Source organism: [Collinsella] massiliensis, from assembly GCF_002161605.1.
Classification (GTDB): domain Bacteria; phylum Actinomycetota; class Coriobacteriia; order Coriobacteriales; family Coriobacteriaceae; genus Enorma.
In genome coordinates this window covers 56,117-171,459 of the sequence record NZ_NFIE01000001.1, presented here as the reverse complement: position 1 = coordinate 171,459, position 115,343 = coordinate 56,117, and the positions used below count along the sequence as shown (strand labels likewise).

At 67.8% G+C, this 115,343-nt stretch carries 91 protein-coding genes and 2 tRNA genes (1 of these 93 cut by a window edge); 63 read left to right on the top strand and 30 right to left on the bottom strand.

Features of this window, described 5'->3' with window-relative positions; genetic code table 11:
- From B5G02_RS00725 to B5G02_RS00705, 5 genes are all read left to right on the top strand, one after another.
- Positions 1–76, top strand: the 3' end of a protein-coding gene (locus B5G02_RS00725; protein ID WP_094334786.1) for an alpha-L-rhamnosidase. Its footprint begins 2,183 nt before the window's first position; 76 of the gene's 2,259 nt are visible here — the last part of the coding sequence; its start codon lies off the left edge, out of view; its stop codon occupies positions 74–76.
- 56 nt (positions 77–132) lie between these two features.
- Entirely contained in the window at positions 133–1,182 is a 1,050-nt protein-coding gene (locus tag B5G02_RS00720) for an alpha/beta hydrolase (protein WP_094334785.1), read from the top strand.
- A 9-nt stretch (positions 1,183–1,191) separates the two neighbouring features.
- Entirely contained in the window at positions 1,192–3,435 is a 2,244-nt protein-coding gene (locus B5G02_RS00715) for a glycoside hydrolase family 3 C-terminal domain-containing protein (RefSeq protein WP_094334784.1), read from the top strand.
- Between the two features lie 73 nt (positions 3,436–3,508).
- Positions 3,509–4,834, top strand: a complete 1,326-nt coding sequence (locus tag B5G02_RS00710) for a glycoside hydrolase family 1 protein (protein WP_094334783.1) — start codon at positions 3,509–3,511, stop codon at positions 4,832–4,834.
- A 29-nt stretch (positions 4,835–4,863) separates the two neighbouring features.
- Positions 4,864–6,630, top strand: a complete 1,767-nt coding sequence (locus B5G02_RS00705; RefSeq protein WP_094334782.1) for a family 43 glycosylhydrolase — start codon at positions 4,864–4,866, stop codon at positions 6,628–6,630.
- Here B5G02_RS00705 and B5G02_RS00700 read toward each other — a convergent pair.
- Positions 6,627–7,295: a TetR/AcrR family transcriptional regulator gene (locus B5G02_RS00700; protein ID WP_094334781.1), complete on the bottom strand. Its 669-nt coding sequence runs from the start codon at positions 7,293–7,295 to the stop codon at positions 6,627–6,629. The genes B5G02_RS00705 and B5G02_RS00700 overlap by 4 nt on opposite strands.
- A 162-nt stretch (positions 7,296–7,457) precedes the next feature.
- On the opposite strand from B5G02_RS00700, the gene eda reads away from it, so the two are divergent.
- The 3 genes from eda (at position 7,458) to nhaA (ending at position 10,905) form a co-directional block, all read left to right on the top strand.
- Entirely contained in the window at positions 7,458–8,099 is a 642-nt protein-coding gene (gene eda / locus B5G02_RS00695; protein WP_019239226.1) for a bifunctional 4-hydroxy-2-oxoglutarate aldolase/2-dehydro-3-deoxy-phosphogluconate aldolase, read from the top strand.
- A 49-nt stretch (positions 8,100–8,148) separates the two neighbouring features.
- Positions 8,149–9,093 (top strand): DHH family phosphoesterase, encoded by a 945-nt coding sequence (locus B5G02_RS00690; RefSeq protein ID WP_094334780.1) that lies wholly within the window; start codon positions 8,149–8,151, stop codon positions 9,091–9,093.
- A gap of 276 nt (positions 9,094–9,369) precedes the next feature.
- Complete coding sequence (nhaA, locus tag B5G02_RS00685) at positions 9,370–10,905, top strand: Na+/H+ antiporter NhaA (RefSeq protein WP_094334779.1); 1,536 nt, start codon at positions 9,370–9,372, stop codon at positions 10,903–10,905.
- 66 nt (positions 10,906–10,971) lie between these two features.
- Here nhaA and B5G02_RS00680 read toward each other — a convergent pair whose 3' ends face one another.
- The gene (locus B5G02_RS00680) at positions 10,972–11,388 is read right to left on the bottom strand and encodes a hypothetical protein (protein ID WP_094334778.1); all 417 of its coding nucleotides are present in this window, start codon (positions 11,386–11,388) and stop codon (positions 10,972–10,974) included.
- A 75-nt stretch (positions 11,389–11,463) separates the two neighbouring features.
- Positions 11,464–11,718: a hypothetical protein gene (locus B5G02_RS00675; protein WP_019239222.1), complete on the bottom strand. Its 255-nt coding sequence runs from the start codon at positions 11,716–11,718 to the stop codon at positions 11,464–11,466.
- A 251-nt stretch (positions 11,719–11,969) separates the two neighbouring features.
- On the opposite strand from B5G02_RS00675, the gene B5G02_RS00670 reads away from it, so the two are divergent.
- The 9 genes from B5G02_RS00670 to tmk all read left to right on the top strand — a co-directional run bounded on the left by B5G02_RS00670 (position 11,970) and on the right by tmk (position 22,913).
- Positions 11,970–13,250: an aminotransferase class I/II-fold pyridoxal phosphate-dependent enzyme gene (locus tag B5G02_RS00670; RefSeq protein WP_094334777.1), complete on the top strand. Its 1,281-nt coding sequence runs from the start codon at positions 11,970–11,972 to the stop codon at positions 13,248–13,250.
- A gap of 83 nt (positions 13,251–13,333) precedes the next feature.
- Positions 13,334–13,648 (top strand): STAS domain-containing protein, encoded by a 315-nt coding sequence (locus B5G02_RS00665; protein WP_094334776.1) that lies wholly within the window; start codon positions 13,334–13,336, stop codon positions 13,646–13,648.
- Between the two features lie 158 nt (positions 13,649–13,806).
- Positions 13,807–14,502 (top strand): Sec-independent protein translocase subunit TatA/TatB, encoded by a 696-nt coding sequence (locus B5G02_RS00660; protein ID WP_094334775.1) that lies wholly within the window; start codon positions 13,807–13,809, stop codon positions 14,500–14,502.
- Complete coding sequence (gene tatC / locus B5G02_RS00655; RefSeq protein ID WP_241146104.1) at positions 14,502–15,284, top strand: twin-arginine translocase subunit TatC; 783 nt, start codon at positions 14,502–14,504, stop codon at positions 15,282–15,284. Before B5G02_RS00660 ends, tatC begins: the two co-directional genes overlap by 1 nt.
- Positions 15,285–15,293: 9 nt before the next feature.
- On the top strand, positions 15,294–15,644 hold the full coding sequence (locus B5G02_RS00650; RefSeq protein ID WP_094334774.1) for a hydrogenase maturation nickel metallochaperone HypA: 351 nt from the start codon (positions 15,294–15,296) through the stop codon (positions 15,642–15,644).
- Between the two features lie 149 nt (positions 15,645–15,793).
- Positions 15,794–16,477, top strand: coding sequence for a hydrogenase nickel incorporation protein HypB (gene hypB, locus B5G02_RS00645; protein WP_094334773.1), 684 nt, complete (start codon positions 15,794–15,796; stop codon positions 16,475–16,477).
- 272 nt (positions 16,478–16,749) lie between these two features.
- A complete protein-coding gene (locus B5G02_RS00640; protein ID WP_094334772.1) occupies positions 16,750–19,278 on the top strand; it encodes a DNA topoisomerase I in 2,529 nt (842 codons plus the stop codon).
- A gap of 105 nt (positions 19,279–19,383) precedes the next feature.
- Positions 19,384–22,182, top strand: coding sequence for a zinc ribbon domain-containing protein (locus tag B5G02_RS00635; RefSeq protein WP_094334771.1), 2,799 nt, complete (start codon positions 19,384–19,386; stop codon positions 22,180–22,182).
- A gap of 86 nt (positions 22,183–22,268) precedes the next feature.
- Complete coding sequence (gene tmk, locus B5G02_RS00630; protein WP_094334770.1) at positions 22,269–22,913, top strand: dTMP kinase; 645 nt, start codon at positions 22,269–22,271, stop codon at positions 22,911–22,913.
- A gap of 78 nt (positions 22,914–22,991) precedes the next feature.
- On the opposite strand, the gene B5G02_RS00625 is transcribed toward tmk, so the two are convergent.
- The 4 genes from B5G02_RS00625 to B5G02_RS00610 all read right to left on the bottom strand — a co-directional run bounded on the left by B5G02_RS00625 (position 22,992) and on the right by B5G02_RS00610 (position 27,358).
- Positions 22,992–24,164: an ATP-binding protein gene (locus B5G02_RS00625; protein ID WP_094334769.1), complete on the bottom strand. Its 1,173-nt coding sequence runs from the start codon at positions 24,162–24,164 to the stop codon at positions 22,992–22,994.
- Positions 24,165–24,397: 233 nt separating this feature from the next.
- Entirely contained in the window at positions 24,398–24,721 is a 324-nt protein-coding gene (locus B5G02_RS00620; protein WP_206383721.1) for an FAD-dependent oxidoreductase, read from the bottom strand.
- A 144-nt stretch (positions 24,722–24,865) separates the two neighbouring features.
- Positions 24,866–25,981 (bottom strand): GntR family transcriptional regulator, encoded by a 1,116-nt coding sequence (locus B5G02_RS00615; RefSeq protein WP_094334767.1) that lies wholly within the window; start codon positions 25,979–25,981, stop codon positions 24,866–24,868.
- Between the two features lie 228 nt (positions 25,982–26,209).
- Entirely contained in the window at positions 26,210–27,358 is a 1,149-nt protein-coding gene (locus tag B5G02_RS00610) for an iron-containing alcohol dehydrogenase (protein ID WP_094334766.1), read from the bottom strand.
- A gap of 204 nt (positions 27,359–27,562) precedes the next feature.
- On the opposite strand from B5G02_RS00610, the gene B5G02_RS00605 reads away from it, so the two are divergent.
- The 16 genes from B5G02_RS00605 (at position 27,563) to B5G02_RS00530 (ending at position 45,064) form a co-directional block, all read left to right on the top strand.
- Complete coding sequence (locus tag B5G02_RS00605) at positions 27,563–28,039, top strand: PTS sugar transporter subunit IIA (RefSeq protein WP_094334765.1); 477 nt, start codon at positions 27,563–27,565, stop codon at positions 28,037–28,039.
- Positions 28,036–28,359, top strand: coding sequence for a PTS fructose transporter subunit IIB (locus B5G02_RS00600; RefSeq protein ID WP_019239210.1), 324 nt, complete (start codon positions 28,036–28,038; stop codon positions 28,357–28,359). Before B5G02_RS00605 ends, B5G02_RS00600 begins: the two co-directional genes overlap by 4 nt.
- A gap of 20 nt (positions 28,360–28,379) precedes the next feature.
- Positions 28,380–29,510 (top strand): PTS fructose transporter subunit IIC, encoded by a 1,131-nt coding sequence (locus B5G02_RS00595; protein ID WP_094334764.1) that lies wholly within the window; start codon positions 28,380–28,382, stop codon positions 29,508–29,510.
- A gap of 150 nt (positions 29,511–29,660) precedes the next feature.
- Positions 29,661–30,524, top strand: coding sequence for a ketose-bisphosphate aldolase (locus B5G02_RS00590; RefSeq protein ID WP_094334763.1), 864 nt, complete (start codon positions 29,661–29,663; stop codon positions 30,522–30,524).
- 100 nt (positions 30,525–30,624) lie between these two features.
- Positions 30,625–31,695, top strand: a complete 1,071-nt coding sequence (locus tag B5G02_RS00585; protein ID WP_094334762.1) for a class I mannose-6-phosphate isomerase — start codon at positions 30,625–30,627, stop codon at positions 31,693–31,695.
- An 86-nt stretch (positions 31,696–31,781) separates the two neighbouring features.
- Positions 31,782–33,509 (top strand): dihydroxy-acid dehydratase, encoded by a 1,728-nt coding sequence (gene ilvD / locus B5G02_RS00580; RefSeq protein WP_164476326.1) that lies wholly within the window; start codon positions 31,782–31,784, stop codon positions 33,507–33,509.
- 289 nt (positions 33,510–33,798) lie between these two features.
- Positions 33,799–34,944 (top strand): DNA polymerase III subunit delta', encoded by a 1,146-nt coding sequence (gene holB / locus B5G02_RS00575; RefSeq protein ID WP_094334760.1) that lies wholly within the window; start codon positions 33,799–33,801, stop codon positions 34,942–34,944.
- Positions 34,932–36,560 (top strand): PSP1 domain-containing protein, encoded by a 1,629-nt coding sequence (locus B5G02_RS00570; RefSeq protein WP_094334759.1) that lies wholly within the window; start codon positions 34,932–34,934, stop codon positions 36,558–36,560. Before holB ends, B5G02_RS00570 begins: the two co-directional genes overlap by 13 nt.
- 32 nt (positions 36,561–36,592) lie before the next feature.
- Positions 36,593–37,432, top strand: coding sequence for a ComF family protein (locus tag B5G02_RS00565; protein ID WP_094334758.1), 840 nt, complete (start codon positions 36,593–36,595; stop codon positions 37,430–37,432).
- A gap of 513 nt (positions 37,433–37,945) precedes the next feature.
- Positions 37,946–38,884 carry a substrate-binding periplasmic protein gene (locus B5G02_RS00560; protein WP_241146102.1) on the top strand — a complete coding sequence of 313 codons (939 nt, stop codon included), beginning with the start codon at positions 37,946–37,948 and terminating at the stop codon, positions 38,882–38,884.
- Positions 38,885–39,135: 251 nt separating this feature from the next.
- The gene (hpf, locus tag B5G02_RS00555; RefSeq protein WP_019239201.1) at positions 39,136–39,720 is read left to right on the top strand and encodes a ribosome hibernation-promoting factor, HPF/YfiA family; all 585 of its coding nucleotides are present in this window, start codon (positions 39,136–39,138) and stop codon (positions 39,718–39,720) included.
- Between the two features lie 74 nt (positions 39,721–39,794).
- Positions 39,795–40,745: a DegV family protein gene (locus B5G02_RS00550; protein ID WP_094334756.1), complete on the top strand. Its 951-nt coding sequence runs from the start codon at positions 39,795–39,797 to the stop codon at positions 40,743–40,745.
- Positions 40,746–40,885: 140 nt separating this feature from the next.
- Positions 40,886–41,983, top strand: a complete 1,098-nt coding sequence (locus tag B5G02_RS00545) for an NAD(P)-dependent oxidoreductase (protein ID WP_094334755.1) — start codon at positions 40,886–40,888, stop codon at positions 41,981–41,983.
- Between the two features lie 61 nt (positions 41,984–42,044).
- Positions 42,045–42,743 (top strand): hypothetical protein, encoded by a 699-nt coding sequence (locus B5G02_RS00540; RefSeq protein ID WP_019239198.1) that lies wholly within the window; start codon positions 42,045–42,047, stop codon positions 42,741–42,743.
- A 3-nt stretch (positions 42,744–42,746) separates the two neighbouring features.
- A complete protein-coding gene (locus B5G02_RS00535; RefSeq protein ID WP_019239197.1) occupies positions 42,747–43,829 on the top strand; it encodes an isocitrate/isopropylmalate dehydrogenase family protein in 1,083 nt (360 codons plus the stop codon).
- A gap of 29 nt (positions 43,830–43,858) precedes the next feature.
- Positions 43,859–45,064 (top strand): hypothetical protein, encoded by a 1,206-nt coding sequence (locus B5G02_RS00530; RefSeq protein WP_094334754.1) that lies wholly within the window; start codon positions 43,859–43,861, stop codon positions 45,062–45,064.
- Positions 45,065–45,211: 147 nt separating this feature from the next.
- Here B5G02_RS00530 and B5G02_RS00525 read toward each other — a convergent pair.
- The 4 genes from B5G02_RS00525 to B5G02_RS00510 all read right to left on the bottom strand — a co-directional run bounded on the left by B5G02_RS00525 (position 45,212) and on the right by B5G02_RS00510 (position 49,450).
- A tRNA-Thr gene (locus B5G02_RS00525) sits at positions 45,212–45,287 on the bottom strand.
- Between the two features lie 111 nt (positions 45,288–45,398).
- On the bottom strand, positions 45,399–47,063 hold the full coding sequence (locus B5G02_RS00520) for a UDP-glucose--hexose-1-phosphate uridylyltransferase (protein ID WP_094334753.1): 1,665 nt from the start codon (positions 47,061–47,063) through the stop codon (positions 45,399–45,401).
- On the bottom strand, positions 47,054–48,241 hold the full coding sequence (locus tag B5G02_RS00515) for a galactokinase (protein ID WP_094334752.1): 1,188 nt from the start codon (positions 48,239–48,241) through the stop codon (positions 47,054–47,056). Before B5G02_RS00515 ends, B5G02_RS00520 begins: the two co-directional genes overlap by 10 nt.
- Before the next feature lie 78 nt (positions 48,242–48,319).
- Complete coding sequence (locus tag B5G02_RS00510; RefSeq protein ID WP_094334751.1) at positions 48,320–49,450, bottom strand: aldose epimerase family protein; 1,131 nt, start codon at positions 49,448–49,450, stop codon at positions 48,320–48,322.
- 443 nt (positions 49,451–49,893) lie between these two features.
- Between B5G02_RS00510 and B5G02_RS00505 the strand changes: the two genes are divergently transcribed.
- From B5G02_RS00505 to B5G02_RS00455, 11 genes are all read left to right on the top strand, one after another.
- Complete coding sequence (locus B5G02_RS00505) at positions 49,894–51,696, top strand: glycoside hydrolase family 35 protein (RefSeq protein WP_094334750.1); 1,803 nt, start codon at positions 49,894–49,896, stop codon at positions 51,694–51,696.
- Position 51,697: 1 nt separating this feature from the next.
- Positions 51,698–52,162, top strand: a complete 465-nt coding sequence (locus B5G02_RS00500) for a PTS sugar transporter subunit IIB (RefSeq protein WP_094334749.1) — start codon at positions 51,698–51,700, stop codon at positions 52,160–52,162.
- A gap of 90 nt (positions 52,163–52,252) precedes the next feature.
- On the top strand, positions 52,253–53,143 hold the full coding sequence (locus B5G02_RS00495) for a PTS mannose/fructose/sorbose/N-acetylgalactosamine transporter subunit IIC (RefSeq protein WP_094334748.1): 891 nt from the start codon (positions 52,253–52,255) through the stop codon (positions 53,141–53,143).
- Positions 53,124–53,966, top strand: coding sequence for a PTS system mannose/fructose/sorbose family transporter subunit IID (locus B5G02_RS00490; protein ID WP_094334747.1), 843 nt, complete (start codon positions 53,124–53,126; stop codon positions 53,964–53,966). The genes B5G02_RS00495 and B5G02_RS00490 overlap by 20 nt, the downstream gene beginning before the upstream one ends.
- A 203-nt stretch (positions 53,967–54,169) precedes the next feature.
- Positions 54,170–54,835 (top strand): hypothetical protein, encoded by a 666-nt coding sequence (locus tag B5G02_RS00485; RefSeq protein WP_094334746.1) that lies wholly within the window; start codon positions 54,170–54,172, stop codon positions 54,833–54,835.
- Between the two features lie 209 nt (positions 54,836–55,044).
- The gene (locus tag B5G02_RS00480; protein ID WP_094334745.1) at positions 55,045–55,470 is read left to right on the top strand and encodes a PTS fructose transporter subunit IIA; all 426 of its coding nucleotides are present in this window, start codon (positions 55,045–55,047) and stop codon (positions 55,468–55,470) included.
- Between the two features lie 57 nt (positions 55,471–55,527).
- Positions 55,528–56,259: a GntR family transcriptional regulator gene (locus B5G02_RS00475; protein WP_019239186.1), complete on the top strand. Its 732-nt coding sequence runs from the start codon at positions 55,528–55,530 to the stop codon at positions 56,257–56,259.
- 47 nt (positions 56,260–56,306) lie between these two features.
- Positions 56,307–57,473, top strand: coding sequence for an SIS domain-containing protein (gene agaS / locus B5G02_RS00470; protein WP_094334744.1), 1,167 nt, complete (start codon positions 56,307–56,309; stop codon positions 57,471–57,473).
- A gap of 124 nt (positions 57,474–57,597) precedes the next feature.
- Positions 57,598–58,761 (top strand): N-acetylglucosamine-6-phosphate deacetylase, encoded by a 1,164-nt coding sequence (gene nagA, locus B5G02_RS00465; RefSeq protein WP_094334743.1) that lies wholly within the window; start codon positions 57,598–57,600, stop codon positions 58,759–58,761.
- 103 nt (positions 58,762–58,864) lie between these two features.
- Complete coding sequence (locus B5G02_RS00460; protein WP_241146100.1) at positions 58,865–59,578, top strand: SIS domain-containing protein; 714 nt, start codon at positions 58,865–58,867, stop codon at positions 59,576–59,578.
- A 75-nt stretch (positions 59,579–59,653) separates the two neighbouring features.
- Positions 59,654–60,589, top strand: a complete 936-nt coding sequence (locus B5G02_RS00455; RefSeq protein ID WP_094334741.1) for a hexose kinase — start codon at positions 59,654–59,656, stop codon at positions 60,587–60,589.
- Positions 60,590–60,644: 55 nt separating this feature from the next.
- Here B5G02_RS00455 and B5G02_RS00450 read toward each other — a convergent pair whose 3' ends face one another.
- Positions 60,645–61,430, bottom strand: a complete 786-nt coding sequence (locus B5G02_RS00450) for a DeoR/GlpR family DNA-binding transcription regulator (RefSeq protein ID WP_019239181.1) — start codon at positions 61,428–61,430, stop codon at positions 60,645–60,647.
- A gap of 415 nt (positions 61,431–61,845) precedes the next feature.
- On the opposite strand from B5G02_RS00450, the gene B5G02_RS00445 reads away from it, so the two are divergent.
- Positions 61,846–62,697, top strand: coding sequence for a class II fructose-bisphosphate aldolase (locus B5G02_RS00445; RefSeq protein ID WP_094334740.1), 852 nt, complete (start codon positions 61,846–61,848; stop codon positions 62,695–62,697).
- Between the two features lie 311 nt (positions 62,698–63,008).
- Here the strand turns inward: B5G02_RS00445 and B5G02_RS00440 are convergent, their stop codons facing one another.
- Positions 63,009–63,713, bottom strand: coding sequence for a copper homeostasis protein CutC (locus B5G02_RS00440; RefSeq protein WP_094334739.1), 705 nt, complete (start codon positions 63,711–63,713; stop codon positions 63,009–63,011).
- A 235-nt stretch (positions 63,714–63,948) separates the two neighbouring features.
- On the opposite strand from B5G02_RS00440, the gene pyk reads away from it, so the two are divergent.
- Positions 63,949–65,409 carry a pyruvate kinase gene (pyk, locus tag B5G02_RS00435; RefSeq protein WP_241146099.1) on the top strand — a complete coding sequence of 487 codons (1,461 nt, stop codon included), beginning with the start codon at positions 63,949–63,951 and terminating at the stop codon, positions 65,407–65,409.
- 206 nt (positions 65,410–65,615) lie between these two features.
- On the opposite strand, the gene B5G02_RS00430 is transcribed toward pyk, so the two are convergent.
- Complete coding sequence (locus B5G02_RS00430; protein ID WP_094334737.1) at positions 65,616–66,692, bottom strand: threonine aldolase family protein; 1,077 nt, start codon at positions 66,690–66,692, stop codon at positions 65,616–65,618.
- A gap of 123 nt (positions 66,693–66,815) precedes the next feature.
- Here B5G02_RS00430 and hisS point away from each other — a divergent pair, with 123 nt between their 5' ends.
- Positions 66,816–68,138 carry a histidine--tRNA ligase gene (hisS, locus tag B5G02_RS00425; RefSeq protein WP_094334736.1) on the top strand — a complete coding sequence of 441 codons (1,323 nt, stop codon included), beginning with the start codon at positions 66,816–66,818 and terminating at the stop codon, positions 68,136–68,138.
- 40 nt (positions 68,139–68,178) lie between these two features.
- A complete protein-coding gene (locus tag B5G02_RS00420; protein WP_094334735.1) occupies positions 68,179–70,953 on the top strand; it encodes a phosphoenolpyruvate carboxylase in 2,775 nt (924 codons plus the stop codon).
- A 233-nt stretch (positions 70,954–71,186) separates the two neighbouring features.
- On the opposite strand, the gene B5G02_RS00415 is transcribed toward B5G02_RS00420, so the two are convergent.
- Positions 71,187–72,344 (bottom strand): hypothetical protein, encoded by a 1,158-nt coding sequence (locus tag B5G02_RS00415; RefSeq protein ID WP_094334734.1) that lies wholly within the window; start codon positions 72,342–72,344, stop codon positions 71,187–71,189.
- A 724-nt stretch (positions 72,345–73,068) separates the two neighbouring features.
- Here B5G02_RS00415 and rplM point away from each other — a divergent pair.
- The 5 genes from rplM (at position 73,069) to B5G02_RS00390 (ending at position 79,017) form a co-directional block, all read left to right on the top strand.
- A complete protein-coding gene (gene rplM / locus B5G02_RS00410; RefSeq protein ID WP_019239173.1) occupies positions 73,069–73,512 on the top strand; it encodes a 50S ribosomal protein L13 in 444 nt (147 codons plus the stop codon).
- Positions 73,513–73,515: 3 nt separating this feature from the next.
- Positions 73,516–73,911: a 30S ribosomal protein S9 gene (gene rpsI, locus B5G02_RS00405; RefSeq protein ID WP_019239172.1), complete on the top strand. Its 396-nt coding sequence runs from the start codon at positions 73,516–73,518 to the stop codon at positions 73,909–73,911.
- Positions 73,912–74,091: 180 nt separating this feature from the next.
- Positions 74,092–74,586 (top strand): PTS sugar transporter subunit IIA, encoded by a 495-nt coding sequence (locus B5G02_RS00400; protein WP_019239171.1) that lies wholly within the window; start codon positions 74,092–74,094, stop codon positions 74,584–74,586.
- Between the two features lie 57 nt (positions 74,587–74,643).
- Entirely contained in the window at positions 74,644–75,375 is a 732-nt protein-coding gene (nagB, locus tag B5G02_RS00395; protein WP_019239170.1) for a glucosamine-6-phosphate deaminase, read from the top strand.
- Positions 75,376–75,948: 573 nt separating this feature from the next.
- Entirely contained in the window at positions 75,949–79,017 is a 3,069-nt protein-coding gene (locus B5G02_RS00390; RefSeq protein ID WP_241146098.1) for a BTAD domain-containing putative transcriptional regulator, read from the top strand.
- Between the two features lie 38 nt (positions 79,018–79,055).
- On the opposite strand, the gene yhbY is transcribed toward B5G02_RS00390, so the two are convergent.
- A complete protein-coding gene (gene yhbY, locus B5G02_RS00385) occupies positions 79,056–79,355 on the bottom strand; it encodes a ribosome assembly RNA-binding protein YhbY (protein ID WP_094334732.1) in 300 nt (99 codons plus the stop codon).
- 253 nt (positions 79,356–79,608) lie between these two features.
- Here yhbY and B5G02_RS00380 point away from each other — a divergent pair, with 253 nt between their 5' ends.
- Both B5G02_RS00380 and B5G02_RS00375 read left to right on the top strand, forming a co-directional pair.
- A complete protein-coding gene (locus B5G02_RS00380; protein WP_094334731.1) occupies positions 79,609–80,877 on the top strand; it encodes a hypothetical protein in 1,269 nt (422 codons plus the stop codon).
- 310 nt (positions 80,878–81,187) lie between these two features.
- Positions 81,188–84,319 (top strand): vitamin B12-dependent ribonucleotide reductase, encoded by a 3,132-nt coding sequence (locus B5G02_RS00375; protein ID WP_094334730.1) that lies wholly within the window; start codon positions 81,188–81,190, stop codon positions 84,317–84,319.
- Positions 84,320–84,374: 55 nt separating this feature from the next.
- Here the strand turns inward: B5G02_RS00375 and B5G02_RS00370 are convergent, their stop codons facing one another.
- Positions 84,375–85,295 (bottom strand): AEC family transporter, encoded by a 921-nt coding sequence (locus B5G02_RS00370; protein ID WP_241146097.1) that lies wholly within the window; start codon positions 85,293–85,295, stop codon positions 84,375–84,377.
- Positions 85,296–85,498: 203 nt separating this feature from the next.
- On the opposite strand from B5G02_RS00370, the gene B5G02_RS00365 reads away from it, so the two are divergent.
- Positions 85,499–86,269: a hypothetical protein gene (locus tag B5G02_RS00365; RefSeq protein ID WP_094334729.1), complete on the top strand. Its 771-nt coding sequence runs from the start codon at positions 85,499–85,501 to the stop codon at positions 86,267–86,269.
- Between the two features lie 12 nt (positions 86,270–86,281).
- Here B5G02_RS00365 and B5G02_RS00360 read toward each other — a convergent pair whose 3' ends face one another.
- The 7 genes from B5G02_RS00360 to gltB form a co-directional block, all read right to left on the bottom strand.
- Positions 86,282–86,743: a hypothetical protein gene (locus tag B5G02_RS00360; RefSeq protein WP_094334728.1), complete on the bottom strand. Its 462-nt coding sequence runs from the start codon at positions 86,741–86,743 to the stop codon at positions 86,282–86,284.
- Between the two features lie 301 nt (positions 86,744–87,044).
- Positions 87,045–88,409 (bottom strand): PFL family protein, encoded by a 1,365-nt coding sequence (locus B5G02_RS00355; protein ID WP_094334727.1) that lies wholly within the window; start codon positions 88,407–88,409, stop codon positions 87,045–87,047.
- Positions 88,410–88,556: 147 nt separating this feature from the next.
- The gene (locus tag B5G02_RS00350) at positions 88,557–91,010 is read right to left on the bottom strand and encodes a homocysteine S-methyltransferase family protein (protein ID WP_094334726.1); all 2,454 of its coding nucleotides are present in this window, start codon (positions 91,008–91,010) and stop codon (positions 88,557–88,559) included.
- Positions 91,011–91,049: 39 nt separating this feature from the next.
- Positions 91,050–91,877 carry a vitamin B12 dependent-methionine synthase activation domain-containing protein gene (locus tag B5G02_RS00345; protein WP_094334725.1) on the bottom strand — a complete coding sequence of 276 codons (828 nt, stop codon included), beginning with the start codon at positions 91,875–91,877 and terminating at the stop codon, positions 91,050–91,052.
- The gene (locus B5G02_RS00340) at positions 91,874–92,746 is read right to left on the bottom strand and encodes a methylenetetrahydrofolate reductase (protein ID WP_094334724.1); all 873 of its coding nucleotides are present in this window, start codon (positions 92,744–92,746) and stop codon (positions 91,874–91,876) included. The genes B5G02_RS00345 and B5G02_RS00340 overlap by 4 nt, the downstream gene beginning before the upstream one ends.
- Before the next feature lie 141 nt (positions 92,747–92,887).
- Complete coding sequence (locus tag B5G02_RS00335; RefSeq protein ID WP_094334723.1) at positions 92,888–94,384, bottom strand: glutamate synthase subunit beta; 1,497 nt, start codon at positions 94,382–94,384, stop codon at positions 92,888–92,890.
- A 2-nt stretch (positions 94,385–94,386) separates the two neighbouring features.
- Positions 94,387–99,099 carry a glutamate synthase large subunit gene (gene gltB, locus B5G02_RS00330; RefSeq protein ID WP_094334722.1) on the bottom strand — a complete coding sequence of 1,571 codons (4,713 nt, stop codon included), beginning with the start codon at positions 99,097–99,099 and terminating at the stop codon, positions 94,387–94,389.
- Positions 99,100–99,575: 476 nt separating this feature from the next.
- Here gltB and B5G02_RS00325 point away from each other — a divergent pair, with 476 nt between their 5' ends.
- The 4 genes from B5G02_RS00325 (at position 99,576) to B5G02_RS00310 (ending at position 105,264) form a co-directional block, all read left to right on the top strand.
- Positions 99,576–101,666, top strand: a complete 2,091-nt coding sequence (locus B5G02_RS00325; RefSeq protein ID WP_094334721.1) for a glutamine synthetase III — start codon at positions 99,576–99,578, stop codon at positions 101,664–101,666.
- A gap of 293 nt (positions 101,667–101,959) precedes the next feature.
- Entirely contained in the window at positions 101,960–102,286 is a 327-nt protein-coding gene (locus tag B5G02_RS00320) for a PTS sugar transporter subunit IIB (protein ID WP_241146096.1), read from the top strand.
- An 81-nt stretch (positions 102,287–102,367) separates the two neighbouring features.
- Positions 102,368–103,666, top strand: a complete 1,299-nt coding sequence (locus tag B5G02_RS00315; protein WP_094334720.1) for a PTS sugar transporter subunit IIC — start codon at positions 102,368–102,370, stop codon at positions 103,664–103,666.
- 146 nt (positions 103,667–103,812) lie between these two features.
- The gene (locus tag B5G02_RS00310) at positions 103,813–105,264 is read left to right on the top strand and encodes a glycoside hydrolase family 1 protein (RefSeq protein WP_094334719.1); all 1,452 of its coding nucleotides are present in this window, start codon (positions 103,813–103,815) and stop codon (positions 105,262–105,264) included.
- 212 nt (positions 105,265–105,476) lie between these two features.
- Here the strand turns inward: B5G02_RS00310 and B5G02_RS00305 are convergent, their stop codons facing one another.
- Complete coding sequence (locus B5G02_RS00305; RefSeq protein WP_094334718.1) at positions 105,477–106,913, bottom strand: amidohydrolase family protein; 1,437 nt, start codon at positions 106,911–106,913, stop codon at positions 105,477–105,479.
- Between the two features lie 191 nt (positions 106,914–107,104).
- Between B5G02_RS00305 and B5G02_RS00300 the strand changes: the two genes are divergently transcribed.
- Positions 107,105–107,181, top strand: a tRNA-Glu gene (locus tag B5G02_RS00300).
- Between the two features lie 294 nt (positions 107,182–107,475).
- On the opposite strand, the gene B5G02_RS00295 is transcribed toward B5G02_RS00300, so the two are convergent.
- The 3 genes from B5G02_RS00295 to B5G02_RS10170 form a co-directional block, all read right to left on the bottom strand.
- Positions 107,476–108,513 (bottom strand): helix-turn-helix transcriptional regulator, encoded by a 1,038-nt coding sequence (locus B5G02_RS00295; protein WP_094334717.1) that lies wholly within the window; start codon positions 108,511–108,513, stop codon positions 107,476–107,478.
- A gap of 304 nt (positions 108,514–108,817) precedes the next feature.
- Complete coding sequence (locus B5G02_RS00290) at positions 108,818–109,918, bottom strand: BspA family leucine-rich repeat surface protein (protein ID WP_241146095.1); 1,101 nt, start codon at positions 109,916–109,918, stop codon at positions 108,818–108,820.
- A gap of 71 nt (positions 109,919–109,989) precedes the next feature.
- The gene (locus B5G02_RS10170) at positions 109,990–110,133 is read right to left on the bottom strand and encodes a hypothetical protein (RefSeq protein ID WP_241146094.1); all 144 of its coding nucleotides are present in this window, start codon (positions 110,131–110,133) and stop codon (positions 109,990–109,992) included.
- 121 nt (positions 110,134–110,254) lie between these two features.
- Between B5G02_RS10170 and B5G02_RS00285 the strand changes: the two genes are divergently transcribed.
- Positions 110,255–111,346: an iron-containing alcohol dehydrogenase family protein gene (locus B5G02_RS00285; RefSeq protein WP_094334716.1), complete on the top strand. Its 1,092-nt coding sequence runs from the start codon at positions 110,255–110,257 to the stop codon at positions 111,344–111,346.
- Between the two features lie 115 nt (positions 111,347–111,461).
- Positions 111,462–112,970, top strand: a complete 1,509-nt coding sequence (locus B5G02_RS00280; protein ID WP_094334715.1) for a S10 family peptidase — start codon at positions 111,462–111,464, stop codon at positions 112,968–112,970.
- Between the two features lie 98 nt (positions 112,971–113,068).
- On the opposite strand, the gene B5G02_RS00275 is transcribed toward B5G02_RS00280, so the two are convergent.
- Both B5G02_RS00275 and B5G02_RS00270 read right to left on the bottom strand, forming a co-directional pair.
- Positions 113,069–114,136, bottom strand: a complete 1,068-nt coding sequence (locus tag B5G02_RS00275; RefSeq protein ID WP_094334714.1) for a hypothetical protein — start codon at positions 114,134–114,136, stop codon at positions 113,069–113,071.
- The gene (locus B5G02_RS00270; RefSeq protein WP_094334713.1) at positions 114,136–115,212 is read right to left on the bottom strand and encodes a hypothetical protein; all 1,077 of its coding nucleotides are present in this window, start codon (positions 115,210–115,212) and stop codon (positions 114,136–114,138) included. The genes B5G02_RS00275 and B5G02_RS00270 overlap by 1 nt, the downstream gene beginning before the upstream one ends.
- Positions 115,213–115,343: the final 131 nt, after the last annotated feature.

Genomic DNA, 115,343 nt, shown 5'->3' with positions numbered 1-115,343 from the left:
CGCCGTCGTGCGCCTGCCGGACGGCACGGAGCACGAGGCCGAGCCCGGCTCCCACCGCTACGCCGTCCGCCTGTGACGCGGCGCTGCGCCGGCGCAGGGTTGGATGCAGGGCGAGACATCGAGGAGGCTTGCATGGAACGAGAGATCATAACGCTCAACGAGGAACGCGACGTGACGCTGACGGCGTACACGCAGGGCGCGGGCGGTGAGTTCCGGCGCGCGCCCCGGCGTCCCGCCGTGCTGATCCTGCCGGGCGGCGGATACACCATGTGCTCCGAGCGCGAGGCGGATCCGGTGGCGTTCGCGTACCTCGCGGCGGGGTTCCAGGCGTTCGTCCTGCGCTACTCCGTGGGCGAGCACGCGGTCTGGCCGAACCCGCTCGACGACTACGAGCAGGCGATGGCCCTCATCCGCTCCCGCGCTGACGACTGGGGCGTGTACCCGGACAAGATCGCGGTGGTGGGCTTCTCGGCGGGCGGCCACCTCGCCGGCGTCGCCGCCACGAGCGCGCGCGAGCGCCCGAACGCCGCGGTGCTCGGCTACGCCGCGCTCGGCGGTTGGGGAACCCCCGCGAACACGGGTGCCCCGGCTGCCGCCTCCGCGGTCGATGACCGCACGCCGCCGTGCTTCGTCTTCGCGAGCGCCTCGGACACGACCGTACCGGTGACGAACTCCATCGAGTTCATCGGGGCGCTCGCGCGTGCGGGCATCTCGTTCGAATCGCATATTTACGCCTTCGCCCCGCACGGCTTCTCGACGGGCACCGCCGCGCTCGAGGACCCGGCGCGGCTGTGCTCGCGCGCCCCGAACTGGGTCGCGGACAGCGTGGCGTGGCTCGGCGACGTGCTGGGGCTGCCGGACGAGGAGGGGATGGGTGAGCCCCGCTGCAACCGGTGGCTCACGGTCGATGACGCCCCGTACCTCTCGCTCGACTGCTCGATGGGTCGCGTGCTCGCCTGCCCTGCGGCGCGCGAGCTCCTCGCGTCCGCACCGGCGCTCGCCCCGCTGTTCGCCCTGAGCGGCGGCGCGGCGAACGGTACTGCCGAGGCGCGCCCCGGAGTGGGGCTCGCGGCGCACGTGTCGCTCGGCGCCATCTTGCGCTACGCCCGCGTCCCGGCCGATGAGATCGAGCGGCTGGGGCAGGCGCTCTCCGCCATCGAGAACCGCCCCGCTGCCGAATAGGAGGAACCCATGGACATCAAGGAGATCATGGAGCAGATGACGCTCGAGGAGAAGGCCGAGGTCTGCTCGGGCGGCGATTTCTGGCACACGCGCGCCTTCGAGCGCCTGGGCGTGCCCGCCGTCATGATGACCGACGGCCCGAGCGGCCTGCGCAAGCAGGGCGGGACCGGCGATCACCTGGGCATGCAGGAGAGCGTGCCGGCGGTGTGCTTTCCGTCCTCGGCGGCCGTCGCGTCGAGCTTCGACACGGCGCTCGCCGGCGAGCTCGGCGCGGAGCTGGGCGAGGAGTGCCAGGCGGAGGACGTGGCGCTGCTGCTGGGCCCCGGCCTCAACATCAAGCGGAGCCCGCTGTGCGGCCGCGACTTCGAGTACTACAGCGAGGACCCGGTGCTCGCCGGCGAGATGGGCGCCGCGCTCGTCCGCGGCGTGCAGTCCCGCGGCGTGGGCAGCTGCATCAAGCACTTCGCCTGCAACAACCAGGAGACCGGGCGCATGGTGAGCGATAGCGTGGTGGACGAGCGCACCCTGCACGAGGTCTATCTCGCGCCCTTCGAGACGGTGGTGAAGCAGGCGCGACCCTGGGCGGTCATGTGCGCCTACAACAAGGTGAACGGCACCTACTGCGCCGAGAACCGCCTGCTGCTCACAGAGATCCTCCGCGACGACTGGGGCTTCGAGGGCATGGTGGTGACGGACTGGGGTGCGGTGAAGAACCGCGCGCTCGGCATCCGCGCGGGGCTCGACCTCGAGATGCCCGGCGGCACCGACCGCGGCACGAAGCAGATTCTCGCCGCCCTCGAGGACGGCGGCCTCACGGAAGGGGAGCTCGACCTCGCGGTGGAGAACGTCCTCTCGTTCGTGGAGAAGGCCGTTGCGGGCTCGCGTACGGTCGCACCCGACCTCGAGCGCGGGTACCGCCTCGCCGTGCAGGTGGCGGAGCGCTCGGCGGTGCTGCTCAAGAACGAAGACGGTGCCCTGCCGCTCGCGGAGGGCGCGCCGGTGGCGTTCATCGGCGACTTCGCGCGCGATCCTCGCTACCAGGGCGGCGGCAGCAGCCATGTGAACAGCGCGAAGCGCTCGAATCCGCTCGATGAGGCGCCCGCGGGCGTCGTGTTCGCCCAGGGGTACCGCGAGGCGGACGAGGAGCCCGACCGCGCCCTCATCGACGAGGCGGTCGCGGTGGCGCGCGCGGCCGATGCCGCGGTCGTCTTCGCCGGCCTGCCCGAGCGCTACGAGAGCGAGGGCTTCGACCGCACCACGCTCGACATGCCCGCCGCCCAGAACGCGCTCATCGCCGCCGTGGCGGCCGCGCAGCCCCGCACCGTCGTGGTGCTCCTGAACGGCGCTCCCGTCACGATGCCCTGGGCGGATGACGTCGCGGCGATCCTCGAGATGTACCTGCCGGGCGACGGCGCGGGCGAGGCCGCGGTGAGCCTGCTCTACGGCCGTGCGAACCCGTCGGGCAAGCTCGCCGAGACCTTCCCCATGAAGCTCTCGGACAACCCGTCGTACCTCAACTTCCCCGGCGAGGACGACCGCACGGAGTACCGCGAGGGCGTGTTCGTGGGCTACCGCTACTACGACGCCAAGGAGCTGCCCGTGCGCTACCCGTTCGGCCACGGCCTCTCCTACACGACCTTCGCCTACAGCGACCTCGCACTCGACGCGGACGCCTTCACCGAGGGCGGGGAGCTCACCTGCGCGCTCACCGTCACCAACACGGGCGCGTGCGCGGGCGAGGAGGTCGTCCAGCTCTACGTGGCCCCGCCCGCCGGCATGCGCCGCCGCCCCGTGCGCGAGCTCAAGCGCTTCGCAAAGGTCGCGCTCGAGCCGGGCGAGAGCACGCGCGTCGCGTTCACGCTCGATGCCCGCGCGCTCTCGTACTACGAGCCGCTCCTGCACGCGTTCTTCGCGGAGAGCGGTGCGTACGGTATCGAGGTCGGCGCGTCGAGCCGCGACATCCGCCTGCGCGCCACCGTGGCCTTCACGGCGACGCGCAGCCTGCCGCGCGCGTTCTCGGCGCACTCGACGCTCGCCGACATCATGGCCACGCCCGCCGGCGCGCAGGTGTTCGGCCCCGTGTTCGACCGCATGGTGGCCGGTGCGCGCGAGGCTGCGGGCAGCGATGACGTCGAGGGCACGCGGGCGATGCTCGCGGGCATCCAGCTCTCGTCGCTCGTGGGCTTCGGCATGATCGGCGAGGAGCAGCTCGACGGCCTGATCGCGCAGCTGAACGCGGCGCAGACGGAATAAACCAACGCCGGGTCGGGCAGGGTTGCCCACCCGGTGGATGAGCGTGGGCGTGCCCGCGCGCGAAGGAGGATATATGCTACCCAAGGACTTCATGCTCGGCGCGGCCTCGGCCGCCTACCAGGTCGAGGGCAACAACACCCACAGCGACCTGTGGCTCATGGAGCAGATGCCGCACACCACGTTCTCGGAGCCGTCGCTCGACGCATGCGACCACTACCACCGCTACGAGGAGGACATCCGCCTTGCCGCCGCGGCGGGGCTCAACGCCTACCGCTTCTCCATCGAGTGGGGCCGCATCGAGCCCGAGGAGGGCGTCTTCGACGAGGCGGAGGTCGAGCACTACCGCGACGTCATCCGCTGCTGCCGCGCCAACGGCGTGGAGCCCGTCGTGACGCTCCACCACTTCAGCAGCCCCATCTGGCTCATCCGCAAGGGCGGCTGGGACGCCGAGACCACCCCGGCCGATTTTGAGCGCTACGTGCGCCACGTCATGGAGCGCCTGGGCGGCGAGCTCTCGTTCGTGTGCACCATCAACGAGGCCAACATGGGCCTGCAGATCGCCCGCATCGCCGAGCGCTACGCCCAGCAGGCGCGCGCGGCGGCCGCCGCGATGGCAGCCGCGTCCCAGGCCGCGGAGGCGGACGGCGCGGTGGACGAGTCGCAGGTGCAGATGGGCCTCAACCTCAAGAAGATGATGGAGAACCAGCAGCTCCAGAAGGCCGAGAACAAGGAGGCGTTCGGCACCGAGGACCCGCAGACCTTCCAGAGCCCGCGCTCGCGCCACAGCGACGAGGTCGTGTGCGAGGCGCACCGCCGCGCCCGTGCCGCCATCCGCGAGCTCTGCCCGCACGTGAAGGTGGGCCTCACGCTGAGCCTGCACGACCTGCAGCCCGTGCCCGGCGGCGAGGCGCTCGCGGCCGCGGAGTGGGTGGACGAGTTCACGCACTACCTGCCCGTGATCGAGGGCGACGACTTTTTGGGCGTGCAGAACTACACGCGCACACGCGTGGGCGCCGAGGGCGACCTGCCCGTGCCGGAGGGCGCCGAGGTCACGCAGATGGGCTACGAGTTCTACCCGCAGGCGCTCGAACATGTGCTCCGCGCCGTGGCGAAGGAGTGGACGGGCGACATCATCGTGACGGAGAACGGCATCGGCACCGACGACGACGCCCGCCGCGTGGCCTTCATCGACGAGGCGCTCGCCGGCGTGGAGCGCTGCCTGGACGACGGCATCCCCGTGAAGGGCTACTTCTACTGGTCGCTCATGGATAACTTCGAGTGGCAGAAGGGCTACTCCATGCGCTTCGGCCTCATCGCGTTCGACCGCGCCACGCAGGAGCGCTCGCCCAAGCCGAGCCTCGCGCACCTGGGTTCCTATGTAAAAAAACCCCTGGGGTAAATTTACATGTTGCACGAAGGGAAGACCGTATGACAAGGACGTTTTGCAACCCGCTCGACCTGCCGTATCGCTACCAGGACAAGATCGCCCCAGGCAAGCAGGCCGAATGGCGCTTCCGCGAGGCGGCGGACCCCACGGTGATCGCGTGGGAGGGCTACTACCTGCTCTTCGCCTCCATGAGCGGCGGCTTCTGGTACTCGACCGACCTCATCACCTGGGAGTTCAAGGCCACCCCCGAGCTCCCCATCGAGGACTACGCGCCGGACGTGCGCCTCATCGACGGCGCGGTGGTGTTCTGCGCGAGCAAGCGCGGCCAGCTCTGCACCTTCTTCGCGAGCACCGACCCCGTGCACATGCCCTTCGAGCCCGTGGCCACGACCATGGAGTTCTGGGACCCCGACCTCTTCCAGGACGATGATGGCCGCATCTACCTCTACTGGGGCTGCACGAGCACCGAGCCCGTGTGGGGCATCGAGCTCGAGCGCGGCACCTTCGCGCCCATCGGCGAGAAGGTCGCCGTGGTGCCCGAGTGCGAGGCGGAGCACGGCTGGGAGCGCAAGGGCGAGAACAACCACCTCGAGGAGCCCAAGACCGAGATGGAGCGCATGATCCGCGCGCGCACCGGCACGAAGCCCTTCATCGAGGGTGCCTACATGACCAAGCACGACGGCCGCTACTACCTGCAGTACGCCGCGCCCGGCACCGAGAACAACGTGTACGCCGACGGCGTGTACGTGGGCGAGAGCCCGCTCGGCCCCTTCACCTACCAGGCGTGGAACCCCTTCTCGTCGAACCCGGGCGGCTTCATGCAGGGCGCGGGCCACGGCAGCACCTTCCAGGACGTGCACGGCAACTGGTGGCACGCCTCGACGATGCGCATCTCGGTGAACGAGAAATTCGAGCGCCGCGTGGGCCTCTTCCCGTGCTACTTCGATGCCGCGGGCACCATGCACTGCGACCAGCGCCTCGCCTGCTACCCGCAGGTGGTGCCCGAGGGCGAGCGCGCCTACGACGAGGCGGCCGAGCCCGCGTGGATGCTGCTCTCGAAGGGCGCGGGCGTCGCGGCGAGCGCGTCGAGCGCCGAGGAGAGCCATGAGCCGGGCCTCGCTGCGGACGAGGACTGCCGCACCTGGTGGGCGGCCGCGGCCGACGACGCCGACCCGTGGGTCATGCTCGACATGGGCGCGGTGCGCGAGGTCTATGCGATCCAGGTGAACCTCGCCGACCATGCGATCCCGGCTTCCGACACGCCGGAGGAGGAGTTCGTCGATTCGGGCGCCTTCTTCAAGCGCATCATCACGGTCGAGGACCAACCCGCGCGCTACCTGCTCGAGGTCTCGGCTGACGGCGCGGCGTGGGAGGCCGTGCTCGACCTGCGTGACGGCGCCGCCGACCGCCCGCACGCCTACGTGGAGCTCGATGCGCCGGTGAGCGCGCGCTACGTGCGCGTGTCGCACCTCACGGCCCCGCTCGGCGGCCGCCCGGCGGTGAGCGGGATCCGCGTGTTCGGCCGCGCCGCGGGCATCGAGCGCCCGGCCGCCGTCGAGTCCGTGCGCGCCGCGCGCACCGAGGGCGGGCTCTCAGCCGACCTCGTGTGGGAGCCCGTGCCCGGCGCCCAGGGGTACATCGTCCGCTACGGCCTCTCCCCGCAGGCGCTTTACGGCAGCTGGGAGCTCACGGACGGCTCGCTCGGCATGCACACCCTCACCACGCTGAACGCCGGGGAGGGCTACAGCGTGCGCATCGATAGCTTCAACGAGGCGGGCGTGACGCCCGGCGAGCCCGCGTCCTGCTAGCACCGCTCGGCCGGCTGGGCGTCTTGCTGCGCCTCCGCGGAGACCTTGCCCATGACCGACCACATGATGTTCGACACATCGTGGTAGGAAGCGTCGAACGTGCCGCCCACGTGCAGGGCGGCCCTGATGACGGCCTGCGCCATCTCGTGCGCGGGCCGTTTCATCCCGTCGAGGATCCACGTGAAGATGATCGAGAACGTGCCGCCCCAGGAGTAGGTGATCACGTCGAAGGTGTCCTGCGTCGGCGCGATGGAACGCTCAGAGCGGATGACCTGCTCCTGCGTGGGCAAACTGTTCAAGACCCACAGGTACCCAAAGAACGGCGACAGCAGGTCGCGCTCGCGGAGCAGGTCGAAGAGCCGCTGGTGCTCGAGGAACTTCTCGAACACATGCTCCACGATGCTGACGCCGCTGTTGCCCTTGCCCATGAGGGGCGCGATGGCGCGGTATGTGCTCTGGAAGACCTGCTGCGCGAAGAGCCCGAGCACGTCCTCGATGGCATCGAAGTGCCGGTAGAACGTGGGGCGCGACACCCCCGCCCGCTCGCAGAGCTCCTTGATGGTGATCTCGCTCATGGGATGCTCCTCGAGCATGCCGAGCAGGGCGTCGCCGATGGCCACCTGCGCGGCTTCGTTTCGCTTCGATTGATAGACGCGGTATGCCATGGCGGTCTCCCGATATGCTCAGATTCCATATGTAATTGTAAGTATACCGCGTCATTCCATATGAGCCTCGCGCGTCCGTCCCTTTTGCACGCGGGCACGCTAAACTAGAGGACAGTAGAGTGTGCCGGCTCGCCCGGCACGGGTTCCGAGGAAGGAAAGCTCATGTTCGAATCATTCTATGAGAAGCTCGAGCAGCTGGGCATCGTGCCGGTCGTCGTGCTCGACAAGGTCGAGGACGCCGCGCCCCTCGCGCATGCCCTCATGTCCGCCGGCATGGAGTCCGCCGAGGTCACGTTCCGCACCGCGTGCGCGGCCGATGTCATCCGCGCCATGAAGGCCGCCGAGCCCAAGATGTGCGTGGGCGCGGGCACCGTGCTCACCATGGAGCAGCTCGCCGAGGCCATCGATGCTGGCGCCGAGTTCATCGTGAGCCCCGGCTTCGACGAGGAGATCGTGGCGGAGTGCATCGACAAGGACGTGCCGGTGCTGCCCGCCTGCGTCACCCCGAGCGAGATCATCCGCGCGCTCAAGTTCGACCTGCACGTGACGAAGTTCTTCCCGGCCGCGCAGTACGGCGGTCTCGACACCATCAAGGCGCTCGCCGCGCCGTTCGTGGGGCACCGCTTCATGCCCACCGGCGGCGTGAGCACCAAGAACGTCGAGGAGTACCTCTCCTGCCCGTCGGTCATCGCGTGCGGCGGCACCTGGATGGTGAAGCCCGCGCTCTTCGCTGACGGCGACTTCTCCGAGGTCACGAACGAGGCCGCGGCGGCCATGGCCATCGTGCGCCACGTGCGCCGCTAGCGCCGCGCGCCGTCCCCGTCTGGATACACATCGCTTAGGAGGAACGTAAATGAGCAAGGTTCTCGTCTTCGGCCATCAGAATCCCGATAACGACGCCATCATGTCGTCCGTCGTGCTCTCGCAGCTGCTGAACCAGGTTGGGTTCGGCGGCAACGAGTACGAGGCGTGCGCGCTGGGCCCGCTCCCGGCGGAGTCCGCGAAGCTCCTCGCCGAGGCCGGCGTCCCCGAGCCGCGCCAGCTCGACGCCATCGAGCCCGCCGCGGAGGGTGAGGACGCGCAGCTCGTCGTGCTCACCGACCACAACGAGCCCGGCCAGTCCGTTGTCGGCCTCGAGAACGCCACGATCTATGGCGTGGTGGACCACCACCGCTTCGGCAACTTCACCACGGCCGCGCCGCTCCACATCGTCGCGCTGCCCTGGGGTTCCAGCTGCACCATCGTGGCGAAGCTCTTCGAGGTGCTCGGCCAGCAGCCCACGGACACCCAGGCGAAGCTTCTGCTCTCGGCCATGATGACCGACACGCTCATGCTCAAGAGCCCCACCGCCACCGACGTGGACGCTGCCGTGGCCGCGAAGCTCGGTGAGCAGCTCGGCGTCGACCCGGTGAAGTTCGGCATGGAGGTCTTCCTCAGCCGCCCGTCCGGCTCGTTCACGCCCGAGCAGATGGTGGGCAACGACATCAAGCTCTTCGAGGTGGGCGACACGCAGCTGCTCATCGGCCAGTACGAGACGGTCGACAAGACCCGCGCGCTCGGCATGATCCCCGAGATCCGCGAGGCCATGCGCGCCTACCAGGCCGGCAAGGACGCCGACGGCATCGTGCTGTGCATCACCGACATCATGGAGGAGGGCAGCCAGGTGCTGCTCGAGGGCGACACCGCCTGCGCGCAGAAGGGCCTCGGCATCGAGGACGTGGCCGAGGGCGTGTGGATGCCCGGCGTGCTCTCCCGCAAGAAGCAGGTCGCCGCGCCGATCCTCGCCGCCGCCGAGTGAGTCATTGGGGACGTGAGTCATTGGGGACGGGTTCAATTGACTCACTGATAAAAAGGTGTCAGTCACCTTTTTATCACCGGGCGCTGCCCGGGGTCGGCCGCATCTGTGGATTCCCTCTGGATGCGGGCGCCGGAGCCCGTTGAATCGCCACGGCAGTGGTAACAATACAAGCAAGGTGGGGCGTCTGGGCAAGGCGCCCCTTTTTGTTGCGAAGGTTTGCAAGCGGGGAGCGGCGGGTCGTCGCGTCCCGGCACGACGGAAGGAGCGCGCACGCGCATGGCTCAGAAGCGGACGACAACCGAAGGACGCGCGGCTGCGGGGGCGGTCGAGCGCAAGGTCCTTGTGCGCAAGCCGGGTCGTGCCGCCTCCGCATCGGAGCCGGGGAGGGAGCGCCTGATGAGCCCCCTGCAGCGCAGCCGCCTGGAGCGCCGCGGCACCCTCGAGGCCATCACGGGCAACGGCGTCATCTCCGCGTGCGTCATGATCCTCGCGGCGGTGGCCGCGGTCATCTGCGCGAACACGGACCTCTACTACCCGCTCCACGAGTGGTTCGCCCAGCCGGTGACCATCGCCATCGGCGGCTGGGAGTTCTCGCTCACCTTCGAGCTCTTCGTGAACGACTTCCTCATGGCGATCTTCTTCCTGCTCGTGGGCATCGAGCTGAAGTACGAGATGACGGTGGGCGAGCTGCGCCAGCCGCGCCAGGCGCTTTTGCCCATGCTCGCCGCGGTGGGCGGCGTGGTGCTGCCGGCGGCCATCTACGTCGTGGTGAACCGCGGCGGCGCGGTGTACGGCTGGGCCATCCCCATGGCGACGGACATCGCGTTCGCGCTCGGCGTGCTCTCGCTTTTGGGCAGCCGCGTGCCGCCTGCGCTCAAGGTGTTCTTCTCGACGCTCGCCATCGCGGACGACCTGCTCGCCATCGCGGCCATCGCGCTCTTCTACGGGCACGCCCCGCAGCTGGGCTGGCTCGCGGCGGCGGCGCTCGTCACGGCGGGGCTCGTGTTCCTCAACCGGCGGCGGTTCTTCGGCGTGGCGCCCTACCTCACGCTCGGCCTCGTGCTGTGGTTCTGCCTCTTCCAGAGCGGCGTGCACGCCACGCTCGCCGGCGTGATCCTCGCGTTCACCATCCCCGCGCGCTCGGACATCAACGCGCGCGCCCTCGTGTCCTGGGTGGAGTCGAAGCTCCCCGACCTCGATGAGCGCTTCGACGCCGAGGCGCACATCCTGGGCCAGCACGACTTCACGCACGCCGTCACGCGCGTCGAGCGCGTCATGCACCGCGTGACGCCCCCGCTCCAGCGCCTGGAGCACCGCATCGCGGCGCCGGTGAACTTCATCATCCTGCCGCTTTTCGCCTTCGTGAACGCGCAGGTGCGCCTTGTGGGCGTGGACATGCTCGCGCTCGCGGTGGACCCGGTGGCCGTGGGCGTGTACCTCGGCATGCTTTTGGGCAAGACGTTCGGCATCCTCGGCGTGACGTACCTCATGGTGCGCGCCGGCCTGGCGGAGCTCCCGAAGGGCGTGGGCTGGCGGCACATCGCCGGCATCGGCATCCTGGGCGGCATCGGCTTTACCATGTCGATCCTCATCGCGGGCCTCGCGTTCACGGAGATCCCGGCCGAGCTCCTCGCCGCGAAGACGGCGATCCTCGCCGGGTCGGTCTCGGCGGCGGTCATCGGCCTCGCGTTCATGGCCTTCGCCTGCCGCGGCGACGGGCCGCGCGAGGAGGACGAGGCGTCCGGCGACGTGCAGGCGCCCGGCGATGCGCAGGCGCCCGACGCCCCGGCGGTTCAGGCGGGCGCCGAGTAATCAGCCGATCAACCGCATCAACAGCGCATGGGAGACGGGGGCCGCGGCCCCCGTTTTCATCCCGGGCTATCCCAAGCGCGTCAGGCGGTCGCGCAGCGCCTCGACCTGGCCGATCGCGCCGTCGACCTGGCGCTTCGCCTCACCGATCTGCGCCTGCACGTACATGTCGAGAAACGCGTTGTCGAAGAACATATCCGCGAAGGAGAGGAAGCCGCTCGTGTCGATGTCGAACGCGCCCGCGTGCTCCACGTCGCGCACCTCGCGCGCGAGCGCGCGGAGCGCCTCGCGGGACGCCTCGAGCTCCGCCTGCGCCTCGCTCATCTTGCTGCGCTTGATGTAGGACGTGAGCATTCCGCCGGCGAAGATGTCGAAGAGCCCCCAGTTGCCCGCCGACCCCAAAAGGTCGCGCGCCCGGTACAGGTGGTCGAGGGCGGCCTCGGCGGCTCGGATGGCCTCGTTGCGCTCGGTGAGGAAATCTGCCATGACGTGCTCCTTCTCGCGGTGAGCCGACGGTTGGGTGGACGGGGCCGCGCTCGCTTCGGGCGGGCGGCCGCGCGCCTACTCGACCGTCCCGTACATGCTGCCCCAGCCATGCGCGGCGAGGGCGGAGTTCAGCTGGTCGCAGAGGCGCTGGCGCTCGTAGGCGCCGGGCGGCAGGAGGTTCACGATCTCGAGCAGGTCGGGGTCGAGGTCGAGCACCTCGGCCTGCATGATGAGGTCGAGCCGGTCGATGACCTGCCGGGTCGCGAAGAGCCCGTCGACGAGGCTCTGCAGCTCGCCGAAGGCCTCGGCTTGAAACGACGTCTGATCCATGGTGGCCTCCTTGCATGTAAAATTACCCCAGGGGTATTTTTACATTTTCGGGTGCGGTCGGCATGAACGATACCCGCGAGGCCATGTAAAAATACCCCTGGGGTTATTTTACCTGGCTGGGATCGCCCACACCCCATGCTATTACTATGTTACGCGCTTCGCAGCGCCGCGCGCCGGCCCGCCGAGTCGGTATACTGTCCCAGAACACCATCACCGTGCGCGGCGGCTTTCCCGCGCGGCAGGAGGCATGCATGCAGACGATGTACCAGCAGATGGAGACCGAGGAGCTCAAGGCAGCTATCGAGCAGCTCGAGCGCGAGGTGGAGGAGACGCGGGCCAAGGAGCTCAAGCTCGACATGGCGCGCGGCAAGCCGAGCCCCGAGCAGGTGGGCATCTCACGCCCCATGCTCGACATCCTGAATAGCGGCTCGGACCTCACCGACGAGGGCATCGACTGCTCCAACTACGGTTGCTTCGAGGGCATCCCCTCGGCGCGCCGCCTGGCGGGCGAGTTCATCGGCGTGCCGCCCGAGCAGACCATCGTGCTCGGCTCGTCGAGCCTGAACATCATGCAGTCGATCCTCATCCACTATTGGGAGAAGGGCGTGCCCGGCTACACGCCGTGGAGCAAGCTCGACCACGCGAAGTTCCTGTGCCCCGCGCCCGGCTATGACCGCCACTTCGGCATCACGGCGGACCTGGGCATCGAGAACATCCCCGTGCCCATGACCGAGACCGGCCCGGACATGGACGTGGTCGAGCGCCTCGTGGCCGAGGACGATTCCATCAAGGGCATGTTCTGCGTGCCGAAGTACTCGAACCCCACGGGCGTCACGTATTCCGACGAGACGGTGCGCCGCCTCGCGACCATGAAGGCCGCGCCGGACTTCCGCATCGTGTGGGACAACGCCTACGCCGTGCACGACCTCACGGACGAAGGCGACGTGCTCGCGAACATCTTCGACATCGCGCGCGCGGCGGGCAACGAGGACCGCATCCTGGGCGTCGCCTCGACTTCCAAGATCACCTTCCCCGGCGCCGGCATCGCGTTCTTCGGCTCGAGCCCGTCGAATGTGGCCGAGGTCGCGAGCACGCTCAAGGTGGGCCTCATCAGCGCGAACAAGCTCAACCAGCTCATGCACACGCGCTTCCTGCCCGACCTCGACGCCGTGCGCGCCCACATGCGCAAGCACGCCGAGTTCCTGCGCCCGCGCTTCGCGGCGGTGGAGCGCAAGCTCACCGAGGGCCTCGCTGAGACGGGCTGCGCCACGTGGACGCACCCCAACGGCGGCTACTTCGTGAGCTTCGACGGCCCCGAGGGCTCGGCCAAGCGCATCGCCGCGCTCTGCGCGGAGCTGGGCGTGAAGCTCACGCCGGCGGGCGCCACCTGGCCGTACGGCAAGGACCCGCACGACACGAACATCCGCATCGCCCCGACCTACCCGAGCGTGGAGGAGCTCGAGGCGGCGCTCGACGTGCTCGTGCTCGCGACGAAGCTCGTCTCCGCCCAGCTCGCCCTTGAGGAGCGCTAACGCGGGCGGTACCGCTCCCTCCTCGGCCCGAGCGGCCCTGCCGCATGCGATTCCGGCTAACCACGAGCTAGATTGGAACCATCATGGAACTTGTGATCACCACCTCCGCCTCGCCCGAGCGCTACGTCATCGGCGTGGACGGCGAGGTCGACATCTCGAACGCCTCGAAGCTGCGCGACGCCATCGACCTGGCGCTCGAGCAGCCGACCGAGGTGGTCTACCTCGATTTCGAGCACGTGGCCTACATCGACTCGACGGGCATCGGCGTGCTCGTGGGAGCGGCGCACCATGCGGAGGAGCACGGCAAGCACTTCGCCGTCGTGAACGCGCAGCCGGGCGTGATGCGCGTGGCGCAGCTGCTCGGCGTCGATGCGGAGATCGGCATCACGGCCGCCTAACGTCCATGGGGCGCGGGCGGGTTTCGTTCACGCTCTGTAAAGGCATCGTCAGCCTTCTTCCCCGCGCCCGCGGAGGCGGTATACTTTTGCGGTTATCGCATGGTGCCGCCCGTCGCCGCCGCGGCTTCGGCGCGTGTCCATAGTTTCGGGAGGTTTTCGTGTTCGGAATCGGACAAACCGAGTTAATCATCATCTTGGTCTTCGCGTTCCTGCTGTTCGGGCCGGATAAGCTGCCCCAGGCGGGCAAGACGATCGGCCGTGCCATCCGCCAGTTCCGCGAGACGCAGCAGAAGGTGACCTCGGTCGTGCAGACCGAGGTGATCGACCCCATGACCGCCGCAGCGAGCGCGTCGACGTCCTCGAAGCAGGCCGCGATCGACGAGGACGCGGATGCCGATGCGCCCGCCGACGCCGCCGCGAAGGCGCCGGAGGCGCGCAAGGAGACGTTCGCCGAGCGCCGTGCGCGCCTCGCGGCCGAGAAGGCCGAGCGCGAGGCGGCTGCGAGCGCCGCGGATGAGGTTGGCGCCGAGGCGCCCGCTGCGGTAGCAGGCGACGCGTCTGCTGCCGGCGACGCCGCGAGCGACGCCGCTGACGAGGCCGCGGCTGCCGCTGAGCCCGCCGCCGAGGAGCCCGCGCAGCCGAGCATCGAGGATCTCTACAGCCGCCGCCCGCGCCGCCGTGCGACGGGGGAGGTTGCCTCCGCCGAGGCTGCGAGCGCCGCTGCTTCCGACGACGCCGCGCCCGCCGCGGCCGAGGAGGAACCTACGGCCGTTGAGGAGCCTGCCGTTGAGAAGCCCGCCGCCGAGGAGCCCGCGCCCACGGATGCTCCCGCCGCGGAAGGGGGTGAGCAGTAATGCCCGTCGGACCCGCACGCATGCCGCTGCTCGATCACCTCGGCGAGCTCCGTCGCCGCCTCACCATCATCATCGTGTCCATCATCATCGGTACGGCGGTCTTCTACTTCGCCACCCCGACGATTATCGACCTGCTCACCGATCCCATCGCGCCGTTCGTGAACGACCAGTTCTACATCATGAGCTCGCTCGGCGGCTTCTCGCTGCGCTTCTCCATCGCCATCAAGACGGCGGCGGTGGTCTGCGTGCCCATGATCCTCTGGCAGATCCTCGGCTTCTTCCTGCCGGCGCTCAAGCCCAACGAGCGCCGCTGGGTGGTGCCGACGCTCTTCCTTGCCACGGCGCTCTTCTTCATCGGCGCGGTGTTCTGCTACCTGTTCATCGTGCCGTCCGCGTTCGAGTGGCTCGTGGGCGAGACGAACACCATCGCGACCGCCTTCGCCGACCTCGAGAACTACCTCAACACCGAGGTGCTGCTCATGATCGGCTTCGGCATCGCGTTCGAGCTGCCGCTCTTCGTGTTCTACTTGGCCGTGTTCCACATCGTGCCGTACGCGACCTTCCGCGGCGCCTGGCGCTACATCTACGTGGCCATGGCCGTGATCGCGGCGACGGTGACGCCGGACGCGAGCCCCGTCACGATGCTCTTCATGTACGCGGTGCTGCTCTCGCTCTACGAGGTGTCGCTGCTCGTGACGCGCTTCGTGATCATCGCGCGCGAGGGCAAGAAGGGCCTCAAGGGCAGCCGCGTGGGCTTCTTCGCCGCCGACGAGGAGGCGTAAGGCCGGCTCATGCACGAGCTGGGAATCGTCTCGGGCATCCTCGACACCGTCTCGCGGGCGGCGCGCGATGCCGGGGCGCTGCGCGTCGTCGCGGTGACGCTGCGCATCGGCGACATGCGCGAGGTCGTTCCCGAGACGCTCGATTTCGCGTGGGACGTGCTGAGCGAGGATGACGAGCTCATGCGCGGAAGCGTCCTGCGCGTGGAGGCCGTGCGGCCGCGCAGCCGGTGCCTTTCGTGCGGCGAGGAGTTCGAGCATGACCGCTTCCACGTGCGGTGCCCCGCGTGCGGGAGCGCCGAGACCCACCTTCTGGCCGGCCGAGAGCTCGAGATCGTGTCCATGGAAGTCGACCTCCCCTGATGGGGTCGGCTGGAGTCGTTGAGTCATTGGGGACGGGTTCAAATGACTCAGTGAGTCAATGGGGTCGGGTTCGTTTGACTCACTGAGTCATTTGAACCCGTCCCCAATGACTCAACCGTCCCCAATGATTCCGGAGAGAGGGATGCAGCATGCCTGAGCGCACCATCAACCTTGAGCAGCCGATTCTCTCGCGCAACGAGCAGCTCGCCGCCGAGCTCCGCGCGCGCTTCGCCCAGACCGGCACCTACGTGGTGAACGTGCTCTCGAGCCCCGGCTCGGGCAAGAGCTCGACCATCCTGGCCACGAACGAGCGGCTGCGCGACCGCTTCGGCCTGCGCTGCGCCGTCATCGAGGGCGACATTGCGAGCGACGTGGACGCGCAGCTCATGAAGGAGGCCGGGATGCCGGCCATCCAGATCAACACGGGCGGCCTCTGCCACCTCGAGGGGAACATGATTCGCCAGGCCGTCGACGCGCTCGACGAGGCGATCGGGCTCGACGCCATCGACGTCATCTTCATCGAGAACGTGGGCAACCTCGTGTGCCCGGTCGACTTCGACCTGGGCGAGAACCTCTGCGTCATGATCCTCTCGGTGCCGGAGGGCGACGACAAGCCCCTCAAGTACCCGGGCATCTTCCAGCATGCCGGCGCGCTCCTGCTCAATAAGATCGACGTCGCCCCCGCCTTCGACTTCGACCGCGCGGGCTACAACCGCGTGCTTGACGACCTCAACCCGCGCGCGCCGCGCTTCGAGGTGAGCGCCACGAAGGGCGAGGGCATGGACGCGTGGAGCGAGTGGCTCGCCGGGCAGGTCGAGACAGCGCGCGCCTAGGATTTCGCGGGACTGGGGCCTGCCGCACGGTTCTCTCCACGGTTCGTGTCAGAAACCTGTCAGATTACCCCGCAGATAACGGGATATAGTAAGAAGCACGGAGGCCGCGCCGGCCGCGGGGCGCCATCGCAGGCGCGCGGCACGCCCCAAGCCCCGCGCTCCATAGGCGCCATGCAGGTGGGTTTTTCGTAAACCGCAGGCAACTCGTGTATAGTGTCCGGCTAGAACGGGCGGGCGCGCGGGCGCTCGCGGAAGGCAATAAGAGGTCGCACGTGAAACTCGTCATCGCAGAGAAGAACATCGCCGCCCAGAAGATCGCCCAGCTCCTGGCGGACGGCAAGCCCAAGACGGACAAGGTCTACAACACGCAGGTCTACCGCTTCACGGTATCCGGCGAGGACTGGGTCTCCATGGGCCTGGCGGGCCACATCCTCGCGCCGGACTTCCCCGACGAGATCCTCTTCGACAAGAAGCAGGGTTGGTACAGCGTGAGCGACGACGGCGAGGTGCTGCCGGCGGACGTGCCGGACGGCCTCGCGCGCCCGCCCTATGCCACGAAGCGCAAGCCCTTCCTCGCGAACGGCATCAACATCAAGGGTTGGAAGGTCGAGAGCCTGCCGTACCTCACCTGGGCGCCCATCGTGAAGAAGCCGGCGGAGAAGGAGATTATCCGCGTCCTCAAGAACCTCGCCAAGAAGGCCGACCACGTCATCATCGCCACGGACTTCGACCGCGAGGGCGAGCTCATCGGCTCGGACGCCCTCTCCTGCGTGCGCGAGGTGGCGCCCGACGTGCCCACGAGCCGCGCGCGCTACTCCGCGCTCATCAAGGGCGAGGTCACGGCCGCTTTCGACAACCTCGTGGAGCTCGACCAGGACCTCGCCGACGCCGGCGAGAGCCGCCAGTACATCGACCTCATCTGGGGCGCGGTGCTCACGCGCTACCTCACCCTCGCTCGCTTCGGCGGCTTCGGCAACGTGCGCTCGGCCGGCCGCGTGCAGACCCCCACGCTCGCCCTCGTGGTGGAGCGCGAGCGCGAGCGCATGGCCTTCGTGCCCGAGGACTACTGGCAGATCCGCGGCATGGCGGCGGCCAAGGACGCCGAGTTCAAGATCGGCCACGCCACGGCGCGCTTCACCGACAAGGCCGCGGCGGAGACGGCGTTCGCCCATGTGGAGCACGCCACGACGGGCACCGTCACCAGCGTGGCGAAGCGCAGCCGCAAGCAGCAGCCGCCCACGCCGTTCAACACCACGAGCCTGCAGGCGGCGGCCGCGGCGGAGGGCATCAGCCCCGCGCGCACCATGCGCATCGCCGAGAGCCTCTACATGTCCGGCTTCATCTCCTACCCACGCGTCGACAACACGGTCTACCCGCGCACGCTCGACCTCGCGGGCATCGTGGACGGCCTCGCGTCGAACAGCCCGGCGCTCCGCCCGGTGTGCAAGAAGGTGCTCGCCGGCCCCATGAAGCCCACGCGCGGCAAGACCGAGACCACCGACCACCCGCCCATCCACCCCACCGGCCAGGGCGACCCCGAGACGCTCGACGGCGGCCAGAAGAAGCTCTACATGCTCATCGCGCGCCGCTTCCTGGCGACGCTCATGGGCCCCGCGACCATCGAGAACACGAAGCTCGCCATCGACGTGGCGGGCGAGCCGTTCACCGCGAGCGGCGACGTGCTCGTGGACGCGGGCTTCCGCGAGGCCTATCCGTACGGCCTGAAGCGCGACGAGCAGCTGCCGGCGCTCGCCGAGGGCGACACCGTGGACGTGCGCGACATCGCGCTCGAGGCGAAGCAGACCGAGCCGCCCGCGCGCTACAGCCAGGGCCGCCTCGTGCAGGAGATGGAGAAGCGCGGGCTCGGCACGAAGTCCACGCGCGCGAGCATCATCGAGCGCCTCTACACGGTGAAGTACCTGAAGAACGACCCCATCGAGCCGAGCCAGCTCGGCATGGCCATCATCGACGCGCTCCACGAGTTCGCGCCGCGCATCACCACGCCGGAGATGACGGCGGAGCTCGACGAGGACATGACGCACGTGGCCGAGGGCCAGGACACGCAGGACCACGTGGTCGAGCACTCGCGCGCGCTGCTCGCGGGGCTGCTCGACACGCTCATCGAGCACAAGGACGACCTCGGCGACGCCATCGCCGACGCCGTGACGGCCGATGCGCGCGTGGGCGCGTGCCCCAAGTGCGGCAAGGACCTGGTCATGAAGACGAGCGCCAAGACGCGCGGCAGCTTCATCGGCTGCATGGGCTGGCCGGACTGCGACGTGACGTATCCCGTGCCGAGCGGCGTGAAGGTGAGCCCGCTCGAGGGCGAGGCCGCCGTGTGCCCGGAGTGCGGGGCGCCGCGCATCAAGTGCCAGCCGTTCCGCCAGAAGGCGTACGAGATGTGCGTGAACCCCAAGTGCCCCACGAACTTCGAGCCCGACATCGTGGTGGGCGAGTGCCGCGCCTGCGCCGAGGCCGGCCGCCACGGCGAGCTCGTGGCGCATAAGAGCGAGAAGAGCGGCAAGCGCTTCATCCGGTGCACGAACTACGACGAGTGCGGCACGAGCTACCCGCTGCCGGCGCGCGGCAAGCTGAGCGCGACGGGCGAGGTGTGCGAGCACTGCGGCGCGCCCATCGTGGTGGTCGAGACCGCGCGCGGGCCGTGGCGCATCTGCGTGAACATGGACTGCCCCGGCAAGGAGAAGAAGGCCGCGGGCGGCGCGCGCGGGCGCGGGCGCGGCGGCGCGAAGAAGGCCTCGGGCGCGAAGAAGACGACGGCGAAGCGCTCGGCGAAGAAGTAGCGGCGAGCGGCACCATCTCGTTTCCCGCCCGCTCCGAGCAGCTTTTGTCCGCGCTTCGTCGTATCATAAGCGTGAACGCAACGCTCGGCGAGCGGAGGGAATGCGATGTTTTGTACGGCTTGCGGGCAGAAGCTGCCCGATGGCGCGAAGTTTTGCACGAAATGCGGCGCTCCGGTGGCGAAGATCGAGCCGCGCGTAGCGCCCGATGCGGCGCCTGCGCGGGATGCCGGTGCCCAGGAGGCGGCGCTCTCCCAGGAGACGGAGCCCGTTCAGAAGGTTGCGCCTGCCCAGGAAGCGGTGCCCGCACAGGCTGCCCCGGATGCTTCCCAGCAGGCGGCCGATGAGGCGAAGAAGGCGGCACAGCCGGAAGCTGCCGGGGAGGAGACCCCCGCTGCCGTTCCGGCAGATGCTCCCGTCGAGGCGATGGAGACCAGGGTCATGCCCGGCGCCGCCGATGCGACGACGGTCATGGCCCCCGACGCCGCGGAGGTGACGTCCGCGCCCGCCGAGGATGACGAGCCGGCGGTTGCCCCCTCAGATACCGATGCGACGACTGTCGTGGCGAGCGACACGGGCGAGACCAGGGTCATGCCCGAAGGCTCGGACGAAACGACCGTCATGCCCGGGAACGCCGAGACGACGGTGCTTCCCGCTGCCGACGCCGCCGTCACTGCGGAGGCCGAGCGCGCCGAGGCGGCAGCCGATGCGGCGGCGGCCGAGCAAGCGCTGTGGTCGGCCCCGGATGCGGCCGCCGATGCGGGCACGGGTGCCACGACGGTGCTCCAGCCCGGCCATATGGCCGATGCGCCTGTGGGCGAAGTTTCCGCCCAGGACGCGCAGCCCCCGCGCAAGAAGCGCCCGGTCGTCCTCATCGCGACGATCGTCCTCATCGTGGTCGCCGCGGCCGCGTTCTTCGCCATCTTCGTGCTGCCTCGCATGATGGGCAAGGACGTTCCCACGGCGAGCTACGGCCAGTCGGATCCGCTCCAGTGCTCGGTGGTGACGCGCGTGCGCCCGCGCGATGCCTCGGGCGAGGACCTCACGTCCTACGTCGTGCGCCTCATGCGCCGCGCCTCGGATGACGCGAGCAAGAACAGCACCGCGAGCGACGCCTTCAACGAGGTGGTCGCCGAGATCCGCGTGACGGGCAACAACGGCTTCACGATGGACAACTTCGGGGACATCCCCGACGGCGATTACATGCTGGTGATCGCGCCCGACGGTTCGGGCAGCGGCTCGAAGGGGTCGGGCTCGAACGGCGGCTCGAAGGGCAACGGCTCGGGCAGCGGTTCGTCCGATGCTTCCGATGAGCAGCGCATCCCCATCCACTACGAGGAGGACAACCCGAAGGCGGAAGAGGAGGTCGTGGTCGAGCCGCCCGCGCCCGAGACGGATAGCACGCAGGAGCCCGCCGAGGAGGACGGCCTCACCGACGAGCAGATTGCCGCGGCGCTCTACTACTACACCTGCCAGGACCTCATCGACGAGTACGGCGCGCCGGCGACGGCCGACCGCAACAGCGGCGGCGAGGTCGCGGCGTCGGGCTTGGCGCTCGCCGACCTCATCGATTTCGACGGCGACGGCACCGACGAGCTGCTCACCGTCGTGTGCACGAAGGATCCCGCGACGACCACCTCGTTCTATGGGGACGATACCTACCAGGTCGCGGTGTGGCGCTATGCGGACGGCGCGGTCGAGCAGGTCTACGAGGGCGATGCCTCGCATTCCAACGGCGGCTATTACTATGTGAACCTGTACGAGCGCGAGGCCGACGCCGCGGACGATCCGGCGCAGACGGTTATCGAGGTGTATAGCTACCCCGCGCCGACCGAGCCGGAGACCGAGGTCACGCGCTCGGAGTACTACGGGCTCGGCGATGACGGTTTCGAGGCGGTGGCCTCATGCCAAATTGAGAGCAGCTATGTCGACCACGACACCACGACGACGGTGACCATCGACGGCTCGGAGGCGAGCGAGGACGATTGGAAGGACTTCGTCTCCTCGCTCGAGCAGGTGGCGAACTACGAGTTCAATCTCCCCGCGAGCAATGTCGAGGCGCAGTCGGAGTCCGACGCCGACCCTGCGACCAAGATCGATACCGTGCTGCCCGATGCGCTTGGTGAGCGCACGCAGGACACCATCGACGCTCTCGAGGCGGCGGCCGGCTCCGAGGCGCTCGAAGCCTATGCGCCCGACGAGGAGGAGGCGGACGACGCCGAAGCAGACGCGAGTTACGCCGTCACTAGCAACGAGGCCGACGTGACCTTCATGACCTCGCAGGGGAATGGCGATGATTGGGAGGAGAGCCGCACCTGGACGTACCCGGAGTTCGTGCTTTCCCCGGATTGCACGACGGATGAGGCGCTCGACAAGCTGAACGCCTCGTTCAAGGAGAGCTTCGAGGCGGATCTGGCCGCTACCCAGGGCTGGAGCTTCGATTCCGGCGAGACGCAGATCTGGGTGCACCGCGACGACGTCACCTACCTGCAGGGTTCCGTCGCGTGCGTCCGGAGCTCGCGCGAGCTGTTCAACGGCGGCGCGCACGGCTCGGAGGCGATGTCGGGCGCGTTCTACGACCTCTCAACCGGTGAGGAGATCTCGATCGAAGAGGCGCTCGGCGTGCCGTGGGACGAGCTCCAAGGTGAGGCGGTCGATGCGATCAGCGCCTATATCGAGGCGAACCCGAACGCCTACGGCGCGAACGAGGATTCCATCGAGGGCATGGCGGCGGACGCGACGCGCTACTTCGCCACGCCGGATGGCATTGCCATCGCGATCATGCCGTACGAGATCGCGCCTTATTCCGAGGGCATGCAGCTCGTGTACGTGCATGCGTTCAACGACCCCTCGATCGTGGGGACGAGCGCGGCGAACGTCGCGGTATACGGCAGCTCGACGCAGTAGCTGCCACGAACAGGAACTGATGGATGCGGGCGCGCGGACGGCGGGCGAGATGGCCGTCCGCGCGCCCTGTGGCGCAAGGGGAGCATATGGCAGAAGGGGAGCGCACAGGTCGCTTCATCACGGTCGAGGGCATCGACGGCTGCGGCAAGTCGACGCAGGCCCGCCTGCTGGCGGAGGCGCTTGGGCGCGCGGGCTATGACGTGCTCATGCTGCGCGAGCCGGGCGGCGTCGCCATCTCGGAGAAGATCCGCGCGCTTTTGCTCGACCCGGCGAACGCGGAGATGTCGGACACGTGCGAGCTTCTGCTCTACGAGGCCGCCCGCGCCCAGCTCGTCCACGAGGTCATCGCGCCCGCGCTCGCGGCGGGCCGCATGGTGGTGTGCGACCGCTTCTACGATTCCACGACCGCCTACCAGGGCTATGCCGGCGGGGTGCCGCTCGACGTTGTCGCGCGGGCGAACGCGCTCGCCGTGGGGGCGTGCGCGCCCGACCTCACGCTGGTCTTCGACATCGACCCTGCGGTGGCCGCCCGGCGCCGCGCCGCGCGCGACGAGGATCGCATGGAGGCGAAGGGCCTTGCCTACCAGCACCGCGTGGCCGAGGGATTCCGCGCGATCGCCGCCTCCGACCCCGCCCGCGTGCACCTCATCGACGCCGCGCGCGACGTCGATGCCATCCATGCGGACGTCGTGAGCTTCGTGAAATCTCAGTTGAGGACAGTTTCTGAATGAGCCTTCCCACGGCCTGGGATAGCCTTCGCGCGCATGCGGGTTGACATGCGAAAGCTCCCGCTGCGCCCGATGATGTATCTAGCTATACTCCAGCGTGGAGGCGATATCCCTCGGCGTAATGACGGCGCCCCGGCTAGTCTCAAATGAGCGATCGCCCGCATATACAACATATCTGCGCTGGGCGGGAATTCCCATCAGCTCGCCGAGCCCGGTAATGTTCGCGAAGAACTTCGGATGGTACGTTGCGGAAGACTTAATTTCGATGATGCGCCACGGTTGCGAGCCCTTTTCGATGACGAGATCTGCTTCTTGCTTGCCGGCATCGCGCCAGTAATAGAGTTTGAGCTGTCGGCCACGGGACAGGGCCGCTTTCTGGATTTCTGATACGACAGCCGTCTCAAACAGCGCGCCTCGCAGCGGACTGGTGGCGAGCTCGTCTGCATGCTCCACGCCCAGTAAGTTGCACGCCAGACCCGTATCACATAGATACAGCTTGGGAGCTTTTACAAGTCTCTTTCCGAAATTACGGTAGTACGGCTGCAGCCGCAGGGCGATGAAGCTCGCCTCAAGTACCGAGAGCCAGTGCTCGATGGTTTTCACCGTGACGCTGCAATCGCGCGAAAGGCCCTCTTTGTTGAGCATGCCCCCCGTGCGTGAAGCGCAGAGTGTGAGAAAGCGTTCGAATTCAGCGAGCTTCTGCACCCCTAACGTTTGCCGCACGTCCCGCTCAAGATATGTCTGGATGTAGGAAGGGTAGAAATCCGCCGGATCGATGGCATGCGCGTAGATGCGCGGGTATCCGCCGGCGTACATCCAGCTGTTCAGCGTTTTTGGCGGCATTCCCGCTCGATCGAGTTCGTCGTGTGAAAGCGGTAGCAGGTTGAGTATCGCCACACGCCCGGCGAGAGACTGGGAGATGGACTCCAAGAGAAGGAAGTTCTGCGAGCCGGAGATGATGTATTGGCCCGGTCTATCGGTGCTGTCGACTGCCCCTTGGAGATATGAGAACAGACTTGGTGCCCTCTGGGCCTCGTCGATGATCGTGCCGGCGGGATACATCTGAAGGAATGACCGCGGATCGTCAACAGCGAACGCCCTCATGTCCTCATCTTCAAGGTTCACGTAGCGATAGCTTGGGAACGCTGCTTTGACGAGCGTTGATTTTCCGCTCTGCCTAGGACCGGTGATTGACACGATGGGGAATTTGCTCGCCATCTCCAGGGCTTTTGCTTCAAGACTGCGCGCAATCATGATACGGCTCCTGCTCAACGATGTTCGTGCATCCTATTTACCACGTTACCACGTGTTCTATTGAATGACTACCAGATTAACAAGGAATAAAATACCGGATTTGCAAATCATAAACTGATGGATTTACAAGAAATAAACTAACGGATTTGCAGGATAGAGACTACCTGATTTGCGGAGCGTTATTCCTGATTGCGTAGCGATTCCCATCGGCATGAGCTTGAAGCGACTCTGGCCTACGCGCCCGCCCTGCGCATATAGGCGTCCATCGAATCTGCCACGCGCTTCGCGGCGGCGACGGCCTCGACCACCGTGCGCGCGCCGCTCGCCACGCCGCCGCAGGCGAAGACCTCGGGTCGCGTCGTGTGGCCGTCCTTGTCGGTCACGAGCAGGCCGCGCGGGCTTACCTCGAGCCCCTCCGTGGTGTTGACCAGGCGATCGAGCGGCCCCTGGCCCGCCGAGATGATGACGCTATCGGCGGGATAGAGCTTCTCGGTTCCCGGTGGGATCTCACGAGCAAAAACCTCATAGGGGGTTGGTTGGGGACGTGTTCCATCCAACCTATTTTGAAAAAGGCGTTGAAAGGAACACGTCCCCAACCAACCCATTTGGCTATTTCGACGGGCTTGCATGCGCCTCGGGGGCGTTACAGTCGAAATCGATAAAGGTCGCTTCGGACGTTTAGAAGCGAGTTCGTGCCATTCTTAGCGGGCAAGAACGCTGTCGTGCTCAACGAGCGTGGGCGGGACCATGACCTTCAGCGGATAGGTCGCAAGCGTTGGGTCATTGAAGATTCCTTGGAGCGCTCGCATTGCCGTCGCGCTGAGCGCTTTGAGGTTCGTGTCCACGGATGTGAGCTTCGGGTTCGCATACTGCGCCTGTTCGGAATTATCGTAACCCACGATGCTCACATCGCGCGGCACTTCGAGTCCAGCCTCCTGAAACGCCTTGAGCGCTCCGAGCGCCAAGCGATCACCACAGGCGAAGAGCGCGGTAGGGGGTGCGGGAAGCTCTGAGAGCGCGCGCTTCGTCTCCTCATATCCCGCTTCGAACGTCCAGGAAGTACCTCCAAAAACCCCTCCGTAGCACGATAGCCCGTGGACGGTCAGCTCGTCACAGAAGCCTTGGATGCGCTCGCGGCAGTTAATCGAGACGCGGTTGCCAGCGAGCAGCATGATATCGCGGTGTCCTTGATCGAGGAGGTACCGTGCGACGCATGCGCCGCCCTCAAGGTTATCCGTGCATATGGATATGATCTCGGGACGATGGTTGTTCAACAGCACGGAGGGGATACCGAGCTCAAGGGCGCGGGCCAGATGCTTGTCCGCGATGGTGCTCAAGAAGATGATTCCGTCAAAGCGCATCGTCGAGAGGTAGTCATCGAGTTCCTTCTGCTCGTCTAGCGCAGAGTAGATGAGTCGAATGTTGTGCTCCGAGCATTCCTGTTCGGTGAGGTAGAGGAGGCTCGTGTAGGTCGGGAACATAATCTTGTCGGCGACCTTTTTATTCTGAGGAATGAAGAACCCAACAGTCCGCATCTGATTGCCTGGTAAGCGCACGCCCATGGAACTGACGGGCGATTCTTGCACGGCGCTGCCATTTGGCATCGCGACGATGGTGCCCTTTCCAGGCAATTTGGAGACCAGGTGATCATCGGAGAGCATCTGGAGAGCTCGGCGCACGGTTGTCCTGTCGACCCCGTATGTTTCGCCCAGCTCGCGCTCGGAGGGGAGGAGCTGACCGGCGGAGAAGGCACCCTGCTCGATGTTCCGACGAATATCGTCGTAAAGTCGTTGGTAAAGAAATGCCTTCTTCTTCATTGCGAGCCGGTCCTTTCGTGCTACCCCCCCCCCTGCTCATAGAAGCCTAAGAAGGGGTATTGCGAGCAGCATGTCCTGACACCTGTATTGTACGGTAGCTACCAGCAAAAAGCACCAGTGGTGCGCTGCGTTTCCCGTTCTTTCCGCATGTAGGCCTCAGCGCGTCTTGGAGCTGTCGTCGACGCGCCGCTTCGAAGGTCGTAGCGGCGCGTCGGCACGCAATCGCGGTTACAGGGCCAGCTCGTAGGCCTCGCGCATAAGCTCTTCGTTGAGCGGACGAGGATTGCAGGTGATGTGTCCGGTCGTGCGCTTAACGATATCGATGAGCTCGTCGAGCGGAATCTCGTGATTGAGGTAAGGGGTGAGGTGCGTGGGAGCGCTGATGGCCGCCTGCAGCTCACGAATCTTTCCAATCAGGGCGTCGGTTGCCGCATCGGCGTCGAGCCCCTGCGTATCCACGCCGAATGCTTCTGCCAGACGGGCATAGCGTTCCTTGGCGTACGCGCGGTTGAGCTCGATGGAAGCGGGCAGGAAGATGGAACAGGCGTCGCCGTGGGGAATCTTGAACGTACCACCGAGAGGCTGCGCCATGATGTGCGCGATGCCGATTCCCGCGGTGATCGCGACGCCGCCGAAGTAGCTCGCGAGCATCATCGCCCCGCGCGCCTCCACATCGCTCGGCTCGCGCACGGCGCGCTCGAGGTTCTGAGAGATGAGCCGCACCGCTGCGAGGCCGTACATCTCGGTGATGGGCGTCGCGTTGAGCGAGACGTAGGACTCGATCGCATGGCTGAGCGCATCCATACCGGTTGCTGCTGTGATGGGCGCAGGCAGGCTGAGCGTGAGCTCGGGATCGAGCACCACGATATCGGCGATCATGGTGGTGTGATAGAGGCTCTTCTTAAGACCGTTGTCGTTATTGAGCACCACGGCGGTCTTGGTTGCCTCGGCTCCCGTTCCCGAAGTGGTGGGAATGGCGATGAACAACGGGGGAGCGGTGAGAACCTCGCGCCCCTCCATCTGGTATTGCTCAATCATGCCGCCGTTCACAGCCAGCATGTTGATTGCTTTGGTCGCATCGATGATGCTGCCACCACCGAAAGCCACGGCGCAGTCGCAGCCTTCCTCAAGATAGAGGTCGCGTCCCTGGTTGATGCAGCGGGCATCGGGTTCGCCCTGGATGTCGGCGTACACCACGTAGGGGATACCCGCCTCGTCAAGCAGGCTCGTGAATGCGATGAAATTAGGATTGCCGCGGTCGAAAGACGTGAGGAAGACCTTCTTCACCTTATGCCACGAGAGCATGCCGGGAACCTCGCGGAGTTTGCCCGCTCCGAAAACGAGATGTCGGTTGAATACGATGTCGAACGGATTCATAACTACCTCCAAAAACCAACAGGTGGTATGTAATTAGCTGCGATAGTACGTGGATAAAGCACCGCTGTCAAATGCCAAAACACGGATAAACGGTATATTATTCAAGGTAAACGGTAAAAACACCATTTAATTGAAAAAACCCAACAGGTGTGTTAAAACTGTCCACGTGGACACCATAAAACACCAACGGTGCTAGGAGGAGTCATGATTGACGCCCAAACGAGTATCGAGGACGTGCTCCCGCTCGAGCTCATCGATGTCTCTATGAAGGCAACATCGCGCGAGGAGGTTCTCGAAGCGTTCGCGGACATGTTCGAGCAGGCGGGTTGCCTCTCGGATCGCGCGCAGTTCCTCAAGGATGCTTGGTGGCGCGAGGGGGAAGGACCGACGGGCATCGGCGACGGCATCGCCATTCCCCATAGCAAGAGCGAAGGGGTCTCGAAGACTTCCCTCGCGGTCGCCCGCATCCCCGAGGCAGTGGAATGGCCCTCGCTCGACGATGGCCCCTGCCGCGCATTCGTGATGTTCGCCGTCCGTTCGGACGATCAGAACCAGGAAGTCCACCTGCTATCCAAGGTGGCGGTCGCGCTTTGTCATAAGGAGGTGGTTGAGACCCTGCTTACTTCGGATGATCCGAAGACGATTCGTTGTGCATTGAGTGGAGAGGAGAGCAACGAATGAAGGTCGTAGGGGTATGCGCCTGCACCGCAGGCATCGCGCACACGTATATGGCGCGCGAGCACATTCTGGAGGCTGCGAAGGAGCGCGGAGACTCGTGCTTCATCGAGACCCAGGGAACCATTGGCCCGGAATACGTCCTGACCGATGAGCAGATCGCCGATGCCGACGTCGTGCTGCTTGCTGTGGACGTCGCCATCTCCGGCGAAGAGCGTTTCGCCGGCAAGCCCACGGTTCGCGTGGGCACCGCCAAGGTCATCAAGGACTCCCGGGGCATCTTGGACAAGATCCAGGAGCTTCTGGATAAGAAGAACGCTCAGTAGATACATAGAGAAGAAGGTGCATGCAGGTGTTTGATAAGTTTAAGCCCAACAAGCTCATGCGCCACGTGCTTACTGCGATCGGATACATGATTCCGCTCGTGGTCGCGTCTGGCCTGTGCATGGCGCTCGGCCAGGTCATCGACGGCGATGTGCGCAATTCGACGACCGGCCTGGGATACTATCTCTACACCGCTGGTAACTACGGTATGTCCGCTATCGTCCCGGTCATCACGGCGGGCGTGGCATATTCCATCGCGAGTCGTCCCGGCATCGCCCCCGGCCTCATCGTTGGCTTCATCTGCACGCAGATCAAAGCCGGCTTCATCGGCGGCATCGTCGCCGGCTTCCTCATCGGCTTCATCATCACGTGCATCAAGGGTTACCTCAAGGTGCCGCGTGCCGTCCAGGGTCTCATGCCGGTCATGATCATCCCGGTCATCACCACCGCGGTCGCTTCCGTGCTTATGTTTACCGTTGTGGGCATCCCGTTCACCTGGCTGTCCGAGTTCCTCACCAATTGGGTTACGAGCCTTCAGAGCGGCTCCAAGTTCGTCTTCGGCGCCGTCCTGGGTGGTATGGCCTGCTTCGACTTCGGTGGTCCGGTGAACAAGACCGCCTCCACCTTCGTGAACGGCCTCATGATCGATGGCATCATCGGCCCGGAGTCCGTCAAGTTCGTGGGCTCCATGATCCCGCCGTTCGGCATCGCGATTTCCGCCCTGCTCACGCCTAAGAAGTACACCAAGGCCGAGAAGGAGACCCTGAAGGCGGCCGTGCCCATGGGCGTGTGCATGATCACTGAGGGCGTTATCCCCATTGCTGCGCGCGACCTCGTGCGCGTCGTGTTCGCCTGTGTGTGCGGCTCCGCTGTCGCTGGTGGCCTGTGCATGATCTGGGGTACGGGCGCGCCGGTTCCTCACGGCGGCCTGCTCACCGTGCCGCTGTTCACGAACCCCGGCATGTTCCTGCTTGCGCTTGCTATCGGCAGCGTGATCACGGGTGTGATCCTTTCGATCATCAAGAAGGTTCCCAAGGACGATGGTTCCAACCCCGACATGGTGAACCCGCTCGATATCGTTGCCGGTACCGAGAACCAGCCTAAGGCAACCTCGAGCATCAAGGACGGCGACCTTCAGCTCGAGAACTTCTAATCGCCCCTTTTCTTCAGCGCGGGGCGACGGATGTCCCCAAGTCGCCCCGCGCATCCCGATGAGATAGACCCGGCCGACCTCTTCGTTGTAGGAGCAGGCCTGCCGGCTCTATGCCATCGTCCCAAACCCGTTCATGAGAGGAGTCCCCAGATGCTTATCGGAATGAAAGAGATGCTCACCGTCGCCAAGGAGAACCACTTTGCCGTCGGAGCGTTCAACGCTACGCAGAGCGAGCTGTTGCGTGCGGTGGTCGAGGAGGCCGAGGCCACGGACACTCCGGCGATCATCGAGGTATCATTCGGTGAGTTCAGCTTCGCGACCCCCGACTTCTACGCGTATGCACGCGAGCGCCTGGGGAACAGCCGCGTTCCCTTTGTGCTCCATCTCGATCACGGCCACTCGCTCGAGGAGTGCATGCAGGTCATGCGTGCCGGCTTCACGAGCGTGATGATCGACGGCTCCATGCTTTCTTATGACGAGAACGTTGAGCAGACCAAGCAGGTCGTGGAGCTTGCCCATATGGTGGGCGTGGACGTGGAGGCCGAGATCGGTACGATTGGCAAGATCGATAACTCCTCCGACGAGGGCGGTGCGACGGACATCACGTATACCGACCCGCAGGATGTGGTCGATTTCATCGGCAAGACCGGTGCGGACTCGCTTGCGGTGGCAATCGGCACCGCGCACGGCCTGTATCCCAAGGGTTTCGATCCGAAGCTGCGCCTGGACATTCTCGAGGAAATCGTAAAGGTCTCTCCGGTTCCGCTCGTGCTGCATGGTGGTAGCGGCAACCCGGATGATGAGGTGCGCCGTGCTTGCGAGATCGGTATCCAGAAGGTGAACATCTCGAGCGACTTCAAGCACGCCTTCTTCCAGGCCGTAGGCAAGATGATCGCGACGGGCGAGATCGTCCCCGCGAAGGTGCTCACGCCCGGTATCGAGGCTGCGCGCAAGGTGATCGCCCACAAGATGGACGTCTTCGGTAGCGTTGGCAAGGCCGTCTGCTACCGCTAATTGGGACATCGGGGTCGGGTTCATCTGCCTCGCGAAACTGGATGATGTTTGCGGGAGAGGTGCGTCCGACCCCTAATCGATTCGTGAAGGGGGCCGTGCCATGGGTCCTTTGCTGCTCGACCATCAGCATGTGTGGAGGACGTACGTGAACGCCGGAAGATTGCGCGGCGTGAGCGACCCACATTACCCGGAGGAATGGATCGCCTCGGTGACGGAGGCGGTTCGGCCGGATACAGGGCAGCACGAAGGGCTCAGTCGCGATGCGTCGACGGGTGCAGTGTTGCGCGAGCTCATCGAGGCCGATCCGGTCGCTATGCTCGGGGCGCGCCGTGCCGCGGCGGGCGGTGGACTTGGTGTGCTCGTGAAGCTCATAGATGCGGGCGAGCGTCTTACCATTCAGGTGCATCCGAATGCTGCGCGTGCGCGCGAGCTTTTCGATTCCCCTTATGGGAAGACCGAGTGCTGGTATTTTCTAGATGACGGGAGCGAGCACGATGGGGGACCGCAGCCGCGTCCATGCGTGTATTACGGCTTCAAGGAGGGCGTGACACGCGAGCGCTGGGAAGAGCTGTTCCGACTACAAGACATCGACGGCATGCTTGACTGCATGCATCGCATCGAGGTGGAGCCAGGCATGGTGGTGTATGTGCAAGGCGGCAGTCCTCATGCCATCGGTGCAGGGTGCTATCTCATCGAGGTGCAGGAGCCCACGGATCTTACTATCCGCGTTGAGCGCACCACGCCTTCTGGCTTTGCAGTTGCAGATGAACTTTGCCATCTAGGGCTTGGCTTCGAGCGCATGTTCGAATGCTTCGACTTCACAACCACGACGGCAGATGAGGCGCGCAAGCTTTGCGTTGTTCCGTCGCGCGAGGTGAGTTCTGATGAGGTGGGCACGCGTACGGAGCTCGTTGGAGCACGCCGCACGGCATGCTTCGCGATGGAACGGCTTTCGTTTGCGTCGTCAGGTACCATGGTGTTGCCGGATGAGGATGATTTCCGCATCCTATACATCGTGCAGGGGAGCGGATACGTCGCAGCCGGTGATGGTGCCGAGCGCGTAGAGGTCACAGCTGGCGACCAGCTGTTTGTTCCTGCGGCGGCGCGGGGTTGTGCCGTAACGATGAGTGCGGGCGCCGAGGTACTTGAGCTTCGCGGCCCCGCGCTGTGATGCCTGCACTGGGTCTGATTCCAAACAAGACTCGAGGTCGCCGGCTCCAAGCCGCGCGATACCATGCGATTTGAGAGGTGGATGGCATGACGGAGGAACTAAGGAGCCAACGGTACCGCGTGCTCTCTCCTGAGCTCGACCCGCTTAGGCTCGGATCGGGCTGGACGGTTGATGATTTGTCGAAGCCTCAGGTAATCATCGAGAGCACATTCGGCGACTCGCATCCCGGCTCGGTTGGCTTGCTCGATGTGGTCGAGGAAGTTCGTGCCGGCGTCTCGGAAGCGGGCGGCCATGGCGCGCGCTACTTCACCACCGACATCTGCGATGGCGAGGCGCAAGGCCACGATGGCATCAACTACTCGCTGCCTTCGCGTGATGCGATCGCCAACATGATCGAAATCCATGCGAGCGCGACGCCATTCGACGCCGGCGTGTTCGTCGCAAGCTGCGACAAGGGTATGCCCGCGCACCTCATGGCGGTGGGCAGGCTGAACATTCCCTCCGTGGTGGTGCCCGGGGGTGTGATGGATGCGGGGCCGAATCTACTCACGCTTGAGCAGCTCGGCATGTATGCGGCGCGGTATGAGCGCGGTGAAATCGGTCTCGAGGAGTTCGAGTTCGCCAAGCACAACGCTTGTCCCAGCTGCGGGGCGTGCTCGTTCATGGGCACGGCGACCACGATGCAGGTTACCGCGGAGGCTCTCGGCCTCGCGCTGCCGGGTACGGCGCTTCTGCCCGCAACGAGCGCAGAGCTCAAAGAGCAGGCGCGCGCCGCCGGCCGCCGCGCGGTCGAGCTTGCCCGGGCGGGCCTGTGCCCGCGGGACATCGTCACGCGCGAGAGCTTTGAGAACCTCATTCTCGTTCATGCTGCCATCTCCGGCTCCACCAACTCCCTGCTGCATATCCCGGCTATCGCGCGCGAGTTCGGAATCGAGATCACGGCCGACGACTTTGATCGCCTGCATCGTGGTGCCGTTTACCTGCTGAACATCCGTCCTGCGGGGAAATGGCCGGCGCAGTTCTTCCACTATGCGGGTGGCGTGCCGCGCATCATGGAAGAGATTCGCGATCGCTTGCACTTGGATGTCATGACCGTGACGGGCAAGACGCTCGGCGAGAACCTCGACGAGCTGCGCGCGAACGGCTACTACGAGCGCTGCGAGCGGCAGCTCGAGCCCTGGGGGCTCACGCGCGAGGACATCATTCGCCCTGCCGACGATCCCATCGGCCGGGATGGCTCAATCGCCATCCTGCACGGCAATCTTGCGCCGGACGGTGCCGTGGTCAAGCATACGGTGGTCCCCCGCGAGATGTTCCACGCGGTGCTCAGGGCGCGCCCGTTCGACTGCGAGGAGGAAGCACTCGACGCCGTGCTCCATCACAGGGTCGAGCCGGGGGATGCCGTTATCATCCGCTACGAGGGGCCGAAGGGCTCGGGCATGCCCGAGATGTTCTACACCACGGAGGCGATCTCCTCCGATGCGGAACTCGGCGCTTCGATAGCGCTTATCACGGATGGCCGCTTCTCAGGCGCTTCGAGGGGGCCTGCTATCGGGCATGTATCTCCCGAGGCCGCGGCGGGCGGTCCCATCGCTCTCGTGGAGGAAGGCGATCTTATCGAGATCGACATCCCCGGTCGTCGCTTGGCAATCGTGGGAATTGCTGGCGAGCGGTTGCCGGAAGACGAGGTTGCGCGCGTGCTCGAGAGCCGGCGTGCGGCATGGCAGCCGCGACCGCCGAAGTACCAGCGGGGCGTGCTCAAGTTCTACACGGAGCACGCGGTCTCCGCTATCGATGGTGGGTACATGGCATAGCAGCTCTCAACCTGAGACGTTTCAAAATAGGGGAGGGCAGCCTGTTCTGCACGCCATCTCCCTCCGCTTGCGGTCGCGTCGGCATCTCCGGCGCGGCCGCTTTTGGATGGGTTGGTTGGGGACGTGTTCCAACCAACCCATTTTTTCAAAAAGGGGTTGAAAGGAACACGTCCCCAACCAACCCATTTGGCGATTTCCCCGTTTTTGGTCGGGGCGCGCACGGGGGCGCATCCCGCATACCGCCGCGCGGTAAGATAAGGCGTACTGTTCGATGAGAAGAGGGGTGCGCATGCCGCCGGCCGCAGACAACCAGGGACGCTCGCTGCTCGAGCAGCTCGACACGCAGCCGCGCGTCCGCGCGTACCTGCAGCGCGCCGTCGAGTCGCACCGCACCTCGCACGCCTACCTCTTCCTCGGCGCGCCCGGCTCGGGCAAGCTTGATGCCGCCTGGGCGCTCGCGCAGTCGCTCATCTGCGAGAACGGCGGCTGCGGGGCCTGCGAGGCCTGCGTGCGCGTCGCCCGCCGCACGCATCCGGACGTCCGCCTCCTTACGCCCGAGAGCGCCACGGGCTACCTCATCGCCCAGATCCGCGACCTCATCGAGGAGGTCTCGCTCGCCCCCGTCCGCGCGAGCCGCAAGGTCTACATCCTGGACCGCGCGGACCAGCTGCGCGCGAACACGGCGAACGCCCTGCTCAAGACCCTCGAGGAGCCGCCCGCGAACGTCACGTTCATCCTGCTGGGCACCTCGGCCGACACCATCCTCCCCACGATCGTCTCGCGCTGCCAGTGCGTGCCGTTCCGTCTCATCTCGCCCGAGGCGGCGTCCCAGGCGGTCATGCGCGCGACCGGCCTGCCGCTCGAGCGCTGCCGCATGGCCGTCGCCGTGGCGGGCAGCCCCGGACGCGCGACGGAGTTCCTGAAGAGCGTGAGCCGCCCGGAGGCGCGCCGCGCGATGCTCCACGCCCTCGACGCGCTCGCCCATGCCGACGAGGCGGACGTGCTCAACGAGGCGAAGGCGGTCACGCTCGCGGTGAAGGCGCCGCTTGCCGAGGTCAAATCCACCCAGGAAGCCATCCTCAAGCGCGACGAGGAGTTCCTCTCGCGCGGCGCCCTGAAGCAGATCGAGGACCGCAACAAGCGCGAACTCACCGCGCGCGAGCGTTCGGGTATCATGGAGGTGCTCGCGTGCGCCCGCTCGCTCGTGCGCGACGCCCTCGTGCAGCTCGAGGGAATCCCCGGCGAGCCCGTCAACGCCGACGTCGAGGACATCGTCGCCCGCCTTGCCACCGGGTTGGCATCGCCCGTCCGCGCCCTGCATGCGCTCGAGGCGGTCACCGCCGCCGAGCGCGCCATCCAGCGCAACGTCACCCCGCAGCTGGCCTTCGAGGTCATGCTCTTCGATATCAGGAAGGCTCTCACATGCCCGTCGTAGTACCCGTCAAATTCCCGTACGCCTCGTGCGATCTGTGGTTCGACCCGCAGGGGCTCGACATCGTCGAGGCGGATTACGCCGTCTGCTCCACGGAGCGCGGCACCGAGATCGGCCTCGTCACGGCCGACCCCTTCGAGGTCGAGAAGAAGGAGCTCCGCGCCCCGCTCAAGCCCGTCGTGCGCATCGCGACCGACGCCGACCTCGACCGCGCCGACGAGCTCGCCCGCAAGGGCGAGGAGGCCATGCACGTCTTCCGCGAGCTCGTGCGCCAAGAAGGCCTCGAGATGAAGCCCGTGGGGGTCGAGTACCTGTTCGGCGGCGAGAAGGCCGTGTTCTACTTCGCCGCGGAGGACCGCGTCGACTTCCGCCAGCTCGTCAAGGACCTCTCCGCGCGCCTGCACACGCGCGTCGACATGCGCCAGATCGGCGTGCGCGACGAGACGCGCCTCGTGGGCGGCATCGCCCATTGCGGCCAGGAGCTGTGCTGCGCGCGGTTCGGCGGGCAGTTCGAGCCGGTGAGCATCCGCATGGCGAAGGAGCAGGACCTGCCGCTCAACTCGGCCAAGATCTCCGGCGTGTGCGGCCGCCTCATGTGCTGCCTGCGCTACGAGTTCGAGGCCTACAAGGACTTCAAGAGCCGCGCGCCCAAGAAGAAGGCCGTGATCGACACGCCGCTCGGCAAGGCGCGCATCCAGGAGTACGACACCCCGCGCGAGCAGCTCGTGCTGCGCCTCGAGAGCGGCAAGGTGTTCCGCGTCAACCTGTCCGACATGACGTGCTCCGAGGCCGCCTGCCAGCGCGCCGAGGAGCAGGGCTGCGCCTGCCGCCCGGACTGCGTGACGCGCGACGTGCTCGAGCGCCTCGAGAGCCCGGACATCGCGCTCGCCCTCATGGAGCTCGACCGCGAGAACGGCGTCGACGTGGGCGACGGACTCTCGAGCGACGACCGCATCTCCATCGACCCGCCGCGCCGTCGCCGCTCGCGCGACCGCGGCAACGCCCCCTCCGAGGGCTCCTCGCGCGGCCGCACGAAGGGGCAGCGGGGCGGCAAGGCGGCGCTTGCCGAGGGTTCGGATGGCGGCTCCTCCTCTTCGCGCCGCCGGCGCAAGCGCTCGAACACCTCGGATGAGGCGCGCCGCGATGGTGGGGCGTCTGCGCAGGCACGCGGTCGCGAGCAGGCTGCCGAGGCGACCCCTGGTCGTCGCCGCCGCCGGCACCTCTCGAGCGAGGAGCGCGACCGTGCCTTCCTGGACGCGGCCGCCCGCGACGAGGCGAGCCGCAAGGCGGGGGATGCCGGGGCAGGCTCCGGGAAATCCGCGTCGAAGCCCGCGGGGCGCGCGCATCGGCGCCATTCCGCCCAGCCCGCAGCCCAGAAGCCCGAGACGCCGTCGGTGGCGAGCCAGGTGGCCGAGGGCGACGTGAAGGTGGTGCGCCGTCGTCCCGGCGACGGGGGCGGTGCGCGCGCGGCCTCGGCCGGCAACGGCGCGGGAAGCGCGGGCGCTGCCGGGGGCGAGGAGGCCCCCGCGAAGAAGCGCCGCCGCCGTTCCCGCCGGCGCAAGCCGGGTGATGGCGGCAGCTCCGGTTCCGCAGGCGATGCTCAGACATCTGCCGAGTAGAACGCCCGTCAGGTTCAGACGAAGAGACACATATGAAGCGCGCCCGCAGCATCCCCATCGCATCTGAGGGGGATGCTGCGGCGGTTTTCGGCGACGATTCGTTTATGGGCAGGTTGCGCGAGGCCGCCCTCGAGGTGCTCTCGCCCACGCGCTGCGCGGGCTGCGAGCGCCCGGGCGCGCTCATCTGCGAGGCGTGCCTTTCCCGTATCGAGGTCATCGATCCCCTCCACGCTTGCACGCGCTGTGGCGCGCCGTTCGGCGATATGCTCTGCACGGAGTGCGGGACGGCGGGCGATACGGTGGACGGGGGCGAGGGCGCGACCGCGGGCTCACCCGCGACGCCGGAGGCACGCGCCGTCGACCGGTGCCTTGCCGCGACGGTGTTCGCCGACCCCGTCCCGCGCATCATCCGTACGTACAAGGACGCGGGGGAGCGGCGCCTGGGCGCGCTCATCGCCGAGCTCATGCTCGATGCCGCGGAGCATGCGGAGCAGGTGGCGCCCGAGCGCTACGGCGGGCTGCTGAGGAGCGCGGACGCTGTGACATTCGTTCCTGTGACTGCGTCTGCGTATGCGCGCCGCGGGTTCGACCACATGGAGCTCATCGCGCGGAGCTTCAGTGAGCTCTCCGGGCTGCCGCTCATCGACGCCCTCGTCAAGCACGGATCGGCCGACCAGCGCGCGCTCGGCCGGGCGGGGCGCATGGAGCGCTCGCGGGGTGCGTACGAGGTGGTCGCGCCGGTGGGCGGCCTGCGCCTGCTGTTGCTCGACGACGTGATCACGACGGGCGCCACCATGCGCGCTGCCGCCACCGCCCTGCGCGCCGCCGGTGCCGCGCACGTCGACGCCCTCGCCTTCGCCCGCGTGTGGTAGTCAAAAAGGGACGGGTTCAAAACGTTACTTTTCTCACGTTTTGGGACAGGCTCTGGCTCCGCGCGCACGGCGTGAGTCAAATGAACCCGTCCCCAATGACTCGGTGAGTCAATTGAACCCGTCCCCAATGACTCGCGAAAGGGCAGCGCCCGCGCAGCTCATGCGTGTTGTATACTAATCGCGTCCCCTCAGGCTGTGGTTGCCGATGCGCTCGCGCATCCTAGTCCAAGACAGACGCGGTCGAAAGGACCCACGTAAGTGCATGCGTGCGCGCATGCGCGATCATGGCGCGTCCTAGAGGTAAGACGCACCGTCCGTTGCCAGGGGTAATTCCGCCCCGCGGGCGAGCGGGCAAGTCGTGACGCCGCCGCGGCGGCCGAGCAAACGCCCCAGTGCGCAGGTGTGGGGGAAAAGACCAGGTCAGCTGGGGGACATCGACAATTCACCGCCCACGCGTGGGGCGGAGCAGGGAAGGCGCCCGCGCGGCGCCGTGGAGCGAGGTAGGGTCTGTCCATGTCGCACGGGTTGAGAAGTTGGTTGCAGCGGGGGGCGCTCGTCGCCGCGGTCGTGGCGCTCGCATGGGCGCTCAGCGGATGCTCGTTCACCACGCCGCCGCTTTCCGAGGCCGAGGACGAGCCCGTCGACCAGGTCGTGGACGACTCCCAGCTCGTACAGGCCGGCACCCTCACCGTCGCCCTCGACACCACCGACGCCCCGCAGGTGATGATCACCTCCGACGGCACGTACGAGGGCTATGCGGTCGACGTCGCGCTCGCGCTCGTCGATTCGATGGGCCTCAAGGTGGCCTTCGTGAGCTCCGTGTCGCCCCAGGATGCCATCGAAGCGGGCGAGGCGGACATCTACCTGGGCGCGACGACGCGCAACCAGTCCGATGACATCAGGGTTCAGGGCGAGTATCTGCAGAACGCGACGGCGGTCTTCGGGGCCTCGGATTCCGCGCCGGCCACCGTCACCGCCGAGGACCTTTCGCGGGCGGCCGTGGGCGTGCAGGACGGCTCCGCGTCCCAGGAGGCGCTCACCCGCATGGGCATCACCACCGAGAACGTCTACGACAACGTGAACGAGTGCTTCGACGCGCTCGCGGCCGGCGAGGTCGACTACGTGGCGTGCGACGCGACCGCTGGGGCCTACCTGGCGCGTACCTATGAGGGCGTGTTCTTCGCCGGCACGATCGGCCCGTCGACCTCCTACGGGATCGCGTACGCGTCGTCCGCGACCGACCTCGCCGACGCCGTGGGCGTGGCGCTCGACGAGATCTCGGCCGACGGCACCCTCGATGCGATCCACGTGCTGTGGTACGGGTCGCTGCCGCTCAACCTCTCGAGCGCGGTGCTCTCCGGCGTGACGATCACCGAGGAGCCGGAGGCCGCAGACGATGACGCGTCGGCTGCCGAGGATTCCGACGACCACAGCGACATCAACGACTTCTAGGAGCCCGCGCGCCGGGCGCCGGCAAGTGCCCCGCAACAGCGAAAAACACGCAAGACAAGGCCATCTACCTGCGAAATGATGGTCTTGTACCCCCTTGCTCGGATTAGCGTTCAGAATCGGTGGAATTCGGTCGGCGGCGCGCATCGTCCGACGAGCGGCGCATCGCGGCCCGACCGTCGCCCCGCGTCATGCGCCTCCGCTGTTTGGGTACAAAAACGGTACGTACTGTCCCCGGATAGATAGGAGTGCTCATGGATATCAAGGTTTCCGGACGTAAGACCACGGTAACCGATGCCCTGCGCTCGCATGTTGAAGAGAAGGTCGGAGAGGCGCTCAAGGTATTCGATATCGAGCCCATGACCTGCGATGTCGTGCTCCGCTACGAGAAGAACCCCTCCATCGCCGAACCGGCGATCGTGGAGGTCACCGTCCGTGCCCGCGGCTCGGTGATCCGCGTGGCCGAGCACGGCGCCGATATGTACGCCGCCATCGATACCGCCGCCGACAAGGTCACCCGGCAGCTCCGCAAGTTCAAGACGAAGGTCGTCGACAACCGCCAGCAGGGGCCGTCGGCAGCCGAGGTCGCGCCCGTCGAGCGCGTCGAGGACCTGGCCGACCTCCTACTCCCGGAGGAAGAGGACAACCTGCTCGTGCGCGAGAAGGTCATCGACATCACCCCGATGACCGAGGAGCAGGCGCTCGTGCAGACCGATCTGCTCGGCCACGACTTCTACGTGTTCGAGAACGCCACGACCGGCCTCATCAATGTGGTGTATCACCGTAAGAATGGTGGATATGGCATCATCAAGCCCAAAATCGAGGTTCCCGGCGAGTAAAATACGTCTACTGCGTGCATGTAGGCGAGCGGCCATCCATGCGGATGGCCGCTTTTTTGAGAAAGGCTGAGCAGATGACCATCGCTCAATCCGAAGGGTACGCGCACCGCTGTCGCATCGCGGTCGATACCTGTTGCGACTTCACCCCCGAGATCGCCGCGACGCTCGATGTCGACATCCTTGGTTTCCCCTATATCCTCGACGGCGAGGAGCGGGCGGATGACATCTGGGCGTCCATGACGCCGAAGTGGTTCTACGACCAGATCCGCTCGGGCGTGAAGGCCTCGACGGCGGCCATCTCTGTCGGGCGCTACCTCGAGTACTTCACCGAGTGCGCCGAGGAAGGCACGCCCACGGTGTACCTCGCGTTCACCTCGGCGCTTTCCTCGAGCTACGAGCACGCGTGCATCGCGGCGGACGAGATCCGCGCGAAGTACCCGGATTTCGAGCTGTACGTGGTCGACAACGCCCTGCCGTGCTCGTGCGGCGAGCTCCTGGCGCTCGAGGCCGTGCGCCAGCGCGCGGCGGGCCTCACCGCCCAGCAGCTCGCGCAGTGGGCGGACGAGGCGAAGACCTGCGTGCACGGCTACTTCACCCTCGACAGCCTCGATTCGCTCGCGGCGGGCGGGCGCATCCCGCCGGCGGCCGCGCAGCTCTCGAGCAAGCTCGACATCAAGGCGAGCCTTTCGTTCGACCTCGCGGGGTCGCTCACGCTCACGGGCGTGAGCCGCGGGCGCAAGAAGGCGCTCAAGGGCCTCGTGAAGTCGTTCAAGGAGAACTACATCGTCGATCCGAGCATGCCGCTCACCATCGTGACCTCGGATGCCGAGAAGGACGGCGATTGGCTCGAGGCCGCCATCCGCAAGGAGGACGGTTGCTCCGACCTCACGATCATCCGCGGTTCCGTGGGCCCGACCATCGGCGCGCACGTGGGACCGGGCATGGTCGCCATCATTTTCTGGGGCAAGAACCGCGCCGACAAGCTGTCGCTCTCCGACCGCATCGCGCGGAAGGTCCGCGGCTGATCCACCCCGCCCGCACAGGTGATAAAAAGGTGTCAGTCACCTTTTTATCACCGCGGAGCACGTGATAAAAAGGTGACTGACACCAAATTATCACCCCCAACGCATCGACAACGTGGCAAGCAAACAAGGGAGATACCACAATGGCAGATAAGAAGCTGAAGGTCGCGTTCATCGGAACGGGCATCATGGGCGCGCCCATCGCCGGGCACATCCTCGACGCGGGCTACCCGCTCACGGTCTACAACCGCACCCAGGCGAAGGCGCAGCCGCTCGTCGACCGCGGCGCTGAGCTCGCCGCCACGCCCGCCGAGGCTGCTGCCGGCGCGGACGTGGTGTTCACGATGGTGGGCTACCCCGAGGACGTCGAGGAGCTCTACCTGGCGAGCGACGGCCTGCTCACGGCCTCGAAGCCGGGCGCGATCCTCATCGACCTCACCACGAGCAGCCCCTCGCTCGCGCGCGACATCGCCGGTGCGGCTGCCGTGAGCGAGCGCACCGCCTTCGACTGCCCCGTGACGGGCGGCCAGGCGGGCGCCATCGCCGGCACGCTCACCGCGATCATCGGCGCGACCGAGCACGACATCGAGCCCGTCCGCGAGCTGCTCGCCACCTTCACCTCGCGCATCTTCTGCTTCGGCGGCGCGGGCAAGGGCCAGGCCGCGAAGCTCGCCAACCAGGTGTCGCTCGCCGCGTCCATGGTGGGCATGGCCGACGCGCTCTCCTATGCGCAGCAGGCCGGCCTCGACCTCGAGCTCACGCGCGACATGATCCTCACCGGCACGGGCAAGTCCGGCGCGATGGAGCAGCTGGCTCCCAAGGCGCTCGAGGGCGACTGGAAGCCGGGCTTCATGGTGAAACACTTCATCAAGGACATCGGCCTGGCGCTCCAGGAGGCGGAGGAGTACGAGATCGCCCTGCCCGGCGCGGACACCGCCTACGCCCTGTACGACATGCTCGACGCCATCGGCGGCGCGGAGCTCGGCACGCAGGCCATCACCCTGCTCTACGCGGAGGAGGCGGACGCCGCGGCGGCCGGCCTCGACTGGTCGCGCTACACCCAGGATGAGGACGCATGCGGCTGCGGCCACGGCCATGAGCACGGCCACGGCGAGGAGCACGAGTGCTGCCACGGCCACGGCCACGAGCACGGCGAGGGCCACGAGTGCTGCCATGGCGAGGGACGCCATCACGGACACGGCGACGGCCATGAGTGCGGCTGCCGCCATCACGGGGAGTAAGCGCCCGGTGCGCCCGCGTCCCGTGCAGTCGTATACGAATCGCAAGAAGAGGTAGGCATCAATGGCAGATACCAAGGAACGCGAGCTCGATACCCAGGAGGTCGAGGCGCTCGCGCAGATCGAGCGCGACGGTGCGGCGCTCGCCGCGCTCATCGAGGACCTGAGCAGCTCGAGCAGGCGCACGCGGCAGTTCTCCGCGCGCGTGGTGGCGATCCTCGCCCAGCGCGAGCCGAAGCTCCTCGACCCGTACGTCTCCGACCTCATCGACGCCCTGTACCGCCCCGAGGCGCAGACCCGCTGGGAGGTGCTCGACGCCCTGAGCGAGCTCGTCCCCGACCACGCGAAGGAGATCGGCGCCGCCTTCGAGGGCGCCGAGACGGCGCTCTTCGACGAGCTCTCCGCGACGCTGCGCCTCTCCGCCTTCCACCTGCTGTGCGTCTGGGGTGCCACGGAGCGCGGCCGCTCCAAGAAGGTGTGGCCCATCATCGACGAGGCCATCCAGTGCTATCACGGCGACCTCGAGTACCGCGACATGCTCGGCTACCTCCATGAGTTCGCGCAGGGCAAGATCGCGGGCGACGTGGCCGAGGAGCTCGCCGGCCGCCTCTCGTTCGACGCGGAGAACGGCAAGGGCAGCTATCTCAAGGCGCGCTCGCGCGAGATCTACGACATGCTCGTCAAGCGCTTCAAGCTCGATGCGCCCAAGAAGCGCGTCCGCGCCCAGGCGAAGGACGACGACGTCGAAGAGGACGAGGAGTAGCGCATGGAGCATCGCGTCGCCCTCATCCCCGGTGACGGGATCGGCCCGGAGATCACGCGTGCCATGCGCGCGGTCGTCGATGCCACGGGCGTCGGCATCTCCTGGCAGGAGGTCCACGTCGGCGCCGCCGTCATGGAGCGCGAGGGGACGCCGCTGCCCGAGCGCGCCCTCGAGGCCATCCGCGCGGTGGGCGTGGCGATCAAGGGTCCGGTGACCACACCGGTGGGCACGGGCTTCAGGAGCGTGAACGTGGCGCTCCGGCACGCGTTCGACCTGTACGCCTGCGTGCGCCCGTGCCGGTCGCTGCCCGGCGACGGCTCGCGCTACACGGACGTCGACCTCGTGATCTTCCGCGAGAACACCGAGGACCTCTATGCGGGCATCGAGTTCGCGCCCGGCTCGCCCGAGGTTGCCGCGATCGACGAGCTCGTGCGCGCGGCGGGCATGCGCGGGATCCGCCCGGGATCGGCGCTCTCGCTCAAGCCCATCTCCGAGCCCGCGTCGCGCGCCATCGTGACCGCGGCGTTCGACTACGCGCGGGCGAACGGCCGCCGCAAGGTCACGGCGGTGCACAAGGCGAACATCATGAAGGAGACGGACGGCCTCTTTCTGCGCATGGCGCGGGAGGTGGCCTCCGCGTACCCGGACATCGCCTTCGAGGATAAGATCGTGGACGCGGCGTGCATGGGGCTCGTCCAGAACCCGGCGGATTTCGACGTGCTCGTGCTGCCGAACCTCTACGGCGACATCGTGTCTGACCTGTGCGCGGGGCTCGTGGGCGGCCTGGGGCTCGCCCCGGGCGCCAACATCGGCCGCGATTGCGCCATCTTCGAGGCGACGCACGGCTCCGCCCCCGACATCGCGGGGCGCGACATCGCGAACCCGACGGCCGAGTTCCTATCCGCCGCGATGATGCTCGATTATCTGGATGAACATGCGGCCGCCGAGCGCATGCGCCGTGCCGTGAGCGCGACGCTCGCCGAAGGCACCGCGGTGACGGCGGACATCCGCCGCGCGCTCACGGGCAGCACCGAGGGTGCCGTGGGCACGCGTGCCTACACGGAAGCGGTCATCGCGCACCTGTGATGCGCGGGACGAGACGAAGGGATAGGGCTATGGGGCTCTTGGTGAAGCGGGACGAGCTCGAGGGCGAGCACGACTACATCGACGGCATCGAGGTGATCGAGCGCTCCGACGTCCCCGATGACCTGCCGGAATCCGAGGTCGAGGTCATCGAGCGGGAGGATGCGGACGCTGCGGCGGACGACGTGGACGATGATGCCGCGGATACCGACGAGACGGGTGCGGATGCCGCGGACGATGACGCCGCGGACGCAGATGCCGATGAGGCGGACGCCGCTGATGATGCTGACGACGAGGCCGCCGCTGACGACGACCCCGCCGAAGATGACGACCTTGAGGACGCCGTCGAGGACACCGCTCCTGCCCAGGCGATCGACTCCACCTCCTCCGACCATGGCTCCACCCGGCACCACAACCGCGCGATCCTCATCGCGGCGTTCGTCATTGCGATCATCGTCGCCGGCGTCGGCGGCTATTTCATCGGCCGCGGCGGCTTCGGCGGCGCATCGTCCGCCCCGGGCTCGGCACTGCTCACTGAAGGCCAGCTCGACGCCACCGTCGCCTCGTACACGTACAAGGGCGCGCGGCACGACATCACCGCGCGCGAAGCGATCGAGAGCCAGTACAGCCTCGACTCCATGAAGACCGATGACGGCATGTACCGCGCACCCTCGGCCGAGACGCTCGTCGCCTACGTGCGCACGCAGATCCTTCTCAACGAGGCGGAGGCGCGCGGCATCGAGGTCACGGACGACGAGGTGACGGCCTATGCCGAGCAGACCTACGGCACGTCCGACTTCGCGACGCTCGCGACCCAGTACGGCCTGAGCGAGGACCAGGCGCGCGAGATCGTGCGGAACAGCACGATGATCGAGAAGCTCTACAACCAGATCGCCCCCGCGTCGACGGTCGCCCTCCCCGAGGAGCCCGAGCAGCCGGCGGATGGCGACACGAGCACGCGCTCGAAGGCGTACGCGGACTACATCATCAACCTCGCCGGCGATGAGTGGGATGCCGAGACGGGCACGTGGGCCTCGACTGACGGCCCGTACGCGACCGCGCTCCAGGGCATGGACGTCACGGCGGACTCCGCGTCCTACGAGGAGGCCATCATCGCCTACTACGTGGCCTACCAGGAGTACGCGACCCAGGCCTCGCAGTCGAGCCAGGCGTGGACGGACTTCGCGAACACGCTCTTCGCCGATGCCGACATGGACATCTACGGGCTCTACGCGTAAATCCCGCGCGTAGCTCCCCGCAAGCTCAAAACCGCCCCCGCATGCGGCATCTGCCTGCGTGCGGGGGCGGTTCCGTTTGGGTTCCCTCCATAGGGGAGGCATACGAAAACAGCCCAGGCGCGCGGCGTCCGGGCTGTTGCGTGTGACTGGAGCCAGCAATGAGACTCGAACTCATGACCCCCGCTTTACGAGAGCGGTGCTCTACCAACTGAGCTATGCTGGCATTCAGCGGCAGGCGCTATGTCCTGCGACCGTTAATATTACGTGGAAACGCCCCGTAGCGCAAGACCGCACATGAAAAAGTTGGGCGTTTCCACGTGCGGGCTCACGGTTCCTAGAGCGCGGCGAGGAAGCGGTGCAGTCCGGCGCGGCCGGCGAGGTCCCACTTGTAGACGCCGGCGTCCTCGAGCACATGCCCGAAGACCTCGCCCACGCCCGCGCGGATGATCTCCTCGGCGTTCTCGGGCGTCAACTCGGGATGCGCCTCGGCCAGCTCGAGCGCCCACGCGGCGTGCGAGGTGGACAGCGGGTCGCCCTCGAGCGCCTGGGCGAGCGCCGCTCCCTCGGCGCCCGACAGCAGGTGCTCCCGCACCGCGGCGAGCTCCTCCACGAGGCGCGGCGGCAGGATCGCCAGGCCCATGACCTCGATGAGGCCGATGTTCTCCTTCTTGATGTGGTGCCACTCGGCATGCGGGTGGAACACGCCCAAGGGGTGCTCATCGGTGGCGATGTTGCAGCGAAGCGCCAGGTAGAGCACGTAGTCGTCGCCCTCGCGGCAGGCAACCGGCGTGATGGTGTTGTGCCGCTCGCCGTCCGATTCCGCCACGATCCCGAGCTCCTCGTCGCTCCAGCCGCGCCACACGTCGAGCACGTGCGCGGCGGCGTCGAGCAGCGCCTCGCGGTCGCGCGCGCTGAGCTTGAGCACGGAGAGCGGCCAGCGCAGCACCTCGCCGAGCACCTCGGGCGCGCCGGGGATCTCGAACGTCTCCTCCACGGCCGCCTTCATCATGGGGAATGTGTGGCGCCCGCCCTGGAAGTGGTCGTGCGAGAGGATCGAGCCGCCCACGATGGGCAGGTCGGCGTTGGAGCCCACGAAGTAGTGGGGGAAGAGGTCGATGAAGTCGACGAGCCGCGCCATGTTCTCGCGGTCGACGTGCATGAGGCGGTGCTCGGCGCTCATGGCGATGCAGTGCTCGGAGAAGTACGCGTAGGGGCTGTACTGCAGGCCCCAGTGCTCGTCGCCGAGCGTGATGGGGACGATGCGCAGGTTCTGGCGGGCGGGATGCGCGCCGTGGGCGGCACCCGCGCCGCGGCCGCTGTAGCCCTCGTTCTCCATGCAGAGCTGGCAGGCCGGGTACGCCTCGCCCGCGGGCGCGGCGCCGGCGGCGGCGATGGCCTTCGGGTCCTTCTCCGGCTTGGAGAGGTTGATGGTGATCTCGAGGTCGCCCCAGCGCGTGGGCGTCGTCCAGCCGATGTTCCGCGCGATGGCGGCGGTGCGCACGTAGCGCGCGTCGCAGCACAGGCGGTAGAACCAATCGGTCGCGGCCTCGGCGCCGTCCTCGTCATAGAGCTCGGCGAACGTCGCGTCCACCTCGGAGGGGCGCGGCATGAGGATGTCCATCACGCGCGTGGCGATGCGGTCGCGGCCGGATGGGGTATCCTCCTCGCGGCCGTTCGCGACGCCCGCGGCCGCGATGCGCTCGATGCAGTCCTCAAGGTCGAAGCCGGCGGCCTCATCGTCGGTGAACGCGATCTCGATGGAGGGCTCGTCCTCCGCGAGGTCGCGCGTGGGGGAGAGCTGGTAGCCGTTCTCGAGGAACACGGCCGAGCTCGGCGCCGCAGGGCCGTCCTCGCCGATGCGCTCGAGGATGGCGTTATATGCCCAGATGGCGTCCTCCGGGGCGAGCATGCCGCGGACGATGGCGTAGGAGACGAGCTCGTTGATGTCGTCGGCGACGCGCGGCGCGCCGGCCGCGGGGGTGGTGTTCTCTACAGCCATGCGTACTCAGCTCCCTCGCTCACGATGCGGTAATGGCGGGACGCGCCCGCGCCGAACCACTCGTCCATGCCGGTGATGAAGGCGTCCACGCGGTCCACCGGCACGAAGGCCTGGATGGAGCCGCCGAAGCCGCCGCCGTGGATGCGGCAGGCGCCCTCGCCCTCGAGCAGGCGCTGCGCCAGGCCGAGGGCCACCATTGCGGACTGCTCGGGCGCGCCGCCCACCGAGACGTTCTGCAGGAGCATGGCCGAGCTCGCGCCCGAGGCGCGGGTGAGGGCGAGGAACGCGTCGATATCGCCGGCCTTGAGGGCGTCCCAGCGCTTGAGGACGAGGTCCTGCTCGTTCCAGTAGTGCAGGGCGCGGAGCACCGGGCGGTCGCCGAGCTCGTGGCGCAGGCGCACGACCTCGCTATCGAAGGCGGCCGAGTCGACCTCGCACAGGCGCTCCTTGCCGAAGGCGGCGGCGACGGCCTTCATCTCGCCCGGCACGGCGGCGTACTCGCCGGTGAGGGCGCTGTGGTCGCTGCCCACGTTTACGAGGACGAGCGCGTAGCCCTTGTCCTCGAAGTCGAAGGCGAGCTTCTCGGACGCCGGCTCGGCGGGGTCGGCGAAGCTCATGTGGGCGAGGCCGCCGAGCGCCTCGGCGAGCTGGTCGAGCAGGCCGCAGGGCTTGCCGAAGTGGACGTTCTCCGTGCGCTGCGCCATCTTGGCGAGCGCGGTGGCGTCGATGGGCTCGCCCTCCCAGAGCGCCTCCATGGCGCGGCCGAAGGCGAGCTCGACCGCCGCGGAGGACGACAGCCCGCTGCCCGCGGGGATGGAGCTCCGCATGATGAGGTCGAAGCCCTGGGGTTCGCGGCCGGTCGCGGCGAGCTCGGAGGCCATGCCGCGCGCGAGCGACGCGGTGGTCTCGCGCTCGTCCTCGCGGGCGGCGAGGTCGGCGAGGTCGATCTCGAAGCCGCCGTAGCCCACGCTCTCCACGCGCACGGTATCCGTGCCGTTCAGGGCGCACACGGCCTGGACGTTCGCGTCGAGCGCGCCGCCGATGACGTCACCGCCCTCGTGGTCCGTGTGGTTGCCGGCGATCTCCGACCGTGCCGGGACGGTCACGGAGAGCAGGGGGCTCTTCGCCGTGCCGAACCGTTCGGCGAAGAGGTCGACGAGGGGCGTTGCTGTTGTCATGCGCATTCCTTTCCTGACGCATTCGGGACAGATTTCAGTGAGCCATCCGGCTCAACGGTGACGGGGATCAGCGCGCCATCACGCGCCTGGGACGGGCTCGGCCGTGAAGAAGCGGTACTCGGTGACGGCGCGGTAGGGACGACCCGGCCGGAAGATCGCGGACGGGAAGGCCGGGTGCGAGGGGCTGGCGGGATAGAACTCGGGTTCGAGCGCGAAGCCGCCGCGGTCCTCGTACACATGGCCGCCCTTGCCCGCCACGCCGCCGATGAAGTTCCCGGTGTAGAGCTGGAGGCCCGGCAGCGTCGTCCAGAGCTCCATGCCGCGCCCGCTCGCGGGGTCGAGGGCGCGCGCGGCCAGGCGCGGTTCGGGCAGGCCGCCCGTGCCGTCGTCCGGCTCGTAGCCGTCGATGCAGAAGCAGTGGTCGTAGCCGTGGCCCCGTTCGAGCTGCTCGTCGGCAGCCTCGATGTCGCGGCCGATGGCCTTCGGCGCGCGGAAATCGAACGGTGTGCCCGCGACGGGGCGCAGCTCGCCCGTGGGGATGGAGGCGCCGTCGATGGGCAGGAAGCGCTCGGCGAAGACCGCGAGCTCCTGCGCCGCCACCGAGCCGGACGCCTGCCCGGCAAGGTTGAAGTAGCTGTGGTTCGTGAGGTTGATGAAGGTGGGGGCGTCGGTTGCGGCCTCGTACGTCATGCGCAGGCAGTGGCCGTCGAGCTCATAGGTGACGCTGAACGCGCGCCGCCCCGGGAGCTCGAGGTCGCTTCCCGGCTCTCCGGGCGCAAGCTCGAGGGTGAAGGTGACGCGGTCGCGCGCCTCGTCCGCCTCCGCGTGCCAGAGCTGCGCGTGCAGGCCGCGCACGGCGTCCGTGTGCAGGTTGTTCGCACCCTCGTTCGCGGGCAGGCGGTAGGTCGCGCCCTCGATGGCCACCGTCGCGCCCTCGACGCGGTTCGCGCTCGGGCCCACGGTCGCCCCGAAGTAGGTTCCCTGGCTGTCGGGATAGTACGCGGCGGCCTCGTCGAAGCCGAGCACCACGTCTGCGAGCTCGCCCGTGCCGTCCGGGGCATCGATGCCCACGATCGCGGCACCCAGGTCGCTCAGGCGCACGGTGAGCGCGTCGTTGCTCAAGATGTAAAGATGCGCGGCGCGCTGCCCCCGGCCGGTACCGAGCGGTACCTCGGGGCCGAATGACCCGAACGACCTCTTCTCGACCATGGCTGGGCCTCCCGTCGCTATCCATGAGCCTCCCTGTAGGATAGCGCACATCGGGGCCGCACTTGATGCGGCTGAACGCATGGCTCGCAAACGGGTATGTTTGCGCGCGAACGGTTCCGCCATGGGGCGCATCGAACACTGGTACGTACCAGTGAGCTGGTATAGGTACTGGTTAAGTGGTTACAACCACTTAGACGGCCAGTTCAAACGGCAAGTTGTTCTATATCATCTCATCACGCCGAATCAACAACCGATTTACCAGTGAAAATGTTTACAAAACCGTTCATGGCTCGAAACATACCGTTCACAGACGACTTCATATTATTTTGAGAAATGTGGTGAGGATGTGTATACTGATACCCACGAAGGCACGATGCTGCCCTCGATGCCGATAGGACGAGAGAGGGATACGAGTGCCAAACATGCCAAATGCTAGGGGGAACATGCATACCTTTGAGATCCGTGACAAGTTCTACCTCGATGGTGAGCCGTTCACGATTCTCTCGGGTGCCATCCATCCCGTGCGCGTGCACCCCTCCGATTGGCGCCATTCGCTCTACAACCTGAAGGCCATGGGGTTCAACACGGTCGAGGCGTATTTCACCTGGAACACCATCGAGCCCGAGCCCGGCGTCTTCGATTTCACCGGCTTCAACGACATCGCCGCCTTCATCGACGAGGCCGCCGAGCTCGGCCTCTGGTTCATCGCGCGCCCCTCGCCCTACATCTGCGGCGAGTGGGAGTGGGGCGGCCTGCCCGCGTGGCTCATGCGCGACCGCACCATGCGCCCGCGCTCGCGCGACCCCAAGTTCCTCGAGCACGTCGCCCGCTACTACGACCAGCTCATGCCCATCCTCGTCGAGCGCCAGATCACGCACGGCGGCAACATCATCATGATGCAGATCGAGAACGAGTACGGCTCGTACTGCGAGGACAAGGACTACCTGCGCGCCATCCACGACCTCATGGTCGAGCGCGGCGTGGACGTGCCGCTGTGCACCTCGGACGGCCCGTGGCGCGGTTGCCTGCGCGCCGGCACGCTCATCGACGACGACATCCTCGCCACCGGCAACTTCGGGAGCCGCTCGGCCGAGAACCTCGCCGCCCTCAAGGCCTTCCATGAGGAGCACGGCAAGAACTGGCCGCTCATGTGCATGGAGTTCTGGGACGGCTGGTTCAACCGCTGGGGCGAGAACGTCATCCGCCGCGACGCGGACGACCTCGTCGCCTGCGTGCGCGAGTGCCTGGAGATCGGCGACGGCCTGAACCTCTACATGTTCCACGGCGGCACGAACTTCGGCTTCATGAACGCGTGCTCCGCGCGGCACACCCACGACATCCACCAGGTCACGAGCTACGACTACGACGCCCCGCTCAACGAGGAGGGCAACCCCACCGAGAAGTGGTACAAGCTGCGCGACATGGTGCGCGAGCTCTACCCGGACGCCTGGACGGCCGAGCCGCTCGTGAAGCAGGCCGTGGCCATCGAGGACATCCCCGCGACCGGCCGCGTGAGCCTCTTCAACGTGCTCGACGCGCTGTCCGAGCCCGTGCGCTCCCAGTACCCCCAGACCATGGAGGACCTGGGCCAGAGCTACGGCTACACGCTCTACACCACGACGATCGAGCGCGACGTCGCCGAGGACGCCGAGGAGCGCATCCGCGTCATCGACGGCCGCGACCGCGCGAAGGTCTACGTGGAGGGCGCCTGCGTGGCCACGCAGTACCAGGAGCACATCGGCGAGGACATCAAGTGCGTCCTGCCCGCCGAGCGCAACCGCCTGGACATCCTCATGGAGAACATGGGGCGCGTGGGCTACGGCCACAAGCTCCTGGCCGACACGCAGCACAAGGGCATCCGCACAGGCGTGTGCGCGGACCTGCACTTCATCACCGGGTGGGAGCAGCGCTGCCTGCCGCTCACCGACATCTCCGGCATCGATTTCTCCGCCGGGTTCGAGGAGGGCCAGCCCGCCTTCCACCGCTTCGAGTTCACGCTCGACGAACCCGCTGACACCTTTATCGACACGACGGGCTTCGGCAAGGGCTGCGCGTTCGTGAACGGGGTGAACGTCGGGCGCTTCTGGGAGGTTGGTCCCATCATGACGCTCTTCGTCCCGCACGGTTTCACGCACGCCGGCGTGAACGAGCTCGTTTTGTTCGAAACCGAGGGCGTGTATGAGAGCACGATCTCCCTGCGCTCTGAGCCCCTCATCAACCTGCTCGACAAAGAAGGAGTTGAGTAACATGATTGTTGGCGCACGTGTTGATTTCCGTCTCATCCACGGCCAGGTCGGCAACCTGTGGAGCAACGCTCGTCAGGTGAGCCGCTTCATGGTCGTCGACGACCAGATTTGCAACGATGACATGCAGAAGCAGGTGCTTCGCATGGCCACCCCGGCGACCTGCAAGCTCTCGGTGCTCTCCACCGAGAAGGCCTGCGCGAACATCCTCGCGGGCAAGTACGACGCCCAGCGCCTGTTCATCGTCGTCAAGAAGCCCGAGACCTACGTCAAGATGGTCAAGGCGGGCGTGAAGTTCGACGAGATCATCCTCGGCAACATCACCTCCATGGACATCGTCAAGTCCTACAACCGCAACATCAACTGCGGCCAGGACGACGTCGACGCCCTCAAGGAGCTCGAGGCCCTGGGCGTGCCCATGGTCATCCAGCTCACGCCGCAGAACAACCCCGAGAAGTTCACGGCCTAATTTCTTTTGGCGCTACTGCCGCGAGGGGAGATGCGCGGCCGTATATAGCGTGGGAACGTATCGTTTCGTAACTGTAGAAGGAGGAAAACCATGATTCAGTGGTGGCAAATCATTTTGCTCACGGCGTACGCCGGATTCCAGATCATGGACGAGCTGCACTGGTACTCCAGCGCCGGCTCCGCCGTGTTCTCCGGCTTCATCACCGGCCTCATCATGGGCGACATGACCACCGGTCTTCTGATCGGCGGCCAGATGCAGCTGACGATCCTGGGCGTCGGCACCTTCGGTGGCGCGTCCCGTATCGACGCCAACTCCGGCACCCTCATCGCGACCGCGTTCGCGGTGAGCGCTCACATGGATCCCGAGCTCGCGCTCGCGACCCTGGGCGTGCCCGTGGCTGCCATCCTGGTGTACACCGACATCGCCGGCCGTTTCGCCAACACGTTCTTCGGCCACATGTGCGATGCCGACGTGGAGAAGATGAACTGGAACGCCTACAACTTCCATTACTGGCTCGGTGCCGTCTCCTGGTGCCTCAGCCGTATGATCCCGGTGTTCCTGGCCCTCGCCTTCGGCCAGCCGGTCGTTGAGGCCATCACCGCCGCGCTCAACGGCGACTTCGCCTGGCTCGGCGCTGGCCTGACCGTCGCGGGCGGCGCGCTGCCCGCCGTGGGCTTCGCCATCCTGCTCCGCTACCTGCCCGTCAAGAAGCACATCGCCTACCTGATCCTCGGCTTCGTGATCGCCGCCCTCCTGGGCACCCTGTTCACGAGCGTCGCGGGTATCGCTGGCGACCTTACGACCGTGGCTACCATCACGGAGGCGGACATCACCGGCGGCGACTACAACTCGCTGTCCATGCTGACGATCGCCCTCATCGGCTTCGCGCTTGCCTACATCTACTACACGCAGCATAAGGCGGCCGCCGCTGCGCCCGCCGCTGCTGCCGCCGTGGAGGGAGATGACGACGATGAGCTCTAAGCTTCCGAACGGCACCACGGGCTATAAGCTCACGAAGGCCGACTTCCAGCAGATCAACCGCCGCAACCTCGTCGGCTTCCAGGCTGGCTGGAACTACGAGCGTATGCAGCACACCGGTTACCTGTGGATCATCCTTCCGCAGCTCCGTAAGATCTACGGGGACAACACCGAAGAGCTGAAGATCGCCGCGCGCACCCACTGCGCCCCGTTCTTCAACACCTCCAACTTCCTCAACACGATCATCACCGGTATCGACCTGGCGATCGAGGAAGAGGAGGGCATGGAGAGCCTCGAGACCGTCGCTTCCCTGAAGACCGGCCTCATGGGCCCGCTCGCCTCCATCGGCGACTCGATCTTCGGCTCGCTGCTGCCGACGATCTTCGGCGCGCTCGCCGCTAACATGGCCGCCGCCGGCAACCCGCTCGGCATCTTCATCTGGATCGCCGTGAACATCGTGGTCGACTGGTTCCGCTGCAAGCAGACCTACATCGCCTACGATCAGGGCATGAAGCTCGTCACCACGATGAGCGACCAGCTCAACGCCATCACCGACGCCGCGACCGTCATGGGCGTGTTCATGGTGGGCGCCCTCGTGTCCACCAACGTCGGCATCGTGATCTCCGCCCCGATCGATCTGGGCGGCGTCACCGTCGACCTCCAGCACATCGCCAACATGATCTGCCCGAAGCTCGTGCCCGCCGCCCTCGTCGGCTTCGTGTACTGGCTCCTCGGCAAGAAGGGCATGACCTCGACGAAGGCGATCTTCATCGTCCTCATCCTGGCCATCATCCTCGGCGGCCTCGGCTGGATCGCCAAGGGCTAAGGAGTCTAGGTTCTCGTCCCGGCACCCGGGTAACCGGGTGCCGGGCGGGGTCTTGCTCTGCGTGAGTCGCAAACGGGCGCGCTCCTCAAGGCGGGCATATGCTCCGTCGCGTTCTCCCAGAGGTGCGCGCCCGTTTTTCGCTATCATGGCACTGCGCCGGCAGGCGTCTCCGAGCGCCGAGAAGCAAGGGAAGGTAACCCATCGTGAGACCAGAAGTCATCGTCTTCCTCGTTTTCCTCCTCGTCTATTTCGTAGCGACGACGCTCTTGCGCCGCTATTATGAGGTGAAGGTCGAGATGCTCTATGCGACCGGTCTCTTCGACGATTGCTTCGACACGCTCAACAAGCTGCTGCCGCGCATCCTGTTCCCCACGTACAAGCAGTACCAGTGGCGGTTCATGGTGCACGACGCGCGCGGCGAGCGCGAGCTGGCGACCCGCATGATTGAGCTCATGCTGCGCATGCGATCCTCGAAGAAGCGCCACGCGCAGACGGTGGCGCTCGCGTTCAACTACTACGTGTCCATCGAGGACAAGAAGCGCGCGAAGGAGCTGCTCCAGGAGGCGAAGGGCGTCTGCGACGAGTCCGTCGTCAAGGATATGCAGCTCACGTACGACATCATGCTCGGCAATCGGCACGATTGCATCGAGCGCATGGAGGAGCTCGTGGATACCGCCGCACCGGAGGCTCGGGCGAAGCTGTACATGCTCATCGCGAAGCAGTACCGCAACGCCGGCAACCGCGAGAAGGCGCGCTACTACGAGGGGCTCCTCAAGCAGTTCATCGCCGAGAACTCTATGCCGCGCCCGAAAGGCGCGCAGGCTGAGGAGAAGCCCGGCGAGCCGTCCGAGACCGCGGACGGCAAGTAGGTTCGCGGCGCGTTCCGCGCGGGCGCGATGCCCGGGTGGGTGCGCGGCGAACGGAGTTCGGTAAGGAGGGCGCATGCGTCTTTGTTCTGCTTGCGGGACCGTTCGCCTTCATCATTTAGCATAGCTGGTAGTAACCAGTTACCACTCGCGCCCTAGGCAAGCAGATGGGGTCGCCGCAGGGAATCGTGTGTGTAGGAAAGGACACGAACATGATCGGTTTCATTCTCACTGGCCATGGCAACTTCTCGCTGGGCGTGAAGAGCGCCGTCGATATGGTTGCGGGTGACACGCCCGCGTTCAAGGCCGTTCCCTTCGACGGCACGAGCACCGATACCTACGCGGCCGACCTGCGTGCCGCCATCTCCGAGCTGCGCGAGGAGTGCGACGGCGTCGTGGTGTTCTGCGACCTGCTCGGCGGCACCCCGTTCAACCAGGCCATGCTCGCGTCCCAGGTCATCGACAACGTCGAGGTCGTCGCCGGCGTGAACCTGCCCATGCTCATCGAGCTCATCGTCATGCGCGGCGCCTACGCCACCGCCGAGGAGACGGCCGAGGCCGCTGTCACGGTGGGCACCGCGGGCGTGTGCCACAAGAAGCTCGAGCCCATGGGCGACGACGAGGACGATGAGATGTAAGACCGCTCCGCGATCGGAGCGATATGTGTTCGGAACACGCGTGAGGGAGGCGAATCTATGGCGGTAACGATGCGGCGCCAGCCGCTCTACGACCAGCTGGTCGACATCTTGTCCGAGAAGATCGAGTACGAGTACCGCCCGGGCGACCTCATGCCCTCCGAGCGCGAGCTCTCGGAACGCTATGGCCTTTCGCGCACGACGGTTCGGCTTGCCCTGCAGGAGCTCGAGCAGCTCGGGCTCGTCGTCCGCCAGCACGGCCGCGGCACCTTCGTCGCGGACCGCTCGGCGCAGACGACGAACCTCATGCAGTCGTACAGCTTCACCGAGCAGATGCGCGAGATGGGGCGCGTCCCGCATACCACGATCCTGGAGTTCAGCGAGATCCTCGCCGACGCGAACCTCGCCGACCATCTGGGCGTGCGCGAGAACGACAAGCTCTTCAAGCTCAAGCGCCTGCGTTCCGCAGACGACATCCCCATGATGGTCGAGCGCACGTACTTGCCCATGCGCAAGTTCCTCACGCTCAAGCGGCCGCTTCTGGAGAGCATGCCGCTCTACGAGATCATCGAGGGCGTCTACCACGAGAAGATCAAGGTGGCGGAGGAGGAGTTCTTCGCGAGCATCGCGCGTTCCGCGGACGCGCACCTGCTCGGGATCAACGAGGGCGCGCCCGTGCTCGACCTCGTCCGCACCACGTATAACGCGAGCAACGAGATCGTGGAGTACACGCTCTCGGTAGCCCGCGCGGACCAGTTCAAATACAAGGTCTACCACCATCGCGGTGAGTAGCCGGCGCGCTCGCTGCCGGGCGCGCGCACGATAGAAGGGTACCAACCATGTTCGAGAAAGGCCTGGAGGAGCTGAAGGCGCTCGGGGCGGACATCACCACCGCCGAGATCAAGCAGCAGCCCGAGCTCTGGGAGGACACGTTCCAGATCTACGCGGATAACAAGGAGGCCATCGAGGCGTTCCTCGCCGAGGCGAACGCCATGGCCGAGGGCCGCACGTCGGTGATCTTCACCGGCGCGGGCACGTCGGATTACGTGGGCGACACCGTGGCGCCCTACCTCCGCCATGCCGGCGACGTCGCGACGTACGACTTCAAGCCCATCGCCACGACCGATATCGTCTCCGCCCCGCGCGACTTCCTGAACCCCGACGAGCCCACCGTGCTCGTGTCCTTCGCCCGCTCCGGCAACAGCCCCGAGAGCCTCGCCGCCGTGGACGTGGCGCGCAAGTTCGTCAAGAACATCAAGTTCCTGAACATCACCTGCGCCCCCGAGGGCAAGCTCGCCGTGGAGAGCGCCGGCGACCCGGACGCCCTCACGCTGCTCATCCCGCGCGCGAACGACAAGGGCTTCGCCATGACCGGCAGCTACAGCTGCATGGCGCTGCTCACGACCCTCATCTTCGACACCGCCTCCGACGAGCAGAAGCTCGCGTGGGTGCGCGAGGCCGCGCGCCTGGGCCGCACGGTCGTGGAGCGCGAGGACGAGGTCGCGGCCTTCCTGGCGGGCGACTTCAACCGCGTGACGTACCTGGGCTCCGGCTCCTACGTGGGCCTCGCCCAGGAGGCGCAGCTCAAGATCCTCGAGCTCGCGCACGGCCTCGTGGCCACCTCGTGGGATAGCTGCATGGGGTACCGCCACGGGCCGAAGAGCTTCGTGGACGAGAAGACCCTCGTGTTCGTGTTCGTGTCGAACGACCCCTACACGCGCAAGTACGACCTCGACATCCTGAACGAGATCGCGGGCGACGAGATCGCGCAGAAGACCATCGCCATCCAGCAGGACGCCGGCGAGCTCTTCGCGGGCGAGTCCTTCACCTTCTCCGGTGAGGAGGCGCTGCCTGAGGCTTACCTCGCGCTGCCGTTCGTGATGGTGGCCCAGGCCGTCTCGCTCCTCAACTCCGTGCGCGTGGGCAACACCCCCGACACGCCGAGCCCCACCGGTACCGTGAACCGCGTGGTGAAGGGCGTCATCATCCACGAGTTCGAGGCGTAACGCATCATAGTTGCCGCGGTGATAATTTGGTGTCAGTCACCTTTTTATCACCGCGCATCGGGCGATGCCGAGGTGCCGGGCACCGAGACATCACCGGAGTTTCACCTTCCGAGAGGAGTTCGCTATGAAGTTCGCCATCTCCGCCGATAGGTTCGTGCTTCCGGGCGCGTCCATGCAGGGCGGGTACCTCACCATCGAGGACGGCGTGTTCGGCTCGTGGTCGGCCGAGGCTCCCGCGTGCGACATCGTCGAGTACCCGGGCGCGACGGTCGCCCCCGGCCTCGTGGACACGCACATTCACGGCTTCCATAACCATGCCACCACGGACTGCGACCCCGCGAGCATCGACGATTCGAGCATCGCGCTCGCCCAGGCCGGCACCACCACGTGGCTACCCACGACCTTCACCGAGTCGCCCGAGGACATCGAGCGCGCCTGCGCCGCCATCGCCGCGGCCGACGAGGCGCGCGCGGACGACTTCCCGGGCGCGCGCATCGGCGGCATCTTCCTCGAGGGGCCGTTCTTCACCGAGGCGCACGTGGGCGCGCAGAACCCCGCCTTCCTCATCGCGCCGGACGTCGAGGTGTTCGACCGCTGGCAGGAGGCCGCCGGCGGGCGCATCAAGAAGAGCGCGCTCGCGGCCGAGAAGGAGGGGGCTGCCGACTACATCGCCGCCCTCGACGCGAAGGGCGTCGTGACCGCGATCGGGCACTCCGATGCGACCTACGACGAGTCGCTCGCCGCGGTGAACGCCGGCGCCACGTGCTTCGTCCACACCTACAACGGTCAGCGCGGCCTGCACCACCGCGACCCGGGCGTGACGGGCTGCGCCATGACGACGCCCGAGACGTACGCCGAGATCATCGTCGACGGCAAGCACGTGGTGCCCGCCGCCGTGAAGGCGCTCGTGGACGCCAAGGGCTGGCAGCACTGCGTGCCCATCACGGACTGCCTCATCTGCGGCGGCATGCCGGAGGGCGAGTACGTGTCGGGCGGCCTGCCCGTGGTCATGAAGGGCGGCCTCTGCTACCTGCTCAACGAGGACGGCACCACGGGCTCCATCGCGGGCTCGGTGCTCACGCTCGCCAAGGGCGTGAAGAACATGGTGGACTGGCAGATCGTGACCGCCGACCAGGCCATCCGCATGGCTACCGAGGTCGCCGCGCGCTCGGCGCGCATCGACGACGTGTGCGGCTCCATCAAGCCCGGCCGCGCCGCCGACCTCACGATCTTCAACGCCGATATGACGCTCGCCGCGACCTACGTCGGCGGCACCCTGGTTCATTAAGGGACGGGTTCAAAACGTTACCTTTTGCCATATTTGGGGACAGGCTTAGCGGCGGCGCGACGATGAGCGCATCTCGTGCCGCCGCCCTATGAAGGAGGAAACCGTGCTCAAGACCGCTGAGCGCTTCAAGGCCGAGATCATCCGCCGCCTCGCCGAGGTGACGGACGGCCAGGACGAGGCCATCCACCAGGCCGCCGTGATCTTCGCCGACGTCATCGAGCGCGGGGGCATCATCCGCGCGTTCGGCTCGGGCCACAGCCATGCCAACGCGCTCGAGATCTGCGGCCGCGCGGGCGGCTACATCCAGACGAAGATCGTGCGCGAGCCGGCGCTCGGCATCTACGAGATGCTCGACGGCGTGGGCGACCAGTTCTGGCTCAAGCTCGACGTGCGTCCGGAGGACTGCCTCGTGCTCATCTCGAACTCCGGGCGCAACCCCCTGCCCGTGGAGCTCGCGATGCACGCGCAGGAGGCGGGCATCCCCGTCATCGCCGTGACGGCGCGCGAGGTCTCCGCCGCGGGCACGTCGCGCAGCAAGAGCGGCAAGCGCCTCTTCGAGTGCGCAGACGTGGTGCTTGACAACAAGAGCTCCTTCGGCGACGCGGCGCTCGAGGTCGAGGGCATCCCCACGAAGGTGGGCGGCACGTCGCTCTACACCGGCTGCCTGCTGCTCGACTGCGTGGTGATGGAGTCGCTCGACATCCTGCTCGAGCGCGGCGTGGTGCCGCCGCTCTACATGAGCGCGAACGTGGACGGCGGCCCGGAGTTCAACCAGCGCCTGCTCGACCAGTTCAAGGACAGGCTCGCTGAGTACTAGCGGGGGTTGAAGCGGGGGCGCGGCGGGCGCGAGCGCCTTGCCGGGCCTCCCGCGCGCTTGGAAAGGAAGGGTACCGTGATACTAACCGTGACCATGAACCCGTCGATCGACACGCGCTACGAGGTCGAGCACCTCGTGGTCGACAACGTGAACCGCGTGACGCCGCAGAAGACGGCGGGCGGCAAGGGGCTCAACGTGAGCCGCGTGCTCGTGCAGCTGGGCGACGACGTGGTGGCGACGGGGCTTTTGGGCGGGCACGCAGGCGCGTACCTGGGCGAGCTCATGGACGCCGACGGCATCCCGCATCGCTTCACGCCCATCGCGGGCGAGAGCCGCACGTGCATCGCGCTGCTGCACGACGGCAACCAGACGGAGCTTCTGGAGAGCGGCCCCACCGTGAGCACCGAGGAGCTCGAGGCGTTCCTCGCGAACTATGCCGAGCTCGTGCAGCAGGCCGACTGCGTGACCATCTCGGGCAGCCTGCCCAAGGGCGTGCCGGCCGAGTGCTATGCGGGCATGGTGGAAACGGCCGTGCGCGCCGGCAAGCCCGTGCTGCTCGACACCTCGGGTGCTGCGCTCGACGCCGCACTCGCCGCGGACGTGAAGCCCACGCTCGTGAAGCCGAACCTTACCGAGATCAACGCGCTTCTGGGCACCGCCTTCACCACGGACGAGGCCGCCGCGCTCGGCGACGCCGTGGCTGCCGACCCGCGGTTCCAGGGCGTGGCGTGGGTCGTCGTGACCATGGGCGCCGCCGGCTCCGTGGCCTTCCACGACGGGCACCGCTACCGCGTCACCACGCCGCCCATCCAAGCAGTGAACGCCACCGGCTCCGGTGACTCGACGGTCGCGGGCTTCGCCCACGCCATCGCCGCCGGCATGGACGATGTCGCGGTGCTCGCTTGCGGCAATACCTGCGGCAAGCTCAACGCCATGGACCCGCAGACCGGCCACCTCGTCATGGACAAGTGGGGCGAGGTCTACGCCTCGGTCGAGGTCACCGAGGTCTAACGGTTGTGCTGGGCGGTAGCCCGATGCCGGGTTTCGCCGGGCTTCGGGTTACCGCTCATGCGATGAGGAGCCGGCTGCCCGCCTCCTCGGCTTCCGCGGCGACGATGCCGTTCGGGTCGGCGTCCATGATGATCGTATCCACCTGCTCGAGCGTGCCGAACCACAGAAGCCCCGGCGCGTCGATCTTCGAGGCGTCCATGAGCACATAGGTTTCCTTGGCGCAGGTGAGAAACGAGCGCTTGAGCTCGGCCATCTCCTGGTTGTTCGTCATGAGGCCGCGGCCGGGCACGTACGAGGTGGGCGTGATGAACGCTTTGTCCGGGTGGAGCATCTCGAGCATGCGCAGGGTAAGCGGCCCCGTGATGTAGCGGTGCCCTTTGCGCAGGCTACCGCCCAGGATGATCACCTCGAGCGACGGCGCGGAGCGGTCGATGTAATCCGCGATGCTGAAATCGTCGGTCACGACGGTGACGCCGGTATGCTGTGCGGCGAGCGCGCGGACGAACTCGAGCGCGGTGGTGCCCGAATCGACGAGCACCGACTCGCCGTCGCTTACGAAGCCGATGGCCGCCCGTGCGATGGCCTGCTTCGCCTCGGCGTTCACGTTCACGCGCTTGTCCTGGATTGAGACGGTAAGCGTCTTGGAAAGCGAGATGGCACCGCCGTGCGTGCGGCGGAGCTTACCGGCGCGGGCGAGGGCGTCAAGGTCGGCGCGGGCGGTGACGCGGGACACGCCGAAGGCCTCCGAGATCTGCGCGACCTGCACCGACGCCGACTCCGCGAGCATGGAGAGGATGGCGGCCTGGCGCTCCTCGGGCGTTGCGTGGGGGATGGTGGGCATGCGTTCTCCTCTGCATTCGGCGGGCGCGGTGCGGGGGCGACTTCGGTGGGTGCCGGGCGCGCCGCGCTCAGCTCCTTTTCGACGCGTGCCGCAGCGAGCGGCCCCGTCCCGACAAGTCGCCTCGACCACTAATGTGAAGAAACGATGTTGTCTTTTCTATCGTTAAAGATAAGGTAGCACATTGTCTTTGCTTTCCTTTGGAAAGTTTCGAGCGACTGGCCGACGTCCGCGCTGCAAAGCGAAAGCACCCGAGCGCGCCGCGTCCCATCCGGCCGTGCGCATCGTCTGCGTTTGCTTGCCATTTTCGCCCGCACGCCGATAACTCGGCTCTGGATTCATGCAGGTAACCCCCTAAAATAAAGGCATCGGTCAGCCCGGGGTGCAGGGGTACCGCGGGCAGAGGAGAGGAGACACCATGCTCGTTACGACCAAGGACATGCTGCTCGACGCACAGAAGAACCACTACGCCGTCGGTGCCTTCAACGTCGAGAACCTCGAGTTCGTCATGGCGGTGCTCGCTGCCGCCGAGGAGACGAAGTCGCCCGTGATCATGCAGACGACGCCCGGCACCATCAAGACCGCCGGCCTCGATTACTTCTACGGCATGGTGAGCGCTGCGGCCGCGCGCGCGAGCGTGCCGGTGGCCCTCCACCTCGACCACGGCGACGGCTTCGACCGCTGCATGCAGGCGCTGCGCGTGGGCTACACCTCCGTCATGATCGACGGCAGCCACGAGTCCTTCGAGGACAACATCGCCCTCACCAAGTCCGTCGCCGCGGTGGGCGCCGCCATGGGCGTGCCCGTGGAGGCCGAGCTCGGCAAGGTCGGCGGCAAGGAGGACGATGGCCCGGCGGTCGAGGGCGAGAACCCCTACACCGACCCGGACGAGGCGCGCGAGTTCGTCGAGCGCACCGGCTGCACCTCGCTCGCCATCGGTGTGGGCACCGCGCACGGCGTCTACACCGAGACCCCGCACATCGAGCAGGACGTGGTGAAGGCCATCCGCGCCGCCGTGGACGTGCCGCTCGTGCTGCACGGCACCTCCGGCGTGCCGGACGAGCAGGTGGCCGAGGCCGTGAAGAACGGCATCTGCAAGGTGAACTACGCCACCGAGCTGCGCCAGGCCTACACTAAGGGCTACATGGCGTTCATGGCCGAGAACCCGGGCGTGTTCGACCCGAAGAAGCCCGCCAAGCAGGGCATGGCCGAGATCACGAACATCGTTAAGATCCGTATGGAGAACCTCGGTTCCGTGGGCCGCGCGTAAGCGGGGCGCCGGGACGGGAGGCTGAGGCACGGGAACGGGCGCCTGAAACCCTGTGCCGGGCGGCTTAGGGTCCGCGTCGGACGGCCTAGGGGTCGCGCCAGGCAGCCGAAACGCCGCACCAGACACCCTCGGGGCCAAAAACGAGCACATTTCAGGTTGAAAACTGCTCAGTTTTGGCCCACAAGCACCAAGAGCCAACGCAAAGCAGCCGGGTGGATGCCGATCGCGCGCATCCACCCGGCTGCTGCTGTATGCCGCGGTTGTTCGCCGCTCCTGTATGATCGCCGCTCCTGTATGAGAGGCGCTCGGCGCTACCCGATGCGCACGATCTTCGTGCCGTGGCACTCCGCCACGCCGAGCTCGCGCGCCACCTCGTCCACGTTCTCGTAGGTGATGCCCGCGCCGGGCAGGATGGTGAGGCGCCCGTCCGCGTACGCGATGAGCTCGCGCAGGCGCGCATAGTTCGCGCTGATGGGCGTGCCCGCGCGCCCGCCGTGGGTGAGGATGCGCTCCACCCCCAGGCCCGCCAGGACGTCGATCGCGCGCAGCTGCTCGGCGGCGTCGAGCTCGTCGAACGCCATGTGGAAGGTGACCGCGACGGGCTCGGTCGCAGCTCCCGGGAAGAGCGCGTCCGCCTGCGCGAGCGGCTCCTTGGCCAGCGCCACGAGCTCGGCGCAGAAGGCGTCATCGAGCCGGTAGCCCGCATCCGCGTCGCCCGTGAGGCAGCCGAACACCACGCCCGTCACGCCGAACGCCCGCGCCAGGCGCGCATCGAGGCGCATCATGTCGCGCTCGGCATCCGTGTAGACGAAGTCCCCGCCGCGCGGCCGCACCATCGCCATGACGGCGACGTCCCGTGGCCGGCACCACGCCACGGCGCCTGCGATGACGCCTGCGCTCGGCGAGGTTCCGCCCACCGCTAGGTTGTCGCAGAGCTCGATGCGCCGGGCACCCGCCTCGATCGCGGCGGGCACGCGCGCCATGTTCTCGGCGCAGAATTCCTTGAGCAGCTCCATGAGAAACCCCCGTCCGTAATCCCGGTACCGGCTGCTAGGGTACCACGCATCGTGCGGCCACATCCCCTGCGCGCCCGTCCTCCATGCCCGCATCAGGGCAATTTTGTTCCCCTCGTGCTGCATTTTGTTAAGCAATCGTCAGGGGTTGCCGCGAATCGCCGGCACGTTTGCTAGACTGGAAGCGATGTGTCATATAGGAGCGCGATTTCGAAGGTAGGCCGAGATGGAGGCATGCATGAACAAACGCACCAAGATCGTGTGCACGATGGGCCCGGCGTGCGATGACGAGAACATCCTGCGCGAGATGATCCTCGCGGGCATGAACGTCGCCCGCTTCAACTTCAGCCATGGGAGCCACGAGGAGCATCACGAGCGCATGGAGCGCGTGAAGCGCATCTCGCACGAGCTCGGCATCCCCGTCGGCATCCTCCTCGACACGAAGGGCCCCGAGATCCGCACGGGCTTCCTGGAGGGTCACGGCAAGGTGCAGCTCGAGACCGGCTCCAAGGTCGTGGTGACCGCCGCCGAGACGAGCGAGGAGCTCCTGGGCACCTCCGAGCACTTCTACCTCGACCACCTCGAGCTCCCGCGCGAGGTGCACGTGGGCGGCACGATCCTCATCGACGACGGCCTCATCGGCCTCACGGTCGACAAGATCGAGGGCCAGGACATCTACTGCACGGTCGAGAACGGCGGCAGCCTGGGCGAGAAGAAGGGCGTGAACGTCCCGAACGCGCACCTCTCGCTGCCGAGCATCACCGAGCAGGACCGCGCCGACATCCTCTTCGGCCTCGAGGAGGGCATCGACTTCATCGCCGCGTCGTTCATCCGCGACGCCGAGGGCGTGCGCGAGATCCGCAAGCTCTGCCGCGAGAACGGCGGCAAGCACGTCGACATCTTCCCGAAGATCGAGTGCGCGCTCGCGGTCTACCACTTCGACGAGATCCTGAAGGAGTCCGACGGCATCATGGTGGCTCGCGGCGACCTAGGCGTCGAGGTCGCGCCCGAGGTGTGCCCCACCATCCAGAAGGAGATCATCCGCAAGTGCAACGCCGCCTGCAAGCCGGTCATCACGGCCACGCAGATGCTCGATTCCATGATCCGCAACCCGCGCCCGACGCGCGCCGAGGTCACGGACGTCGCGAACGCGATCGACGACGGCACGGACGCCACCATGCTCTCCGGTGAGTCCGCGGCCGGCAAGTACCCGCTCGAGGCCGTGAAGATGATGGCGCAGATCGCGCTCACCACCGAGGCCACGATGCCCGAGCACAAGCCGTTCGACTTCGATGCGATCGACCCCGGCCGCAACCTCGTGAACGCCGCCGTGGGCCTTTCCGCGGTGACCACGGCCTTCAACGTGGGCGCCAAGGCGATCCTCACGCCCACGAACTCCGGCCGCTCCGCGCGCCTCGTCTCGAACTTCCGTCCCGTCCTGCCCATCCAGGCCGTGACGCCGAACGAGTGGGCCGTGACGAAGATGACCGTGTACTGGGGCGTCGAGCCCATGCTGTCCGGCCGCTCGGTGGGAAGCCTCGCCTACGTGGTGGACAACGCCATGGTCGAGGCCAAGATGACGGGTATCGCCAAGCAGGACGACCTCGTGGTCGTGACGGCCGGCGACCCGGCGGTGAAGGTCGAGTACAACGGCAAGGAAGTCTCGACGAACGTCGTGTACGTCGCCCAGGTGCCCTAAGGCGCGCGGCGCCGGGCGTGCCCGGGCTGCCCGCAAGGGTTTGAAACGCAGGCGAGGCGGAAGCTCCGGGTGGGCTTCCGCCTCGTTTTCTCTTGCGGCGGGGGAGTGCTGAGCGGGCGGACGGGCCTGGGTGCGCCGCGGCCGCTCCGGTCGCGTCCTGGGCGAGTGTCCCGGTCGCGCCCCGGGCCGTCTGCCGCGCCCCGCCCCTAGAGCCCCTGCGCGAACGCGACGGCCTCGTCCACGGCCGCCTCGGGCGTAGCCCAGCTCGTCACGAAGCGCGCGATGACGCGCCCGCGGCCGGCGGGGTCGTCGCCCGCCATGAGCTCGCAGCCCAGGGCGGCCGAAAGCCGCTCGGCCACCTCGCACTCGGCCCAGAAGAACTGCTGGTTGCCCGTGGTCTCGATGACGGGCTCGAACCCCGCGGCCGTAAGCCCGGCGGCCAGGCGGCAGGCCATGGCGTTCGCGTGGCGCGCCGTCTGCCAGTAGAGCACCGCGCCCGTCTCGTCGCGCGTCGCGGGGTCGAAGGCCGCCTCGAACATCACGCCCATGACGCGACCCTTGGCGGTGAGCTGACCGGCGCGCTTCGTGAGGTAGGGGATGCGCTCGATGGCGCGCCGGCCGCGCGCGGTGCGGGGGCTCAGCACGAGTGCCTCGCCGAAGAGCATGCCGTTCTTCGTACCGCCCAGGGTGAAGGCGTCGGCGCGCGCGGCGATGTGCTGGATGGTGAGGTCGCCGCCCTGCGCGGTGCAGCCGCTCGCCATGCGCGCGCCGTCCACGTAGATCGCGAGGTCGCGCGCCTCCGCCCAGTCGCAGAGGGCATCGAACTCCGCGCGCGTGTACACGTAGCCGAGCTCGCTCGTGTGCGAGAAGTAGAGCATGCCGGGGCGCGTGGTGGCCGCGCCCATCGCGCAGGCCGCCTCCCACAGGGGCTCCATGCCGTCGCAGGTGAGCCGTCCCAAGGGGTCGCGCGTGGCGAGCAGGCGCCGCCCGTGCGCCTCGATGGCGCCCGTCTCGTGCGCGGTGGGGTGGGCGTCCGCCGCGCAGAGCGGCCCTTCAAACTCCTCGGTGAGCGCCGTGATGGCGAGGATGTTCGCGGGCGTGCCGCCGGGGACGAAGCTCACGTGCGCATCCGGCTGGCCGATCTCGGCCCGGATGAGCTCCGCCGCCCGCGCGCAGTGTTCGTCCGCGCCGTAGCCCACGGTCTGCTCGAGGTTCGTGCGCACGAGCGCGTCCAGGATGCGCGGGTGCGCGCCCTCGCTGTAATCATTGCGTAACTGATGCATGGGGCTTCCTCCGCTCGTGGTATGTTTACACCTGGCATAACGGTACCACGCTCGGTGTAAAATTACCCCAGGGGTTATTTTACATTGCACCTGGGTGGATCAGAGAAGGTGAAAGGGCGCACTATGCAGGCACAGAAGGCAGAGGGTACGCGCGACCTCATGGGGCGCGAGATGCGCGCCTGGCAGCGCATGCAGCGCATCGCGGCCGAGGTGTTCGAGCCGTACGGCTTCGAGCCCATCGAGACGCCGGCCATCGAGCAGCTCGACGTGTTCGTGCACGGCATCGGCCAGTCGACGGACGTCGTGCGCAAGGAGATGTTCCGCGTCTTCTCCGGCGCGAACCTCGAGCGCGCGCTCGGCGAGGGGACGGACGCGGGGCTCAAGCCCAAGCAGCGCCTGGCGCTCCGCCCCGAGGGCACGGCGGGCGTCGTGCGCTCCGTGGTGGAGAACAACCTCGTGCCGCAGGGCGGCTCGCCCGTGAAGCTCTACTACGCCGAGGCGATGTTCCGCGGCGAGCGCCCGCAGAAGGGGCGCCTGCGCCAGTTCCACCAGGTGGGCATCGAGTGGCTCGGCGCGCCCGACCCGGCGGCCGACGCCGAGTGCATCATCATGCTCATGGAGCTCTACCGGCGCATGGGTTTCGACCTCTCGAAGCTCCGCCTGCTCATCAACTCCATGGGCGACCCGGCGTGCCGCCCGGCCTACCGCGACCGCGTGCGCTCGTTCATCCTCGACCACGCGGACGAGATGTGCGACGAGTGCCGCGAGCGCGCCGAGCTCAACCCGCTGCGTGCGTTCGACTGCAAGAACGAGCACTGCCGCGAGGTCATGCAGGGCGCGCCGCTCATGCGCGACGAGCTGTGCGACGCGTGCCGCGACCACTACGAGCAGGTCAAGCGCTATCTGGACGCGGCGGGCATCGCCTATGTGGAGGACCCGACGCTCGTGCGCGGCCTCGACTACTACACGCGCACGGTTTTCGAGGTCGAGGCGCCGGGCGCCGGCGTGGGCTCCATCGGCGGCGGCGGGCGCTACGACGGCCTCGTCGAGCTCGAGGGCGGCAAGCCGACCCCCGGCGTGGGCTTCGCCGTGGGCTTCGAGCGCGCCCTGCTCGCCCTCGAGGCGTTCGGCGTCCCCCTGGCCGACGAGGTCGCACCGAGCATCTACGTGGCGAACGCGGGCGACGAGACGCGCGACGCGGTGTTCTCGATCGCCCACGAGCTGCGCGCCGCAGGCATCCGCTGCGAGGCGAACTACCAGGGGCGCTCGCTCAAGAGCCAGTTCAAGCAGGCGGACAAGCTCGGCTGCGCGCTCATCGCCGTCGTGGGCGGCGACGAGCTCGCCCAGGGCGCCGTGCGCCTGCGCGACATGACGACGCACGACGAGGCGCTCGTGCCGCGCGACGAGGTCGTCGCCGCGGTGCGCTCCCGCCTGCTGGGCGCGTGATAGATAGGTGACTGACACCATTTCCCATGGAGGAGGTACCATGATCGAAAGAGACGCGAGCCATCAGGGGCACAAGCTCGGCGCGATGGACACCGACGCGGTATTCCAGAGCTACGCCGAGATCGAGCTGCCCGAGCGCTTGCGCGACAGCCTGGCGCTGTTCCTGCGCCTGGAGCGCTCGGTGCTGCGCGATTACGACCCGCATATCTGCGACCTGTTCGACCGCCTGCTCAACAGCGTGATCCATGCCAACGAGGGCGACCCCGGCGGCACGGCGGCGGGCGAGGAGACCGACGCCCAGGGCGTCCCGACCGGCCCGGGGCCGAGCGCCGCCGCGTTCCGCGACGCCGTCGCGCTCATCGACGGGCTCTCGCTCGATGACGCGCAGGTCGTGGTGCGCGCGTTCACGTCGTTCTTCCACCTCGCGAACCTCTCGGAGGAGCACTACCGCGTGGAGACGCTCCTCGAGCGCGAGCGCGCCGTGTCGATCGACGCCGCCGTCGACCCCACGAACGAGCTCACCGTGGCCTACGACCAGCTCGTGCGCGAGCTCGGCGGCGGCCCCGCGACGCAGCTGCTCTCCACGCTCGAGTTCCACCCCGTGTTCACGGCGCATCCCACCGAGGCGCGCCGCCGCGCGGTCGAGGGCAAGATCCGTCGCATCTCGCGGCTGCTCGCCGACCACGCGAACCTGGGCGGCTCGGCGCTCGTGGAGAACGAGCGGCACCTCTTGCAGGAGATCGATGCCCTCGTGCGCACGAGCCCCACGGCGGCCAAGAAGCCGACGCCCATCGAGGAAGCCGACACGATCATCGACATCTTCGACAACACGCTCTTCGACACCGTGCCCGAGGTGTACCGCCGCTTCGACGACTGGGTGCTCGGCGAGTACGCCGGCTCCGTGCCGCCCGTGTGCCCGGCGTTCTTCCACCCCGGCAGCTGGATCGGCTCTGACCGCGACGGCAACCCCAACGTCACGGCGAAGGTCTCGCGCGAGGTCGCGGCGAAGTTCGCCACGCACATGGTGCAGGCGCTCGAGCGGAAGTGCCGCCGCGTGGGCCGCAACCTCACGCTCGAGGCGGAGCACACCAAGCCCTCGGATGAGCTGCTCAACCTGTGGAACCACCAGGTCGAGATGAGCGAGGTGCTCACGTCGCGCGCGAGCGCCATCTCCGCGCTCGAGCCGCACCGCGCCGTGATGCTCGTCATGGCCGACCGGCTGGGCGCGACCGTGCGCCGCAACGCCGACACCATGTACCGCAGCGCCGACGAGTTCCTGGCCGACCTGCGCGTCGTACAGCGCTCGCTCGCGCAGGCGGGGGCGCCCCGTGCCGCGTACGGCCCCGTGCAGACGCTCATCTGGCAGGTGGAGACCTTCGGCTTCCACATGGTGGAGATGGAGTTCCGCCAGCACTCGCTCGTGCACGAGCGCGCCCTGGCCGACATCCGCGAGCACGGCATCCATGGCGAGCTCGCGCCCATGACGCGCGAGGTGCTCGACACGTTCCGCGCCATCGGCTCCATTCAGAAGCGCTACGGCGAGAAGATGGCGCACCGCTACATCATCTCGTTCACCAAGAGCGCCCAGCACGTGGCCGACGTCTACGAGCTCGCGAACCTCGCCTTCGCGCATGCGGAGGATGTGCCCGCGCTCGACGTGATCCCGCTCTTCGAGCAGCTCGAGGACCTCGAGGGCTGCGTGGACGTGCTGGACGAGATGCTCGAGCTGCCCGCCGTGCAGGCGCGGCTCGCGCAGACGAACCGCCGCATGGAGGTCATGCTCGGCTACTCCGACTCCTCGAAGGACGCCGGCCCCACCACGGCCACGCTCGCGCTGCACTCCGCGCAGGCGCGCATCGCGGCGTGGGCGGAGGCGCACGACATCGACCTCGTGCTCATGCACGGCCGCGGCGGCGCGGTCGGGCGCGGCGGAGGCCCTGCGAACCGCGCGGTGCTCGCGCAGCCCAAGGGCTCGGTGAACTGCTTCTTCAAGGTCACCGAGCAGGGCGAGGTCATCTTCGCGCGCTACGGCAACCCGCTGCTGGCGCGCCGGCACATCGAAAGCGTCGCGGCGGCGACCCTGCTCAACTCCGCGCCCTCCGTGGAGCGCCTGAACACCGAGACCACGGAGCGCTACGCGGACATGGCGGCCACGCTCAACCGCGCCTCGCACGAGCGCTACCTCGACCTGCTGAACACCGAGGGCTTCGCGCCCTGGTTCTCGACCGTGACGCCGCTCACCGAGGTGGGCCTGCTGCCCATCGGCTCACGCCCCGCCAAGCGCGGCCTGGGCGCGCAGTCGCTCGACGACCTGCGCACGATCCCCTGGGTGTTCTCGTGGTCGCAGGCGCGCATCAACCTCGCGGCGTGGTACGGCCTGGGCACGGCCTGCGAGACCCTGGGCGACCTGGAGCTGCTGCAGCGGGCATACCGCGAGTGGCCGCTCTTCACGACGTTCATCGACAACATCGAGATGTCCATCGCCAAGACGGACGGGCGCATCGCCAAGATGTACCTGGCGCTCGGCGACCGCGAGGACCTCGCGCGCAAGGTGTACGACGAGATGCAGCTCACGCGCCGCTGGACGCTCGCCATCGTGGGCGACGCCTGGCCGCTCGAGCACCGGCACGTGCTCGGCCGCGCGGTGCGCGTGCGCAACCCCTACGTGGACGCGCTGTCGCTCGCGCAGGTGCGCGCGCTGCGCGTGGTGCGCGCGCAGCAGGAGGAGCTCGCCGAGGAGGAGAAGGCCGAGCTGCTCGCGCTCATCCTCTCGACCGTGACCGGCGTCTCCGCCGGCCTCCAGAACACGGGGTGATGCCCGCCGTCGTGCTGTGGGACGAGCCCGGCTGCGCTTATGGTCGCGGGCGGGGCGCCGCGGCCTCGCACATGCATGGTGCGGGGCGGGTCGCGCCTGTTCGCATGCATGGCGGGCCGCCGCGCCCGTTCCCATCCATGGCGAGCTGCATCGCCCGCTCGCATGCTTCAGCTTGGGAGCCAAAAAGAGGACGTTTTCGCTTGGAAACATGCCTCTTTTTGGCTCCTTTCGCGTCAGTGGCGCGTATCTTTGAGCTCGTCCGCGGGGGAATCGCCGCGCGGCGCCCGCGCATCCCGCTGGGCGAGCTGCCGGGCGATCACGTCGTCCGAGATGTGGACGAGGCAGAAGCCGAGGGCCGTGCCAGGCGCGGAGCGCCCGAGCTCGCTGACGGCCTGGGCCGCGGCGTCGCTTCGGGGCACGCCGTACGCCTCGAGCTTTCGGATGAAGCGGGCACTGTCCATGAGGTCGGGGTAGGAGAGCCGGACGATGGGCATGCGGAACAGCGTGAGCGCCGCCTCGCGGTGCTGCTCCCGCGCGAGCACGCGCGCCGAGGTCTCGCCCTGGAGCAGGCGCTTGTCCTCGTATTTCAGCATGCCGTCGACCTCGATGATGACGTTCGTGCCATCCGCGCGGTCGACAAGCATGTCGACGCGGAACGTCTTGCCCGACTCGAGGGGGTTGTCGAACGGGACCTGCAGCCGGGGAGACGCGAAGCCGTGGATGATCATGAGGGCGCGCGCGACCGATTCCGCCCAGCTCTCGCTGCGCGGGCTCGCATATCCCATGACGCCCGCGACGCGCCGCGCGTTTCGATGGCGCGTCCCCAGCTCGCGCAAGCCTGCCTTGAGTTGCCGCGCCGTCGTGGACGCGTTCGTGGCGGTGGGCGCGCAGAGGCGCAGGGCGCGGTCGGCGACGGCGAGGCCCACCGGGAAGATCGAGCGGGCGAGCACGTCATAGACCGTCTCGATGAACGGTGTCACGCGGATGCCGTTCGCCGTGGCCACGGGGATGCCGTCAGCGAACTTGTGATATACGAGCGTCTTCGGGGTGTTGCCCCGGGCATGCGTGGTCGAGGCGACGTGGACGGCGCGCGTCCGCTCCGCCGGCAGGGGGAGCCCCCAGGCAATGGCGGCGGAATCGTGGCAAAAGACCCAATCGGGATGGAGCGCCTGCAGGCCGCGGAGAACGTGGAGGGCGCGCTCGTCGAGTGAGAGCTGCTTCCAGGTGCCCGCGCGCATGTAGAGCGAGCGAAACGGGCGGATAAGCGCGCGCTGCCTGACGCGCTTCATGAGGTGCCGGCGCAGGGAGGGGTCGGTGCTCGCGAGGCATGCGCCGCGTTGCTCGGCCTCATCGAGAAGCTGCGAGATATGGTGCTCGATTCGCTTGCTCATGGTGCCCCCGATCGCTCAGAGGGTGTTCGCGTGCATCCATGATACGCGCCCGAGGGGACATGCGCGCCCGCGCGGGCGAGGGAAGGGCTCCGGCGAGGGCGCCACGGCATCGCGTTGCGATTGAGCCGGCAGGGATGAGGGAGGCGCGCGAACGAGGGACCGTGGCATCGACCCGCGCCTGACTACATGCGGCCGCGGGAAGGGTCTGGAGCAAAAATGAAGGAGCTAGAAGGGTTAGGGGCCAAAAAGAAGCAAAAAGAAGGGTTGGGAGCCAAAAAGAAGCAAGTTTTGCGGAGAAACATGCTCGGTTTTGGCTCCTAAGGGAGAGAACGCTCCGGAAGGGATTACTGGAAGGGGCAGCGAGCGCCTGCTGCAAGTGCTTGCAAGCGGCCACGAGCCGCCGCGCGTGCGCGCGAGTGCCCGCGGGAGATCGCGAGCCGCCGTGAGTGCCTTCAAGCGGCCACGACCTGCCGCGAGTGCACGCAAGCAGCCACGACCTGCCACGACCTGCTGCGAGTGCACGCGACCTGCCGCGAGCGCCGGCGCGTCGCCCTCGTGCGGCCTGCCACCCCGTGCATTCGCCCGCCCCGAACGCCCCGTCCCACCTGATGCGGAGAGTCTGAGAAATCCAGTTGACCCCGCAGCTCAACGCGGTATACTTCTACAGTCATTTGCAGAGCCCCGTGAATCTCTGTAAGACACGTACGGTACATGGAGGAGTCAAGTGATTCAGAAGTCGACTCACTACGCCAAGCAGGGTGAGGTTGCCCGCAACTGGGTCCTCATCGATGCCGAGGGCAAGGTGCTGGGCCGCTTGGCCACGCAGATCGCCATGATCCTGCGCGGCAAGAACAAGCCCCAGTTCACGCCGAATTCCGACTGCGGCGATTTCGTGGTGGTCATCAACGCCGATAAGGTCCAGCTTACCGGCAACAAGGCCGACCACAAGACCTACTATCGCCACAGCGGGTACAACGGCGGCCTCAAGGCCGAGAGCTTCCGCACTGCTATGGAGCGTCATCCCGAGGAGGTCGTCCGGCGCGCCGTCCGCGGCATGTTGCCGAAGACCACGCTCGGCCGCCAGCAGCTCGGCAAGCTGAAGATCTACGCCGGTCCCGAGCATCCGCATGCTGCGCAGAACCCCACGAAGATCGAGCTGGAGGCATAAGCTATGGCTGAGAACACCGTTGTCTATCAGGGCACCGGGCGCCGCAAGAACGCCGTGGCCCGTGTCCGTCTCGTTCCCGGTACCGGCAAGGTGACCATCAACAAGCGCGACGCCGCCGAGTACTTCGGCCGTCAGCAGCTCCTCGATGGCGCCCTCGCCCCCTTCAAGGTGACCGACACCATGGGCACCTTCGACGTCATCGCCCTCTGCGATGGCGGCGGCATCTCCGGCCAGGCCGGTGCGCTGCGCCTCGGTATCGCGCGCGCCCTGCTGAACGCCGGTGACTACCGCGCCGACCTCAAGCGCGCCGGGTACCTCACCCGCGACGCCCGCGTGGTCGAGCGCAAGAAGTACGGCCTCAAGAAGGCTCGCCGCGCTCCGCAGTTCTCCAAGCGTTAATCGCTGCTGCACGAGTTGCATCTTTGGAGCCCGCCTTCGTGGCGGGCTCTTTTTGTACCGGCCTCGCATCGGCGCACCCGCGCGCCCCGTTCGCTCCGGGCGCATTTGGGTGTACGATATACCACATGGCATGTCCCGTCGTGCATCGTCTGGTCGAGCACGTTGGCTTGTAAGGAAGACATGATCAAGTCGCTTCTCAACTCATTGGGCATCCACGGGCGCAGCAGCGTGCTGCTCTCGCCCCTCGCCGGAAAGGTCATCCCGCTCTCCGATGTCCGCGACCCGGTCTTCTCGTCCGGTTCGCTGGGCGAGGGCGTCGCCATCGAGCCGACGGGCTGCAAGGTGGTCGCCCCGTCCGATTCGAAGGTGAAGGCGATCTTCCCGAGCGGCTATGCCGTCGCGCTCCATACGAACGAGGGGCTCGACGTCCTCGTGCATATCGGGCTCGATACGGAGAAGCTCGAGGGGCGGTACTTCACCGTGCACGCCTCCGTGGGCGATACCGTGCGGAAGGGCGACGTGCTCATCGAGTTCGACCGCGACGCCATCACGCGCGAGGGTTACGACCTCACCGCGCCGATCCTCGTGTGCAACGCCGCGGAGTTCTCGAGCATCAAGGGCAAGGTGGGGAACACGGTCGGCGAGCTGGAGAAGCTCATCACCGCTCGCATGTAGCGGATCTGGGTAGCAAGGCGGGCGCCGCCCGCTCGGACAGTTGTTGGAAGGGGTCCTATGTTCAAGATCGTCAAGGCGCGCGACTACGCAGATATGAGTCGCAAGGCGGCGAACATCATCTCCGCGCAGGTCATCCTCAAGCCCGATTGCGTGCTGGGCTTGGCGACGGGCAGCACGCCTATTGGCGCCTATCACCAGCTCATCGACTGGTACAACAAGGGCGATGTGGACTTCTCGCAGGTCAGCACCTATAATCTCGACGAGTATCGCGGCCTCACGCACGATGACCCGCAGAGCTACCACTACTTCATGCGCGACAACTTCTTCGACCACATCAACATCGACCTGGCGAACACGCATGTGCCGGACGGTTCGAACCCCGATGCCGAGGCGGCGTGCAGCGCCTACGACAAGATGGTCGAGGAGGCCGGCTACCCCGACCTGCAGCTGCTGGGCATCGGCAACAACGGCCACATCGGCTTCAACGAGCCCGACGACCATTTCTCGAAGGGCACGCACTGCGTCGACCTCACCGAGTCCACGATCAAGGCGAACAGCCGCCTGTTCGAGCGCGAGGAGGACGTCCCGCGCCAGGCCTACACCATGGGCGTGCAGACCATCATGTACGCGCGCATGATCCTCGTGGTGGCGAACGGCGCGGCGAAGGCGCAGGCCGTGCACGACATGTGCTTCGGTCCGGTGACGCCGCAGTGTCCGGCGTCGATCCTGCAGCTGCACCCGAACGTCGTCGTGGTGGCGGATGCGGAGGCGCTCTCGCTCTGCGAGTAGGGTTTCGCACACGGCATGACGGGCTGCGTGTCGGTTTTTCAACTGCATATATATGTGCTTGCGGGCGGGTTCCGGATGGAGCCCGCCCGTTTGCGTTTGGCGGCTCGGCACGGATGCGCCCGCGGTGAGCGGCGCGGATGCGCGCGGAGGGCCACGGCGGCGCTGCCGGGCGTGTTGAAATTTTCCACGTACCACCCGGCAATCTTGCATAAATCTGACCGATTTCTGTCATAAGGAGATACAAAAGAAATAATGTGTCCCCTATCCTAGTTTTTAGCGGGGAGCGCCATCGTATCCGTAGGCGGTGGGATCGCGTTCGCGGACGGTATCGCGCGCGGCGCCTACGAAGGTGGGGCTGATACGTCCCCGTGCAAGCCCAGCATGCCGGTATCGGGCGCATCCTGCGGGGATGCGCAGACGCATGCGCGGACAGAAGTTGGTTTTTCACATGGTCACAAACCTTGCCCTAAACCTTGCAGGGCACTGGCACCGTCTGGGTAATATCGGTGCCCGCAACGGCATACCTGCAGATCCCCTCGTATCGTTTGGCATGAGATGATTGCGAGGGACGAGATGATCACGATTTCAGCGCATGCATCGACATGGGTGGGAGCGCGTCCGGGCGGCGGGAGGCGCGTGCCCGGTGGCGACGGGGCCGCATCGCGCAGCGGCCATCAGCTGCCCACGGGGCCGAGCTTCATGGTGAGGCGCACGCGGCTCATCCAGGAGCTGGCCCAGCAGGCATCGTCGGCGGGGATCGCCGTGCTGTGCGCGCCACCGGGGTTCGGCAAGACCGCCCTGCTCATCCAATACGTGGACGAGGTCGTAAATGATCCGCAGCGCGGCGCGGCCCGGCTCGTCGATGCGGACCACGCCGTGCTCTCCGAGCTCTCCATCCAGCTCGAGGGCATCGCCGGGGAGCTCGCGCATGCCGTTCGCCCGGCGCTCGCGATCGACAACGTCCCCGCCTTCCCGGATGCCGACGCGGAGGCCTTCGCAGAGCTGCTCAGGGGGTTGCGGGCATCCGGTGTGGAGATCGTGATCGCCTGCACGCCGGCAGCGGAAGGGTTGGTGCGCAAGCTGGGCGACGCGGCGAAGTTCGGGGCCGGCCAGCTCATCGTGCGACCGCGGGAATATGCGGAGTGGTCGCGCGTCCTCTCCATCTCGGGCGCGCTCGACGTCTATGCCCTGACGCAGGGCATACCGGTGCTCGTCGCCGCACTCCAGGGCATGACGGAGCAGGCGGTGCCCTTGCCCCAGCCCATCGAGGGGTATGCGGTCGACCTCTACCACGCCATTCTCGCGGAGCTGCGGGAGACGGATGAGGAGCGCTATACGCTCGCGGTCGCCCTGCTCCTGGCGGGCAGCGGGAGGTTCCGCGACCTTGCGCGCGCGGGCGTCGACGTCACCGCGCCCGCCCTGCGCGGGCTGCTGCGCGCCTACCCGGTGTTCGGCGAGGACCGCACGGCGGGGACGTTCGCCTGCCTGGGGACGGAGGGCGGGGCGCGCCGCAAGATGCGCGAGTCCCTGGCGCAGGAGGAGACCGCAACCGCGCGCCGCGTGGCACGCGCTCTGCTCAAGGCGGGGCGCAGCGACCAGGCGGTGACGCTCGTGGACGAGTGCCTCGCGCCCAAGGATGCCGCCGCGAGCGTCGATGCCGCCCCGCTGCTGCTCGCGGTGCGCGGGCATGCGTCGTTCGTGAGCGGGGTCGTCGCGCGCCGCAAGGAGGCGAGGGCGAGCGGCCGGGCATCGCTTCCCCTCGAGCTCGCCGTCTACGCGTCCGCCCTCACGGTGGGCGACTACCGCCTGGCACGGGCGGTCTGCAGCGAGCTCAGGGGCCGTACCGGCGAGGTGTCCTCGGCCGCGGAGCGCCGTGCCTGGAAGGACGCGCGGGTGCTCGCGCGCGCGATGGGGCACGCGCGCGGGCTCGACCTGCCCGAGCTCCCCGACAAGAAGGGCCGTGGGGGCACGAGCCTCGGCGTGGACTTCGAGGCCTTCGAGCTCCATGCGCGCTGCCGCGCCGCGCTCATCGAGCAGGGCACCTGGACGGGCGAGGCGGAGCGCTTGCTGGAGCACGTGCGGGACGCGGGCGGCGTGGACGACGCCGTCGATATCCCCTTGGTGCTCCTGCGCTGCGACGTGCTGCTCGCCGAGGCGCTCATGGGGTCGCTCGGGCATATCGGGAAGGATGACGCCGAGCTCGCCCTGGCCGACCGCGACCTGCGCGAGCGCAAGCTGGCGCCCGTGGTGAGCTATGCGCGCCTCGTGCGCTCCGCCCGGAGGCTGTTCGCGGGCGCCCCGCTCATCGACGAGCGCGCCTTCACCGACGCGGGCACGGCGGCGCTTCGGGCGTCCGACCTATCGCTCCAGCTGCTCGCCACGGTCTTCGCGGGCTGGCAGGAACTCGTCCAGGGGCAGGCGGTCAACGCCCGCTTCCGCGCGCAGCAGGTGCTGAAGCTCGTCGACGACGACCAGCCCTACCTGCAGCAGCTCGCGTTCTTCCTCGAGCGCGTCTCGCATCTCCACGGCATGTCGCGGGGAGCCGTGCGGGAGGAGGCGGGCATGCTCGACCTCGCGCGCACGGACCTGACGCCCGCCGAGGCATGGGTGAGCGCGTGCTTCCTCGCCGCCGCGCGCGACGACGCGGAGCTCTCGGCCTGGTACTCCCTGCATAAGGAGACGCTGCTCGAGCCCTCGTTCAGACTGTTCGCGCGCCTCGCCCTCTCGGTGCTCGGCCCGCGCGCCGATGCCTTGCGCCGCCTGCTACCCGTCACCCTCGCGCCGTACTACATCATGGAGGGCGAGCCGAAAGACGAGGAACAGCCGCTCTTCACGCTCATCCCGCCGGAGTACCCCGAGGAGGTGGGGAAGGTGTCCATCCGCTTGCTGGGCGGCTTCTCCGTCACGAAGAACGGGCATGTGCTCGCCGACACGATATGGCGCCGGCGCAAGATCGGCGTGCTCGCGGCGCGGCTCGCCGTCGAGCGCGGGTCGTTCGTCACGCGCCGCACCATCACCGAGGAACTCTGGCCGGGCCTGGACTACACGCGGGCGCGCGAGAACCTGTACTCGACGCTCTCGACGCTGCGGCACGCCCTCGGGCAGCGCCGCGACGGCCCGCAATACCTCATGACGCAGGGCGATGGCCTCTGCCTCAACAGCGAGTACGTCGATTCGGATGTCGTGCGGTTCAACGAGCTCGCGCGCGAGATCCTGCTCGGGCACCTCAAGATGAGCGCCTCGCAGCTCATCGCCCTCTGCCTGAAGGTAGAGGGGCTTTATCTGGGCCCGCTCGTGGTCCCTGACCGCTGCAACATCCCCTATTTCAAGCATATGCGCCACACGCTGCAGGCGAAGTTCATCGATTGCATGCTGCGCGGGATCGACGTGGCGATCGAGGAGGAGGACGTGAACTCGGCGCTCTGGATGGTGGAGGCGGCGTTCCGCAGCGAGACGGGGCGCGAGGACGTCGTGCGCCGCGCCCTCCAGGTGTACGAGATGGCGGGCAGGTACGGCGACGTGGAGGACGTGTACCGCATGCACCGGGACTACCTGTTCAAGCACGCGGACCGGGGGCCCGAGCTCGAGACGGAGCGGGTGTACCGGGAGATCGAGAACAGGAGGCTGCGCTTCGGGGCGTGATGGCCGCAGGTGCGCGGGGTGCCGCGCCGGGCGCGGGGCTAGGGGAGCTTGATGTGCTCGATGTCGTCGCGCTTGCTCTCCCGGTACAGGGAGAACTTGCGGCCGATCACCTGGACGACCTCGGCGCGGCAGCGCTCGGCGAGCTCCTCGGCGGCCTCGCGCACGTCGAGGGCGGAGGTGTCGAGCACCGAGCACTTAATGAGCTCGTGGGCTTCGAGCGCCGCGTTGGCCTGCTCCACCACGCCGTCGTTCACATCGGCCTTGCCGATGATGATGCTGGGATTGAGGTGGTGCGCGAGGCTGCGCAGGTGACGGACGTGCTTACCGGTCAGTGCCATGGCGATCGCTTGCCTTTCTCGACGTGGGTTCCGGGCATCGGAAACGTGACCACGATACCGTATTCGAGCGCGGGTTCGCAAGGGAAGGGCGCCAGGCGGCGCGACGCGAACGGAAGGAGGTGCGATGGATGGGCGGGCTGCGTGAAACAAGATGGAAACAGCGCGGCGGCTGATGGCGGGATAACGTACCCGCCCCTCCTATATAATGGGCGCAACGTGTCTTTGCGCCTTGGCGCGGAGGGGAGGAACCATCATGAGCGAACAGGAACAGCAGGGCGTGCCCCCTGCGGCGCAGCCACAGGCCGATGCGCCCGCCGCCGGCGCGGTCGATGAGGTGCAGGGAGCGCCGGCCGCACCCGAGCCGCTTCCGATGCCGCCGGTGCCCGAGCAGCCGGTGCCTGCACCGGAGCCGGTACCGGATGCGCCCGCGCCGGAGCAGCCGCTGCCGATGCCGCCTGTGCCGGATGCGTCCGAGGCGCCCGCACCGGATGCGCCCGCACCCGAGCAGGCGCCCGCGCCGGAGCCGGCACAGCCCGTGCCCCCGATGCCGGGGCAGCCGCCCGTGCCGCCTGCGGCTGGGGTGCCGGATGCGTCCGCACCGGAGCAGCCGCCCGCGGTGCCCCAGCAGCCCGCGCCGACCCCCGAGCAGAACCCGTGGAACGGCCAGGCGGGCGCCGGGTACACGCAGCCCGCGAGCTGGCAGATCCCGCAGCAGCAGGCGGCTCCCCAGCAGCCCCCGGCGTACGCGCAGCCCGATGGCACCGCCCCGGGTGCGCCCACGCAGCCGGCGCCCCAGCCGCCCGCGCCCCCGGCGAAGAAGTCGAACACCGGCATCATCGTCGGCGGCATCGTGGGCGTGCTGCTCGTCGCCGTCGCGCTCATCCTCGTGCTCGTCGTCATCCCCGGCCTGAGCGATCCGAGCGCGAGCACGGGCGACGTGACCTACGACGAGCCCATGGACGACCCCGCGGACGAGCCCGCGCCGTCGTATTCGGGCGAGGAGGTGCCGGAGGACTCCGAGGAGCAGGCGACGCTCGCCGCCCAGACCGAGCTCGACAAGCTGCAGAACGCCGACCCGGAGGCGCTCGCGCTCGTGGGCGCCATCGTGAACGAAGGCTTCGAGAACCAGACGGACGAGACGCTCGAGGCCTGCGGCGTCGACCCCGAGGAGTACGCGCGCATCATGCTCGACGGCTTCTCGTACACGATCGACGACGTCTACGTGTACGAGTCGATCGGCGAGGCGACGGTGTACGCCACGGTGACGTGCCGCGACGTGTTCGACCTCATCGACAACTACAACTACATGCTCGAGGCCTACATGAACTCCGATGACTACGCGCACACCACCTACGAGGAGGATTGCCAGCGCATGGGCATGATCTTCATCGAGGCGGCCGAGGCGGCGGAGATGAACGACGGCTACCAGATGACCATCGACCTCGTGTACGAGAACGGCAGCTGGGTCGTCGACGAGGACACGTGGGAGAGCGAGCTCGACTGGCTGTTCGACGTCGAGTAGCCAGCCCGTTGACGCAGACGACATAACCCGGCACTACATCTAGTTCTTGGGGAGATACGCGAAACGGCGTGCTGCGAAGGGGCGGCGCGCCGTTTCCGTTCGGGGCTTTCCTGCAGTTTCGTTTCAGAGGAACACAACATATTGTGGTACCGTTCACGGAATAGCTCAATATGTTGTCCGTTTTCGGTGGGTGAGTTGCTACAATCGAATCCGCTGCCACATCGCGCGAGGCGCTGTAGCGGCACTCGTTTGTCCGCACGGTCTGCGATACTCACCGCAGCGTCAACCATATCCCGAAAGCGAGGAACCCATGGCTACCACGGTCGAAGAGCTCATCTGCCGCCGCTTCACCTCTGCGCTCGACGCGCCCGAGAACGCCGGGAAGACGGTGTACGACCTCTTCGAATGGTCGAAGCGCGACGTGCACCTCACGGACTACAAGACGGGCAAGACCCTGTGCGAGATGCACGATCTCGAGTTCCCCGTGCAGTACTCGCAGAACGCCGTCGACATCATCGCCTCCAAGTACTTCCGCCGCGCAGGCGTGCCCGAGACGGGGCACGAGGTCTCGATGCGCCAGGTGGCGCACCGCATGGTGGACTTCTGGGTCGCCGCACTCATCGACGAGGGCATGGTCGAGGAGGGCGAGCAGGCGCAGATCCTCTACGACGAGCTCGTCTACCTCATCCTCGACCAGCGCTTCGCGCCCAACTCCCCGCAGTGGTTCAACACCGGCCTCAAGCGCAGCTACGGCATCGCGGGCGAGCCGCAGGAGATGTACTACGTCGACCCGGAGAGCGGCGAGGTCGTGGAATCGATCGACCAGTACACGCGCACCCAGGCGAGCGCCTGCTTCATCGTGAGCGTCCAGGACAAGCTCCTGGGCGACCACTCCATCTCCGATGAGTACGTCACCGAGACCAAGCTCTTCAAGGGCGGCTCCGGCACCGGTTCGAACTTCAGCGCCCTGCGCGCCGAGGGCGAGAAGCTCTCGGGCGGCGGCGTGTCGAGCGGCGTCATGAGCTTCCTGCGCGGCCTCGACCGCAACGCGGACGCCATCAAGAGCGGCGGCACCACGCGTCGCGCCGCCAAGATGGTCTGCCTGGACATCGACCACCCGGACATCGAGAAGTTCATCACCTGGAAGTCGCGCGAGGAGGACAAGGCGCTCGCGCTCATGAAGATGGGCTACGACGGCGACATCAACGGCGAGGCGTACGCGACGGTCTCGGGGCAGAACTCGAATAACTCGCTGCGCATCGACAACGAGTTCATGGCGAAGGTCATGGCGCTGCCCGAGGACCCGGACGTCACCTACGAGCTCAAGGGCCGCGTCGACCCGAGCTTCAACCGCGAGGTCTCCGTCAAGCACATCTGGGATGTGTTCAACGAGAGCGCCTGGCGCTGCGCCGACCCGGCGCCGCAGTTCAGCGACACCTTCAACGAGTGGCACACCTGCCCCGGCGGCGAGGACGGCGTGGTGGGTGCCTCCTACAACCGCCTCAACTCCACGAACCCCTGCGGCGAGTACGCCTTCCTGGACGATTCGAGCTGCAACCTCGCGTCCATCAACGTGTTCCGCTACTACGATCCCGCGACCGACACCTTCGACGTCGAGGGCTTCGAGCACACCATCGACGTCGTGCAGCTCGCGCTCGAGGCGTCCATCGCCTGGGGGCAGTTCCCCACGAAGGACATCGCGCGCAAGACCTACCGCTTCCGTGCGACGGGTCTGGGCATCTCGAACCTCGCGAGTCTGCTCATGGCCAAGGGCATGCCGTACGACTCGCGCGAGGCGCGCGCGCTCGCGTCCGCCATCGTGGGCACGCTCACCGGCCGCAGCTACGCCGTCTCGGCCATGATGGCGCGCAAGGTGGGGCCCTTCGAGTGCTACGGCATCAACAAGCGCTACATGGAGCGCGTGATCCGCAACCACGCGCGCGTGGCGGGCGCGCGCAACGACGCCTTCGAGGACCTGACCATCGAGCCCCCGGTGGTCGACTTCGACCTGCTCGAGCAGGCGGGCGAGGGCGAGCTCGCGAGCGCGCTCATCGAGAGCTGGACGTTCGCCGAGGAGCTCGGCGAGCGCTACGGCTACCGCAACGCCCAGGTGAGCGTCATGGCGCCCACCGGCACCATCAGCTTCGCCATGGACTGCGCGGCGACCTCCATCGAGCCGTTCTTCAGCCACATGATCTACAAGAAGCTCTCGGGCGGAGGCTTCATGACCATCGCGAACCCGGTGATCGGCGACGCCCTGCGCCATCTGGGCTACACCGAGGACGAGGTGGCCGACATCCTGGCCTACGTGCAGGCCACGGACGAGAACGGCATGATCGTCGACGGCAAGATCGAGGGCGCACCGCACCTCAAGCCCGAGCATCTGGCGATCTTCGACACCGCGAACGTGTGCGGCACCGGCGAGCGCTACATCGCCCCGCGCGGCCACGTGCTCATGGTGGCGGCCCTCACGCCGCTCGTCTCCGGTGCCATCTCCAAGACCGTGAACCTCCCGCACGAGGCGACCGTCCAGGACTTCAAGGACGTCATCACGCTCGCCTGGCAGACGGGCTGCAAGGGTATCACGCTCTACCGCGACGGGTCGAAGAACGCGCAGCCGCTCAACACCTCGCTCACCGAGGACACCGGCGAGAAGGACCTGGGCGACCTATCATACGCCGCGCTGCTCGAGTACGCCCGCGGCGCGCAGCAGCAGCTCGCCTCCGACGCGCAGCCGGCGCGCCGCCGCCGCATCGTGGGCATCCGCAGCGGCCGCACCCACCTCGCGCAGATCGACGGCGTGAAGATCTACACCACGGTGAACCGCAACGAGGAGGGGAAGATCTCCGAGCTGTTCGTCACCACGGACCGCGAGGGCACGACCATCATGGGGCTCCTCAACTCGCTGTCCAAGACCATCTCCGTGATGCTGCAGTACGGCATCCCCGCCGAGAACATCTCCAAGATGCTGCGCGGCCAGATGTACGAGCCGTACGGCTTCGTGCAGAGCCACCCCAACATCAAGTACGTTACCTCCATCTCCGACCTCATCTCCAAGGTCATCGACATCGAGCTGGGCGACTACACGCGCGTGCAGGTGAAGCCCGAGGGCTGGGGGCAGATCGCCGGCGCCACGCCCGCGCCTGCGGCGGTTCCCGTGCGCATCGAGCCCGCCTTCGATGAGGAGCCCGTGGCGAGCGAGGAGGAGCTCACGCGCCTCGCGGCCGTGAAGGAGCAGGAGCTCGAGGAGGAGACCGGGTCGGTGGATACCGGTGACTTCTACACGGCCGCGTTCGTGAACGAGGCGGTGCACGACGCCGCCCTGCACGGCGAGCGCCTCTACGACGGCAGCACCTGCCCCAACTGCGGCAGCTCGCGCATGGTGCAGAACGGCACGTGCAAGGTCTGCATGGATTGCGGCACCACGACCGGGTGCAGCTGATCGGGTTGGGCGCGGCCGGCCGTTCCGGGCGCTCGGGGTCGATTTCCTCGGGCGCCTAGAGCACGCCGGAGCAGGTAATGACGCAGAGCATCGCGGCGATGCCGAGGACGATGCTGATCGTCCCCGCAAGGCCGGCGAGCCCGTGGTCGCCGCCGCACCAGAGCGTGTAGAGCGGCGCGAGCGCGGACATGGGCGCCCAGATAACCGTGGCGATGACGCAGCGCGTGAGGTAGTCGTACGGCAGCAGGAAGAACGCGGCGAGCGAGAGCGCGAGGCTCACGGCCACGCGCAGGCCGAGCACGCCGACGAGCTTGTCGAGCTTGCCCTCCCCGACATGCGTGCTCGTCATGAGGCCGAGCATGAGCAGCGAGAGGAACGCGTTGGCGTTCGCGATGGGCTCCACGAACGAGATAACGGCGTCGGGCACGCGGATGCCCAGGAGCACAAACGCGATGAGCACGATGTAGCAGTCGAAGGGGATGGACGAGAAGAGCCGCTTCGCCATCGCGCGGCCGCGGTGCCCCTCGGCGTCACCGCTCAGGAGCGCCTTCGTGAGGGCGAACGACCCGCCGGTGACCACGATGGAGTTGCCGGCGTCGATGAGGCAGACCGTCACGACGCTCGATGCGGGGAAGATCGCCTGGATGAAGGGGAGGGCGAAGCAGCCGATGTTCATGCCGCCCGCCCCGAACAGGAAGAGCGGGCGGTCGCAGGCGTCCATGCGCCGCGTGACGAAGAAGGCGATCGCGTAGGGGATGGCCGAGCAGGCGAACCCCACGAGCACGATGCCGAGCATCGCGGGCGCCACTTCGGTCGTGCCGAACGCGTGGATGATGGTCGCGGGCAGCGTGAGCTTGAACACGATGGTCGAGATGAGCTTGTCGGCGCTCTTGCCGATGAGGCTGAAGCGCGCGGCGGCGATGCCGAGCAGGATGATCGTGACGAACGAGAGCACGCTCAGAAGCGCTGACTCCATAAGGGCCTCCGGGGGTTCGTGGGTTCCGATGCAACAGGATAGCGCTTTCCCGTGCCATCCGTCTTGTGGGGGGGATGGATCGCTGTCGCCCCGGTGATTCGCGCCGATACCGTGGTCTTCGGTGCTCGGCAGGGTCGGCGCGCCGCGAGATGCTACGCTTGGGTTCGTGATCGATACGGCGCGTCGAGACGATGGGGGACGGCATGGCGCAGCATCTTCGAACCGAATCCGACCCGCGCGGGGCGGGCGCGCGCGCCGAGGGCGGCGTGCGGCCGCTCATCAATGCGGCGGAGGCCGCGCACCGTGCGGCGCGCTCCCATGCCGGCGACCTCGATCGCGCGCGGCGCGAGGCGGCCGGCGTCGGCCAGGCGGGAGCGGCGAGCACGGCGCTGCGCGCAGGCCGCGACGGGGCGGCTTCCCCGGTCGCGCGAGACGGGCGCGGGCGGCGCGCGGTCACCATCCTATCTGTCCTCATCGGCTGCGCGCTCGCCGCAGCGGTGCTCTTCGTGGGCGGCCGGGCCCTCGTCGCCGTCCTGCTCGACGACGGTGCGACCGGTGGCGGGGCGGCCGCGGGGGCATCGGCTGGGGAGGCAGCCGCTCCTGACGGCGTGGCGCGCTTCGATGCCGGCGAGGAAATCGCCGACGGCAGCAGCACGTACCTCATCATCTCCGACGGTGACGGCTACGCCTTCGCGCGCCGGCAGGGCACCGAGGACGCCGCGGTGGCAGCGCTCTTCGAGATCCCCGGCACGCCCGTGGGGTTCGCCCTGCACGACGGCGTGCTCTACATCGTTTCCAACAGCGCCGATGGCTGCCTTGTGCAGAGCTACCTCTACGGCGACGGCTCGCTGCCCGGCGATTTCTATGAGGGTTCGGGGAATGTGGTCGACCTCGCGCTCGACGGCTCCGACCTCGTGCTCACGATGGCCGACGGCCGGGACTACACGCTCGCCCTCCCCGATGCCGGGGCGTAGGTTCGGCGGGCGTTAGAGGTAGCCGAGAAGCGAGACGTATTGCTGCGCGCTCTCGGGCACGCTGAGCGTGATGGTCTGGCCGTAGGCGTCGACGGTGATGTAGGACGGGTCGGCGTACGTGGTGACGGTCGCCTCCGCGCCCTGGTAGCTCGTCGTGAAGGAACCCGTGGCGGTCGCGTCGGCAGGCAGCGCCATGGCGCTCCACGACGAGATGTCGAGCTGGTCGATGGCGGCGTTCACCTGGTCTTCCGACATGCCGGTCGCCTCGGCGATGGCGCCCGTGCTCGAGCGGAGCGCATCCTCCATGCGCCCCTTCACGCCGGAGGCATCGAGCGCGGCGTTCGTGAGCCCGACGCCGATGGCGTCCTCGAGCGGCGTGCCCTCGAGCGCGAACGTCCAGGCGAGGGAGAAGATGCCGAGCACGATCGCAAGACCGCACGTGATGCCCGCCAGGGCGCGCGTGAATGCTTTCATCCGCATCCTCCTTTACTGGGGCTCCGGGTTCGCGGCGGTGTTCTCCGTGCTCAAACAGTCCTCGCTTCGCTTCGCTCGCTGCGGAACTGCGCGCGGAGAACACCGCCGCGAACCCGGAGCCAGTCACCATAGATTACAGTTCAGGCTGCTCTCCATCGCGTCGGCCGATGCGTTCTCGGCGCTTCAAGAACAAAGGAAAAGTTTGTGGGGTGGATGGGCATGTCCTCCTCCGCGCGCAGTTCCGCAGCGCAGCGAGGACTGTCTGAGCACGGAGGAGGACATGCCCATCCACCCCCTAGAGCTAGTTCTTGAGCGAGTTGAGGGGGGCGGGGAAGCGGCCGCCGCGGTGGGCGAGCACCGTCCCCGCGAAGGGGTTCACGGGCATGATGGGGGCGCGCCCGAAGAGCCCGCCGTACTCGACCGCGTCGCCCACGCCCTTGCCGATGGCGGGGATGATGCGCACGGCGGTGGTCTTGTTGTTGATGACGCCGATGGCCATCTCATCGGCGATGATGCCCGCGATGGTCTCGACGGGGGTGTCGCCGGGGATGGCGATCATGTCGAGGCCGACGGAGCACACGCAGGTCATGGCCTCGAGCTTCTCGAGCGAGAGCGCGCCGGCCTCCACCGCCTCGATCATGCCCGCGTCCTCGGAGACGGGGATGAACGCGCCGGAGAGCCCGCCCACGCTCGAGGTGGCCATGACGCCGCCCTTCTTCACCGCGTCGTTCAGGAGGGCGAGCGCGCAGGTGGTGCCCGGGCCGCCGCACGTGCCGACGCCGATGATCTCGAGGATGCGCGCCACGGAATCGCCCACGGCGGGGGTGGGGGCGAGCGAGAGGTCGACGATGCCCTTCTCCACGCCCAGGCGCCGCGCGGCCTCGCGGCTCATGAGCTCGCCGGCGCGCGTGATCTTGAAAGCGGTCTGCTTGATCTTCTCGGCCACCTCCATCATGCTCGCGGACTCGGGGAGCTCCTCGAGCGCCGCGGCCATGACGCCGGGGCCGGAGACGCCCACGTTGATGACGGCGTCCGCCTCGCCGCTGCCGTGCACGGCGCCGGCCATGAACGGCGAGTCCTCGACCATGTTCGAGAAGACCACGAATTTCGAGGCGCCCACGGAGTCGGCGTCCGCGGTGAGCTCGGCGGCGTCGCGGATGACCTGCGCGGCCATGAGCACCGCGTCCATGTTGATGCCGGCGCGCAGGCTCGCCACGTTCAGGCTCGAGCACACGCGGCTCGTCTGGGCGAGCGCGGCGGGGATGCTGCGGATGAGGCGGGCGTCGGCGTTCCCGATGCCCTTCTGCACGAGCGCGGAGAACCCGCCCAGGTAGTCGATGCCGAGCGTCTCGGCCGCGCGGTCGAGCGCGTGGGCGAGGGGCGTCAGGTCCTCGTCCGGGCAGGCGGCGGCGATCTGCGCCACGGGCGTCACCGAGACGCGCTTGTTCACGATGGGGATGCCGTACTCGCGCTCGAGGCCCTCCGCGGTCTCCACAAGGTGCTCGGCGGTGCTGGTCACGTGGTCGTACACCTTGGTGCACATGCGCTCGAGGCTCTCGTCGGCGCAGCTCATGAGCGAGATGCCCATGGTGATGGTGCGGATGTCGAGGTGCTGCTCGAGCACCATGCCGCGGGTCTCGGCGATCTCTGCGGGCGTGATGGCCATACATGCTCCTATCTGCCGGGTTCCCATCATTCTACCGTGGCGGGCGGGGCGGCGCGCCGCCGGGGCACGTTCTCCGCATGCCCTTAACATGGCGCGCGGCACCTCGGCGCCGGGGTGCCGCCCGGTGGCCTCGCCCGCGCGCCCGGCCTACTCGCCCAGCTCCTCCTGGCAGATGCGCGCGGCGGCCGCGGCGTCCTTGGCGTAGAAGTCCGCGCCGATCTGGCGGGCGTAGTCGGGTGTGAGCACGGCGCCGCCCACGATGACGCACACGCCGGGCGCCTCGCGGTGCAGGAGCTCGATCGTCTCGGCCATGGCGGGCACGGTCGTGGTCATGAGCGCGGAGAGCCCGACGAGCGGCGTGCCGTGTTCGCGCACGGCGGCGAGCACGGTATCGGGCGCGACGTCACGGCCGAGGTCGTACACCGTGAAGCCGTAGTTCTCGAGGAGCATGCGCACGATGTTCTTGCCGATGTCGTGGATGTCGCCCTTCACCGTGGCGAGGCAGATGCCGCGCCCGCTCGTCTCCGCGTTCGCGGGCATGCGCTCGCGGATGACGTCGAAGCCGGCGCGCGCCGCCTCGGCGGTGGCCATGAGCTGCGGCAGGAAGAGCTTCCCGGCGTCGAAGCGATCGCCCGCCTCGTCGAGGGCGGGGATGAAGTGCCGGGAGATGACCTCCATGGGCTCCAGCTGCTCGAGCGCCGCGCGCGTGGCGGCGGGCATGTCGCCCTTGCGCCCCGTGAGGATGAGGTGCTCGATCGTCCCGCGCTCGGCGTCCGCCTGGTGCGCGCCCTCGGCGGGGGCGCCCGCGGCCTGCCCGCCCGACGCGGTATAGGGGTCGGGCGCGCCGGCGTAGCGGTCGATGAACGCGGCGGAGCCCTCGTCCTCGGCGTTGAGCACCCTGAAGCTCCGCACCACGTCCATGATGCGCTCGGAGGCGGGGTTGATGATGGGCGCGTCGAGCCCGGCGCCTAAGGCGGCCGCGAGGAAGGTGGCGTTCAGGAGGCCGCGCGCGGGCAGGCCGAAGCTGATGTTCGACACCCCGAGCGCGCAGTGCACGCCCAGGCGCTCGCGGCACGCCGACACGGCGCGGAGGATGCCGAGCGCCTGCCGCTGGTTCGTGGAGGCGGTCATCACGAGGCAGTCGACGAGGATGCGGTGCGGGCCGATGCCGTAGCCCGCAGCCGCGCGCACGATGCGCTCGGCGATGGCGACGCGCTCTTCGGCGGTCTCGGGAATGCCGTGCTCGTCGAGGGTGAGCGCGACGATGTCGCAGCCGTAGCGCGCGGCGATGGGCAGCACGGCGTCCATGCTCTCCTGCGTGCCGTTCACCGAGTTGATGATCGGGATGCCCGCGTAGCGCCGCGCCGCCGCCTCGACGGCCTCGGCATCGCTCGAGTCGATCTGCAGGGGCAGCACGGTGGACGCCTGGAGCTCCTCGACCACGCGGAGCATGGTCGTGCGCTCGTCGATGCCGGGCAGGCCGACGTTCACGTCGAGGATGTCGGCACCCTGCTCCTGCTGCTGGATGCCGAGGCCGATGACGTGCGCGAGGTCGCCTTCGCGCAGCGCCTGCTGGAGGCGCTTCTTGCCCGTGGGGTTGATGCGCTCGCCCACGACCGCGATGGAGCGGCCGTCGAGCACGGCGGCTTGCTGGGCGCTCGCCGCGACGAAGGGGCGGGGGCAGCGGCGCGGCTCCAGCGCGCGCCCGCGCGCTTCCATCGCGCGCGCGAGCAGGCGGATGTAGTCGGGCGTCGTGCCGCAGCAGCCGCCGACGATGGCGACGCCGTCGGCGAGCATGCCGGAGACGGCTTCGGCGTAGGCCTCGGGCGCGATGTCGTAGACGGTGCGCCCCTCCTCGGAGCGGGGGAGGCCGGCGTTCGCCTGCACGATGACGGGCACGTCCGTCACGGCGAGCATGCGCTCGGCGAAGGGGCGGATCTGCGCCGGGCCGAGCGAGCAGTTGATGCCGAGGGCCTCGACGCCGAGCGCCTCGAGCGTGCGGGCGGCGATCTCGGGCGAGGTGCCGAGGAACGTGCGGCCGTCCGGCTCGAAGGTCATGGTGGCGAAGATGGGCAGGTCGCAGCTCTCCTGCGCGGCGATCACGGCGGCGCGGATCTCGGCGAGGTCGGTCATGGTCTCGATGATGATGAGGTCCGCCCCCGCCCGCGCGGCGGCGCGCGCCTCCTCGGCGAAGAGCTCGTAGGCCTCGTCGAAGGAGAGCGTGCCGAGCGGGCGCATGAGCGCGCCCGTGGGGCCGATGTCGCCGGCGACATAGCGGGCGCCGGCCGCCCGCGCTGCAGCGACGGCCGCGGTAAAGACCTCGTCGACCGTCGCGGCGTCGCCGAGCTTGAGGCGGTTCGCGCCGAAGGTGTTCGTCGTGATCACCTCGGCGCCCGCCTCGACGTAGGCGGCGTGGATGCGCGTGATGGCCTCGGGGTCCGAGAGGGTGATGAGCTCGGGGCGCGCCCCGGCGGCGAGGCCCGCCGCCTGGAGCATGGTGCCCATGCCGCCGTCGAAGAGCAGGCGACGGCGCCCTTCGAGCACCGCGCGCAGGTCGTCGTCGGCGATGCGCAGCGCATCGAGTGTACGTGGCTTGAACATGGCTCACCTTCCAGATGTAAAAATACCCCTGGGGTAATTTTACCTATAGCAGCGGGTGCCGCGGGAGCGGAAGGCGCAGCCGCCGGCGCGGGCGCAGCCCCGGCAGCTCCGTACGGCATCCGCCGCGGGGACGGAGCCACCGCCCAGGGCGTCCGCGCGGAAGAGCCCGAAGACGGCGGTGACGCTCTTGGCGGGGATCATGAGGTTCGAGGGCGTGAGCGTGATGCCGAGCGCGCGGCGGGCGTCGAGCGCGTCGAGCAGCGAGCCCTGCGCCTCGAGCGGCAGATCGCCGTAGCCGCAGGAGAACCGCCAGTTGCCCGTGAGGCCGAAGCGCGCCGCCTCCTGCTTCGCCGCGCGGTCGAGCGCCTCCGCCGCCTCCTCCACGAGCGCCGAGCAGGCGGCGTCGAAGAGCGCGGCATCGAGCGGCTGCAGGGTGCCGAGGAGCCTCAGGCGCCGCTCGCTCTCCATGCCGAGCGTCACCGCGAGCACGACGGCCGCCTCGGCGTCCTTGAGGTGCCGGTAGATGTCGCGCCCTGTGAGCTCGACCGTGGTCCCCGTGAGGCGTATGCAGGGGTTCCCCGCGGCATCCGCACCGCTCGCGTCGACGGCGAAGGCGGCGCGCACCCCGCGCGGCGCGGACACGCGCTCGGCATCCGCTGCGGCCGCCTCGATGCGCGCGGCGAGCCCGTCCTCGATCTTCTGCCCGGTATGTCCCAGGTAGCGCAGCATCTCGGCGCGCGGGACGCGGAGCGCGGCCGCGGGCGGGCTCCAGGGGCACGGGGTACCCAGGGGGAGCGCCCCGGTGCCGTCCGTGTGTGCGGGCGCGTCCGCCTGAAGGGCGCCTGGATCCGCGGGGCGCTCGCTCACGAGAGCGCCCCCATGGCGGCGCGGGCGACCGACGGGCGGTTCATGGTGTAGACGTGCAGACCGTCGACGCCGTGGTCGCGCAGGTCGACGAGCTGGCGGCAGGCGTAGTCGATGCCCGCCTTGACGAGGCTCTCGGGGTCGTCCTCGTACTTCGCGAGGAGCTTGATGACGGGCGAGGGGAGCGACGCGCCGCACATGAAGACCATGCGGCTGATCTGCGCGCGGCTCATGAACGGCATGATGCCGCAGGTGATGGGGATCGTGATGCCGGCTTTCTCGGCCAGGTCGAGGAAGCGGTAGCAGACCTCGTTATCGAAGAAGAGCTGCGTCACGAAGAAGCTCGCCCCGGCGTCCTGCTTGAGCTTGAGGTGCCGCACGCTCGTGGCGAGGTCCTCGCACTCGATGTGGCCCTCGGGGTAGGCGGCGCCGCCCACGCAGAAGCCGGCCTCCACGAGGGTGGGGATGATCTGCGCGGCATAGGCGTAGTCGCTCGGCGCACCGAAGGCGGGGCTCTCGGGCGTGGGGCGGTCGCCGCGCAGGGCGAGCACGTTGTGCACGCCGGCGGCGCGGTACTCCTCCACGCGCGCCGCGAGCTGCTCGCGCGTGAGCGACATGCAGGTGAGGTGCGCCACGGAGCTCACGCCGAACTCGTCCTCGATCATGTGCGCGATGGCGGCCGTCTGGCCGAAGTTGCCGCCGCCGCCCGCCGAGCACGTCACGCTGATGAAGTCGGGGCTGAGCGCGCTCAGGGCTCCCGCCGCCTCGCGGGCGCGGTCGAGCGTGAGCTCGCCCTTGGGCGGGAACATCTCGAACGAGACGGGCGTGCGCCCGGCTTCCTTCGCCTGCGCGAAGATGTCATCGATGCGCATGGGGTACCTCCTTGCCGCGGGGTGGGCATAACGCGAAAGCGTACCACACGCGCGGCCCGTGTGGCGGCGGGGCCGGCACGCGGGCGCCTCGCGATGCACCCTGCCTGCGTCGCGCCATGCCGCGCCCGCCGCCGTCTGCCGTCACAGGTCGAGTGCGCGGGCGACCTCCTCTGCGCAGGCGAGGGCGTCGGCGATGGCCGAGACCACGAGCGACGAGCCCGTCTTGCCGTCCCCGCAGGCGAAGACCGGGGGCTGCGGCGCGGCCCCGTCGCCCGCCGCGCCCGCAACCTCGCAGCGGTGCGTGCCCGCCTGCGTGCGCGGAAGCGGCCTGCCGGCGCCCGGGGCGGGGAAGTCGCAGCCGAAGGCCTCGTACACGGCGCGCTCGGCCCCGGTGAACCCGCAGGCGATGAGGACGAGCTGCGCCGGGAGCGTGCGCTCGCTGCCCGCAACGCGTGTGGGCGCGCCCGCGTCCCACGAAAGGTCGGCGACGGTCACGCCGCTCACCCGCCCCTGCTCATCCGTCTCGATGCGCACGGTGTCGCAGCTCCACGAGCGGATCTCGCCGCCCATGAGCGCGATGGCCTCCTCCTGGCCGTAATCGGTCTTCTTTACCGTCGGCCACTGCGGCCAGGGGTTGTCCGCGCGCCGCGTCTCGGGCGGCTCGGGAAGCACCTCGAGCTCGCGCACGCTCCGCGCGCCCTGGCGCACCGCCGTGCCCACGCAGTCGTTGCCGGTGTCGCCGCCGCCGATGACCACGACGTCCCTGCCCTCGGCGGAGACCGCGGGAGCCTCGCCCGAGAGGTAGGCCTGCGTGGCGCCCGTGAGGTAGTCGACCGCCTGGTGCACGCCGGCCGCGTCGATGCCGGGGACGTCGAGCGTCCGCGCCTGGCGCGCACCCACGGCGAGGACGATCGCGTCCGCGTCCCGCGCGATGCGCGCGGCAACCTCGGGGTCTGCCGCATCGACACCCAGGTGGAACGTGATGCCGAGCTCCTCCATGAGCGCGACGCGGCGCGCCACGACCTCCTTCTCGAGCTTCATCTGCGGGATGCCGTACATGAGCAGGCCGCCCGCGCGGTCGGCGCGCTCCCACATGTCTACGCGGCAGCCGCGCCGCGCGAGCTCCCAGGCGCTCGCGAGCCCCGCGGGGCCCGAGCCGACCACCGCGACGCGGGGCGCGCCGTCCGTAGGCGCGGGGAAGCGCGTGGGGCCGCCGTGATCCCATTCGAAGTCGGAGATGGCCCGCTCCGTGTCGTGGATCGCGGTGGGTTCGCCCTCCACCGACCCCAGGTTGCATGCCGCCTCGCAGAGCGCCGGGCACACGCGGCTCGTGAACTCGGGCAGCGGGTTCGTGAGCGCGAGCCGCGCCGCCGCCTCGTCCCAGCGCCCCTGCCAGACGAGGTCGTTCCACTCGGGGATGAGGTTGTGGAGCGGGCAGCCGCTCGGCCGCGCGTCGCCGAAGGAGATGCCGGCCTGGCAGAAGGCCACGCCGCACATCATGCAGCGGCTCGCCTGGATGCGCTGCTCCTCCTCGTCGACCTCAACGTAGAGCGGGTTGAAATCCCGCGCGCGCTCATCGATGTCGCGCAGGCGGTGCGTGACGCGCCCGTGCGCCAGGAACGCTCCCGGCTTTCCCATCGCTATCGACCCCCTTCCCGAGGTGATGCATTGGTGTCAGTCACCTTTTTATCACCTGGATCCTGCGCGGCCTCGTAGGCGCGCTCGAGTGCCTGCTCATGCGTGAGGCCGGCGCGCTCGGCGGCCTCGATCACCTCGGTCGCGCGCTCGTACGCCTCGGGAACGACCTTCACGAAATCGCGCGCGCAGCTATCGAACTGGTAGAGCATGCGGATGCCGCGCGGGCTCTGCGTGGCGCGCACGTGCTCCTCGATGAGCTCCCGGATGCGCGCGAGCTCCGCTGCGCTCGGGCGCTTGAGCTCGACGGTGTCGGGGTTCACGCGGCGCGCGAGCGTGCCGAGCTCGTCGTAGACGTAGGCGATGCCGCCCGTCATGCCGGCGGCGAAGTTCGCGCCCACCTCGCCCAGGACGACGACCGTGCCGCCCGTCATGTACTCGCAGCCGCAGCTGCCCACGCCCTCGACGACCACGGTGGCGCCCGAGTTGCGCACGCAGAAGCGCTGGCCGGCGAGGCCGTTCACATAGCCGCGCCCGCTCGTCGCGCCGAAGAACGCGACGTTGCCCACGATGATGTTCTCGTCGAACTTGAAGTTCGCGCCCTCCGGCGGGCGCACGGAGAGCGTGCCGCCGGAAAGCCCCTTGCCGAAGTAGTCGTTCGCGTCGCCGGCGACGGCGAGCGAGATGCCGCGCGGCAGGAAGGCGCCGAAGCTCTGCCCCGCCGAGCCCGCGCAGTCGATGCTGATCGACCCCTCGGGCAGGCCGTTGGGGTGCGCGGCGGTCACGGCGTGGCCGAGCATCGTGCCCACGCAGCGGTCCACGTTGTCGATGTCGACCTCGAGGTGGCAGGGCGTGAGCGTGCGGCGCGCCTCCTCGGTGCGGGGGATGAGGAGCGTGGCGTCGAGCACGCGCCCAAGCCCCAGGTCCGGCGCCATCTCGGGCAGGAAGTGGCGCTCGCTCGCCCCGGGGATGTGCGCCCCGAACTCGCAGGCGCCCGGCTCGAGCACGGCGGAGAGGTCGAGGCTCTCGGCTTTCCGGTTCCCGGGCGCGCCCACCTGGCGCAGGCACTCCGGGTGGCCGGCCATCTCCTCGATGGTGCGGAAGCCGAGGCGCGCCATGACCTGCCGCAGCTGCTCGGCCACGAAGAGCATGAAGCGCTCCACGTGCTCCGGCTTGCCGGCGAAGTGGCTCCGGAGCCGGCAGTTCTGCGTGGCGATGCCCGCCGGGCAGGTGTCCTGGTGGCAATCGCGCTGCATGAGGCAGCCCATCGCGATGAGCGGCATGGTGGCGAAGCCGAACTCCTCGGCGCCCAGCAGGCACGCCACGGCGACGTCGGTGCCGTCCATGAGCTTGCCGTCCGCCTCGAGCACGATGCGCGAGCGCAGGCCGTTCTGCAGGAGGGTCTGCTGGGTCTCGGCCAGGCCGAGCTCGAGCGGCAGGCCCGCGTGCCAGATGGAGTCGCGCGGCGCCGCGCCCGAGCCGCCGTTGTGGCCGGAGATGAGGATCTTGTCGGCGCCGCCCTTCGCCACGCCGGTGGCGATGGTGCCCACGCCCGCCTCGGAGACGAGCTTCACGCTCACGCGCGCGCCGGGGTTGGCGCACTTGAGGTCGTAGATGAGCTCGGCCAAGTCCTCGATGGAGTAGATGTCGTGGTGGGGCGGCGGTGAGATGAGGCCGATGCCCGGCGTGGAGCGCCGCACCTCGGCGACCCACGGGTAGACCTTCTTGCCGGGCAGGTGCCCGCCCTCGCCGGGCTTGGCGCCCTGCGCCATCTTGATCTGGATCTCGGTCGCCGAGGCGAGGTAACGGCTCGTCACGCCGAAGCGCCCGCTCGCCACCTGCTTGATGGCGGAGTTCGCCGAGTCGCCGTTCGGGAGCGGCGTCTCGCGCCGCGGATCCTCGCCGCCCTCGCCGGAGTTCGAGCGGCCATGGAGGCGGTTCATGGCGATGGCCATGCACTCGTGCGCCTCGGCGCTGATGGAGCCGAAGCTCATGGCGCCGGTGTTGAAGTGCATGACGATGCTCGCCGCCGGCTCGACCTCCTCGAGCGGCACGGGCGCGCGCCCGGCGGCGTCGAAGTCGAGCAGGTCGCGCAGGCGCACGGCGCGCCCCGGCTGCCGCAGGTGGGCGCTGTAGCGCTCGAAGAGCTCGTAGTCGTCCGTGCGCACGGCCTGCTGCAAGAGGTAGATGGTCGTGGGGTCGATGAGGTGCTCCTCGCCGCCCTGGGGGCGCCACTTCGTGAGGCCGAGCGAGGGGAGCTCGGCGGGCGCGCGCCCGGCGGCGGCGCGGAGGGCGTCGTCGTAGCGCTCGTCCAGCTCGCGCTCGATGCCCTCGGTGTCGAGGCCGCCCACGCGCGAGACCGTGCCGCGGAAGTAGCGGTCGATGACCTCATCGGAGAGGCCGACCGCCTCGAAGATCTGTGCGGAGTGGTAGCCCTGCGCGGTGGAGATGCCCATCTTCGACATGATCGACACCATGCCCGCCACGAGCGCGCGGTCGTAGTTGGCGATGCCCTCCGCGGCCGTGAGCGCGCGCCCGGCGCGGTCGCGCAGCGCCCCGCGCTCGGCGAGCGCGCGGATCTGCTCGTGCGCCATGAAGGGGACGACGCCGCTCGCCGAGTAGCCCACGAGCGCCGCCACGTCGTGCGCGGACACGGCGTCGCCGCTCTCGACCACGAGGTCGGCGAAGGTGCGCAGGCCGCGGGCGATGAGGTGGTGGTGCACCGCGCTCGTGGCCAGGAGCGACGGGATGGGCACCTCGCCCGCCTCGGCGCGGTTGGAGAGCACGACGATGTTCACGCCCCCGCGCACGGCCGCGGCGACCTCTTGGGAGAGGGCCTCGAGCGCCCGCTCGAGCGCGCCTGCGCCGGCGTCGCGCCGATAGACCGCGCGGAAGCGCCGCGTGGCGAAGCCGGTGCGGTCGATATGCTCGATGGCGGCGAGCTCCGCGGCGGTGAGCACCGGGGCGTCGAGCCGGATGAGCCGGCAGGCGCTCCGCGAGTCCTCGAGGAGGTTGCCGTGGTTGCCCAGGTAGAGCACCGTCGAGGTGACCATGCGCTCGCGCAAAGCGTCGATGGGCGGGTTCGTGACCTGGGCGAAGAGCTGGAAGAAGTAGTCGAAGAACGAGCGGGGCTTGCGCGAGAGGCACGCGAGCGGCGCGTCGATGCCCATCGAGGCGAGCGGCACGGAGCCGGTGGACGCCATGGGGGCGATGACCTCCTGCACGTCGTCCCAGTGGAAGCCGAGCGCCTCGGCCTGCCGCGTGAGCTCCTCGGGCGCGGGGAGCGCCTGGGCGCCCGGGTCGGCCGCGCCGCGCGAGCGCTCGTCGTCCAGGAGGTCGGCGAGGCGGATGGTCTCGCTCTCGATCCACTCGCGGAAGGGCTTGAGCTTGGCGAACTCCCGGCGCAGCTCCTCGTTCGAGCGGATGCGGCCGTGCTCGAGGTCGACCTCGATCATCTCGCCCGGGCCCAGGCAGCCCGCCGTGAGCACGTTCGCGGGGTCGATGTCGATGGTGCCCACCTCGCTCGAGAGCAGGAAGCGGTCGTCGCGCGTCACGTAGTAGCGCGCCGGGCGCAGGCCGTTGCGGTCGAGCGCGGCGCCGAGCGTGCGGCCGTCGGTGAAGGCGATCGCCGCAGGGCCGTCCCAGGGCTCCATGAGCATGGACTGGTAGGCGTCGTAGGCGCGCCGCTCGGGCGCAAGCGCGTCGTTCTTGTCCCAGGGCTCGGGGATGAGCATCGAGACGGCGCGCGTGAGCGGCCGGCCGTTCATGACGAGGAACTCCAGGACGTTGTCGAGGATGGCGGAGTCCGAGCCCTCGCGGTCGATGACGGGCAGCGCCCGCTCAAGGTCGCCCTGGAGCACGGGCGAGTAGAGGTTGGGCTCGCGCGCGCGGATCCAGTTGACGTTGCCCTTCAGGGTGTTGATTTCGCCGTTGTGGATGATGAGGCGGTTGGGGTGCGCCCGCTCCCAGCTGGGCGTGGTATTGGTGGAGTAGCGCGAGTGCACGAGCGCCACGGCGGTCTTGACCGCCGCGTCGTTGAGGTCCGCGTAGAAGCGGCGCATCTGCGTGGCCACGAGCATGCCCTTGTAGACGATCGTCCGCGCGCTCATGCTGCACACGTAGAAGATCTTGCCCGAGAGCTCGGGCGCGCGGGCGGCGCGCTTCTCGATGGTGCGGCGGCAGAGGTAGAGCCGGCGCTCGAAGGCGTCGCCGGCGGGGACGTCGTCCGGGCGGTGCAGGAAGGCCTGCAGGATCGTGGGCATGCAGGCGCGCGCCGTCGAGCCCAGGTCGTGCGGGTCCACAGGCACCTCGCGCCAGAAGAGCACGGGGATGCCCTCCTCGGCGCAGCCCTCCTCGAAGACGCGCCGCGCGTCGCGCACGCCCACGGCGTCCTGCGGGAAGAAGAGCATCGCCACGGCGTAGTCGCCCTCATCCGGCAGGATGTGCCCGCAGCGCTGCGCCTCCTTGCGGAAGAAATGGTGCGGCACCTGGAAGAGGATGCCCGCGCCGTCGCCCGTGGTGCGCTCGAGCCCCGTTCCGCCGCGGTGCTCGAGGTTTACGAGCACCGAGAGCGCGTCGTCGAGGATCTGGTGGCTGCGCGTGCCGTCGATGTTGGCGAGCGCGCCGATGCCGCAGGCGTCGTGCTCGAACTCCGGTCTATAGAGGGTGCGCCCCGTGCGGGGGCGGGGCTGGTGTGCGTCATGTTCAGGATGCTGCATGTACGGGCTCCTATCACGCGCGTTTCTTACCTATATCGGGGCGGGTTCCGGGGCGCCGCGCCGTTCGCGCCGAGGCGCCGCGCCGTCCGTTCCCGTCATCGCGGCGACGCATGCCGCGCCCGCCGCCGGGTGAGCGGAAGGCGCCGACATCGTAGGCGTTCTCCTTTTCCCGCGGTTTGCCAACGTGTTTCGGTTGCATTACATCTCGGTCGCCGCCTCGTCGCGCTTCGCCGCGGCACCGGCCGCCCCCGCGCTTCCCGCGCGCCCTACCAGCGAATTTGCGGCGCGCCGTGCAGTTTTTTCGCAAAGGGGAGCGCTCGCGTGCCCGTCCGCGGCCGAGGTGCGGTACCCTCGAAGATGTTTTCCAGCAGTAACCCGTGCGTAACGGCCTCGCAATACGCCGCGGCTAAGCTGCTTGGTGTTCGCGAACCCATACCAGCCCGGCGCGCCGCGCCCCATGCGAAGGGAGCTCAAGAATGGCCTCGCTCACCGACCGCTTCGGAACCATGGTGTTCTCCGAAAGCGTCATGAAGGACTATCTTCCCAAAGACGTGTACAAGACCCTCATCGCGACGATCGACGAGGGCGAGCCGCTCAACCTGGACGTCGCGAACGCCGTCGCGCACGCCATGAAGACCTGGGCGCTCGAGCACGGCGCCACGCACTACGCGCACTGGTTCCAGCCGCTCTCCGGCATCACGAGCGAGAAGCACGACAGCTTCCTGGAGCCCGTGGGCGACGGCACGGCGCTCACGAAGTTCACCGGCAAGGCCCTCATCCAGGGCGAGCCCGACGCCTCGAGCTTCCCCAACGGCGGCCTGCGCGCCACCTTCGAGGCCCGCGGCTACACCGCCTGGGACCCCACGAGCCCGGCCTTCATCAAGGACGAGGTGCTCTGCATCCCCACGGCCTTCTGCGGCTACAACGGCGAGGCGCTCGACAAGAAGACCCCGCTCTTGCGCTCCATGAAGGTGCTCGACACGCAGGCCAAGCGCGTGCTCGCCCTCTTCGGCAAGCACCCCAAGCGCGTCGTTCCGAGCATCGGCCTCGAGCAGGAGTACTTCCTCATCAAGAAGGACGCCTACCGCAAGCGCCGCGACCTCGTGATCTGCGGGCGCACGCTCTTCGGCGCCCCGCCCTGCAAGGGCCAGGAGCTCGAGGAGCACTACTTCGGCGCCATCCGCCCGAGCGTGTCCAAGTACATGAAGGCGCTCGACGACGAGCTCTGGGCGCTCGGCATCCCCGCGAAGACCAAGCACAACGAGGTCGCGCCCTGCCAGCACGAGCTCGCGCCCGTGTACACCGAGCTCAACGAGGGCATCGACAACAACATGCTCGTCATGGAGAAGATGAAGCTCGTGGCCACGGACTTCGACCTCACGTGCCTGCTGCACGAGAAGCCGTTCGAGGGCATCAACGGCAGCGGCAAGCACAACAACTGGTCGATTTCCGCCGACGACGAGAACCTGCTCGACCCGGGCGACACCCCGCTCGAGAACCTGCAGTTCGTGATCTTCCTCACCGCCGTCATCGCCGCCGTGGACAAGTACCAGGGGCTCCTGCGCATGTCGGTCGCGAGCTGCGGCAACGACCATCGCCTGGGCGCGAACGAGGCGCCGCCGGCCATCATCTCCATCTTCCTGGGCGACCAGCTCACCGAGGTCGTGCAGAAGATCATGGACGGCAAGGCCAGCGTGCACGCCACGCACGGCGTGCTCGACCTGGGCGCCGACGTGCTGCCCAACCTCGAGCAGGACAACACCGACCGCAACCGCACCTCGCCCTTCGCCTTCACGGGCAACAAGTTCGAGTTCCGCGCCGTGGGCTCCGAGCAGAACGCGAGCGATGCGAACCTCGTGCTCGACACCGCCGTGGCCGAGGCGCTCAAGGAGTTCGCGGACGCGCTCGAGGGCACGCCCGAGGATGAGTTCGCTGCCGCGGCGCTCGACTACTGCAAGAAGACGCTCAACGAGCACCGCCGCATCCTCTTCAGCGGCGACGGCTACTCCGCCGCCTGGGAGGAGGAGGCCGAGAAGCGTGGCCTCCTGAACCTCCGCACCACCGCCGACGCGCTGCCGCAGATGGTCACGCCCGAGAGCCTGGCGCTCTGGCAGGGCATGGGCGTGCTCTCCGAGACGGAGGCGTTCAGCCGCTACGAGGTGAAGCTCGAGAAGTACAACAAGCTCATGAACATCGAGGCCACGACGATGATCCGCGAGGCGCGCCGCACGTACCGCCCGGTGATCACTGCCTACGCCACGAAGGTCGCCAAGGGTCTGGAGGCCATCCGCGCCGCCGGCGCCGAGGCCGCGATGACCTGCGAGCAGAACACGCTCAACAAGCTGTGCGCGGGCATCACCGAGATCAACGAGGCCATCAAGGCGCTCGACGCGGTGCACGCCAAGGCCGAGGCCACCGTGGACTCGCAGGAGCAGGCGACGTGCTACGCGCACGAGGTCGCGCCCGCCATGGAGCGCCTGCGCGCCTCCGTGGACGCGATGGAGGAGATCGTCGCGGCCGACTACTGGCCGGTTCCCACCTACGACGACATCCTGTTCTACGTGTAGGGTGTCCGCAGGGCGCGTGATAAAAAGGTGTCAGTCACCTTTTTATCATCCCGCGAGCGCAGGGGTCGTCCGTCCCGTCCAAGCTGGTTTCGAAGAGAGCTCCCGCCCGGGGGCTCTCTTTTTGCGTCCGGGTGATAAAAAGGTGACTGACACCTTTTTATCACCCAGCCTCCTCGCCCCGTTCCAAGCAAAACGGCAGCTGAGAGCGATTTTTCGTACGAGATACGATATAGTTGTTCCGTTTTTGGCGTCCCGAAAGCTGTAAGGGGGCGCCGCAGCTCGTGAAGGGGGATATGTACATGAAGAAACTACGGGTGCTGCTCGTGTGCGGTTCGGGCGCGAGCTCGGGCTTCATGGCCGCCAACATCCGCAAGGCGGCGAGTGCGCGTGGCATGGACGTGAGCGTCGTGGCGCGCAGCGAGTCCGAGATCGAGAGCTACATCGACGAGATCGACGTGCTCATGGCCGGTCCGCACCTCGCCTACATCATGGACGAGGTGGACGAGCTCGCCGAGGCGAACCCCGACCTCAAGGTGATCCTCATGCGCAAGGACTACTACGCCACGCTCGATGGCGAGGCCGCGCTCGATCACATGCTCGAAGAGGTCGGCGAGGCGTAACAGCGCGCCCGCTTCCCCGCACTGCCGTATGCGCGGCGCGCCGCATGCCGGGTGCTCGCCGCAAACGAAAGGAATTGATTCATGGGCTTCATGAATTGGCTTGAAAACAGCTTCGCGCCTAAGATGAACGCGATCAGCCGCAACGTCTGGGTGACCTCCATCAAGGACACCATGCTCCAGATCCTGCCGTTCATCTTCGTCGGCTCGATCTTCTGCGTCGGCACCATCGTGGAGACGTTCGTGCCGCTGCCGTTCTCGTTCTGGACGCCGTTCGGTTGGACGATGGGCCTCCTCTCGCTCTTCGTCTCCTTCTTCCTGCCGCTCAACTTCTGTGAGCACAAGCGCCTGCGCAAGACGCGCCTCGTGGCCGCGGGCTGCGGCGTGTCCTGCTTCCTCATCTCCATCACCCCGCAGGTCATGATCGACGGCACCGTGGGCTTCGGCTCCTCGGCGCTCGGCGCGGGCGGCATGTTCTGCGCCATGCTCACGGGCATCTTCGTCTGCATCGTGTTCAACCTCTTCGGCAAGTTCACGTTCTTCAAGGAGGACAGCGCCATCCCGGACTTCGTGCGCCAGTGGTTCGACGCGCTCCTGCCCGTCACGATCGTCATCTTCGCCATGTTCTTCGTCGTGCAGGTGCTGGGCGTCAACCTCTACGCCGTCGTCGTGAGCATCTTCATGCCGCTCCAGACCGTGCTCAACACCCCGTGGGGCATGAGCCTGTTCTGGTTCATCACCTGCTTCATCTACTCCATGGGCATCTCCGGCTGGGTGCTCTCGCCCATCCAGACCCCCGTGCAGATGGCCACCATCGCGCTCAACCTCGAGCTCATCGCTGCCGGCACCGCCACCCCGGAGAACCTGGGCATCTTCAACTACACGCTCATGTTCGTGACCTACATGTGGTGGGGTGGCATCGGCTCGACCATGCCGCTCGTCATCATGATGCTCTTCTCGAAGGCCAAGGAGCTCAAGGCTCTCGGCCGCGCCTGCATCGCGCCCGCGATCTTCAACATCAACGAGCCCGTCGTGTTCGGCGTCATCGCCTGGCGCCCGGTCATGATGATCGCCATGTGGCTCCAGGGCATCATCATCCCGCTCTTCACCTATCTGGGCGTGAAGGTGCTCCAGATCGCGCCGTTCAACAACATCCAGTTCGACCTGTGGTACTGCCCGTACCCCATCGGCACCTGGATCTCCACGCAGTCCATCGCCGCCGTGCTGTTCGTGATCGCGTCGTTCGTGGTGTCCGGCCTCATCTGGTACCCGTTCTTCAAGACGTACGAGAAGCAGTGCCTGGCCGATGAGGCCGAGGCCGAGGCGAAGAAGGAGGCCAAGGCCGCCAAGAAGGCCGAGCGCCTCGAGGCCGCCGAGGCATAAGGGACGTGCCGTCGGGCGCTCCCGCAGCGCGCGGAAAGCCGCTCCGGGGCGCCCGCTGCGTCCCGCATAGCGCAAGGCAACCCGCGATGCCCCGTGCGACGACCTCCGGCCGCCCGCGGGGCATCGCCCATTTGGAAGGAATGAACATGCTCAAGGTACCGTCTGGCTTCCCCCAGGACTTCCTGTGGGGCGGCGCCGTGGCAGCGAACCAGTGCGAGGGCGCGTGGGACGTGGACGGCAAGGGCGCGAGCGTCGCCGACATCAACGAGTTCGTCGACGACATCGCGGTGGACAAGAAGGAGAACGGCGAGATCACCGCGGAGTACGTGCGCGGCGCCCTCGCCGCCGGCCCGGAGCGCATCTTCCCCAAGCGCTGGGGCATCGACTTCTACCACACCTATCCGGAGGATCTGAAGCTCCTCGCGGGCATGGGGCTCAAGACGTTCCGCACCTCCATCGACTGGGCGCGCATCTTCCCCAACGGCGACGACGCCGAGCCCAACGAGGCAGGCCTCGCTTTCTACGATCGCCTCTTCGACGAGATCCGCGCCAACGGCATGGAGCCGCTCGTCACCATCTCGCACTACGAGATGCCCATCGCGCTCACGCTCAACTACACCGGCTGGTACTCGCGCGAGGTCATCGACTTCTTCGTGCGCTACTGCCAGGTGGTGTTCGATCGCTACGCGAGCAAGGTGAAGTACTGGGTCGTTGCGAACCAGGTGAACTTCGTGGCGCTCGAGAGCTTCAACCACCTGGGCGTTGCGGCCGATAAGGTGGACGACCTGCTCTCGGCGAAGTACCAGGCCGTGCACCATGAGCTGCTCGCCATGGCGAAGGCCACGAAGTACGCGCACGAGCACCACCCCGGCCTCCAGATCGGCGTCATGGTGGGCGGCAGCCTCGCCTACCCGGCGTCGAGCAAGCCTGCCGACGTGCTCGCCACGATGCGCCACAACCAGATGGAGTGCTTCTGCACGGACATCCTTTTGCGCGGCACCTACCCGGGCTACGCGACGCACTTCTTCGAGGAGCGCGGCATCCACGTGGAGGTCTCGGACGAGGACCTGGCCGTGTGGGCGGATCCGGCGACGCTCGGCGACTTCTTCGCCATGTCGTACTACTACACCGACATGGTGACGGCCGAGGGCTTCGCGAAGGATAACCGCGGGCAGCGCAACCCCAACCTCGAGGCGAGCCCGTGGGGCTGGGCGGTGGACCCGCAGGGCTTCCGCTTCATGCTCAACGAGTACTACGACCGCTACCAGAAGCCGGTGTTCATCTTGGAGAACGGCCTGGGCGCGTACGACACCGTGGAGGAGGACGGCTCCATCCACGACGATTACCGCATCGCGTACCTGCGCGCGCACATCGAGCAGATGCGCGAGGCCATCAAGGACGGCGTGGACATCCGCGGGTACTACGCGTGGGGGCCGATCGACATCGTGAGCTGCTCGTCGTCGGAGATGAGCAAGCGCTATGGCTTCATCTACGTCGACCTGGACGACTACGGCTGCGGTACGGGCGAGCGCTCGCTCAAGGACAGCTACGCCTGGTACAAGCAGGTCATCGCGACGAACGGCGAGGATCTGGGGTAGGGCGTCTTCGCGGGAAGCGCTGTGCGGGCGGCGGCGGGCTTGAGGTTCGTCGCCGCCCGTTTTTGTGCGTGGTGCGCGGATAATAAGGTGTGATAAAAAGGTGTCAGTCACCAAATTATCACGGGCATTACGTGGGCGGCTGACGCCCTGGTATCGCCCGTGATAATTTGGTGACTGACACCTTTTTATCACTTGCTGCCTGCGCGTTGGGCTCACCCGCGCGCGAACACCTGCCGCCCCTGCACCCAGACCGCGCGGATGTTCTCCGGCGTGGTGAGGTAGAGGATGCGCTCGAGCTGGTCGGCGGGGCTCGTGAACACGCCGTTGCCGGTGAGGTCGGCGAACGGTCGCTTGAGGTCGATGACCTGCATGTCGAGGGCGCGCCCCGCCTCGAAGGAGCCGATGGGCAGGTCGAGCGCCTCGCCGCCGCCCTTCGTGGCCAGGTAGAGTGCCTCGACAGCGGAGATGCGGGAGGGCTCGCCCGCGCCGCGCTGCTCGCTCGGCACGCGGGCGTCCACGCCGTCCTCCAGGATGCGCGACGCCATGACCGCCATGCGGATGTCGTCGTAGAGGCTTGGCGAGAACCCGCCCGAGATGTCGGTGCCGAGTCCGATGGTCACGCCCTGGTCGTGGATGCGCCGCACGGGGCAGACGGCGTTGCCGAAGTACGCGTTCGAGATGGGGCAGTGCGCGAGCGCGGCTCCGGTGGCGCGGAAGATCTCCGCTTCGCCGTCGAGCAGGAACGTGCCGTGCGCCATGATGGCCTTGCGCTTGAGGAGGCCGAAGTCGGCGAGGGCCTCGGCGTCGCTCTTGCCGAACCGCTCGCGGGCGACGCCGCTCTGCCACTGACTCTCGTCGCAGTGCGACTGCACGTAGGCGTCGTGCGCCTGCGCGATTTCGCCCAGGCCGCGGAGCGCTGTCTCGGTGCAGCTGGGGATGAAGCGCGGCGTGACCGCGGGGAAGAGGCCAGGGAAGCGGGGGTCGTCCGCTGCCGAGCGGGCGGCGTGCTGCTCGACCGCGGCGATGAAGTCCTCGGTGTCGGCGAGCGCCTGCTCGGGCGAGGCATCGCGGTAGAAGGCGGGGTTCGCCGCCGGGTCGTCCATGACGACCTTGCCCACGACGGCGCGCTGGTTGAGCTGCGCACACGCCCGCGCGAGCACCTCGGAGCTGTGCCGGTCCGCGCTGCCGAAGTACACGCACGTCGTGGTGCCGCGCGAGAGGAGCGTGCCCACGAGGTCGAGGTAGATGGGCAGCGCGAAGTCGCCGCCGGTCGGGTCGCCGCCCTCCGGGATGCCGAAGCGCGCCTCCAGGGGGAAGGTGCGCTCGTTGAGCCACACCTCGAGCGGCTCGTCGAGGGCGATGCCCGCCTGCGGCCACTGCGGCGCGTGGACGTGCAGGTCCACGAAGCCGGGAAGCACGACCTCGTGCTCGCCGAGCTCGAACAGGTATCCGGGCTCGCGCTCGTTTGCCTCGCGTGCGGCGCGGAGGCGTTCGGGGTAGGCGGGGTCGGCGGGCAGCGTGATGCGCTCGATGGCTCCGTGCCCGTCGAGCTCGATGAGCGCCTGCTCAAGCATCTCGAACGAGCCGTATTCCGGCGTATGGAAGAACGTTCCCCGAATGGCGCGCGCGGCAGCGGTCGTGGTGGTCATGGTTTCCTCCCGATGGTAGCGGCGCGCTCGTGCGCGCACCGTGCCTAGAGGATACTACGACGCGCGCGTCGATAGCGTCCGGGTGGGGGAGGGCATGCGGCGTTCCCCGCGCGATTCGGCGGCCCCCGAGTTACGGCTCTTTTCTGGGCTGCCTTTCCAGGCTGGATTTCTCTGCTATACTCTGCCTTGCTGTCCCCATCGTCTAGCGGCCTAGGACGCCACCCTTTCAAGGTGGATATCGCGGGTTCGAATCCCGCTGGGGGCACCATTCGAATGAAAAGCGAACCCGCGCGGCCTTGAGCCTCGCGGGTTCGTCGCATTTTGCACGATGGTATACCGTTTTGGGCGGTGCGGCGGGTGCCGCGTACGCCATTCGGAGGGCTTCGGGGGAGCCTTGAATCCCAAATTGCGCGTCCGTAACGGTTTATCGGACACCCGTCGAGTAGCGCTTGCAACCGCACCTTCCTGACCTGTGGGTTTGTTGCGGCTTAGGTGCCGGCTACTTCGCAGGTGCTCTATAAACCGTTCATTTCGCGCCGTTTGGGTTTTGCGGGCGCGCCGCCTAGTCCTGCTTGCTGAACGCGTCCCACAGCACGGCGACGATGCCGCAGATGAGGCCGCCCACGGGCCACGCGAGCCAGAACCACATGGCGGTCGTGCCCTCCGGCTCGAACGCGTCGGGGTCGGGCGCGGTGAGGGCGGGGCCGAAGAGCAGGCACAGCCCGACAATCGTCGCCGTGATCATGATGGCCGCGCACACCGCCCCGAGCTTCTTGTTGCGGCGCTTCGACGCCAGGATCTGCTCGCGGCGCGCCTCGTCGAGCTGGGTATTCACGATGTCCTCGATTTCGAGCTCGTCCGTCACGTTCTTGTTGTACTCCGCGACGTTCGTGCGGCCGAGGAGCATCCCGTAGTGCACGATGATCCACACGCCCGCGGCCACGAAGAGCAGCAGCAGGCAGAGGCCGAGCTGTTCGGTGTCGCGGTGCTCGCCGAGGGACATGATGCAGAACGAGCCGATGAAGATGAGGCCGAGACCCACCGTAGCGCCGCGCGCCATGCCCTTCCGGGCGCGCAGGCGGTCGTCCTCGGTGTAGAAGTCCTCGACGTACGGGTGCGCCTTTTGGAAGGCGGTGTGCTCCATGCCGGCGGGGATGAGGAAGGCGAGCCCGATGAGGATGCCCACGAGGATGAGCGCGATCATGGGCAGGTCGGTGTCGCCGCCCGGGGTGAGGGCGAAGCGCCCCTCGACGAGGAAGCTGAGGCCGATGAAGGCGATGATCGCCGCGATGCCCGTGGGGACGCGCCACGCCAGCATGCGCTGGTGGTCGTCGTAGCCGCAGATGTCCTGCGGGGGACCTGCGGGGATCGGGGTCGCATCCGGTCCGGGTGCGCGCTCGGTGAGGTCTCCCTGGACGAGGTCGTCGAGCGAGCAGTCGAAGATCTGGCACAGTTTGAGGAGCTTGTCCATCTCGGGATAGCTCTTTTCGGCCTCCCATTTGGTGACGGACTGGCGGGAGACGCCGAGCAGCATGGCGAGCTGCTCTTGGGTCATGTTGCGCGTGGCGCGGAGGTGCTGGAGGTTGTCGCGGAAGCTCATGGCTGGGCCTTTCGATCGGGTCGGTGCGTGCGGGCGCGCCGCTGCCTGGGCGGGCGCGCTGTCTGCCGGCACCCCGTACACTACGGTACCAGACGGTCGCCCGCCACCAACCCGGGGCTGCTTTTTGGGCGACGCGCAGGCGCCTCGCGGTTGCGAAGCGCAGGTAGCGGGCGTGGCACGGGAAATGGCGTGGGAAATGCACTGCCGCGCTCTCCGCGAATGCCGCGCACAAGAAAACGAGCCGCCGGGTGCAACCCAACGGCTCGTCGCGTGCGGTTCTCGTCGCGGTTCGCGGTGCGGAGCGTTAGCTGTTCGCGCGCCGCTGCAGACTGGCGCCGGCTGCGATGATGATGGCGCCCGCTGCGCAGAGCGCGATGGGGAGCATCGGGCTCACGGCGTCGCCCGTCTGGGGGATCGTCCCGGTGGGCGCGGTGGAGGGCTCGGTCTTTGACGGGTCGGTATCCGAGGGGTCGGTTGTGGGCTTGGCGGGCTCGCTCGGGTCGGTGGGCTCGCTCGGATCCGTGGGGTCGGTGGGCTCCTCGGGGTCGACGGGCAGCGCCTTCCACTGGGCGTAGAGCATGAACGTTCCTCCGATGCCGCTCTCAAGGTCGCTTGCGGACAGCGTGGCTCCGTCCGTGAACGACGTGCCCGTGCCGTCGGCCCTGGTGTTCCAGCCCACGAACTCGTAACCGGGGCGCTCGAAGGCCGAGGAGGCGAGGGTTACGCCCTCGCCCTTTCTAAGAACCTTGGGCGTCATCTGGCCGCTCCCGCCGTTGGCGTTATAGGCAACGGTCACGAAGGTGTTCCAAACGTAGGTGCCGGGCTCAACAATGTCGGGGTAGAACGCGGCAATTTCGTTCGGCGGGTAGCCCTTATCGCCCGCGTCGGGCAGACCGGAGGCATTCACGCGCACCCAGGTGAGGGTACCCTTCGGCTGGGGGAGGGTCGCGTTATCGCCCGCCTTCCACGCGAAGTCCGCTCCGAGTGTGACGGAGGCGAGGTTGTCGCATCCGGTGAAGATGTTGTTCATCGTGTCCACGTTATGCGTGTTGAAGCTCGAGAGATCGAGCGACGTGAGCTTGCTGCACCCCGAGAACATGGCGGACATTTCCTTCACGTTGGAGGTATTGAAACCCTCGCCAAAAGTCACGGATTGGAGATTGCCGCAACCCCAGAACATGCCACCCATGTTCGTGACGTTCGAAGTATTGAGTTCAGAGAGGTCAACAGAGCGGAGCGACGTGCATCCGTAGAACAGGCTGCCCATGCTCTCGACCTGCGAGGTGTCGAGGCCGTTCCAGTCGACGTCCGTCAGCTCAGTGCAGCCGTCGAATAGGTTCCAGAGACCCGCCCCAGCTATGGAGCCTTTCGAAAAACGACCCGCTTGACTGAGCTCCTGTTCCATCCGTTGTCATCCGTGGGCGTGTTCTGGATATCGTCGCCGCGTATCGTGAGCGTTCCATCCGCGTCAAGCGATCAGCTCCAATTTCCCGTCTTGCCGGTGCCGTCGGCCACCACGTCCGCCCACGCTGCGGTCGGCCACGCGATGGCGAGCGCCGCCAGCACGGCGACGAGCAGCGCGAGCGCGCGTCCCGCCTTCATGTCAAACCGTTCAGGCATATCGATTAGATACCTCCCCCTACGTAATATTCCTAGAGCTATTGTATATGCGCGCCCGCCGCGCGGGGCGTACAATCTCGCACAGCACCATTGTTACGTTCGCTAAGGAAACGAGGTTGCTATGCGTACCGTAGACATGAGCGATTACACGGTGGGCGAGGACGCGTTCGACGCGATCCCCGCGACGTTGGAGAAGTTCGGGGCGAAGAAGATCGTCCTGGTGGGCGGCAAGCGCGCGCTCGCGGCCGCGGCGCCCGGCATCAAGGCCGCGGTGGAGGGCACCGGCATCGAGGTGACCGACGCCATCGTCTACGGCATCGAGTGCACGCAGGACAACATCGACCGGCTCGTCGCCGCGCCCGCGTTCCGCGCGGCCGACGTGGTGTTCGCCATCGGCGGCGGCAAGGCCATCGACACGGTGAAGACGGCGTCGAGCGAGCTCGGCAAGATCGTGTTCTCCGTCCCCACCATCTGCTCGAACTGCTCGGCCGCGACGGCCATCGCCGTGGTGTACAACAACGACGGCAGCATGAGCCACTACGCCTACCCGCCGTGCCCCGTGCACATCTTCATCAACCCGCGCATCATCGCCGAGGCGCCGGACGAGTACTTCTGGGCGGGCATCGGCGACGCGCTCTCCAAGCAGCCCGAGGTGGAGTACGCGACCTCCAAGGACGAGCTCGACGTGACGGCCGAGTTGGGCCTCTCGCTCGCGCGCACCTGCTCCGAGCCGCTGTTCCGCTGGGGCGAGCAGGGTCTGGACGACGTGCGCGCCAACCGCTCGAGCGAGGCCGTGGAGCGCATCGCGCTCGACATCGTGATCAACACCGGCTACGTCTCGAACCTCACCAACCAGCCGGACTTCTACTACAACTCCTGCATCGCGCACGCGTTCTACAACGGCTCGACGGGCATCGTCCGCGAGGGCCACTTCCTGCATGGCCAGGTCGTGTCGTTCGGCGTGCTCGTGCTCTTCGCCTACGCGGGCGATGAGGAGAGCCTGCGCCGCTACGCCGAGTTCAACAAGAAGCTCGGGCTGCCCGTGACGCTCGCCGAGATCAACCTGAACGAGGCCGACCTCGACGATCTGCGCCGCTACGCCGAGCACAGCAACGAGTGGAAGCAGCAGAAGCCCGAGCCCGTGGATCCCGAGCGCTTCATCGCGGCCATCAAGGCGGCCGACGCGCTCGGCCGCGAGCTGCTCGAGGCGTAAAGCGCGCGGCCGGGTATCCCGGGCGCTTCCGGCCACCGACCGCTCGCCGGCGCGGCGGGGCGGCGGGTGTATGCTTGGTGCGGTTTGGTGAAACGCATCGAGAACGGGAGCGCCCATGGATACCCAGCAGTCGCAGCAGCAGGCCGTCGTCCCGGCGAAGCCGGACGTGGCCATCACGGTTCCCGCGGAGGCGCGCCTCGCGGTGCCCGCGCCCGCCTCGCGCGCCTGCACCTGGCAGGTGGGCGACGAGCGCATCGACTACACCGCCACGGCGGGCCACATCGACGTGCGCGGCGACACCGGGGCGCTTATCGGCAAGATGTTTGCGGTCTCGTATATCGCGACGGGCGACGCCGCGCCGGAAGGCAGCGCGCCCCGTCCGGTGACGTTCTGCTATAACGGCGGCCCGGGCAGCTCGTCGGTGCCCATCAACTTCGGCGGCATCGGGCCGCGCCGCGTGAAGACCGACGGCACGAACCACCTCGGCGCGCCGGCGACGGTGGAGGACAACCCCGCCACGCTGCTGCGCCAGAGCGACCTCGTGTTCCTCGACGCGCTCGGCACCGGCTACTCGTCGCTCGCCGAGGGTACGGATCCCGCGACCGTGTGGGGCGTGGACGGCGACGCGGACGCCTTCTGCCGCGCGATCATCGGCTGGCTCGACGCGAACCGCCGCTGGGACTCGCCGGTCTACCTCTTCGGCGAATCCTACGGCACCATCCGCAATGCCGTGCTCATGCGCCTGCTGGGCGAGAAGCGCGTGCCGCTGCGCGGCGTGGTCATGCTCTCGGCGCTCTTCGACTGGGTGCAGACGCTGCCCGGCGAGGACCTCTACTTCCTGGGCATGCTGCCCACGTTCGCGGCCACGGCGCGCTACTTCGGCCGCGCGGGCGCGCGGGTGGACGAGGCCGCGTGGTTCGACGACGCCATGGCGTTCACCGAGGCCGTGTACGCGCCGGCGCTCCTGCGCGGCGATAGGCTCTCGGCGCGCGAGAAGGCGCAGGTGGCGCGGAAGATCTCCAAGGTCATCGGCCTCCCCGCCGAGCTCATCGAGCGCTGCAACCTGCGCATCGACCTCGACACCTTCCGCCGGAACCTCCTGGCGGACGAGGGCCGCGTGATCGGCCGGCTGGACACGCGCTTCGCCGCGGCGGCGCCCCTGCCGCTCCAGGACTCGACGGAGTTCTTCGCGGGCGAGGACGCGGCGGACGATGCCGTCGAGTCCGCGTGGACGGCGGCGTTCCGGGCGTTTCTGCACGAGATCGGCTACGAGGGCGCGCCCATCTACCTCGCGCAGAACTACGGCGTGGTGAACCGCAGCTGGAAGTGGGAGCACGAGGAGCCGGGCATCGGTTGGGCCGTGCCCGCGCCGAACGTGACCTACGACATCGCGGTGGCGCTCAAGCGCAACCCCACCATGCGCATCGCCATCATGGGCGGGCGCTACGACGCGGCGACCACGTACTGGAACGTGGTGCACGACATCTCGTGCCTGTTCCTGCCGGCCGAGCTCAAGGAGCGCATCTCGTTTTACCTGTACGGCTGCGGCCACATGGCCTACGTGGACGAGCCCACGCTCGAGCAGATGGGGCTCGACCTGGAGGCGTTCTACGCCGCGGAGTAGGCAAACGGTTTGAAGGGCGCCCGATGCCAGCCGGTGCTATCGGGCGCCGCATGCATCAGGTGCAGAATGGGGCGCGCGTGCGTGCGAAGGCCGCTCGCCTAGAACCCGTTGCGGTTGGCGAAGTGCTCGGACGCGTCGTAGACGCCCTCGACGGATTCCGCCCAGGGCACGAAGTCGGGCGTGTCGACGATGATGCCGTCCGCCTCCCAGACCGCCTCGTGCGCGAGGTCCCAGCGCTTGCGCGGTTGCGGGCGCACGGGCAGGTATGGCGCCATGTACGTGGGGTTGAGCAGGAAGAACGCGCCGCCCTCGCAGCGCGCGGCGAAATCGCGGAGCGCGCGCCTGGCGGGTTTGCGCCGCCCGAGCTTGTAGAGCAGGAGCGTGCGCCCCAGCAAAAACCACGGTGAATCGTCCAGGGCGGCTGCCGCTTGCTCGCCGCGCTCCGCCTCGAGCTCGTGCGCGAAGGCGAAGAAGCCGTCCTCGTCCTCCAGGCGCGCGAGCGCGAGGAACACGGTTCCCTCGGCGTGGCTCGGGTATCCCTCGGCACGCAGCACCAGGCGCGCGTAGCGCTCGGCCGCCCGATAGCGCGCGCTTGCCAGGCAGAGCTGCGCGAGCGCCTCGAGCGTGTGGAGCCAGCCGATCATCGTGGGCTCGCTTGCCGTCCAGGCCGCCGCGGTGAGCGGGGCCGTGCCCGCGCCGCCCGCCGCCCGCTCCGCGTCGAAGAAGTGGGGCGCGTCGTCCGAGAACCCGGCCACGTTGCTCACAAGCTGGTCGTGCACGCGCTGTTCGAGCTTCATGAGCTCGCTCAGGCAGGCGTCGACGCTGATGTCCGAGAGCAGAAGGCCCACGAGCTCCGCGTCCACGCAGAGCCGGTCGGTCTCGGCGATCTTGAACAGGGCGAGCCGCGCCTCGTCGAAGAGCTGGCCGCGCTTGCGCTCGAATTCCTCGTCCTCCGGGATGTCCTCGATGGCGTCGAGCTCGCGCATGAGCCGCTCGTGCGCGTCGGTGTAGGCGACGAGCGCCTGCGCATGGGCGTCCGTGGCATATTTCTCCAGCCGCTGGGGGACGTCCTCGTGCACGAGCTCGCGCGCCGCGGCGGTGAGCTCCGGGTGCGCCGCGAGGTAGGCGCGCTCCAGATAGGCCGAGACGTAGGCGCGCGGCTCCATCAGTTGCCGCCCATCTCGCCGCCGCGGCGCGCCCCCGCGCGCCGGTCGGAGCGCTCGAGCGCCCCCTGCACGAGGTCGTGCGTGGCGACCCACACCGCGAGCCCGGCGTTGTCGGGCGCGCCGATGCCCTCCTGCAGCAGCGGCGTCGCCTCGCTCAGGGCGAGGATGAGCTCGTCCTCGCTGCCGGGCACCACGTTCACGCGCGCGTAGAGGCCATCGGGGAACTCCGCCTGGTAGTAGAGGGCCTCGGCGGCGTGGTCGTACGCGGCGAGGAGCGACCGCAGCGCGCGCGTCGCGCCGGAGAGGTCGAGCTCGTGGTAGGCGATGGCAAGCTCCGCGATGAGCTCCCAGGCGTCGGGCGCCTTCTCGGAGAGGTGGTGCCGGCGGCGGGCGGGGCTCTTCGAGCGGTAGGAGGCCGGGTGCCCCTGCCGGAAGCGCTTGAGGTCGTCGCGCGTGCACTCGAGCTTCGCGAGCGCGAGCATGGCGGTGCGGCGCACGTCGGCCGGGTCGTCCGCGGCGAGCGCGAGGCACTCCTCGGCCGTCTGGAGCGAGAGGCGGTAGCGCCCCGCGATGAGCGCGCGCGACGAGAGGGCGGCGAGCCAGCGGATGAGCCCGCGCTTCCCCAGGTCGCGGGCGTATTCCTGGTCATAGGGGTCGCGTGCCTCGCGAGCTGCGCGCTCGGTCGCCTCCTGCACGGCGCCGCGCTCGTCGAGGAGGTAGGAGACGTAGTCGTCGTTCGCGGGGGCGGTGAGCGCCGCGAGCATGCGCTGGGCGTCCCAGTTCGCCGGGTCGAGCTGGCACGCCTCGCGGAGCTGCGCCTCGGCTGTCGCGGCGAGCTTGTCTGCCTCGACATCGTCGGCAATGAAGGGGAGGCGGTAGTCGATGGCCTCCGCGGCGAGGGCGACGAGGTGGAAGGCGCGGTCGGCGTCGGTCGTGATGAGGCGCGCCGGGTCGTGCTGGTAGTCCTCCATGCGCGCGGCGATGAAGGGCGCGTTATCGACGGGGTAGACGTGCTCCCGCCGGATCGCGCCGAAGATGAGGCGCAAGCAGTCCTCCTGGATGGGGTCGTATGCCATGCGTCCTCCTCTCGAGCCGTCCGTGCTCGGTGCCGCGCTGGGCGTTTCGTTGAATGCACTAGCTTAGCACAGCCGCCTTTTGCGCGTGCGGCGAGCAAACGCGCGCAGCGAGATTTCCTCGTGGCATCATA

Excerpts from the sequence above, each read along its gene's own strand:
- B5G02_RS00720 (WP_094334785.1), top strand. The coding sequence starts at position 133 with ATGGAACGAGAGATCATAACGCTCAACGAGGAACGCGACGTGACGCTG.
- B5G02_RS00715 (WP_094334784.1), top strand. The coding sequence starts at position 1,192 with ATGGACATCAAGGAGATCATGGAGCAGATGACGCTCGAGGAGAAGGCC.
- B5G02_RS00710 (WP_094334783.1), top strand. The coding sequence starts at position 3,509 with ATGCTACCCAAGGACTTCATGCTCGGCGCGGCCTCGGCCGCCTACCAG.
- B5G02_RS00705 (WP_094334782.1), top strand. The coding sequence starts at position 4,864 with ATGACAAGGACGTTTTGCAACCCGCTCGACCTGCCGTATCGCTACCAG.
- B5G02_RS00700 (WP_094334781.1), bottom strand. The coding sequence starts at position 7,295 with ATGGCATACCGCGTCTATCAATCGAAGCGAAACGAAGCCGCGCAGGTG.
- eda (WP_019239226.1), top strand. The coding sequence starts at position 7,458 with ATGTTCGAATCATTCTATGAGAAGCTCGAGCAGCTGGGCATCGTGCCG.
- B5G02_RS00690 (WP_094334780.1), top strand. The coding sequence starts at position 8,149 with ATGAGCAAGGTTCTCGTCTTCGGCCATCAGAATCCCGATAACGACGCC.
- nhaA (WP_094334779.1), top strand. The coding sequence starts at position 9,370 with ATGGCTCAGAAGCGGACGACAACCGAAGGACGCGCGGCTGCGGGGGCG.
- B5G02_RS00680 (WP_094334778.1), bottom strand. The coding sequence starts at position 11,388 with ATGGCAGATTTCCTCACCGAGCGCAACGAGGCCATCCGAGCCGCCGAG.
- B5G02_RS00675 (WP_019239222.1), bottom strand. The coding sequence starts at position 11,718 with ATGGATCAGACGTCGTTTCAAGCCGAGGCCTTCGGCGAGCTGCAGAGC.
- B5G02_RS00670 (WP_094334777.1), top strand. The coding sequence starts at position 11,970 with ATGCAGACGATGTACCAGCAGATGGAGACCGAGGAGCTCAAGGCAGCT.
- B5G02_RS00665 (WP_094334776.1), top strand. The coding sequence starts at position 13,334 with ATGGAACTTGTGATCACCACCTCCGCCTCGCCCGAGCGCTACGTCATC.
- tatC (WP_241146104.1), top strand. The coding sequence starts at position 14,502 with ATGCCCGTCGGACCCGCACGCATGCCGCTGCTCGATCACCTCGGCGAG.
- B5G02_RS00650 (WP_094334774.1), top strand. The coding sequence starts at position 15,294 with ATGCACGAGCTGGGAATCGTCTCGGGCATCCTCGACACCGTCTCGCGG.
- hypB (WP_094334773.1), top strand. The coding sequence starts at position 15,794 with ATGCCTGAGCGCACCATCAACCTTGAGCAGCCGATTCTCTCGCGCAAC.
- B5G02_RS00635 (WP_094334771.1), top strand. The coding sequence starts at position 19,384 with ATGTTTTGTACGGCTTGCGGGCAGAAGCTGCCCGATGGCGCGAAGTTT.
- tmk (WP_094334770.1), top strand. The coding sequence starts at position 22,269 with ATGGCAGAAGGGGAGCGCACAGGTCGCTTCATCACGGTCGAGGGCATC.
- B5G02_RS00625 (WP_094334769.1), bottom strand. The coding sequence starts at position 24,164 with ATGATTGCGCGCAGTCTTGAAGCAAAAGCCCTGGAGATGGCGAGCAAA.
- B5G02_RS00615 (WP_094334767.1), bottom strand. The coding sequence starts at position 25,981 with ATGAAGAAGAAGGCATTTCTTTACCAACGACTTTACGACGATATTCGT.
- B5G02_RS00610 (WP_094334766.1), bottom strand. The coding sequence starts at position 27,358 with ATGAATCCGTTCGACATCGTATTCAACCGACATCTCGTTTTCGGAGCG.
- B5G02_RS00605 (WP_094334765.1), top strand. The coding sequence starts at position 27,563 with ATGATTGACGCCCAAACGAGTATCGAGGACGTGCTCCCGCTCGAGCTC.
- B5G02_RS00600 (WP_019239210.1), top strand. The coding sequence starts at position 28,036 with ATGAAGGTCGTAGGGGTATGCGCCTGCACCGCAGGCATCGCGCACACG.
- B5G02_RS00595 (WP_094334764.1), top strand. The coding sequence starts at position 28,380 with ATGCAGGTGTTTGATAAGTTTAAGCCCAACAAGCTCATGCGCCACGTG.
- B5G02_RS00590 (WP_094334763.1), top strand. The coding sequence starts at position 29,661 with ATGCTTATCGGAATGAAAGAGATGCTCACCGTCGCCAAGGAGAACCAC.
- B5G02_RS00585 (WP_094334762.1), top strand. The coding sequence starts at position 30,625 with ATGGGTCCTTTGCTGCTCGACCATCAGCATGTGTGGAGGACGTACGTG.
- ilvD (WP_164476326.1), top strand. The coding sequence starts at position 31,782 with ATGACGGAGGAACTAAGGAGCCAACGGTACCGCGTGCTCTCTCCTGAG.
- holB (WP_094334760.1), top strand. The coding sequence starts at position 33,799 with ATGCCGCCGGCCGCAGACAACCAGGGACGCTCGCTGCTCGAGCAGCTC.
- B5G02_RS00570 (WP_094334759.1), top strand. The coding sequence starts at position 34,932 with ATGCCCGTCGTAGTACCCGTCAAATTCCCGTACGCCTCGTGCGATCTG.
- B5G02_RS00565 (WP_094334758.1), top strand. The coding sequence starts at position 36,593 with ATGAAGCGCGCCCGCAGCATCCCCATCGCATCTGAGGGGGATGCTGCG.
- B5G02_RS00560 (WP_241146102.1), top strand. The coding sequence starts at position 37,946 with ATGTCGCACGGGTTGAGAAGTTGGTTGCAGCGGGGGGCGCTCGTCGCC.
- hpf (WP_019239201.1), top strand. The coding sequence starts at position 39,136 with ATGGATATCAAGGTTTCCGGACGTAAGACCACGGTAACCGATGCCCTG.
- B5G02_RS00550 (WP_094334756.1), top strand. The coding sequence starts at position 39,795 with ATGACCATCGCTCAATCCGAAGGGTACGCGCACCGCTGTCGCATCGCG.
- B5G02_RS00545 (WP_094334755.1), top strand. The coding sequence starts at position 40,886 with ATGGCAGATAAGAAGCTGAAGGTCGCGTTCATCGGAACGGGCATCATG.
- B5G02_RS00540 (WP_019239198.1), top strand. The coding sequence starts at position 42,045 with ATGGCAGATACCAAGGAACGCGAGCTCGATACCCAGGAGGTCGAGGCG.
- B5G02_RS00535 (WP_019239197.1), top strand. The coding sequence starts at position 42,747 with ATGGAGCATCGCGTCGCCCTCATCCCCGGTGACGGGATCGGCCCGGAG.
- B5G02_RS00530 (WP_094334754.1), top strand. The coding sequence starts at position 43,859 with ATGGGGCTCTTGGTGAAGCGGGACGAGCTCGAGGGCGAGCACGACTAC.
- B5G02_RS00520 (WP_094334753.1), bottom strand. The coding sequence starts at position 47,063 with ATGGCTGTAGAGAACACCACCCCCGCGGCCGGCGCGCCGCGCGTCGCC.
- B5G02_RS00515 (WP_094334752.1), bottom strand. The coding sequence starts at position 48,241 with ATGACAACAGCAACGCCCCTCGTCGACCTCTTCGCCGAACGGTTCGGC.
- B5G02_RS00510 (WP_094334751.1), bottom strand. The coding sequence starts at position 49,450 with ATGGTCGAGAAGAGGTCGTTCGGGTCATTCGGCCCCGAGGTACCGCTC.
- B5G02_RS00505 (WP_094334750.1), top strand. The coding sequence starts at position 49,894 with ATGCATACCTTTGAGATCCGTGACAAGTTCTACCTCGATGGTGAGCCG.
- B5G02_RS00500 (WP_094334749.1), top strand. The coding sequence starts at position 51,698 with ATGATTGTTGGCGCACGTGTTGATTTCCGTCTCATCCACGGCCAGGTC.
- B5G02_RS00495 (WP_094334748.1), top strand. The coding sequence starts at position 52,253 with ATGATTCAGTGGTGGCAAATCATTTTGCTCACGGCGTACGCCGGATTC.
- B5G02_RS00490 (WP_094334747.1), top strand. The coding sequence starts at position 53,124 with ATGACGACGATGAGCTCTAAGCTTCCGAACGGCACCACGGGCTATAAG.
- B5G02_RS00480 (WP_094334745.1), top strand. The coding sequence starts at position 55,045 with ATGATCGGTTTCATTCTCACTGGCCATGGCAACTTCTCGCTGGGCGTG.
- B5G02_RS00475 (WP_019239186.1), top strand. The coding sequence starts at position 55,528 with ATGGCGGTAACGATGCGGCGCCAGCCGCTCTACGACCAGCTGGTCGAC.
- agaS (WP_094334744.1), top strand. The coding sequence starts at position 56,307 with ATGTTCGAGAAAGGCCTGGAGGAGCTGAAGGCGCTCGGGGCGGACATC.
- nagA (WP_094334743.1), top strand. The coding sequence starts at position 57,598 with ATGAAGTTCGCCATCTCCGCCGATAGGTTCGTGCTTCCGGGCGCGTCC.
- B5G02_RS00450 (WP_019239181.1), bottom strand. The coding sequence starts at position 61,430 with ATGCCCACCATCCCCCACGCAACGCCCGAGGAGCGCCAGGCCGCCATC.
- B5G02_RS00445 (WP_094334740.1), top strand. The coding sequence starts at position 61,846 with ATGCTCGTTACGACCAAGGACATGCTGCTCGACGCACAGAAGAACCAC.
- B5G02_RS00440 (WP_094334739.1), bottom strand. The coding sequence starts at position 63,713 with ATGGAGCTGCTCAAGGAATTCTGCGCCGAGAACATGGCGCGCGTGCCC.
- pyk (WP_241146099.1), top strand. The coding sequence starts at position 63,949 with ATGAACAAACGCACCAAGATCGTGTGCACGATGGGCCCGGCGTGCGAT.
- B5G02_RS00430 (WP_094334737.1), bottom strand. The coding sequence starts at position 66,692 with ATGCATCAGTTACGCAATGATTACAGCGAGGGCGCGCACCCGCGCATC.
- hisS (WP_094334736.1), top strand. The coding sequence starts at position 66,816 with ATGCAGGCACAGAAGGCAGAGGGTACGCGCGACCTCATGGGGCGCGAG.
- B5G02_RS00420 (WP_094334735.1), top strand. The coding sequence starts at position 68,179 with ATGATCGAAAGAGACGCGAGCCATCAGGGGCACAAGCTCGGCGCGATG.
- B5G02_RS00415 (WP_094334734.1), bottom strand. The coding sequence starts at position 72,344 with ATGAGCAAGCGAATCGAGCACCATATCTCGCAGCTTCTCGATGAGGCC.
- rpsI (WP_019239172.1), top strand. The coding sequence starts at position 73,516 with ATGGCTGAGAACACCGTTGTCTATCAGGGCACCGGGCGCCGCAAGAAC.
- B5G02_RS00400 (WP_019239171.1), top strand. The coding sequence starts at position 74,092 with ATGATCAAGTCGCTTCTCAACTCATTGGGCATCCACGGGCGCAGCAGC.
- nagB (WP_019239170.1), top strand. The coding sequence starts at position 74,644 with ATGTTCAAGATCGTCAAGGCGCGCGACTACGCAGATATGAGTCGCAAG.
- B5G02_RS00390 (WP_241146098.1), top strand. The coding sequence starts at position 75,949 with ATGATCACGATTTCAGCGCATGCATCGACATGGGTGGGAGCGCGTCCG.
- yhbY (WP_094334732.1), bottom strand. The coding sequence starts at position 79,355 with ATGGCACTGACCGGTAAGCACGTCCGTCACCTGCGCAGCCTCGCGCAC.
- B5G02_RS00380 (WP_094334731.1), top strand. The coding sequence starts at position 79,609 with ATGAGCGAACAGGAACAGCAGGGCGTGCCCCCTGCGGCGCAGCCACAG.
- B5G02_RS00375 (WP_094334730.1), top strand. The coding sequence starts at position 81,188 with ATGGCTACCACGGTCGAAGAGCTCATCTGCCGCCGCTTCACCTCTGCG.
- B5G02_RS00370 (WP_241146097.1), bottom strand. The coding sequence starts at position 85,295 with ATGGAGTCAGCGCTTCTGAGCGTGCTCTCGTTCGTCACGATCATCCTG.
- B5G02_RS00365 (WP_094334729.1), top strand. The coding sequence starts at position 85,499 with ATGGCGCAGCATCTTCGAACCGAATCCGACCCGCGCGGGGCGGGCGCG.
- B5G02_RS00360 (WP_094334728.1), bottom strand. The coding sequence starts at position 86,743 with ATGAAAGCATTCACGCGCGCCCTGGCGGGCATCACGTGCGGTCTTGCG.
- B5G02_RS00355 (WP_094334727.1), bottom strand. The coding sequence starts at position 88,409 with ATGGCCATCACGCCCGCAGAGATCGCCGAGACCCGCGGCATGGTGCTC.
- B5G02_RS00350 (WP_094334726.1), bottom strand. The coding sequence starts at position 91,010 with ATGTTCAAGCCACGTACACTCGATGCGCTGCGCATCGCCGACGACGAC.
- B5G02_RS00340 (WP_094334724.1), bottom strand. The coding sequence starts at position 92,746 with ATGCGCATCGATGACATCTTCGCGCAGGCGAAGGAAGCCGGGCGCACG.
- B5G02_RS00335 (WP_094334723.1), bottom strand. The coding sequence starts at position 94,384 with ATGGGAAAGCCGGGAGCGTTCCTGGCGCACGGGCGCGTCACGCACCGC.
- gltB (WP_094334722.1), bottom strand. The coding sequence starts at position 99,099 with ATGCAGCATCCTGAACATGACGCACACCAGCCCCGCCCCCGCACGGGG.
- B5G02_RS00325 (WP_094334721.1), top strand. The coding sequence starts at position 99,576 with ATGGCCTCGCTCACCGACCGCTTCGGAACCATGGTGTTCTCCGAAAGC.
- B5G02_RS00320 (WP_241146096.1), top strand. The coding sequence starts at position 101,960 with ATGTACATGAAGAAACTACGGGTGCTGCTCGTGTGCGGTTCGGGCGCG.
- B5G02_RS00315 (WP_094334720.1), top strand. The coding sequence starts at position 102,368 with ATGGGCTTCATGAATTGGCTTGAAAACAGCTTCGCGCCTAAGATGAAC.
- B5G02_RS00310 (WP_094334719.1), top strand. The coding sequence starts at position 103,813 with ATGCTCAAGGTACCGTCTGGCTTCCCCCAGGACTTCCTGTGGGGCGGC.
- B5G02_RS00305 (WP_094334718.1), bottom strand. The coding sequence starts at position 106,913 with ATGACCACCACGACCGCTGCCGCGCGCGCCATTCGGGGAACGTTCTTC.
- B5G02_RS00295 (WP_094334717.1), bottom strand. The coding sequence starts at position 108,513 with ATGAGCTTCCGCGACAACCTCCAGCACCTCCGCGCCACGCGCAACATG.
- B5G02_RS00290 (WP_241146095.1), bottom strand. The coding sequence starts at position 109,918 with ATGGAACAGGAGCTCAGTCAAGCGGGTCGTTTTTCGAAAGGCTCCATA.
- B5G02_RS10170 (WP_241146094.1), bottom strand. The coding sequence starts at position 110,133 with ATGCCTGAACGGTTTGACATGAAGGCGGGACGCGCGCTCGCGCTGCTC.
- B5G02_RS00285 (WP_094334716.1), top strand. The coding sequence starts at position 110,255 with ATGCGTACCGTAGACATGAGCGATTACACGGTGGGCGAGGACGCGTTC.
- B5G02_RS00280 (WP_094334715.1), top strand. The coding sequence starts at position 111,462 with ATGGATACCCAGCAGTCGCAGCAGCAGGCCGTCGTCCCGGCGAAGCCG.
- B5G02_RS00275 (WP_094334714.1), bottom strand. The coding sequence starts at position 114,136 with ATGGAGCCGCGCGCCTACGTCTCGGCCTATCTGGAGCGCGCCTACCTC.
- B5G02_RS00270 (WP_094334713.1), bottom strand. The coding sequence starts at position 115,212 with ATGGCATACGACCCCATCCAGGAGGACTGCTTGCGCCTCATCTTCGGC.